110 protein-coding genes and 1 tRNA gene (1 of these 111 only partly in view) are annotated in these 113,295 nt (G+C 63.3%); 63 read left to right on the top strand and 48 right to left on the bottom strand.

Going from position 1 to position 113,295, the window contains the following annotated elements; translation table 11 throughout:
- Positions 1-766, bottom strand: the 5' portion of a protein-coding gene (gene dapA / locus N8H22_RS07190; protein WP_264589944.1) for a 4-hydroxy-tetrahydrodipicolinate synthase. Its footprint begins 113 nt before the window's first position; only the first 766 of its 879 coding nucleotides appear in the window; it begins with the start codon at positions 764-766; its stop codon lies off the left edge, out of view.
- A gap of 222 nt (positions 767-988) precedes the next feature.
- Between dapA and N8H22_RS07185 the strand changes: the two genes are divergently transcribed.
- Together N8H22_RS07185 and N8H22_RS07180 are read left to right on the top strand one after the other, a co-directional pair.
- Complete coding sequence (locus tag N8H22_RS07185) at positions 989-1,549, top strand: glycine cleavage system protein R (RefSeq protein WP_264589943.1); 561 nt, start codon at positions 989-991, stop codon at positions 1,547-1,549.
- A gap of 9 nt (positions 1,550-1,558) precedes the next feature.
- The gene (locus N8H22_RS07180; RefSeq protein ID WP_264589942.1) at positions 1,559-2,032 is read left to right on the top strand and encodes a peroxiredoxin; all 474 of its coding nucleotides are present in this window, start codon (positions 1,559-1,561) and stop codon (positions 2,030-2,032) included.
- Between the two features lie 41 nt (positions 2,033-2,073).
- Here N8H22_RS07180 and N8H22_RS07175 read toward each other — a convergent pair whose 3' ends face one another.
- On the bottom strand, positions 2,074-3,150 hold the full coding sequence (locus N8H22_RS07175) for an AI-2E family transporter (protein ID WP_264589941.1): 1,077 nt from the start codon (positions 3,148-3,150) through the stop codon (positions 2,074-2,076).
- A 21-nt stretch (positions 3,151-3,171) separates the two neighbouring features.
- Positions 3,172-3,423 (bottom strand): sulfurtransferase TusA family protein, encoded by a 252-nt coding sequence (locus tag N8H22_RS07170; RefSeq protein ID WP_264589940.1) that lies wholly within the window; start codon positions 3,421-3,423, stop codon positions 3,172-3,174.
- A gap of 108 nt (positions 3,424-3,531) precedes the next feature.
- On the opposite strand from N8H22_RS07170, the gene N8H22_RS07165 reads away from it, so the two are divergent.
- Positions 3,532-4,962, top strand: coding sequence for a M48 family metalloprotease (locus N8H22_RS07165; RefSeq protein ID WP_264589939.1), 1,431 nt, complete (start codon positions 3,532-3,534; stop codon positions 4,960-4,962).
- A gap of 121 nt (positions 4,963-5,083) precedes the next feature.
- Here N8H22_RS07165 and nadA read toward each other — a convergent pair whose 3' ends face one another.
- From nadA to aspS, 17 genes are all read right to left on the bottom strand, one after another.
- Positions 5,084-6,142, bottom strand: a complete 1,059-nt coding sequence (gene nadA / locus N8H22_RS07160; protein ID WP_264589938.1) for a quinolinate synthase NadA — start codon at positions 6,140-6,142, stop codon at positions 5,084-5,086.
- A gap of 246 nt (positions 6,143-6,388) precedes the next feature.
- Positions 6,389-7,885 (bottom strand): acetyl-CoA hydrolase/transferase family protein, encoded by a 1,497-nt coding sequence (locus tag N8H22_RS07155; protein ID WP_264589937.1) that lies wholly within the window; start codon positions 7,883-7,885, stop codon positions 6,389-6,391.
- Between the two features lie 200 nt (positions 7,886-8,085).
- Positions 8,086-8,161 (bottom strand) — tRNA-Lys (locus N8H22_RS07150).
- Between the two features lie 58 nt (positions 8,162-8,219).
- Positions 8,220-8,894: a 7-cyano-7-deazaguanine synthase QueC gene (gene queC / locus N8H22_RS07145; protein ID WP_264589936.1), complete on the bottom strand. Its 675-nt coding sequence runs from the start codon at positions 8,892-8,894 to the stop codon at positions 8,220-8,222.
- A gap of 50 nt (positions 8,895-8,944) precedes the next feature.
- Positions 8,945-9,592: a 7-carboxy-7-deazaguanine synthase QueE gene (queE, locus tag N8H22_RS07140; protein WP_264589935.1), complete on the bottom strand. Its 648-nt coding sequence runs from the start codon at positions 9,590-9,592 to the stop codon at positions 8,945-8,947.
- A 123-nt stretch (positions 9,593-9,715) separates the two neighbouring features.
- On the bottom strand, positions 9,716-10,534 hold the full coding sequence (ybgF, locus tag N8H22_RS07135; protein ID WP_264589934.1) for a tol-pal system protein YbgF: 819 nt from the start codon (positions 10,532-10,534) through the stop codon (positions 9,716-9,718).
- 6 nt (positions 10,535-10,540) lie between these two features.
- Entirely contained in the window at positions 10,541-11,044 is a 504-nt protein-coding gene (gene pal / locus N8H22_RS07130) for a peptidoglycan-associated lipoprotein Pal (RefSeq protein ID WP_264589933.1), read from the bottom strand.
- A gap of 56 nt (positions 11,045-11,100) precedes the next feature.
- Positions 11,101-12,402, bottom strand: coding sequence for a Tol-Pal system beta propeller repeat protein TolB (tolB, locus tag N8H22_RS07125; RefSeq protein ID WP_264589932.1), 1,302 nt, complete (start codon positions 12,400-12,402; stop codon positions 11,101-11,103).
- A complete protein-coding gene (gene tolA, locus N8H22_RS07120) occupies positions 12,399-13,379 on the bottom strand; it encodes a cell envelope integrity protein TolA (RefSeq protein WP_264589931.1) in 981 nt (326 codons plus the stop codon). The genes tolB and tolA overlap by 4 nt, the downstream gene beginning before the upstream one ends.
- Positions 13,379-13,831 (bottom strand): protein TolR, encoded by a 453-nt coding sequence (gene tolR, locus N8H22_RS07115; protein WP_008567651.1) that lies wholly within the window; start codon positions 13,829-13,831, stop codon positions 13,379-13,381. Before tolR ends, tolA begins: the two co-directional genes overlap by 1 nt.
- 11 nt (positions 13,832-13,842) lie before the next feature.
- The gene (gene tolQ / locus N8H22_RS07110) at positions 13,843-14,535 is read right to left on the bottom strand and encodes a protein TolQ (protein WP_264589930.1); all 693 of its coding nucleotides are present in this window, start codon (positions 14,533-14,535) and stop codon (positions 13,843-13,845) included.
- Between the two features lie 2 nt (positions 14,536-14,537).
- Positions 14,538-14,981, bottom strand: coding sequence for a tol-pal system-associated acyl-CoA thioesterase (gene ybgC / locus N8H22_RS07105; protein WP_264589929.1), 444 nt, complete (start codon positions 14,979-14,981; stop codon positions 14,538-14,540).
- Between the two features lie 51 nt (positions 14,982-15,032).
- The gene (ruvB, locus tag N8H22_RS07100) at positions 15,033-16,085 is read right to left on the bottom strand and encodes a Holliday junction branch migration DNA helicase RuvB (protein WP_264589928.1); all 1,053 of its coding nucleotides are present in this window, start codon (positions 16,083-16,085) and stop codon (positions 15,033-15,035) included.
- Between the two features lie 4 nt (positions 16,086-16,089).
- Positions 16,090-16,695 carry a Holliday junction branch migration protein RuvA gene (gene ruvA, locus N8H22_RS07095; RefSeq protein WP_264589927.1) on the bottom strand — a complete coding sequence of 202 codons (606 nt, stop codon included), beginning with the start codon at positions 16,693-16,695 and terminating at the stop codon, positions 16,090-16,092.
- A gap of 89 nt (positions 16,696-16,784) precedes the next feature.
- The gene (gene ruvC / locus N8H22_RS07090; protein ID WP_264589926.1) at positions 16,785-17,309 is read right to left on the bottom strand and encodes a crossover junction endodeoxyribonuclease RuvC; all 525 of its coding nucleotides are present in this window, start codon (positions 17,307-17,309) and stop codon (positions 16,785-16,787) included.
- Positions 17,310-17,481: 172 nt separating this feature from the next.
- The gene (locus N8H22_RS07085; protein WP_264589925.1) at positions 17,482-18,231 is read right to left on the bottom strand and encodes a YebC/PmpR family DNA-binding transcriptional regulator; all 750 of its coding nucleotides are present in this window, start codon (positions 18,229-18,231) and stop codon (positions 17,482-17,484) included.
- A 133-nt stretch (positions 18,232-18,364) separates the two neighbouring features.
- Positions 18,365-20,140, bottom strand: a complete 1,776-nt coding sequence (gene aspS / locus N8H22_RS07080) for an aspartate--tRNA ligase (protein ID WP_264589924.1) — start codon at positions 20,138-20,140, stop codon at positions 18,365-18,367.
- A gap of 375 nt (positions 20,141-20,515) precedes the next feature.
- On the opposite strand from aspS, the gene N8H22_RS07075 reads away from it, so the two are divergent.
- Both N8H22_RS07075 and N8H22_RS20065 read left to right on the top strand, forming a co-directional pair.
- Positions 20,516-20,986 carry a Dps family protein gene (locus N8H22_RS07075; RefSeq protein ID WP_264589923.1) on the top strand — a complete coding sequence of 157 codons (471 nt, stop codon included), beginning with the start codon at positions 20,516-20,518 and terminating at the stop codon, positions 20,984-20,986.
- Between the two features lie 248 nt (positions 20,987-21,234).
- Positions 21,235-21,849, top strand: a complete 615-nt coding sequence (locus tag N8H22_RS20065; protein WP_272890732.1) for a cold shock domain-containing protein — start codon at positions 21,235-21,237, stop codon at positions 21,847-21,849.
- A gap of 44 nt (positions 21,850-21,893) precedes the next feature.
- Here the strand turns inward: N8H22_RS20065 and N8H22_RS07065 are convergent, their stop codons facing one another.
- Both N8H22_RS07065 and N8H22_RS07060 read right to left on the bottom strand, forming a co-directional pair.
- Positions 21,894-22,097, bottom strand: coding sequence for a SlyX family protein (locus N8H22_RS07065; protein WP_264589922.1), 204 nt, complete (start codon positions 22,095-22,097; stop codon positions 21,894-21,896).
- A 2-nt stretch (positions 22,098-22,099) separates the two neighbouring features.
- The gene (locus N8H22_RS07060; protein WP_264589921.1) at positions 22,100-22,522 is read right to left on the bottom strand and encodes an HIT domain-containing protein; all 423 of its coding nucleotides are present in this window, start codon (positions 22,520-22,522) and stop codon (positions 22,100-22,102) included.
- 413 nt (positions 22,523-22,935) lie between these two features.
- On the opposite strand from N8H22_RS07060, the gene N8H22_RS07055 reads away from it, so the two are divergent.
- The 4 genes from N8H22_RS07055 (at position 22,936) to N8H22_RS07040 (ending at position 27,621) form a co-directional block, all read left to right on the top strand.
- The gene (locus N8H22_RS07055) at positions 22,936-24,192 is read left to right on the top strand and encodes an OprD family porin (protein WP_264589920.1); all 1,257 of its coding nucleotides are present in this window, start codon (positions 22,936-22,938) and stop codon (positions 24,190-24,192) included.
- A 170-nt stretch (positions 24,193-24,362) separates the two neighbouring features.
- Complete coding sequence (locus N8H22_RS07050) at positions 24,363-26,078, top strand: proline--tRNA ligase (RefSeq protein WP_264589919.1); 1,716 nt, start codon at positions 24,363-24,365, stop codon at positions 26,076-26,078.
- 9 nt (positions 26,079-26,087) lie between these two features.
- On the top strand, positions 26,088-27,044 hold the full coding sequence (locus N8H22_RS07045) for a hypothetical protein (RefSeq protein ID WP_264589918.1): 957 nt from the start codon (positions 26,088-26,090) through the stop codon (positions 27,042-27,044).
- Between the two features lie 43 nt (positions 27,045-27,087).
- Complete coding sequence (locus tag N8H22_RS07040) at positions 27,088-27,621, top strand: lytic transglycosylase domain-containing protein (RefSeq protein WP_264589917.1); 534 nt, start codon at positions 27,088-27,090, stop codon at positions 27,619-27,621.
- A gap of 25 nt (positions 27,622-27,646) precedes the next feature.
- Here N8H22_RS07040 and N8H22_RS07035 read toward each other — a convergent pair whose 3' ends face one another.
- Positions 27,647-28,105, bottom strand: a complete 459-nt coding sequence (locus N8H22_RS07035; RefSeq protein WP_264589916.1) for a TlpA disulfide reductase family protein — start codon at positions 28,103-28,105, stop codon at positions 27,647-27,649.
- 247 nt (positions 28,106-28,352) lie between these two features.
- Here N8H22_RS07035 and N8H22_RS07030 point away from each other — a divergent pair, with 247 nt between their 5' ends.
- Positions 28,353-28,745, top strand: a complete 393-nt coding sequence (locus N8H22_RS07030; protein ID WP_264589915.1) for a hypothetical protein — start codon at positions 28,353-28,355, stop codon at positions 28,743-28,745.
- A 3-nt stretch (positions 28,746-28,748) separates the two neighbouring features.
- Here the strand turns inward: N8H22_RS07030 and N8H22_RS07025 are convergent, their stop codons facing one another.
- Positions 28,749-28,943 carry a hypothetical protein gene (locus tag N8H22_RS07025; protein ID WP_264589914.1) on the bottom strand — a complete coding sequence of 65 codons (195 nt, stop codon included), beginning with the start codon at positions 28,941-28,943 and terminating at the stop codon, positions 28,749-28,751.
- A 158-nt stretch (positions 28,944-29,101) separates the two neighbouring features.
- Complete coding sequence (locus N8H22_RS07020) at positions 29,102-30,334, bottom strand: YihY family inner membrane protein (protein WP_264589913.1); 1,233 nt, start codon at positions 30,332-30,334, stop codon at positions 29,102-29,104.
- A 163-nt stretch (positions 30,335-30,497) separates the two neighbouring features.
- Between N8H22_RS07020 and arsC the strand changes: the two genes are divergently transcribed.
- Genes arsC through N8H22_RS07005 form a run of 3 tightly spaced genes read left to right on the top strand, consistent with a single transcriptional unit; the run spans position 30,498 to position 31,856 of the window.
- Positions 30,498-30,851: an arsenate reductase (glutaredoxin) gene (gene arsC, locus N8H22_RS07015; RefSeq protein ID WP_264590206.1), complete on the top strand. Its 354-nt coding sequence runs from the start codon at positions 30,498-30,500 to the stop codon at positions 30,849-30,851.
- Positions 30,848-31,453 (top strand): NAD(P)H:quinone oxidoreductase, encoded by a 606-nt coding sequence (gene wrbA / locus N8H22_RS07010; protein WP_264589912.1) that lies wholly within the window; start codon positions 30,848-30,850, stop codon positions 31,451-31,453. Before arsC ends, wrbA begins: the two co-directional genes overlap by 4 nt.
- A complete protein-coding gene (locus N8H22_RS07005; RefSeq protein WP_264589911.1) occupies positions 31,446-31,856 on the top strand; it encodes a DUF2069 domain-containing protein in 411 nt (136 codons plus the stop codon). Before wrbA ends, N8H22_RS07005 begins: the two co-directional genes overlap by 8 nt.
- Positions 31,857-32,078: 222 nt before the next feature.
- Here N8H22_RS07005 and N8H22_RS07000 read toward each other — a convergent pair whose 3' ends face one another.
- Positions 32,079-32,999, bottom strand: a complete 921-nt coding sequence (locus N8H22_RS07000) for an AraC family transcriptional regulator (protein WP_264589910.1) — start codon at positions 32,997-32,999, stop codon at positions 32,079-32,081.
- Between the two features lie 248 nt (positions 33,000-33,247).
- Between N8H22_RS07000 and N8H22_RS06995 the strand changes: the two genes are divergently transcribed.
- The 11 genes from N8H22_RS06995 to guaD all read left to right on the top strand — a co-directional run bounded on the left by N8H22_RS06995 (position 33,248) and on the right by guaD (position 48,047).
- Positions 33,248-34,804, top strand: coding sequence for an ABC transporter ATP-binding protein (locus N8H22_RS06995; RefSeq protein WP_264589909.1), 1,557 nt, complete (start codon positions 33,248-33,250; stop codon positions 34,802-34,804).
- 12 nt (positions 34,805-34,816) lie between these two features.
- Positions 34,817-35,923 (top strand): ABC transporter permease, encoded by a 1,107-nt coding sequence (locus N8H22_RS06990; RefSeq protein WP_014821136.1) that lies wholly within the window; start codon positions 34,817-34,819, stop codon positions 35,921-35,923.
- A 65-nt stretch (positions 35,924-35,988) separates the two neighbouring features.
- On the top strand, positions 35,989-36,915 hold the full coding sequence (locus tag N8H22_RS06985) for an ABC transporter permease (protein ID WP_044314432.1): 927 nt from the start codon (positions 35,989-35,991) through the stop codon (positions 36,913-36,915).
- Positions 36,916-36,987: 72 nt separating this feature from the next.
- Entirely contained in the window at positions 36,988-37,668 is a 681-nt protein-coding gene (locus N8H22_RS06980) for an SDR family oxidoreductase (protein ID WP_264589908.1), read from the top strand.
- A gap of 211 nt (positions 37,669-37,879) precedes the next feature.
- Positions 37,880-39,235, top strand: coding sequence for an 8-oxoguanine deaminase (locus N8H22_RS06975; RefSeq protein ID WP_264589907.1), 1,356 nt, complete (start codon positions 37,880-37,882; stop codon positions 39,233-39,235).
- A 203-nt stretch (positions 39,236-39,438) separates the two neighbouring features.
- Positions 39,439-40,530, top strand: coding sequence for a BMP family ABC transporter substrate-binding protein (locus N8H22_RS06970; protein WP_104096998.1), 1,092 nt, complete (start codon positions 39,439-39,441; stop codon positions 40,528-40,530).
- A 138-nt stretch (positions 40,531-40,668) separates the two neighbouring features.
- Entirely contained in the window at positions 40,669-41,643 is a 975-nt protein-coding gene (locus N8H22_RS06965) for a 2-oxoglutarate and iron-dependent oxygenase domain-containing protein (RefSeq protein ID WP_264589906.1), read from the top strand.
- Positions 41,644-41,804: 161 nt separating this feature from the next.
- Positions 41,805-43,253, top strand: coding sequence for a xanthine dehydrogenase small subunit (gene xdhA / locus N8H22_RS06960; RefSeq protein ID WP_264589905.1), 1,449 nt, complete (start codon positions 41,805-41,807; stop codon positions 43,251-43,253).
- Positions 43,246-45,642 (top strand): xanthine dehydrogenase molybdopterin binding subunit, encoded by a 2,397-nt coding sequence (gene xdhB / locus N8H22_RS06955; protein ID WP_264589904.1) that lies wholly within the window; start codon positions 43,246-43,248, stop codon positions 45,640-45,642. Before xdhA ends, xdhB begins: the two co-directional genes overlap by 8 nt.
- Before the next feature lie 152 nt (positions 45,643-45,794).
- A complete protein-coding gene (xdhC, locus tag N8H22_RS06950; protein WP_264589903.1) occupies positions 45,795-46,655 on the top strand; it encodes a xanthine dehydrogenase accessory protein XdhC in 861 nt (286 codons plus the stop codon).
- Between the two features lie 87 nt (positions 46,656-46,742).
- Positions 46,743-48,047 (top strand): guanine deaminase, encoded by a 1,305-nt coding sequence (gene guaD / locus N8H22_RS06945; protein ID WP_264589902.1) that lies wholly within the window; start codon positions 46,743-46,745, stop codon positions 48,045-48,047.
- Positions 48,048-48,299: 252 nt separating this feature from the next.
- Here the strand turns inward: guaD and N8H22_RS06940 are convergent, their stop codons facing one another.
- Positions 48,300-49,043, bottom strand: a complete 744-nt coding sequence (locus tag N8H22_RS06940; protein ID WP_264589901.1) for a GntR family transcriptional regulator — start codon at positions 49,041-49,043, stop codon at positions 48,300-48,302.
- Positions 49,044-49,383: 340 nt separating this feature from the next.
- On the opposite strand from N8H22_RS06940, the gene N8H22_RS06935 reads away from it, so the two are divergent.
- Together N8H22_RS06935 and N8H22_RS06930 are read left to right on the top strand one after the other, a co-directional pair.
- Positions 49,384-50,730 (top strand): NCS2 family permease, encoded by a 1,347-nt coding sequence (locus tag N8H22_RS06935; protein ID WP_264589900.1) that lies wholly within the window; start codon positions 49,384-49,386, stop codon positions 50,728-50,730.
- Positions 50,731-50,794: 64 nt separating this feature from the next.
- Complete coding sequence (locus N8H22_RS06930) at positions 50,795-51,421, top strand: LysE family translocator (protein ID WP_264589899.1); 627 nt, start codon at positions 50,795-50,797, stop codon at positions 51,419-51,421.
- A gap of 316 nt (positions 51,422-51,737) precedes the next feature.
- Here N8H22_RS06930 and uraH read toward each other — a convergent pair whose 3' ends face one another.
- Positions 51,738-52,091, bottom strand: coding sequence for a hydroxyisourate hydrolase (gene uraH / locus N8H22_RS06925; protein WP_264589898.1), 354 nt, complete (start codon positions 52,089-52,091; stop codon positions 51,738-51,740).
- A 296-nt stretch (positions 52,092-52,387) separates the two neighbouring features.
- Here uraH and puuE point away from each other — a divergent pair, with 296 nt between their 5' ends.
- From puuE to N8H22_RS06875, 10 genes are all read left to right on the top strand, one after another.
- Positions 52,388-53,320, top strand: a complete 933-nt coding sequence (gene puuE, locus N8H22_RS06920; protein WP_264589897.1) for an allantoinase PuuE — start codon at positions 52,388-52,390, stop codon at positions 53,318-53,320.
- Complete coding sequence (uraD, locus tag N8H22_RS06915; protein ID WP_264589896.1) at positions 53,317-53,832, top strand: 2-oxo-4-hydroxy-4-carboxy-5-ureidoimidazoline decarboxylase; 516 nt, start codon at positions 53,317-53,319, stop codon at positions 53,830-53,832. The genes puuE and uraD overlap by 4 nt, the downstream gene beginning before the upstream one ends.
- A gap of 67 nt (positions 53,833-53,899) precedes the next feature.
- The gene (alc, locus tag N8H22_RS06910) at positions 53,900-54,895 is read left to right on the top strand and encodes an allantoicase (RefSeq protein ID WP_264589895.1); all 996 of its coding nucleotides are present in this window, start codon (positions 53,900-53,902) and stop codon (positions 54,893-54,895) included.
- Between the two features lie 163 nt (positions 54,896-55,058).
- Positions 55,059-55,571: an ureidoglycolate lyase gene (locus tag N8H22_RS06905; protein ID WP_264589894.1), complete on the top strand. Its 513-nt coding sequence runs from the start codon at positions 55,059-55,061 to the stop codon at positions 55,569-55,571.
- 84 nt (positions 55,572-55,655) lie between these two features.
- Positions 55,656-56,882: a urate hydroxylase PuuD gene (locus N8H22_RS06900; protein WP_264589893.1), complete on the top strand. Its 1,227-nt coding sequence runs from the start codon at positions 55,656-55,658 to the stop codon at positions 56,880-56,882.
- Between the two features lie 249 nt (positions 56,883-57,131).
- Entirely contained in the window at positions 57,132-59,888 is a 2,757-nt protein-coding gene (locus N8H22_RS06895) for a cation-transporting P-type ATPase (RefSeq protein ID WP_264589892.1), read from the top strand.
- Between the two features lie 67 nt (positions 59,889-59,955).
- The gene (locus tag N8H22_RS06890; protein WP_264589891.1) at positions 59,956-61,506 is read left to right on the top strand and encodes a cation:proton antiporter family protein; all 1,551 of its coding nucleotides are present in this window, start codon (positions 59,956-59,958) and stop codon (positions 61,504-61,506) included.
- A gap of 228 nt (positions 61,507-61,734) precedes the next feature.
- On the top strand, positions 61,735-63,258 hold the full coding sequence (locus N8H22_RS06885) for a nucleobase:cation symporter-2 family protein (protein WP_264589890.1): 1,524 nt from the start codon (positions 61,735-61,737) through the stop codon (positions 63,256-63,258).
- Between the two features lie 81 nt (positions 63,259-63,339).
- Positions 63,340-64,149, top strand: coding sequence for an outer membrane protein OmpK (locus N8H22_RS06880; protein ID WP_264589889.1), 810 nt, complete (start codon positions 63,340-63,342; stop codon positions 64,147-64,149).
- 126 nt (positions 64,150-64,275) lie between these two features.
- Complete coding sequence (locus tag N8H22_RS06875) at positions 64,276-64,899, top strand: TetR/AcrR family transcriptional regulator (RefSeq protein WP_264589888.1); 624 nt, start codon at positions 64,276-64,278, stop codon at positions 64,897-64,899.
- Between the two features lie 68 nt (positions 64,900-64,967).
- On the opposite strand, the gene N8H22_RS06870 is transcribed toward N8H22_RS06875, so the two are convergent.
- The 3 genes from N8H22_RS06870 to N8H22_RS06860 form a co-directional block, all read right to left on the bottom strand.
- Positions 64,968-65,420: a PA2169 family four-helix-bundle protein gene (locus N8H22_RS06870; RefSeq protein ID WP_264589887.1), complete on the bottom strand. Its 453-nt coding sequence runs from the start codon at positions 65,418-65,420 to the stop codon at positions 64,968-64,970.
- A gap of 84 nt (positions 65,421-65,504) precedes the next feature.
- Entirely contained in the window at positions 65,505-66,314 is an 810-nt protein-coding gene (locus tag N8H22_RS06865; protein WP_264589886.1) for an exodeoxyribonuclease III, read from the bottom strand.
- A 197-nt stretch (positions 66,315-66,511) separates the two neighbouring features.
- Positions 66,512-67,420, bottom strand: a complete 909-nt coding sequence (locus N8H22_RS06860) for a LysR family transcriptional regulator (RefSeq protein ID WP_264589885.1) — start codon at positions 67,418-67,420, stop codon at positions 66,512-66,514.
- Positions 67,421-67,534: 114 nt separating this feature from the next.
- Here N8H22_RS06860 and gcl point away from each other — a divergent pair, with 114 nt between their 5' ends.
- The 5 genes from gcl to pyk all read left to right on the top strand — a co-directional run bounded on the left by gcl (position 67,535) and on the right by pyk (position 74,268).
- Positions 67,535-69,316, top strand: coding sequence for a glyoxylate carboligase (gene gcl / locus N8H22_RS06855; protein ID WP_264589884.1), 1,782 nt, complete (start codon positions 67,535-67,537; stop codon positions 69,314-69,316).
- Between the two features lie 204 nt (positions 69,317-69,520).
- A complete protein-coding gene (gene hyi / locus N8H22_RS06850; protein WP_264589883.1) occupies positions 69,521-70,303 on the top strand; it encodes a hydroxypyruvate isomerase in 783 nt (260 codons plus the stop codon).
- Between the two features lie 28 nt (positions 70,304-70,331).
- Positions 70,332-71,222, top strand: coding sequence for a 2-hydroxy-3-oxopropionate reductase (locus N8H22_RS06845; RefSeq protein ID WP_264589882.1), 891 nt, complete (start codon positions 70,332-70,334; stop codon positions 71,220-71,222).
- A gap of 326 nt (positions 71,223-71,548) precedes the next feature.
- Entirely contained in the window at positions 71,549-72,820 is a 1,272-nt protein-coding gene (locus N8H22_RS06840; RefSeq protein ID WP_264589881.1) for a glycerate kinase, read from the top strand.
- A 32-nt stretch (positions 72,821-72,852) separates the two neighbouring features.
- Complete coding sequence (gene pyk / locus N8H22_RS06835) at positions 72,853-74,268, top strand: pyruvate kinase (protein ID WP_264589880.1); 1,416 nt, start codon at positions 72,853-72,855, stop codon at positions 74,266-74,268.
- Positions 74,269-74,275: 7 nt separating this feature from the next.
- Here the strand turns inward: pyk and N8H22_RS06830 are convergent, their stop codons facing one another.
- The gene (locus tag N8H22_RS06830; RefSeq protein ID WP_264589879.1) at positions 74,276-74,500 is read right to left on the bottom strand and encodes a DUF2188 domain-containing protein; all 225 of its coding nucleotides are present in this window, start codon (positions 74,498-74,500) and stop codon (positions 74,276-74,278) included.
- 257 nt (positions 74,501-74,757) lie between these two features.
- On the opposite strand from N8H22_RS06830, the gene hmpA reads away from it, so the two are divergent.
- From hmpA to pncB, 4 genes are all read left to right on the top strand, one after another.
- On the top strand, positions 74,758-75,936 hold the full coding sequence (gene hmpA, locus N8H22_RS06825; protein ID WP_264589878.1) for an NO-inducible flavohemoprotein: 1,179 nt from the start codon (positions 74,758-74,760) through the stop codon (positions 75,934-75,936).
- A 57-nt stretch (positions 75,937-75,993) separates the two neighbouring features.
- On the top strand, positions 75,994-76,227 hold the full coding sequence (locus N8H22_RS06820; RefSeq protein WP_264589877.1) for a hypothetical protein: 234 nt from the start codon (positions 75,994-75,996) through the stop codon (positions 76,225-76,227).
- Positions 76,228-76,468: 241 nt separating this feature from the next.
- A complete protein-coding gene (locus N8H22_RS06815) occupies positions 76,469-76,639 on the top strand; it encodes a general stress protein (protein ID WP_003290130.1) in 171 nt (56 codons plus the stop codon).
- 329 nt (positions 76,640-76,968) lie between these two features.
- Positions 76,969-78,168: a nicotinate phosphoribosyltransferase gene (gene pncB / locus N8H22_RS06810; RefSeq protein WP_264589876.1), complete on the top strand. Its 1,200-nt coding sequence runs from the start codon at positions 76,969-76,971 to the stop codon at positions 78,166-78,168.
- Between the two features lie 3 nt (positions 78,169-78,171).
- Here the strand turns inward: pncB and N8H22_RS06805 are convergent, their stop codons facing one another.
- Both N8H22_RS06805 and N8H22_RS06800 read right to left on the bottom strand, forming a co-directional pair.
- On the bottom strand, positions 78,172-79,368 hold the full coding sequence (locus N8H22_RS06805; RefSeq protein ID WP_264589875.1) for a GGDEF domain-containing protein: 1,197 nt from the start codon (positions 79,366-79,368) through the stop codon (positions 78,172-78,174).
- 339 nt (positions 79,369-79,707) lie between these two features.
- Positions 79,708-80,586 carry an ATPase gene (locus N8H22_RS06800; RefSeq protein WP_264589874.1) on the bottom strand — a complete coding sequence of 293 codons (879 nt, stop codon included), beginning with the start codon at positions 80,584-80,586 and terminating at the stop codon, positions 79,708-79,710.
- 353 nt (positions 80,587-80,939) lie between these two features.
- Here N8H22_RS06800 and N8H22_RS06795 point away from each other — a divergent pair, with 353 nt between their 5' ends.
- Positions 80,940-81,218 carry a hypothetical protein gene (locus tag N8H22_RS06795; protein WP_264589873.1) on the top strand — a complete coding sequence of 93 codons (279 nt, stop codon included), beginning with the start codon at positions 80,940-80,942 and terminating at the stop codon, positions 81,216-81,218.
- Positions 81,219-81,220: 2 nt separating this feature from the next.
- Here the strand turns inward: N8H22_RS06795 and N8H22_RS06790 are convergent, their stop codons facing one another.
- Positions 81,221-82,111, bottom strand: a complete 891-nt coding sequence (locus tag N8H22_RS06790) for a LysR family transcriptional regulator ArgP (RefSeq protein ID WP_264589872.1) — start codon at positions 82,109-82,111, stop codon at positions 81,221-81,223.
- A gap of 92 nt (positions 82,112-82,203) precedes the next feature.
- On the opposite strand from N8H22_RS06790, the gene N8H22_RS06785 reads away from it, so the two are divergent.
- The 4 genes from N8H22_RS06785 to N8H22_RS06770 all read left to right on the top strand — a co-directional run bounded on the left by N8H22_RS06785 (position 82,204) and on the right by N8H22_RS06770 (position 86,892).
- Positions 82,204-82,815, top strand: a complete 612-nt coding sequence (locus N8H22_RS06785; protein ID WP_264589871.1) for a LysE/ArgO family amino acid transporter — start codon at positions 82,204-82,206, stop codon at positions 82,813-82,815.
- A gap of 376 nt (positions 82,816-83,191) precedes the next feature.
- On the top strand, positions 83,192-83,773 hold the full coding sequence (locus N8H22_RS06780; RefSeq protein ID WP_264589870.1) for a Fe-Mn family superoxide dismutase: 582 nt from the start codon (positions 83,192-83,194) through the stop codon (positions 83,771-83,773).
- Positions 83,774-84,085: 312 nt separating this feature from the next.
- A complete protein-coding gene (locus N8H22_RS06775; protein WP_264589869.1) occupies positions 84,086-86,146 on the top strand; it encodes a bifunctional diguanylate cyclase/phosphodiesterase in 2,061 nt (686 codons plus the stop codon).
- 59 nt (positions 86,147-86,205) lie between these two features.
- Positions 86,206-86,892 carry an MnmC family methyltransferase gene (locus tag N8H22_RS06770; protein WP_264589868.1) on the top strand — a complete coding sequence of 229 codons (687 nt, stop codon included), beginning with the start codon at positions 86,206-86,208 and terminating at the stop codon, positions 86,890-86,892.
- Between the two features lie 19 nt (positions 86,893-86,911).
- On the opposite strand, the gene N8H22_RS06765 is transcribed toward N8H22_RS06770, so the two are convergent.
- Positions 86,912-87,805, bottom strand: a complete 894-nt coding sequence (locus tag N8H22_RS06765) for an E3 ubiquitin ligase family protein (RefSeq protein ID WP_264589867.1) — start codon at positions 87,803-87,805, stop codon at positions 86,912-86,914.
- A 5-nt stretch (positions 87,806-87,810) separates the two neighbouring features.
- Complete coding sequence (locus tag N8H22_RS06760) at positions 87,811-88,383, bottom strand: LemA family protein (protein WP_264589866.1); 573 nt, start codon at positions 88,381-88,383, stop codon at positions 87,811-87,813.
- Between the two features lie 192 nt (positions 88,384-88,575).
- On the opposite strand from N8H22_RS06760, the gene N8H22_RS06755 reads away from it, so the two are divergent.
- The 5 genes from N8H22_RS06755 to N8H22_RS06735 all read left to right on the top strand — a co-directional run bounded on the left by N8H22_RS06755 (position 88,576) and on the right by N8H22_RS06735 (position 95,468).
- Positions 88,576-89,913 carry an imelysin family protein gene (locus tag N8H22_RS06755; RefSeq protein WP_264589865.1) on the top strand — a complete coding sequence of 446 codons (1,338 nt, stop codon included), beginning with the start codon at positions 88,576-88,578 and terminating at the stop codon, positions 89,911-89,913.
- Positions 89,914-90,077: 164 nt separating this feature from the next.
- Positions 90,078-91,493: a di-heme oxidoredictase family protein gene (locus N8H22_RS06750; protein ID WP_264589864.1), complete on the top strand. Its 1,416-nt coding sequence runs from the start codon at positions 90,078-90,080 to the stop codon at positions 91,491-91,493.
- A gap of 97 nt (positions 91,494-91,590) precedes the next feature.
- The gene (locus N8H22_RS06745) at positions 91,591-92,661 is read left to right on the top strand and encodes an imelysin family protein (protein WP_264589863.1); all 1,071 of its coding nucleotides are present in this window, start codon (positions 91,591-91,593) and stop codon (positions 92,659-92,661) included.
- Between the two features lie 2 nt (positions 92,662-92,663).
- Positions 92,664-93,758, top strand: coding sequence for a DUF1513 domain-containing protein (locus N8H22_RS06740; protein WP_264589862.1), 1,095 nt, complete (start codon positions 92,664-92,666; stop codon positions 93,756-93,758).
- Between the two features lie 87 nt (positions 93,759-93,845).
- Positions 93,846-95,468, top strand: a complete 1,623-nt coding sequence (locus N8H22_RS06735) for a methyl-accepting chemotaxis protein (RefSeq protein ID WP_264589861.1) — start codon at positions 93,846-93,848, stop codon at positions 95,466-95,468.
- Positions 95,469-95,623: 155 nt separating this feature from the next.
- Here N8H22_RS06735 and N8H22_RS06730 read toward each other — a convergent pair whose 3' ends face one another.
- From N8H22_RS06730 to N8H22_RS06710, 5 genes are all read right to left on the bottom strand, one after another.
- Positions 95,624-95,854, bottom strand: a complete 231-nt coding sequence (locus tag N8H22_RS06730) for a hypothetical protein (protein ID WP_264589860.1) — start codon at positions 95,852-95,854, stop codon at positions 95,624-95,626.
- Positions 95,855-96,023: 169 nt separating this feature from the next.
- Positions 96,024-97,664: a chaperonin GroEL gene (groL, locus tag N8H22_RS06725; protein WP_264589859.1), complete on the bottom strand. Its 1,641-nt coding sequence runs from the start codon at positions 97,662-97,664 to the stop codon at positions 96,024-96,026.
- Between the two features lie 49 nt (positions 97,665-97,713).
- Positions 97,714-98,007: a co-chaperone GroES gene (locus N8H22_RS06720; RefSeq protein ID WP_003294630.1), complete on the bottom strand. Its 294-nt coding sequence runs from the start codon at positions 98,005-98,007 to the stop codon at positions 97,714-97,716.
- A 246-nt stretch (positions 98,008-98,253) separates the two neighbouring features.
- Positions 98,254-98,712 carry an FxsA family protein gene (locus tag N8H22_RS06715; protein WP_264589858.1) on the bottom strand — a complete coding sequence of 153 codons (459 nt, stop codon included), beginning with the start codon at positions 98,710-98,712 and terminating at the stop codon, positions 98,254-98,256.
- Positions 98,713-98,843: 131 nt separating this feature from the next.
- Positions 98,844-99,551: a DUF2470 domain-containing protein gene (locus N8H22_RS06710; protein WP_264589857.1), complete on the bottom strand. Its 708-nt coding sequence runs from the start codon at positions 99,549-99,551 to the stop codon at positions 98,844-98,846.
- Between the two features lie 101 nt (positions 99,552-99,652).
- Between N8H22_RS06710 and N8H22_RS06705 the strand changes: the two genes are divergently transcribed.
- The gene (locus tag N8H22_RS06705) at positions 99,653-100,411 is read left to right on the top strand and encodes an SDR family oxidoreductase (RefSeq protein ID WP_264589856.1); all 759 of its coding nucleotides are present in this window, start codon (positions 99,653-99,655) and stop codon (positions 100,409-100,411) included.
- Positions 100,412-100,496: 85 nt separating this feature from the next.
- On the opposite strand, the gene N8H22_RS06700 is transcribed toward N8H22_RS06705, so the two are convergent.
- Positions 100,497-101,501: a DUF481 domain-containing protein gene (locus N8H22_RS06700; RefSeq protein WP_264589855.1), complete on the bottom strand. Its 1,005-nt coding sequence runs from the start codon at positions 101,499-101,501 to the stop codon at positions 100,497-100,499.
- Between the two features lie 148 nt (positions 101,502-101,649).
- Here N8H22_RS06700 and N8H22_RS06695 point away from each other — a divergent pair, with 148 nt between their 5' ends.
- Together N8H22_RS06695 and N8H22_RS06690 are read left to right on the top strand one after the other, a co-directional pair.
- Positions 101,650-102,009 (top strand): MGMT family protein, encoded by a 360-nt coding sequence (locus N8H22_RS06695; protein ID WP_264589854.1) that lies wholly within the window; start codon positions 101,650-101,652, stop codon positions 102,007-102,009.
- A 38-nt stretch (positions 102,010-102,047) separates the two neighbouring features.
- Entirely contained in the window at positions 102,048-103,748 is a 1,701-nt protein-coding gene (locus tag N8H22_RS06690) for an AmpG family muropeptide MFS transporter (RefSeq protein ID WP_264589853.1), read from the top strand.
- Positions 103,749-103,795: 47 nt separating this feature from the next.
- Here N8H22_RS06690 and N8H22_RS06685 read toward each other — a convergent pair whose 3' ends face one another.
- Both N8H22_RS06685 and N8H22_RS06680 read right to left on the bottom strand, forming a co-directional pair.
- Entirely contained in the window at positions 103,796-104,620 is an 825-nt protein-coding gene (locus N8H22_RS06685; protein WP_264589852.1) for a mechanosensitive ion channel domain-containing protein, read from the bottom strand.
- Positions 104,621-104,702: 82 nt separating this feature from the next.
- Entirely contained in the window at positions 104,703-105,182 is a 480-nt protein-coding gene (locus tag N8H22_RS06680; protein ID WP_264589851.1) for a YajQ family cyclic di-GMP-binding protein, read from the bottom strand.
- Positions 105,183-105,340: 158 nt separating this feature from the next.
- Between N8H22_RS06680 and N8H22_RS06675 the strand changes: the two genes are divergently transcribed.
- The 5 genes from N8H22_RS06675 to N8H22_RS06655 are packed head-to-tail and all read left to right on the top strand — an operon-like array spanning position 105,341 to position 110,897.
- Positions 105,341-106,306: a response regulator gene (locus N8H22_RS06675; RefSeq protein ID WP_264589850.1), complete on the top strand. Its 966-nt coding sequence runs from the start codon at positions 105,341-105,343 to the stop codon at positions 106,304-106,306.
- 1 nt (position 106,307) lies between these two features.
- Complete coding sequence (locus N8H22_RS06670) at positions 106,308-107,219, top strand: putative 2-dehydropantoate 2-reductase (protein WP_264589849.1); 912 nt, start codon at positions 106,308-106,310, stop codon at positions 107,217-107,219.
- 44 nt (positions 107,220-107,263) lie between these two features.
- On the top strand, positions 107,264-109,279 hold the full coding sequence (locus tag N8H22_RS06665) for a HAMP domain-containing sensor histidine kinase (RefSeq protein WP_264589848.1): 2,016 nt from the start codon (positions 107,264-107,266) through the stop codon (positions 109,277-109,279).
- 15 nt (positions 109,280-109,294) lie between these two features.
- Positions 109,295-109,876, top strand: a complete 582-nt coding sequence (locus tag N8H22_RS06660) for a cob(I)yrinic acid a,c-diamide adenosyltransferase (RefSeq protein ID WP_264589847.1) — start codon at positions 109,295-109,297, stop codon at positions 109,874-109,876.
- Positions 109,869-110,897, top strand: a complete 1,029-nt coding sequence (locus N8H22_RS06655; protein WP_264589846.1) for an ion transporter — start codon at positions 109,869-109,871, stop codon at positions 110,895-110,897. Before N8H22_RS06660 ends, N8H22_RS06655 begins: the two co-directional genes overlap by 8 nt.
- 33 nt (positions 110,898-110,930) lie before the next feature.
- Here N8H22_RS06655 and N8H22_RS06650 read toward each other — a convergent pair whose 3' ends face one another.
- From N8H22_RS06650 to N8H22_RS06640, 3 genes are all read right to left on the bottom strand, one after another.
- Entirely contained in the window at positions 110,931-111,710 is a 780-nt protein-coding gene (locus tag N8H22_RS06650) for an alpha/beta hydrolase (protein ID WP_264589845.1), read from the bottom strand.
- On the bottom strand, positions 111,697-112,824 hold the full coding sequence (locus tag N8H22_RS06645; protein WP_264589844.1) for a DUF3182 family protein: 1,128 nt from the start codon (positions 112,822-112,824) through the stop codon (positions 111,697-111,699). The genes N8H22_RS06650 and N8H22_RS06645 overlap by 14 nt, the downstream gene beginning before the upstream one ends.
- A 207-nt stretch (positions 112,825-113,031) precedes the next feature.
- Positions 113,032-113,295, bottom strand: a 264-nt coding sequence (locus tag N8H22_RS06640; protein WP_264589843.1) for an FAD-dependent oxidoreductase, incomplete at its 5' end; no start/stop codon positions are given.

Raw genomic sequence — 113,295 nt, 5'->3', positions numbered from 1 at the left:
GCGCCCACTTGACCGGAATCGGATTGGACTCCAGGAACAGGGCGCGATGTAGCGGCATCAGGCGTTCATTGATGGCGCGGGCGGTCACCGCATCGCCGGCCATAGCGGCGGCGCATAGGTCACTCATCGCCCGCGGCGCGACGTTGGCAGTTACCGAAATATTACCCTTGCCACCCAACAGCATCAGCTCGACCGCAGTTGGGTCGTCGCCGGAATACACCAGAAAGTCTTTGCCAACCCGATCCAGCACTTCCTGGCCGCGCTGGAGGTCGCCGGTGGCTTCCTTGATACCGATGATGTTTGGCACCCTGGAGAGCCGCTCGACAGTCTCCGGCAGCATGTCGCACACAGTGCGGCCGGGTACGTTGTAAAGAATCTGCGGAATCGCCACAGCCTCGGCGATGTGCTTGAAGTGCAGGTACAGGCCTTCCTGAGTCGGCTTGTTGTAATACGGAGTCACCAGCAGACAGGCATCGGCGCCGGCGGACCGGGCGTTCTCCGTCAGTTCGACGGCCTCGCTGGTGGAGTTAGCGCCAGTGCCGGCGATGACCGGGATGCGACCGTTGACCTGATCGACTACCCGCCGAATCACCTCGATGTGCTCGGCGACACTCAGGGTCGCGGACTCACCAGTCGTCCCGACAGCGACGATTGCATTGGTGCCTTCCTGCAAATGGAAGTCCACCAGCTTGCTCAGGCTGTCCCAATCCAGACCACCCTGTGCGTCCATGGGGGTGACTAGCGCCACCATACTGCCCGCAATCATGCAACCGCTCCTGCCGGAAAAAGAGAGGCGTAATGGTACAAGGCTCCATTGCGCTTTGCGAGCACACCGCATGGTTCGCCTGCAACACCGACAACCGCGTAGCCGCGGGAACTCTTTTGCCTCACAACCGCCTCTGCACGTTCCCTCGCGTCGTGCTTTTCGCTACCCTTAGCCGTTTTCGGCTTGGCCGGCCACCCGATTCACCACCGCCAGGAATGCTGCATGTCCACCCCTCCCGTACCCCGCGAACAGTTCCTCGTCATCAGCGCCTTGGGCGCCAGTCCCATGGAGCTCACCAACGTGCTCTGCCGGGCCAGCAACGAGAACCGTTGTGCCGTCGTCAGCACACGACTGACCCGTCACGGCGGCTGCAGCGCACTGGTGCTGGAGATCACCGGCAGCTGGGATGCCCTCGCCCGCATGGAAACCGCCCTCCCTGCCCTGGCGAAGAAGCACGGTTTCACTGCCAACGTCGTCCGCAGCGAAGCGCTGGAAAGCCGCCCCCAGGCGTTGCCGTACGTCGCCTATGTGAGTGCGGTGTATCGCCCGGACATCCTCAATGAGCTGTGCCAGTTCTTCATCGATCATCGGGTCGAGCTGGAAAGCCTGACGTGCGACACCTATCAAGCCCCGCAAACCGGCGGCACCATGCTCAACGCGACGCTGACCGTTACCCTTCCCGCCGGCACCCAGATCAGCTGGCTGCGCGACCAGTTCCTCGACTTCGCCGACGCGCTGAACCTCGACGCCCTGATCGAACCCTGGCGCCCGCAGAACCCGTAAGGAGCCAAGATGGCAGTCGAACTCGATCAACCGGTGGCGAACTTCCAGGCAGAGGCAACCAGCGCCCTGCGGGTCAACCTCGCCGAACTGAAAGGCAAGCAGGTCGTTCTGTATTTCTATCCGAAGGACAACACGCCAGGCTGCACCACCGAAGGGCAGGATTTTCGCGATCGCCATGAGGCATTTATGGCGGCCAACACCCTGGTCTTCGGCGTCTCGCGCGACAGCCTGAAGACCCATGAGAACTTCAAGGGCAAGCAGGCCTTCCCGTTCGAACTGATCAGCGACAAGGGCGAGCAACTCTGCCAGCTATTCGACGTGATCAAGCTGAAGAAACTCTACGGAAAGGAATATCTGGGGGTTGATCGCAGCACCTTCCTGATCGACCGCGACGGAGTGCTGCGCCAGGAGTGGCGTGGCGTGAAGGTACCGGGTCATGCTGAGGTCGTCCTGCAGGCCGCCCAGGCACTGAACGTCACCTGATCCGAGTGGGGTCGGCGCCGGCCGGCTCCACCAGCACGAGATCACTCCGCCGTTTCGGCGCTCCCCGACAGCGGCCGCCGAGGCCAGGCGTACAGCACCGCCTTGAACAGCGTCGCCAGGGGAATCGCGAAGAACACGCCCCAGAAGCCCCAGAGCCCGCCAAACAGCAGCACCGCACAGATGATGGCGACCGGATGCAGGTTCACCGCTTCGGAGAACAGCAGCGGCACTAGCACATTGCCATCCAGCGCCTGAATGATTGCATAGGCCACCATCAGGTAGATGAACTCGTCGCCAAGCCCCCACTGGAACAGGCCGATCAGCGCAATCGGAATGGTCACCACCGTGGCGCCGATATAGGGCACCACGACCGAGACTCCGACCAGCATCGCCAGCAAAGCCGAGTAATTGAGACCCAGCGCAGCGAACACTACATAAGAGACTACGGCGCAGATCAAGATCTCGATGGCCTTGCCCCGAATGTAGTTGGCAATCTGCAGGTTCATCTCCTGCGAGACCTGGGTGATCAGCCCGCGCTCCTGCGGCAGGTAGCCCCTTATCCAGTCGGCGATCTGCTGACGGTCCTTGAGGAAAAAGAACACCAGGATCGGCACCAGGACCAGATAGATCATCAGTCCGATCAACAATGGCAGGCTCGACAGCGACGAAGTCAGGACCAGCTGCCCGTAGCGCGCGATCTCGCCGCGCATGAAATCGATGCCGCGCAGCACCTGCTCCTCATTCACCAACTGCGGGTAGCGCTCGGGCAGCAGTAGCAGCAGCGCCTGCCACTCCACCAGCATGCGCGGCAGCTCGTTGAACAGCGTCAGCACCTGTTGCCAGAGCAACGGGACGATGAACAGCAGACAGACGCCCAGCACCCCGACAAACATCAGGAAGACCAGCCAGACAGCCAGCAGATGGGGCATTCTCAGCCGTTCGAGCGCACCGACCAGTCCCTGCATGAGAAACGCCAGCACCAATCCGGCGATAACCGGCGCGAGCATGTTGCCCAGCGTCAGCACACCAGCAAAGGCGAGGAACAGCAACACGGCGAGCACCACCGCCTGCTCGTCCGAGAAGTAACGATGCACCCACCCGCGCAATACCTTGAGCATGAGGTTCCCTCGCGGCCGCCGTCAGGCCTTCTTCAACCAGTAACGGTAGAGACCGTCGGCAGCATCCTCGCGCAGCAGAATGTGACCAGCCAGTTTGGCGAAACTGCGGAAATCACGCTGGGAGCCCGGATCGCTGGCTGTCACCTTGAGCACCGCACCGCTGGGCAGACAATTGAGCTCCAACTTGGCTTTGAGCAACGGCATCGGACAATCAAGCCCGACAGCATCCACTTCGGCATCGAAGGCGCAGGTGGCATCTCCCGATTCGGTCATGTCATGTCTCCGCAAAAAGGGGGGCAGGATACCCAGCGGCCACACCCTCTGGCCAGCGGCCCGAACACAAGGCTACAGTAGCGCTCTTCAATTGATGAGCCCGCCTGGATGAACCTGCTGCGCCCGACCCTGTTGACGCTCGCCTGCCTGCTAGCCCCTCCCGCGCTCGCCAGCGACCTGCCCTCATTGGGCGACGCCAGTTCGGGCATCGTTTCACCCGAGCAGGAATACCAACTGGGGCGCGCCTGGCTGAGCCTGTTGCGCGGCCAGGTCAGTCAGCTGTCCGACCCGCTGCTCAAGGACTACGTCGAGAGCAGCGTTTATCGTCTGGCGGAAACCAGCCAGCTGCAGGATCGCCGCCTCGAGTTCGTCCTGCTCGACAGCCCGCACCTCAATGCCTTCGCAGCTCCGGGCGGCATTATCGGGGTCAACGGCGGCCTGTTCATCCACGCGCAAACCGAAGCTGAGTACGCCTCGGTCATGACCCATGAACTGGCGCACTTGTCACAACGCCACTTCGCCCGAGGACTGGAAGCGCAACAGCGCATGCAGGTACCGATGATGGCCGCGATGCTCGCTGGCGTAGTGGCGGCCGCAGCCGGCGCAGGCGATGCCGGTATCGCTGCGATCGTCTCAACTCAGGCGGCAGCGATTCAAGCCCAGCGACGCTTCTCACGGCAAAACGAACAGGAAGCGGACCGTATCGGCATCCTCAATCTGGAGAAGGCCGGCTACGACCCGCGGGCCATGCCGCAGATGTTCGCCCGCCTGATGCGCCAGTACCGTTACGACCAGAAACCCCCGGAGTTCCTGCTGACGCACCCGGTCACCGAATCGCGTATCGCCGACACCACCAACCGCGCCGAACAATATGCCACTGGCGGCACGGAAGACAGCTTGCGCTACCAGCTCATGCGTGCCCGCACGCAACTCAAGTTCGAGACCACCCCAGGGCTCGGCGCCAAACGCTTCCGCGCGCTGCTCAACGAAAATGCCGGGCTCGACGCTGCACGCTATGGGCTGGCCCTGGCGCAGATCAAGGGCGGTCAGCTGGACGAGGCCAGAACCAACCTCGAACCACTGCTGAACAAGGCACCGGACGACCTGATCTACAACCTCGCGCAGATTGAGCTGGAGATCACCTCCAACCACCTGGCACAGGCCGAGAAGTATCTGCAGCGCATGCTGCGTCTGTACCCTGGCAGCTACCCACTGCGGCAGAGCCATATCGACCTACTAATAAAGCAAGGGGAGAGAGCCCGGGCCGAAAAGGAACTCGAACAACTGGTCTCGCAACGCAGCAGAGATCCCGACATCTGGTATCAGGTAGCGGAAATACGCGGACTCACGGGGAACATCGTCGGACTGCACGAAGCGCGTGCGGAATACTTCTCACTGGTCGGCGACTACGACCAGGCCATCGAGCAGCTGGATTTCGCCAAGCGCCGAGCCGGCAACTTTCAGCTCGCGTCACGCATCGATGCGCGCCAGCAGAAGTTGATCGCGGAAAAACGCATGGTCGATGACATGCTGCGCTGACCACACTCCCCTGCCGGCTTAGCCATCCAGGCGAGCCAGGATGGCCCGACGTCACGCTCCGGCGAGCCATCGACACTGAAGCTCACACAACAACGAACTCGCGCCAGCCCGCCAAGATCAATCAGGCGTTACCTGCCTGACGGAGTCGCGCCGCATGAGTGAAATCGAGCATGCGCTTGAGCGGCTTTACCGCACGCGGTACCAATGCCGGGTCGACAAAGATCTCATTGCTACCCAGACGCAGGCATTCGAGGGTGCGCTCGAGGGTGTTCATTGCCATCCAGGGACAATGGGCGCAACTCCGGCAGGTGGCGCCCTGACCGGCCGTCGGCGCTTCGATGAAGGTTTTCTCGGGGCACAACTGCTGCATCTTGTAGAAGATGCCACGGTCGGTCGCGACGATGAATGTCGAATTCGGCAGTGTTTGCGCCGCCTTGATCAGTTGACTGGTCGAACCTACCGCATCAGCCAGCTCGATGACCGCTTCCGGCGACTCCGGATGCACGAGAATCGCGGCGTCCGGATATAGCGCCTTCATATCCGCCAGCTGGCGGGCCTTGAACTCTTCGTGAACGATGCAGGCACCGTCCCACAGCAGCATGTCCGCGCCGGTCTCGCGCTGCACATAGCTCCCCAGATGCTTGTCGGGCGCCCAGATGATCGTCTCACCGTTGTCCATCAGGCTTTCGACGATCTCCAACGCACAACTGGAAGTAACCACCCAGTCGGCACGGGCTTTGACTGCAGCCGATGTGTTGGCATAAACCACCACAGTGCGCTCGGGATGCTGATCGCAAAAAGCCGCGAACTCATCAACAGGGCAGCCCAGATCGAGCGAGCATGTAGCCTCCAACGTCGGCATCAGCACCCGCTTTTCCGGATTGAGAATCTTGGCCGTTTCGCCCATGAATTTCACACCTGCGACCACCACCGTCTGCGCAGGATGCTCATTCCCGAAACGTGCCATCTCCAGCGAGTCGGAAACACAGCCGCCAGTTTCCTCGGCGAGCGCCTGGATCACCGGGTCAGTGTAATAGTGCGCAACCAGCACCGCGTTCTGCTTCTTCAACTCGGCAGCAATCTCACTGCGCAGCCGGGCTTCCTGCTCAGGTGTAAGCGGCTTCGGTTGCTTGGCCGCCAGGTGAGCCTGGACAAGAATGCGTTCGGGTATTTGCGTCATGTTCGCGGGTCCTGCAAGCACGTTATTGCATGGATCGTCGAGTACACCCGGAGCTCCGGGTGGGTTCGGACATAGCGAAAGGCGGCAGTCGCGGGCATCTCGGCCGCAGAATCCCCACCGTTTCGAAGGGGGATGAATACTAGCCGAAGCGCCGGATGAAGGGAAAGCGAGGCACTTAAAAGGGTTCGGCGGATATCCGGCACCTGAAACGAAAACCGCCGGCTCTAGGCCGGCGGTTCGCTTCGATCACTCACCCTTGAGCATGTGACCACGTTCTTCGAGGTTGATGTGCCAGTTCATCGCTTCTCGCAGCAGGTGCGGCGTCTGACCGCCCTTGTCGCAGGCTGCTTCGAAATACTGGTTCAGCGCATCGCGGTACGAGGGATGCACGCAATTGTCGATGATCACCCGAGCACGCTCGCGCGGCGCCAGACCACGCAGATCCGCCAAGCCCTGCTCAGTCACCAGAATCTCGACGTCATGCTCAGTGTGATCCACATGCGCAACCATCGGCACAACGCTGGAGATGTTGCCACCCTTGGCGATCGACTTGGTAACGAAGATGGCCAGATGCGCATTGCGCGCGAAGTCGCCGGAACCACCGATGCCGTTCATCATCTTGGTGCCCCCCACGTGAGTGGAGTTAACGTTACCGTAGATGTCGAATTCCAGCGCCGTGTTGATGCCAATGATGCCGAGGCGGCGCACCAGTTCCGGATGATTGGAGATTTCCTGCGGACGCAGCACCAGCTTGTCCTTGTACTTCTCCAGATTGCCGAATACGCGGTCGTTGCAACGTTCGGACAAGGTAATGGAGCAACCGGATGCGAACTTCATCTTGCCGGCGTCGATCAGCTCGAAGGTGCAGTCCTGCAGCACTTCCGAGTACATCACCAGGTCTTCGAACGGTGAGTCGATCAGACCGCACATCACCGCGTTGGCGATGTTACCGATACCAACCTGCATCGGGCCGAGGTTCTTGGCCATACGCCCCTCAGCCACTTCCCGCTTGAAGAACTCGACCAGGTGATTGGCGATCGCCTGGGTCTCTTCATCCGGCGGAGTCACAGTGGAATAGGAGTCCGGCTGCTCGGTGATGACGATAGCAGCGATTTTTGCAGGGTCTACCGGAATGGCTGCCGTGCCGATCCGGTCATCGACCTTGGTCAGCGGGATAGGACCGCGGGCCGGACGCTCTTCCGGGAAATAGATGTCATGCAGACCTTCCAGATCCAGCCGGTGCGCAAGGTTCAGCTCGACGATCACCTTGTCGGCGAACATCACGAGATTGGCGGAGTTGCCGACCGAAGTGGTCGGGATGATATGTCCCTCTTCGGTGATGCTCAGCGCCTCGATGATGGTTACTTCCGGCCGTTTGATCTGATGATTACGCATCTGCTCGACGGTGTGCGACAGGTGCTGGTCGATGAACATCACTTCACCGTTGTTGATTGCCTTGCGCAGCACGGGATCGGCCTGAAAAGGCATGCGCCGAGCGAGCAACCCGGCCGTGGCCATCTTGCCATCCAGATCGTTACCCAGGCTCGCACCGGTAACGAGGCTAATTTTCAACGTTTCATTCTTGGCGCGCTCGATCAGTGCCAACGGCACTGCCTTGGCCTCACCCGCACGGGTGAAACCGCTCATGCCAACGGTCATGCCATCGTGAATAAGGACAGCAGCCTCTTGGGCGCTCATCACCTTGCTCTGCAGGGAGGACAGGCGGATGCGATCAGAATACATTTGAGCCTCGAACCAACGGGAAAATCGGAAGGGCGCAGTCTATTAGTTAAAAAAACGCACGAGCGAACTACGAAGGCCGTAGTGATAATCGCCCCTTATAACCAGTCATGATGGCCGGAATAAGCGTTTTATAGACCACGGACATGAAAAAACCGGACGACCTTGTGGGTCTCCGGTTCTCGGTTCTCGCAAGGAGAATATGGTGGGTCGTGTAGGATTCGAACCTACGACCAATTGGTTAAAAGCCAACTGCTCTACCAACTGAGCTAACGACCCAATGCGGGGCGCATGATACTGATTTGATTGATGAAATCAAACTTTTTTTTGAAAAATTTCAGCAATAACGTGTTGGATCAACCACGCCCGCCTCGACAAATCCGGCAGCGCGCAGACGGCAGCTGTCGCATTTTCCACAGGCACGTCCATCGTCGTCGGCCTGATAGCACGAAACAGTCACTGCATAATCCACACCCAAGCGTAGCCCCTCGCGCACGATCTGCGCCTTGCTCAGATTTTGTAAAGGCGCCCGGATATGAAACGCCTGCCCCTCGACGCCTGCCTTGGTCGCAAGATTGGCAAGCCGCTCAAAGGCTTCGACAAACTCCGGGCGACAGTCGGGATAGCCGGAATAGTCGACAGCATTGACGCCGATGAAGATATCGCGGGCACCGAGCACTTCAGCCCAGCCAAGGGCAAGCGAAAGGAATACGGTATTGCGCGCCGGTACATAGGTAACCGGGATCCCGTCGCCGGGCGTCTCAGGCACATCGATGCTCGAATCAGTAAGCGCCGAACCACCTATGCCATTCAGATTCAGGCCGATCACCTTGTGCTCGACCACACCCAGCTGGCTGGCGACCCGCTCAGCAGCCTGCAGCTCCGCACGATGACGTTGCCCGTAATCGAAACTCATCGTGAAGCAGCTATAACCCTGATCCCGTGCAATCGCCACGACCGTCGCGGAATCCAACCCGCCCGACAGCAGAATGACCGCCTTCTTCTGACTCATGTAAAACACCTCAACGGTTGTCGTAGACCGACCACGGCCGCACCGCAGCATCAATGCCCGGGCGCGTCGTTCCAGATGATCTTATGCAACTGCAGTTGCAGGCGAACCGGCAGGTTATCGCTGACTATCCAGTCCGCCAACGCCCGCAGATCGACTTGGCCATGACTGGGAGAGAACAACACTTCGCCAGCACGCTGATCGAGTCGATACTCGATCAGCTTGGAGACAGCCCAGTCATAGTCGTCACGGGAACAGATGACGAACTTGACCTGATCGTTGTGGGTCAGCTGCGCGATGTTCTCGTAGCGATTGCGAGCAACCTCCGCAGAACCAGGGGTCTTCAAGTCGACGACACGGCTCACGCGCTCATCCACACCCGAGATATCCAGCGCGCCACTAGTCTCCAGCGACACTTCGTAACCGACATCACATAGGCGCTGCAGCAGCGGCAGGCAGTTTGGCTGCGCCAGCGGCTCGCCACCCGTCACGCAAACGTAACGCGGACGATAGGCGGCAACGCGCTCGAGGATGGCATCGAGCGACATCAGCTCACCACCATTGAAGGCGTATGCGGTATCGCAGTATTGACAGCGCAGGGGACAGCCGGTCAGGCGCACGAACACCGTGGGTAAGCCACTGGTGCGCGTCTCCCCCTGCAGCGAGTAGAAAATCTCGGAAATTCGCAGGGTCTGGTGCATATCAGCCACGGGCGTGACGGCTAAACAGGCCATCCGCCTCCGTTGCGGGAAAGGGGCCGCGATTCTAACGAAAAAACCCGCCTCATGGGCGGGTTTTGATCAACGAAACAGAAGCTCAGACGCTCAGCGATTCAGCTGCCGTTGCGCCAGTTGCGCAGCCGAACTATTTGGAAACTGAGCGATAACCTGTCGCAGGATCCCTTGCGCCTTGTCGCGGTTACCCAACCGCAACTCGACATCGGCGAGCTTGTACAGGGAGTCCGGCACCTTGTTGTGCTGCGGGTAAAGCTGACTGACCTTGGCGAACGCCTGACCGGCACCCTGCAAGTCGCCCTTGGCGAGATTGACCTCGCCCAGCCAGTACTGCGCATTGCCGGCATACTGGCTATTCGGATACTTACGCAGGAACGCGCCGAAAGCCTGACTGGCCTTGTCGAAATCCTTGGACTTGATGAGATCGAAGGCAGCGTCGTAATACAGCTTTTCCTTCGCAGGATCACCTGCCTGGTCGCTCGCCTGAGCCTGTCCGGCCGGCGTAGCGGAGTTGCCGCCGGTGCTAGCAGCCCCGGCAGTTGTTGAATTCTGATTAGCCGAAGCGCCGAAAGCGGCACCGCCGGACAAACGACGATCTAGATCCTGGTAGCGCTCCAGGCCTTCCTGCTGCAGCCGCTGGATCTGATTCTGCTGTTCCTCAAGCATGCCACGCAGCTGCGCGATTTCTTCCTGCATTTGTTGGAGCTGCTGGAAGAGCATGCCCTGTGCCGAGGCTGGAGCGCTCGCTCCCCCCCCGACATAGGCACCACCACTCTCCGGCGCCGCTACGGAGTATCCCGAGTTACCGTAACCGGCCCCCGAGTCACCTTCCACAACCGGCACCTGAGCAACCGCGAAAAACGGAAGCCCGAATACTGCAAAACTCAGAGCGTGGCGGTAATTACGCATGACGAATTACTTACGCAGTTCGACGCGACGGTTCTGAGCCCAGGACTGCTCGTCGTTGCCCATGGCGACCGGACGCTCTTCGCCGTAGGAAACCAGTTCCAGCTGAGCCGGGGAAACGCCCTGCAGTACGAGGTAACGCTGAACCGCCTTGGAACGACGCTCGCCCAGAGCCATGTTGTACTCGCGGGTGCCGCGCTCGTCAGTGTGACCTTCCAGAACGACACGAGCGCCGTTGCCCTTCAGATCCTTGGCGTGTACGTCGAGAGCACGCATGGCTTCCGGCTTGAGGTCGGAGCTGTCGTACTCGAAGTAGAAGGTGGTGATAGCACGCAGAGCGGCTTCTTCGCTCATGCTGCCGTCGACGGCACCGGTGTCTGCGCCGTAGCCAGCGTTAGGATCGATAGCGCCCGAACCTTCGCCGGCGTCATCGCCGCCTTTGGAGGAGCAGCCAACAGCAACAGCCATGGCCAGAGCCAGCGCGGTGAACTTACCGAATTTCAGCATTTCCATCTGTAACAACCCCAGGTGTGGTTTTGGTGTTTTGGTTAAAAAGGTTTGGTACCGCATCAGTTCAGGTAAGGGGACCAGGATGGCTCACGGACTTCGCCTTGAGCAGTAGGAAGCGGGAGCCTTACTCGTCCATTGATGGACACGAGCATCAAGACTCCCCGGCCCTGCTGGCGGGTGGCGTAGATTAGCATGGTGCCATTAGGCGCAACAGTGGGAGACTCATCCAGACTGGTGTCCGAAAGCACCCGCAGATTGCCACGCTGCAGATCCTGCGCAGCGACTTTAAAGTTGGTATAGCCATCCTGACGATGAATCATCACCAGCGTCTTTTCATCAGCCGATAATTTCGGGTTGGCGTTGTAGTTACCGACAAACGTCACCCGCTCAGCGGCACCGCCACCCAAGCGCTGCTTGTAGATCTGCGGCTTGCCGGCCCGATCGGAAGTGAAATAGATAGTCTGGCCATCTGCGCCCCAGAACGGCTCGGTATCGATCGAATAATGGTTGGTCAGCCGCTGCAACTGGCGAGAACCGAGATTCATGACATAGATTTCCGGATTACCGTCTTTCGACAGCACGAATGCCAGCCGATTGCCGTCCGGAGAGAACGCCGGCGCACCGTTCAACCCTTCAAAGCTGGTGATCTGCTCGCGGCGACCGGTGTCAATGTGCTGAATGAAGATGCGCGGACGCTTCTGTTCGAACGAAACGTAGGCAATGCGTCGGCCATCAGGAGAGTAGCGCGGCGACAGGATGGGCTCACGCGACTGCAGCAGCGTCACAGCACGAGCGCCGTCATAGTCGGAACGCTGCAGCGTATACCGCGCATTAGCACCACCGAGGCGTTCCGCCGTCACGTAGAGCATGCGCGTGGAAAACGCCCCCTTGATGCCCGTCAGCTTTTCGAACGCCTGGTCCGACACATAGTGCGCCATGTCGCGCAGCTGATCGGGAGATCCACCGACGCTGCCGGTCATCACCTGCTGTTCAGTCGTCACGTTGAATACACCGAACTGCACTTGCAGTCGCCCACCTGACGGCTGAATGTTGCCGACCACAACATACTGAGCCCCAAGCGCTTTCCAGTCGCGGTAGATGATCTCGCTAGCACGGGTGGGTAGGCTGATCATGTTCTGGCGCGGAATCGGCTGGAAAATACCGGAATTTCGCAGATCGTTGCCGATTATTTCGGCCATATCCTCAGGCAGCACAGTGCCGCCCTGCCAACCGAACGGAACTACCGCTACCGGGATGGCACGATCGGCGCCACTGGTGACGACGATGTTCTTCTCCTGCGCCACTGCGGTTCCCAGCAGGCAGCAGAGAAGGACGAGAAAACCTCGAAGGGAATTGATCACAACGCTAGATCCTCTGGCGTAAACGTCATTTTGAACGATCGGTAGGGCTGGAAATCCTGCGGGCTGAGCCCCTGCATTTCAGTCAACCGACCAATATTCCGGACCGCTGCTACCGCGGAATTATCGAACGGAGCGTCTCCACTCGATCTCGCCACACTGACCCCGGTGATGGTCCCGTCAGGGAGCATATTCACCTGCAATTGCACCGACATGTTGTTGCGCGCCGAAGGTGGACGTGTCCAGCCCTCGGCGGCTCGCAGGCGGATCAGGTCGTCAAAGTTACCCGCCACCTGATCGCCCTGACTGTCCGCCAACGCCTGCTGTCGCTCGGTCGTATCCGAAAGCAACTCGGCCAGGGCCTGAGCTTTCTTGTCTTCCGCTGCCTTCCGCGCGGCCTCGGCGGCCGCCTTCTTCTTGGCTGCTTCAGCAGCTGCCTTTTTCTTCGCTTCTTCGGCAGCTTTCTTCTTGGCTTGCTCGGCGGCCGCTTTTTTCTTGGCGTCCTCGGCGGCCTTTTTCTTGGCCTCCTCTTGCGCCTTCTTCTTGGCAATATCAGCCAGTTTCTTTTGCTCGACGGCCTTCTTGGCTTCCTCGGCTTTCTTTGCCTCGGCGGCCTTTTTGGCTGCAGCCGCTTTCTCCGCTTCGGCCTTTCGAGCCTCGGCAGCCTTCTTTTGTTCCGCAGCCCTTGCTGCGGCCTGTTTCTGCTGCTCGACCTTGCGCTGCTCCATCTGCTCGGTTTCGTACTGCTTGGCGGCAGTCTTCTTAGCTTCGCCGGCGATTTTCTGGTTGGTCTGCGTCGTTGCCTGGCTCTGCGACTTCAACTGATAGAGCGTCGCCTGAACGATGGGTTTGGATGGCGGCAGCTCAGGCGTCATGGCAAAGCTGACGAAAAGCATGCCAAAAATGAGGACATGCAGGCCCACCGCCAGGATGGCGGGCCAGAAGTAGCTTTCCGAAGGAGAGCGTTCAGCGTGCTGCATCAGGGCGCCTCGGTAATCAGGCCGACGTTGCCCACGCCCGCCTCCTGCAGCCCACCCATGGCCGCCATGACCGAACCGTAATCGACCGCCTTGTCACCCCGGACGAACACCTGAACCTGCTTACCCTGACTACGGTTCTGATTCATGATCGCGGTGACAGCCTTGGTCATTTCATCCAGTGTCAGTGCCCGATCCTGCACAGTATCGGTGTCGACCTCGCTGCCCATATTCCAGTAGTAGGTTTTGTCGGCCTTGATCGAGATAGTCAGGACCTGCGCATTATTGTCCTGCGGCAATGCCTCGCTGCTGACCTTCGGCAGATCGACCTTCACGCCCTGATTGAGCATGGGCGCGGTAACCATGAAGATGACCAGCAGCACCAACATGACGTCGATGTAGGGCACCACGTTCATCTCGGCGACAGGTTTGCGTCTGTTACGGATTCTGGCCATGAGTTAAGGCCTCAATCTTCTGTGGTGTGAACTTTGCGATGGAGGATCGCCTGAAATTCATCGGCAAAGGTGTAGTAACGGCCGATCAGCATTTCACCGCGCGCCGAGAAACGGTTGTAAGCAATGACCGCCGGAATCGCGGCAAATAGGCCGATCGCGGTTGCGATCAACGCCTCAGCAATACCGGGAGCAACGGTCGCCAGGGTCGCCTGCTGCACCTGAGCCAGGCCACGAAACGAGTTCATGATGCCCCAGACGGTGCCAAACAAACCGATGTACGGGCTGGTCGAGCCCACGGTCGCCAGAAATGGCAAGCTCTGCTCGAGCTTCTCTTCCTCGCGGGAAATGGCTACGCGCATGGCACGATTGACCCCGTCCATCACCGCATCGGGATCAACACCCTGCTGCTGGCGCAGGCGGGAAAACTCCTTGAAGCCGGCGCGAAAGATCTGCTCGACGCCGGAATCGGGGTCGGGATTGCTACCCGCCTGACGGTACAGTTTGGACAGATCGATACCCGACCAGAAGCGCTCTTCGAAAGCATCCAGCGACCGTTTGGCGGCACGCAGCAGGTTGCCGCGCTGGAAAATCATGATCCACGAGGTGATCGAGGCGCCCACCAGAATCAGCATGACCAGCTGCACCACGAAGCTGGCGTTGCTGATCAGGCTCCACATGGACATATGATCGACGTTGGCTTCCACGCTTACTCTCCTGCAGGGGGTAGACCCGCGCCGCCAAAGGCCGCGCGCAGCACCTCGGGAATGGCTCGGGGTTTCAAACTTTCGGCACGTACACAGGCCACAAGCACCTGCCCTTCACACAGCAGCTGATCGTCCGAGACACGCCTGACCTGCTGCCGGAAGCGCAGGCTGGCGCGATTCAGCTCAATCACCTGAGCGGTGACGAGCAGCTCGTCGTCCAACCGCGCCGGCGCGTGGTAGCGCGCCTCGCACGAATGCACGACGAACAGCAGGTCCTGCCCGACCAACTGCGACTGGGCGAATCCCAGACCGCGCAACCGTTCGGTACGAGCCCGTTCCATGAACTTGAGGTAATTGACGTAGTAGACGATGCCGCCCGCGTCTGTGTCTTCGTAATAGACACGACAGCGATGGGTGAACGGCTCAGTGTCGCATTGCGCGCGCATACTAGTGCCCGGCCTGGAAAATGCCAATTGGGTAAATGAACAATATTTTCATCAATCCGCGTCACTACCGAACAGGTCCGGCGTGGCCGGTTCGGCCATGCGCTTGGGCAGGTTCAACCCGAAGTGCAGATAGGCGTGCCGGGTCACGACCCGCCCGCGCGGGGTGCGCATGATATAGCCCTGCTGAATCAGGTAGGGCTCAAGCACATCCTCGATGGTATGTCGCTCCTCGCTGATGGCCGCCGCTAGGCTGTCAACGCCTACCGGCCCTCCATCGAACTTTTCGATAAGTGCCAGTAGCAAACGCCGATCCTGATGATCGAAACCACGCTCGTCGACGTCCAGCATATTCAACGCAAGATCGGCAATCTGGCGCGTGATCTCACCCTGGCCTCGCACCTCGGCAAAGTCGCGCACACGGCGCAGCAAACGGTTGGCGATTCGCGGCGTACCGCGAGCTCGACGAGCAATTTCGAATGCCCCTTCGGCCTCGGTCGGTAGCCCGAGAATACCGGCGGAGCGACTGACGATGGTTGCCAGATCCTCGGTTGAATAGAACTCGAGGCGCTGCACGATACCGAAGCGATCCCGCAGCGGATTGGTCAGCATGCCGGCCCGCGTAGTCGCGCCAACCAGGGTGAACGGTGGCAAGTCCAGCTTGATCGAACGAGCGGCAGGTCCCTCGCCGATCATGATATCGAGCTGAAAGTCTTCCATCGCCGGGTAAAGCACCTCTTCGACGATGGGCGAAAGCCGGTGAATCTCGTCGACGAATAGCACATCGCCGGCTTCCAGGTTGGTCAGCAACGCCGCGAGATCGCCTGGACGCTCCAGCACCGGGCCGGATGTGCTTTTGATCGAGACGCCCATTTCCTGGGCGATGATGTTCGCCAAGGTGGTCTTGCCCAGCCCCGGCGGACCGAAGATCAGGGTGTGATCCAGCGCCTCGCCACGCCCTTTGGCAGCACGTATGAAAAGGTCCATCTGTTCGCGCACGACCGGCTGGCCAATGTATTCAGCCAGCCTCAGCGGGCGAATGGCACGGTCGAGCTGCTCATCGCGGTCGCGACTGCTGGCGGTAATCAGGCGATCGGCTTCGATCATGGCGTTACACCATTCCCTTGAGGGCGCGGCGAATCAATTCTTCACTGCTCAAACCGTCTTCCTGTATGGCACCAACCGCGCGGCTGGCTTCCTGAGGCTTGAAGCCTAAGGAAATCAATGCACTGACCGCATCATTCTCGGCGCTTGTGACTACGCTACCAGCGCGAGGTTCAACCACCAGGGTTGCGATAGAGGGCATGGTTTCCCACGCCTTGAAGCGATCCTTGAGTTCGACCAGCAGGCGCTCAGCAGTTTTCTTGCCGACCCCTGGAATCTTGACCAGTGTCGACGTGTCCTGCGCCTGTACGCAGCGCACCAGCTCATCGACCTCCAGCCCAGACATCAGCGCCAGCGCGAGCTTCGGCCCCACCCCATTGAGCCGGATCAGTTCGCGGAACAGCTCGCGCTCACGCTTCTCGAAGAAACCGTAGAGCAGGTGGGCGTCCTCGCGTACCACCAGGTGAGTATGCAACGTGACGGTTTCGCCCACACCCGGCAAGCGGTAGAGCGTCGTCATCGGCACCTCGACCTCATAGCCGACGCCATTCACATCCAGTATCAGATGGGGCGGCTGTTTTTCAGCGAGATTTCCGCGCAAACGTCCAATCACGGTACGGCATCCTCCATGGTCGCGATGCTAAACGCGGCGACCAACAAACTGTTTACCCGCCATTAGCGGCCACCTGTCCTGCCACGCACCTACAGCCTCAGGCGGCCACCGCGTCGCCTGGCACCACCGAGACCATGAGGAATGAGACTTTGCCGGTGATGCGCATGACACAGCGCAATAGCCAGCGCATCGGAAGCATCGATCTGTGGCTTCTGGATCAGCTTGAGCAGATGCATGACCATCATCTGCACTTGCTGCTTGTCCGCGCCACCGGTCCCGGCAATCGCCTGCTTGACCTGCGTAGCGGTGTATTCGGCAATCTGCAACCCTGCCTCGGCACCAGCGACAATCGCCGCACCACGAGCCTGGCCGAGCTTCAACGCCGAATCCGCGTTGCGTGCCATGAAGACCTGTTCGATACCCATGGTCACTGGGGAGTAGGTCCGGATCACTTCACTGACCCCGCTGAACACCGCCTGCAAACGCTCGGCCAACTCACCGCTACCGGTCCGGATGCAGCCGGAGGCCACGTATTCGCAACCTCGTCCGGTGTCACGCACTACCCCGTAGCCGGTGATGCGCGAGCCGGGATCGATTCCCAAAATCAGCGTCATGCCTGTGGTCAGCTGTCTATTTATCCAGTGAACGAGTATACGGGCCGGGTCGCGTCGATGCCACCGACGATCACATCAACCAGTCTGCTCCGCTTGTTGCCGGACGGCACTGGCACTCATAAAAAAACCGGAAGCGCGTTAGCGGTTTCCGGTTCTCCTCGCGCCGCCAGCCTCAGCTGAGTTGCTCCATGAGCTCGTCGGAAATTTCGGCGTTGTGGTAGACGTTCTGCACGTCGTCGAGATCCTCCAACGCATCGATCAGACGCAATACCTTCTGCGCTGTCTCGACATCGGCTATCGGCGCGGTGATCGACGGGATCATTGCCACTTCAGCTTCATCACCCTTGAAGCCTGCCTGGGTGAGCGCCTCGTTGACCGAAAGGAAATCGGCAAAGCTGGTGTAGACCTCAACCGAGCCATCTTCCTGACTGACCACGTCATCGGCGCCTGCCTCCAGCGCTGCCTCCATCAGGGCATCCTCATCGACACCGGGGGCATAGCTAATCTGGCCCTTGCGATCGAACATATACGCCACGGACCCGTCGGTCCCGAGGTTGCCGCCGTTCTTACTGAAGGCATGGCGTACTTCGGCGGCCGTACGATTACGGTTGTCGGTCATGGCCTCGATGATGATGGCCACGCCGCTTGGCGCATAACCTTCATAGGTCAGTTCGGTCATGTTGTCGGCTTCGTTGGAGCCGGCACCACGGGCGATCGCGCGGTCGATGACGTCGCGCGACATGTTGGCGGTCAACGCCTTGTCCACCGCCAGACGCAGACGCGGATTGTCCGCCGGCACGCCACCGCCATGCTTGGCCGCGACGGTCAGTTCGCGGATCAGCTTGGTGAAGATCTTGCCCCGCTTGGCGTCCTGACGCTCCTTGCGGTGCTTGATATTGGCCCATTTGGAATGACCAGCCATAACTCACTCCATATATTCAACTGGATCAGTAGTTCCGAAGCCCGCCCGCAACTGGGCGGACATCACCGTATCGTCTGACAAACCGCTGCTGCCAAGACGAAGAAGCCTGGCATAACCAGGCTTCCGATAGCGCTTATTCCGCTTTGGGTTGCTCACGCAGGCGGATGTGCAACTCGCGCAGCGCCTTGTTGTCCACCGCGCCCGGAGCTTGGGTCATCACGTCCGCAGCGCTCTGAGTTTTCGGGAAGGCGATCACTTCACGGATCGACTGCGCGCCGGTCATCAGCATTACCAGGCGATCCAGGCCGAAGGCCAAACCACCGTGCGGCGGCGCGCCGAACTTCAACGCGTCGAGCAGGAAGCCGAACTTCTCTTCTTGCTCGGCCTCGTCGATGCCGAGAATGCGGAACACCGCCTGCTGCATCTCCTTGCGATGGATGCGGATCGAGCCGCCGCCCAGCTCGGTGCCGTTGAGCACCATGTCGTAAGCGCGCGACAGAGCAGCGCCCGGATTGGCTTCCAACTCCTCGGGGGTGCATTTGGGTGCGGTGAACGGATGGTGCAGCGCAGACAACGAACCGTCGTCGTTCTCCTCGAACATCGGGAAATCCACTACCCACAGCGGCGCCCAATCGCAAGTCAGCAGCTTGAGGTCATGGCCGAGCTTGATGCGCAGTGCACCCAACGCCTCGGAGACAATCTTCGCCTTGTCAGCGCCAAAGAAGACAATGTCGCCATCCTGCGCACCGACGCGATCGAGAATGACATTGAGATTGTCTTCCGGAATGAACTTGACGATCGGCGACTGCAGACCTTCGACGCCCTTGGCGCGTTCGTTGACCTTGATATAGGCCAGGCCCTTGGCACCGTAGATGCCGACGAACTTGGTGTAGTCGTCGATCTGACTGCGCGGCATGCTTGCGGCACCCGGCACACGAAGGGCGGCCACGCGACCTTTCGGATCGTTGGCCGGACCGGAGAACACCTTGAACTCCACTGCATTGAGCTGATCAGCAACGTCCACCAGCTCGAGCGGGATGCGAAGATCCGGCTTGTCCGAGCCATAGCGGCGCATGGCTTCCTCGAACGGCATGTGCGGGAATTCGCCGAACTCCAGATCCAGCACTTCCTTGAACAACTTGCGGATCATGCCTTCGGTGATACCGATGATGTCCGCTTCATCGAGGAAGCTGGTCTCGATATCGATCTGGGTGAACTCGGGCTGGCGGTCGGCGCGCAGGTCCTCGTCGCGGAAGCACTTGGCGATCTGGTAGTAGCGGTCGAAACCGGCCACCATCAGCAGCTGCTTGAACAGCTGCGGCGATTGCGGCAGGGCGAAGAAGTTGCCGGCATGGGTACGACTGGGCACCAGGTAGTCACGCGCACCCTCGGGCGTCGGGCGGCCGAGGATCGGGGTCTCCACATCGAGGAAGCCATTCTCGTCCAGATAGCGACGGATGCTGGCTGTGATGCGCGAACGCAGCTTGAGCTTCTCGGCCATCTCCGGGCGGCGCAGGTCGATGAAACGATAGCGCAGGCGAGTCTCCTCCCCCACATCGCTATATTCGTTGAGAGGGAACGGCGGCGTCTCCGCCTCGTTCAGCACGTTCAGTTCATAACCCAGCACTTCGATCGCGCCGGAAGCCATGTTCGGATTGACCGCACCAGCCGGACGCAGACGCACCTTGCCGCGGATGCTGACGACATACTCACTGCGAACCCGATCGGCTGCTGCAAAAGTATCTGCCCGATCAGGGTCAAAGACGACCTGGGCCAATCCCTCGCGATCGCGAATGTCGAGGAAGATCACCCCGCCATGATCGCGGCGGCGATGAACCCAGCCGCAAAGAGTAATTTCCTGACCGTCCAGGCTTTCATTGAGTTGGCCGCAATAGTGGCTGCGCATCATGATGGTGTTCGCTTCTCGTATCTTTGATTCGTTGGGTCGCTGGAACCGCGACTTGGCAAACGACATTGCGACGACGTGTATCGTGGCCACAATTCGCTGCCAGCCATGGGACGCGGCGCAAAGGCGCCGGGCTCCGCATCAATGGCTGTCGAGCCGCCGGGCACAAGGGCGGGATTATATCCGGTTAATTGCCATGACGCAGCCGTCGCCGGGAAAGCTCGCCGACTGCAACATTCGATAATTATCCAAACTGGAACTAGCCGACCAGGTAACATTTCCAAACCACGGGCGCGACCCAGCAACTGGCATCGCCTCACAAATCACGCTTGATTTCTGGCATAACTGTAAGCGGAACATTCACTCAGGAGAAAAAACATGGAAATCGACATCGGCATTGCCGAGCAGGACCGTGCCGCCATCGCAGAAGGGCTGTCCCGCCTGCTCGCCGACACCTATACCCTGTACCTGAAGACCCACAACTTCCATTGGAACGTCACCGGGCCGATGTTCAATGCGCTGCACACCATGTTCGAGACGCAGTACACCGAACTGGCCGTCGCCGTAGATGACATCGCCGAACGCATCCGAGCGCTAGGCTTCCCGGCCCCCGGGACTTATGCCGCCTACGCCCGCCTATCTTCGATCAAAGAAGAAGAAGGCGTCCCGTCTGCCGACCAGATGATCAAGCTGTTGGTGGAAGGCCAGGAAGCGGTGGTCCGGACGGCGCGCGGAATCTTCCCGCTGCTGGACAAAGTCAGCGACGAACCGACCGCCGATCTGCTGACCCAGCGCATGCAGATTCACGAGAAAACCGCTTGGATGCTCCGCAGCCTGCTGGCCGCCTGACCCACGCCGTATCCGAGGCGACGGCGTGACCGTCCGCCTCGGTTGCTGAAACCCCCTGCCAAGCGCGCCGGGCACATACGCCCGACCGAAGGCCCATTTGAGCACTACCCGCCTTTGCTGTTAAATACGGCCGCGCTGCAGCGTCGAGTCTCCAACCAGGCAGTGTTCCCTCCCGCCTGACCGTGTTTTCCGGGGCTCTCGATTCCTGCCGCTTTTTCCTGTCGTGTTATCAACTACGAGTCATAAGAATGCTCAAGATCGTCCACGTATTAACCGGCGTTATCGCCCTGCTACTGTCTTTTGTTCCCAGTCTGCGCGGCGAGCTGCCGCTTCTTCTGAACCCGGCAGCGCTCTGCTTGCTGATGATCGGCCTGCTGAATATTCAATTCATTCCATCCACCGAAGCAGGTACCGACTCGCGAACCCGTCCCATCATCGCCGCAATATCGACACTGTTGGTTCTGGCCGCCGCGCTCCAGGCGGTTATCCTACTGGCGCCACTGGAGCAAATCGCCGGGCAGCCCGCTACGCTGGCGAGTCTGCTGCTGGTCCTGGTTGCCGTGCTCCTGCACCTGGCAACCACCCAGTCTCGCCGCCAACCGCGCCGCGAGCGCGCACCTCGCCGCACGGCCGTAACCAGCGGTGCCGGTCGCGAGACCGGCACCGTCAAATGGTTCAATACATCTAAAGGTTTCGGCTTCATTTCCCGCGACAGCGGGGATGACGTGTTCGTGCATTTCCGAGCGATACGTGGCGACGGGCATCGCGTATTGACAGAGGGGCAGCGCGTCGAATTCACCATCATGATGCGCGATAAAGGCCTGCAAGCCGAGGACGTCGTCACACTCCAGTCGGAACGCTGAGTGCCGCCGGGCCAAGACCCTGCGGTCTTGGCCACCGGCCGCGACTAGTAATGCGGTGGCGCGTCATCCTCTTCATCGCTCATCCTGCTCTGCATTTCCTCCTGCCGCCTGGCCAGCACTTCGAGCTGCAACTGCAAGCGGTCAACCAGGCGCCGCTGTTCGATCAGCACATCATTCAACGTCTGAATCGTATCGTCCTGAAAAGCCAGACGAGCCTCCAGCTCGGCAATACGCGAATCGGCATCCATAGTCATTCTCCAAAGCGAAGTTGATCGGCCAGCACCGTTCTCAGCTTATCCCTGATCGAGGCCACCTGCTCAGATGTGTAAGGTTTAGCTGGATATTTACCCCACACCGGCCCCGGCCAAGCCACATCAATGCGATAGCGGGCAATGACGTGCATATGCAGTTGGCTAACGACGTTCCCCAGCGTAGCGACGTTCATTTTGTCGGCGCCGAAGCTGTCCTTGACGATCTCCGCTAGCGCGGTGGTTTCTTGCCACAGTTGCTGCTGATCAGAAATATCCAGCTGGAACAGCTCGCTAACCGCCTCTCGTCGAGGCACCAGAATGAACCACAGATACTGTGCATCATTCATTAGAAGCAACCGACAAAGTGGAAAATCCCCGACCAGCAATGTGTCCTGTTCAAGGCGTGGATCAAGACTGAACATTCAACTGCTCCTGTTCAAAAATATGAGGCGGATCGCCGCTACAAACCGAAGAATACCCCCATCCGGCGCCACTCCAGAACTCGCACCGCCACGGGGCGTAAGGGAGCGGCTACGCTCCTTAACGAAGCACAAACCTATGCTGTCCGCCACGAAAGAAGCCGAATGCGATCCAAGGTACGCTTTGAGTACGTTTTTTGCTGGGAGAACGGACAGGATCGATTCAGAATGGCCGAAATACGTAAAGCAAGCTTGCTCTAGCGTATCGCCGCAGCTAAACAGTACATTCTGTAGATAGCTTGGCGCGAAGAAGTAGTAAATTCGCCCGGTTGAACTGTTTCGGATAAGAAAATGCATCCTCCCAGTGCGTCAGCACGCGAGGTAAGCACCGTTTTAAAACCAAAGGAGCAATCACGATGAAAGTGATGAAGTGGAGCGTAATCGCCCTCGCCGTTGCGGCGGGGACCTCCCAGATGGCATTCGCCAGCCAGCAATCGGAATCGAAAGGTTTCGTCGAAGATGCCAGTCTGGATCTGCTGCTGCGTACCACCTATTTCAACCGCGACTACAAGGACGGTGTGGACGATGTGCGCAGCCTGGGTCAAGGCTTCATTACCACCTTCGAGTCCGGCTTCACCCAAGGCACCATCGGAGTAGGTGTAGACGCGTTCGGCCTGCTGGGCGTACGCCTCGATGGTGGTAGCGGCTACAACTACGGCGCCATGTTCGAAACTGACTCGCAAGGCGAACCAGAGCGTGACCTGTCGCAGACTGGTGCTGCCGTCAAGGCGCAGCTGTCCAATACCGTCATCAAATATGGCAACCAGTTCCCATCGCTACCGGTACTAGCCTATGACGACTCCCGACTGCTGCCTGAGTCGTTCACTGGCACGATGATCACCAGTAACGAAATCGAGGGATTGGAGCTAAATGCAGGCCGTTTTACAGCCGACAGCTCAATGCCCTCCTCAAGCCGCGACTCGCTGAATTACCTGGGCCTGAAGCTCAAAAGCATCAACCTCGTAGGGGGCAGGTATACCTTCAATGAAAATCTGAACGCTGCGCTCTATTACGCAGACAATGAAGACGTCGCCAAGAAAACATACGCAGACGTGAACTACGTAATGCCGCTGGGCAACGAACAATCGCTCGGCTTTTCATTCAACATTTACGATAACGAATACGATAAAAAGACGTTTGGTGAAACCCAAGACACCACAATCTGGAGTCTGGCCGCGAAATACTCGATTGGCGCCCACGCGTTTATCCTTGCGCACCAGCGCGTTTCCGGCGACAGCGACTACCGTTATGACATCGGCGACGGCGGCGGCTCCATCTGGGTAGCCAACTCTTACTACTCCGACTTCAACTCCAAGGACGAGCGCTCCTGGCAGGCCAGCTACGAGCTCGATTTCACTGGCTATGGCGTTCCGGGACTGTTCTGGAAAACCGCCTATGTTTACGGTGATAACGTCGACACCGGAACCGGCGAGGGCAAGGAACGCGAGTTCTTCAACCAAGTACAGTACGTAGTGCAGAGCGGGCCGGCGAAAGACCTGTCATTGAAGCTGCGTAACTCGATTTATCGCTCCAATGATAATATGCGCAACTACTACAGCGCGGACCTGAACGAAATCCGTGCATTCATCGAATACCCGCTAAGCATCCTGTAACGGACACTACGCGTTATTCCGATGAAATGGAGCCCGGCGAAAGCCGGGCTCTTCGTTTCGACATTGGAGACCAAGGATCCCGATTCCCCTGGAGCCATTCTGTACGAGGCACCCTGCGAGCCGTACAATGCCGGGCTTAAATTTTCGCTCTGCAAGGACACCACGGCCACATGCGCACCAGTCAGTTCCTGCTCTCGACCCTCAAAGAAACCCCGTCTGATGCAGTAGTGATCAGCCATCAGCTGATGCTGCGCGCCGGGATGATCCGCAAGCTGGCCTCCGGCTTGTACACCTGGATGCCGATGGGGCTGCGCGCCCTGCGCAAGGCAGAGGCGATCGTCCGCGAGGAAATGAACAAGGCCGGCGCCCTGGAAGTGCTGATGCCGGCGATCCAGCCCGCCGAACTCTGGCAGGAATCCGGGCGTTGGGAGCAGTACGGCCCTGAGCTGCTGCGGGTGAAGGATCGTCATGGACGCGAATTCTGCGTAGGCCCGACCCACGAAGAAGTGATTACCGACCTGGCACGCAACGAACTGAACAGTTACAAGCAACTGCCGATCAACTTCTATCAGATCCAGACCAAGTTCCGTGACGAGATCCGCCCACGCTTCGGCCTGATGCGTGGCCGCGAATTCCTGATGAAGGACGCCTACTCCTTCCACCTGAGCCAGGAATCGCTGCAGGAAACCTACGACCGTATGCACCAGGCCTACTGCAACATCTTCACCCGTCTGGGCCTGAACTTCCGCCCAGTGCAGGCCGATACCGGCTCGATCGGCGGCACTGGCTCGCATGAGTTTCATGTGCTGGCCGAGTCGGGGGAAGACGATATCGCCTTCAGCGACACCTCCGACTACGCCGCCAATATCGAGAAAGCCGAGGCCCTCCCTCGCGAGACCGAGCGCGCCGCACCGGCCGAGGAGCTGCGTCTGGTCGACACGCCGCATGCCAAGACCATCGCCGAGTTGGTAGAACAGTTCGACCTGGCCATTGAGAAGACCATCAAGACGCTCGTCGTGCATGGCGTCGAGAAGGGCCAGCTGGTCGCCCTGATCGTGCGTGGCGACCACGAACTCAACGAGATCAAGGCCGCCAACCTGGCGCAGGTAGCCAGCCCATTGGTATTTGCCTCTGAGGCCGAGATCCGCACCTCCATCGGTGCCGGCCCTGGCTCGCTGGGCCCGCTGAACCTGCCGATTCCCTGCGTCATCGACCGTTCAGTCGCGCTGATGAGCGACTTCGGTGCCGGCGCCAACGTCGACGACAAGCATTACTTTGGCCTGAACTGGGAGCGTGACCTGCCGCTGCCGGAAGTTGCGGATCTGCGCAATGTGGTCGCCGGCGACCCGAGTCCGGATGGCCAGGGCAGCCTAGTGATCAAGCGCGGCATCGAGGTTGGCCATATCTTCCAGCTCGGCACCAAGTACAGCGAAGCCATGAATTGCCAGGTCATGGGCGAGAACGGCAAGCCCGCAACGCTGATCATGGGCTGCTATGGCATTGGTGTTTCCCGCGTGGTCGCCGCTGCCATCGAGCAGAATTACGACGAGCGCGGCATTCTCTGGCCGGATGCCCTAGCGCCGTTCCAGATCGCCCTCGTACCGATGAAGTACGAGAACGAGGCCGTGCGCGAGGCGACCGATAAGCTCTACGCCGAGCTGACCGCCGCCGGCTACGAGGTGCTGCTCGACGACCGTGACAAGAAGACCAGTCCGGGCGTCAAATTCGCCGACATGGAGCTGATCGGCATTCCGCATCGTATCGTCATCGGCGATCGCGGCTTGGCCGACGGCACCCTGGAGTACAAGCACCGCCGCGATGCAGAGCCTCAGGCAGTCGCTGCTGCAGACATCCTGCCCTTCATCAATTCGCGTGTCCCACGCTGATCGGAAACCATGTTCAACCGACGTGTTGTAGTTTCAACTGGCGCCGCGCTCTGCGCGGCGCTGCTGCTTGGCGGCTGCGCCAACCATCTGCCGCAACGCAGCGAGCATGAGGCCAGAACCGAGCGCAAGCCGCTCGACCATAGCCTGCGCATCGAGGTTGGCGAACCGCCGGTGCTGGAGTTACCGCAACGGCGCATCCGTATTCAGGAGCAGCGGACCTTCGAAGTCATCGATTTCGAAGTCACCCGCCGTTACGATCGCTACACGCCGTACCAGGCCTGGCGCGAGCTGTACGAGATACCGCTCGGGGCGGTTGCGGTGGTCGCCGGCATCGGCGCCAACCTAGTCAACGTCGTGCTGCTTGGCAACGTGCCGGAAAGCGCCACCCGCGGCTGGATCAGCTACGGTTTTGCCGGCCTCAACCCCTTCATCAACGTCGAGTCCAACGGCCGCTCGCAGCAGAACCTCGCCAGCCTCGACGAACAGCGCCGCGATACTCGCTTGGAATACTCCAGCCTACCCTGGGCCGAACGCCCAGTGCGGATCAGCGCAGGCGAACAGATCCACGAGCTGAACACTGACCGCAACGGCGTGCTGCACCTCAACCTGCTCGACGGGCCGTTCGCCGAACAGGACATCAGCCCGATCGGCAAGCTGCTGCTGAGCGTCGAGGATGAGCAGGACGGTACGCGTGCCGATGCAGTACTGCTGGTCAGTCACACACTGCGCGGCAAGCTGCTGGAAGCCCACGACCTGATCTTCGATGACCTGGAAGAAGACGACGTGACGCAGTGGGTGCATCGGGTCAAACGCCTGTCCGAGCTTGGCCTGGAAGAGGAAGCCAGCGAACTCGAACAGAGTCTGATCGAGCTGACCCGGCATGACCCGGAGCTGCAGCAGGAGTTTCTACGTAGCCTGATGCAGAATGCCGGCCGCAACCTCAGCCCTGCGCCGGAAAGCGACTGAGCAGATGCTGTGGCGTAGCTGCCTCCTGTCGGCGTTGCTGCTCATGACGCCCGCCATCCAGGCCAATATTCGTCAGGCACCGGAGCCCGAGCTGCGCGAACTGATGCAACGCACAGTCTCTGAAGCGGACAGCTTCCAGGATCGCTTCGATGCCGAAGTCTGGCTGCTGGACATGTCGACCCGCCTCAAGCGCTACGTCGCCGACACCGAGGAACGCCTCACCCTGCTGCGCCTGGTGCATCGCGAAGCGACCAAGGCCGGGTTGCGTCCCGATCTGGTCATGGCGCTGATCCACGCCGAGAGCCGCTTCGACCGCTTCGCTATTTCCAGCGTCGGTGCGCAAGGCATGATGCAGGTGATGCCGTTCTGGAAAGCCGAACTGGGGCGCCCGCAGGACAACCTCACCGACAATGCCACCAATCTGCGCTATGGCTGCACTATCCTCAGCTACTACCTGCGCAAGGAGAAGGGCGACATCAGCCGAGCGCTCGCCCGCTACAACGGCAGTCTGGGCAAGCACCGCTATCCGGCCAAAGTCATCGGCTTCTGGCAGGACTTCTGGTACGTCCGCCCCTGATCGTCAGTTGTGAACGACTGCCTAGCTAGTCGCCACGCAACTGCGCCAAACGGACCAGGAGCCCCTCGGCAGTCTGCTCACCGACCAGCCGCTCACGCACCGTCCCCGTTTCATCGACCAGATAAGTAACGGGCAGAACCGCGCTGCGGGACAACCGCAGGCGCTGGGCGGGGTCGTCGCTGAGTACGCGGAAGCGAATTCCCAGCAGCTCGGCGGCCTGCGCCAGCTCTTCGCCACGAAGCTCATCGAAGTTGACCCCGAGCACCTGTACATCGGTCTGCGATTCGGCCAGGCGATTCAACTCCGGAATTTCGGTGCGGCACGGCCCGCACCACTCGGCCCAGTAGTTGATCAACAGCCAGCGACCCTGCAGCTGTTCGGCTGAGACGACCTGCCCATGCTGATCCACACCCCAGTCTTTCTCGCAGCCGCTGAGTAGCAAGCCTGCCGCGAGAACGATCAGCAGGGCCCTTCGCTTGTTCATGACATCATCCTCGACAGGTATCTGCGCAGGATAGCTTGAACCAAGCGCCGACACAGAGCTACCTGGCAAGCCAGGACCGCGAGACGCAATGCCGCCTTTATGTCGAGCCCGAACCTGGACGCCAACTAACCGGCGTTTTCACCAAACTGGGAGACCAGTCACGCGCTGCATCGGCGGAGCGCACAGTTTTGCCAGGAGAGCACTGCCTATAATTTCGCACCCATCAGCCACCCCCAGCAGCGAAGCCATGTCCAAGACTCATGACAAACTGGTCGGTTCCGTTCCGTCGCGCATCGTCGATCAAGCGCCAATCGCGCTCACTCCCTATGAAGGTCGCGTCGCCGAGTTCAACGTCGCCAGCTGGCTGCAGCTGCACGGACACGCGGGGCTAGGTGTCTCACTGGTGGTTAAGTACCGTGACGGCCAGCAGCGCCGCGAAGCCACGGTGGACCACGGCCGCACCGACACCAATGGCAAGATTCTGCTTTCCGGCGTGGCACGCGTGCCCGTCAAGAGCAAGATAGAGGACTTGCAGGTCTATCTGCGCAGTAACGTTGTGGTCGAGCTGATGAAGGTGGACGAGCTGTTCGTGCAACCTGCCGAACGGACCGTGTTGCCGGATCAGCTGGCGCAGGCCTGAGCGTCAGCGAGTCACCTTTCCCAGCACACGCACTTTCTCGATTGCCAGCACGGCGGGCTCGTCCCGCCGCTCGCACGAACCAGCGAGCGACTCCGGCCAACTGCTGAACGCCAAGCCGGTCAGACGGTTCAGCGACTCCAGGGCCACGTCCGGAGCCCGCTCATGCAGATAGATAATGCTCTTGCGTTCGCTCTTCACTGCAGTGGTCCTTTCCTATCGCCCTCCCAGCCCATGAGCGAGAAACATGCCAGTCACCGAGTTCACGAGCGAACCCGCGAGATTGACGTGTGCCTACGCTGGTTATATGCAGCCCGCGCGATACCGAACTGCCATACAGAACCAGCACATTCGCTCAGCTACTGACCGTTTTTGTCACTACCGACACTCAGCCAATCGGCCAGACTTCCGCCAAACAGGTTTAGCTGCTCCTGCTGCAGCAACGCCAGCGAACGGCGTAAGGTGGGATACCAGGGCTCGGGCAGCTCGTCAGGCAGCTTTTCCAGTCCCGACAACGGCCAAGGGTTATGGCGAAGCAGCTGATCGAGACTGTAATGACTCAAATCACGGCACAGAACCCAGCCGCCCGCGCCAGTCCGACAGACCAATTGCTCACGTTCAAAGAACTCCAGCAGCTCATCCCACTCGTCCTCAGGCAGATGCCAGCCGGCCCGATGCATGTCGCGCACGCTAAGCTCCCGCCCTTCCTGCTGGCGCTCATACAGCAGCCGTAACAGAACCAGCATCACCAGCAGGCGCGGCAAGGGACGGCGTCGCCATTGCTGCGAAGAAGACAGGCCGCAGACCAGCTCGGCGCCGATCAGCAGGATCATCCACGACAGGTAGATCCACAACAGGAACAGTGGCACCGCAGCGAAGGCACCGTAGATCAGCTGATAACTCGGAAAATAGCTGACGTACAAGCCGAACAGCTGCTTAGCGGCCTCCAACAGCACAGCCGCAAACACACCGCCAACCAGCGCATGGCGTAGCGGCACGCGAGTATTGGGCACTGCCGCATAGATCAGTGTGAAGGCCGCCACGCTCAACACCAGCGGCATCACCTTCAGCAATGTACCCACACCGAGCAACGCATATGGCCCGGAGATCAGCGACAGCGAGGCGATGTAGGTACTCGTTGCGAAGCCTGCACCGAGTAGCAAAGGACCGAGACTGAGGATCGCCCAGTACAGCAGGAAGCTCGAGACGCCCCGGCGCGGCTGACGCACGCGCCAGATGGTGTTGAAGGCCTTCTCAATGGTCAGCAGCATCATCAGCGCAGTCGCCATCAGCAAACCGACGCCGAACCAGGTCAGCTGGCGCGCCTGACCGGTGAACGCCACCAGGTACTCCTGGATCGTCGCACCAGTGGAGGGAATGAAATTCTTGAAGATATACAGCTGGATCTGTTCGCCTACGCCCTGAAACGCGGGAATCGCCGACAGCATGGCGAACGTGACAGTCATCATCGGCACCACGGCAAACAGCGTGGTGTAGGTCAAGGCTGCAGCGCTGTGCGGGCCTCGGTCAGCCAGAAAACGCTGCACCAGGAAACGGCAGAACTCCACCAGATTGTCGATGCGCTGCTGCATCCCTTCTCCTTAGCCGGCGGTTGGAAACCCTGATCGCTCGCGGTCACCCGCCAGCGGTTGGCCGGCCAAAGGCATCACATCCGATCACGGGCCAATAGTCGTTTCGGACCGCACCCTCGAGGGGGTTAGAATGGCCGCCTTCATCGGCGAGACGCAACTACAAATGACCGAACTCACCCTCTACCACAACCCCCGCTGCTCCAAATCCCGCGGTGCGCTGGAACTACTGGAAGCTCGCGGGCTTACCCCGCGCATCGTGCGCTATCTGGAAACCCCGCCCAGCGCCGACGAACTCCAGGCTCTGCTCGCCAAGCTGGGCTTCGGTCCGCGGCAACTGCTGCGCAGCGGTGAGGAGGAATACCAGCAGCTCAACCTGGCAGACCCCGACCTGAGCGACGCACAGCTGATCGAGGCGATGAGCGCCCATCCGCGGTTGATCGAGCGACCAATCCTGATCGTCGGCGACAAGGCAGTAGTAGGTCGACCGCCGGAAAAGGTGCTGGAGATACTGCCGTGAGTGCCCCCTACATTCTGGTGCTGTACTACAGCCGCCACGGAGCCACTGCCGAGATGGCGCGACAGATCGCCCGAGGCGTGGAAATGAGCGGTCTGGAAGCCCGTCTGCGTACGGTGCCCGCGGTGTCCGCCGAATGCGAAGCGGTCGCACCGAGCATTCCCGATACTGGCGCCCTCTACGCCAGCCTGGACGACCTGAAGAACTGCGCAGGCCTGGTCATCGGCAGCCCGACTCGCTTCGGCAACATGGCCGCCCCGCTCAAGTACTTTCTAGATGGAACCAGCAGTCTCTGGCTTACCGGCGAACTGGTAGGCAAGCCGGCGGCCGTATTCACCTCGACAGCCAGCCTGCATGGCGGTCAGGAAAGCACCCTGCTGTCGATGCTACTGCCGCTACTGCACCACGGCATGCTGGTACTCGGCCTGCCGTATAGCGAGAACGCCTTGCTGGAGACCCGCGGTGGCGGCACGCCCTATGGTGCCAGCCACCATGCAGGCGCCGATGGCAAGCGGGCGCTCGACGAACACGAAATCGCTCTCTGCCGTGCCCTCGGTCAGCGGCTGGCACAGACCGCACAGCGTCTGGAGGCTACCCGTGGCTAAAGCTCGCAAGCCGCTGCCTTCCCTCGACTGGCTGGCGCCTCGACTGAAGCTCAGCCGCGCACTCAGCCTGGCCAGCTTCCTTGCCCTGGCCGTACTGCTGACGGTCTGGAACCTGGCATTCGCCGACCTGCACGGTGCGCGCACCTGGGTGGTGCTGAGCATCCAGTTGATTCCGCTGGTGCTCGTGGCGCCGGGAATCTTCGCGGGCAGTCCACGCGCGCATGCCTGGACCTGCTTCATCGTCAACCTGTACTTCATTCAGGGCGTGCTGGCCGCAATCGACCCGAACCGCATGCTCTACGGCTGGCTGGAGGCGCTGCTCAGCCTGACGCTGTTCACCTCCGCCCTGCTGTATACACGCTGGGCCTACCAGTATGAGCGCAAGCTGGCCGGCGAGAGCTGACTGGTCACGAAAGAAAGCCTGCTCGGCTGTCATCCGGCAGGCTGGCGAGCGCCCCACACGGGCATGCGCCTATCGTTTGCGTAACTTGCCCGGCGAAGCAACGGCTACCGTTTCTTGCCTAGAGTCTGTAGCGCCTCGACCCGCTCCACGCCGGAATTACTCTCACGCTGCACCATCTACACCTCCGCCCTCCCTGCGCCATGTGCGCCGGTGCCGCGCTAGTCAGGCAATGCTGCGCAGCCGCGCCAGATCCTTCACCGGCGAGGCGCCGAACAGCCGGCTGTACTCGCGGCTGAACTGCGAGGGGCTTTCGTAGCCGACCCGGTAGCCGGCGCTGGACACATCGAGCCCCTCGGCGATCAGCAGCCGCCGCGCCTCCTGCAGGCGCAGCTGCTTCTGGTATTGCAGCGGGCTCATCGCAGTGAGCGCCTTGAAGCGGTGATGCAGCGTCGAGCTGCTGAGGTTGACCCGCTGCGCCAGTTCCTCGATGCGCAGCGGCTCGACGTAGTTGCGGTTCAGCCATTCGATGGCGCGGGTGACGCGATGGCCTTGACTGTCGCGCACTGCGATCTCGTGCAGGTGGCGGCCCTGGCGCCCGCAAAGCAGGCGGTAAAAGATCTCGCGCATGGCCAGCGGCGCCAGCACCGGGATGTCCTGCGGGCTGGCGAGCAGTCGCACCAGACGCAGCGTAGCGTCGAGCAACGGCGCATCGATGCGATCCAGATAGACCCCGCGCGCCGGCCCTTCCACGGGCTGGCTCAACGGCGCGCTTTCGGCGACCAGGGTGGCGACCATTGCCGGATCGATATCCAGGCGGATGCACAGGTACGGCTCGCCAGACGAAGCCTCCAGCACACGGCCAGCCACCGGCACGGTGACCGAGACCACCAGATAGTGCAGCGCATCGTAGGTGTACAGCTCGTCGCCCAGGCGCACCTCCTTGCTGCCCTGCACGATGATGCACAACGCCGGCTTGTGCAGCCCATGCACCAGTTCGCTCGGCGCGCTGCAGCGGATCAGGTAGAGGTCGTCAATCGCGGTGGGATGCATGCCGTCGTCGCGCAAGAGGCCATCGATCAGCCGCGCCAGTGCGGCACGCTGGGCAATCGTTTCCTCGGCGGAATGAAGGTCCATCTGGTTCATGCAGGCAACCGGTGGAAGCGGAAAGGACGGTTAGCTTAGCAGCCCATCCGGCCCGCGGTCGTCCTGCCCCAACGCAGTGCATCGGCACGATGGTGTCACCGAGTGGAGCGCCAAAGCGATGCACCGGCTAACATCGTCGCATGGCCAACCGGCGGCACAGCTGCCGTGGCCGCGTCGCACCTCAATTCCTGACTGTCTGGCCAGCTTTTTGCTACACCCTGGCCATGAGAAACCCAGCGGACGCCCCCATGCCCGATTCCCAGACCGCACGCCTCAAGCTCTGCGGCATCACCAAACAGTACCCAGGCTGCCTGGCCAACGACCGTATCGACCTGTCGATCCAGCCGGGCGAGATCCACGCCCTGCTCGGCGAGAACGGCGCCGGCAAGAGCACGCTGATGAAGATCATCTATGGCGTCACCCAGCCGGACGCCGGCGAAATCCACTGGCAGGGCGAACGGGTGACGATGCGCGACCCGGCCCAGGCCCGCGAACGCGGCATCGGCATGGTGTTCCAGCACTTCTCGCTGTTCGAGACGCTCTCGGTGGCGGAGAACATCGCCCTCGCCCTGGGCGCCAAGGCCGGTACGCCGAAGCAGCTGGAGCCGAAAATCCGCGAGGTCTCGCAGCGCTACGGCATGCCGCTGGAGCCGCAACGGCTGGTGCACAGCCTGTCCATCGGCGAGCGCCAGCGGGTAGAGATCATCCGTTGCCTGATGCAGGACATCCGCCTGCTGATCCTCGACGAGCCGACCTCGGTGCTTACCCCGCAGGAGGCCGACGAGCTGTTCGTCACCCTGCGCCGGCTGGCCGCGGAGGGCTGCAGCATCCTGTTCATCAGCCACAAGCTCAATGAAGTGCGCGCGCTGTGCCAGAGCGCCACGGTGCTGCGCGCCGGTCGCGTATCCGGCGAGTGCGTGCCGGCCGAATGCTCGGACCTGGAACTGGCGCGGCTGATGGTCGGCGATGCCGAGGGGCTGGAAGCCGAATACCCGAAGAGCGAGGGCCGCGCCCCGTTCCTGCGTGTGGAGCGGCTGTCCTGGCACAACGCCGATCCGTTCGGCGTATCCCTCGAAGAGATCGATCTGGAAGTACGCGCCGGCGAGATCGTCGGCATCGCTGGGGTCGCCGGTAACGGCCAGGACGAACTGCTCGCCCTGCTCAGCGGCGAACAGCGCCTGCCGGCTGCACAGGCGAGGCATATCCGCTTTCTCGGTGACGACGTCGCCCATCTGCGCCCCGACGCCCGCCGTCGCCATGGTATGGCCTTCGTGCCGGCCGAACGCCTCGGTCACGGCGCGGTGCCGAGCATGAGCCTGGCCGACAACGGCCTGCTCACCGCCTATCAGCAGACCGGCATGGTCGAGCAGGGCATGATCCGCCGCGGCAAGGTGCGCGCCTTCGCCGAACAGGTCATCCAGCGCTTCGCCGTGAAGACGCCGGACGCACAGACCCCGGCGGCGAGCCTGTCTGGCGGCAACCTGCAGAAATTCATCCTTGGTCGCGAAATCCTGCAGCAGCCGAAGCTGCTGATCGCCGCGCACCCGACCTGGGGCGTGGACGTCGGCGCGGCGGCGGCGATCCACCGCGCGCTGATCGAACTGCGCGATGCCGGCGCGGCGATTCTGGTGATCTCCGAAGACCTCGAGGAGCTGTTCCAGATCAGCGACCGCATCGCTGCGCTGAGCGGCGGCAGGCTGTCGCCACAGCGCGCCACCGCCAGCACCTGCCTGGTCGAAGTCGGCCGCTGGATGGCCGGCCAGTTCGATACCAGCGACACCCCTGTTTCCACCTCTGCCGCCTGACGAGAATCCATCATGCTGTTATCCCTGCAACCCCGCGGCGAGGCCTCACGGGCCATGCTCTGGTTCTCGCCATTGCTGGCGGCACTGCTGACGCTGCTGAGCGGCGCGCTGCTGTTCGCCCTGCTCGGCCATCCGCCGCTGGAAACCCTCAAGGTGCTGCTGATCGACCCGCTCGGCGACCTCTACGGCGTCTCCGAACTGCTGGTCAAGGCGCTGCCGATCCTGCTCTGCGCGCTGGGCCTGGCAGTGGTCTACAACGCGCGCATCTGGAACATCGGCGCCGAAGGCCAGCTACTCATCGGCGCCCTGGCCGGCAGCGCGCTCGCGGTCAACATCATCGACTGGGATTCGCGCTGGGCACTGGTGCTGACACTGCTGCTCGGCACCCTTGGCGGCGCCGCCTGGGCCGGGCTCTGCGCCTGGCTGAAGACGGCGTTCAATGCCAACGAAATCCTCACCAGCATCATGCTCAACTACATTGCGCTGAACCTGCTGCTGTTCGCCGTGCATGGCCCGCTGAAGGACCCGGAAGGCTTCAACTTCCCCGAGTCGGCGATGTTCGGCGACGCCACTCGGTTGCCCGAGCTGATCGAAGGGCTGCGCGTGCATGGTGGTTTCTACTTCGCCCTGCTGGCACTGGTGGTGGTCTGGGTGCTGCTGCAGAAGAGTTTTCTTGGCTTCCAGATCAAGGTGCTCGGCCTGGACAAGCGCGCCGCCGGCTTCGTCGGTTTCCGCGACAAGAAGCTGGTGTGGATCGCCCTGCTGATCAGCGGCGGCCTGGCCGGGCTGGCCGGCGTCGCCGAAGTCACCGGTCCGATCGGCCAGCTGGTACCGCAGGTGTCGCCGGGCTACGGCTACGCGGCGATCACCGTGGCTTTCCTCGGCCGCCTCAACCCTATCGGTATCGTCTTCGCCAGTCTGCTGATGGCGCTGCTCTACCTCGGTGGCGAGAACGCGCAAATGGCCGCCAACCTGCCGCAATCCATCACCCAGCTGTTCCAGGGCATGGTGCTGTTCTTCCTGCTCGCCTGCGACGTACTGATCCTCTACCGCCCGCGCCTGAAGCTGTGGGCGCGCAAACCAGCGCTCGTCAGCGCCAAAGAGGAGCCGGCCACATGATCGTCCGCGCTGCGCTACTGCCCTTTTCACCCACTGCCCGCCGCTTGAAGTTCGAGGCCTGACCGATGGACATGGATCTGCTGACCAATATCTTCTACGCCATGATCCGCACCGGCACGCCGCTGCTGCTGGTCGCCCTCGGCGAGCTGGTGTGCGAGAAGACCGGCGTACTCAACCTCGGCCAGGAGGGCATGATGCTGTTCGGCGCGGTGATCGGCTTCATCGTCGCCTTCGCCAGCGGCAACCTCTGGCTCGGCGTGCTGTTCGCCTGTCTGGCCGGCGTGCTGCTCTCGCTGCTGTTCGCCATGGTGGCACTGGGCTTCAATGCCAACCAGGTCGCCACCGGCCTGGCGCTGACCATCTTCGGCGTCGGCCTGTCGTCCTTCGTTGGTGCCAGCTGGGTCGGCAAGCCGCTGGCCGGCTTCGAGCCGATCGCCATTCCGCTGCTCAGCGAGATCCCCGTGATCGGCCGCATGCTGTTCGCCCAGGATCTGCTGGTCTACCTGTCCTTCGCCCTGTTTGCGCTGGTGGCCTGGGTGCTGCTGAAAAGCCGCATCGGCCTGATCATCCAGGCCGTCGGCGAAAACCCCAACGCCGCCAGCGCCATGGGCCTGCCGGTGCTGCGCGTGCGCACCCTGGCGGTAATGTTCGGCGGCGGAATGGCCGGGCTTGCCGGCGGCTACATGTCGCTGGCGTACACGCCGATGTGGGCGGAAAACATGACCGCCGGCCGCGGCTGGATCGCCCTGGCCCTGGTGGTGTTCGCCAGCTGGCGGGTGAGCCGCGTCCTGCTCGGCGCCTACCTGTTCGGCCTGGCCAGCATCCTCCACCTGGTGGCGCAGGGTCTGGGCCTGGCAATCCCCGGCAATCTGCTGGCGATGCTGCCGTATGTGGCGACCATTCTGGTGCTGGTGCTGCTGTCGCGGGATGCGATCCGTACACGGTTGTATGCGCCCGTCTCTCTCGGCCAGCCGTGGCAGCCCGGTCACTGACGGACGCCTCGCTCGCCAAGCCTCGTACGCTGAGCCAAACTGCTTGGCCACGCAACCATCAGGAGCTCGCGCATGACCCGTACCGTCCTCATCATCGGCGCCTCGCGAGGCCTTGGCCTCGGCCTGGCTCGGCGGTTCTCCAGCGAAGGCTGGCAAGTGATCGCCACGGTACGCGACACCGCCCACGCCGAAACGCTCGAGGCACTAGGCAACATACGCATCGAAGCGCTCGACATGAACGATGCCGGTAGTCTCGAACGCCTGGCCGAGCGACTCGCCGGAACCCGGCTGGATGTGCTGTTCATCAACGCCGGCATCGGCGGCCCGCAGGACAAACCGGCCACGCAGGCGAGCCAGACGGAAGTCGGTCAGCTGTTCTTCACCAACGCCGTCGCACCAGTGCGCCTCGCCGAGCGCCTGCTGCCATTGGTGCATGTGGAACAAGGCGTGGTGGTCTTCATGAGTTCGATCCTCGGCAGCGTCGAGATCGGCCCGGGCATGGGCATGGACCTCTATGGCGCGAGCAAGGCGGCGCTCAATCACCTGACGCGGACTTTCGTCGCCGGGCTTGGCGAGACGAAGCTGACGGTGCTGTCGATGCACCCCGGCTGGGTCAAGACCGATATGGGCGGCGACCAGGCTCCGCTGGATGTCAAAACCAGCGCTCGCGGCATGGTCGAGCAGGTGACCCGGGCCATCGGCCAGGGTGGGCATCGGTACGTCGACTATCAGGGGGACGTACTGCCCTGGTGAGAAGGTAGGGCCGTGATCGACCGTGAACGGACTCTCCCGCTGCAGTTCCATTCGCGGTCGAGACCGCCGCACTAACCAGCCCTTGGCAGCCCCCCACGGCATCCCTTATCGTTCCGCCCCGCGGAAGAGGCAACCCTCCGCCCCTGGATCAGCAGACAGGGCATAACTGAGCTGGCTACTCTGAACTCAACCCTTCAGGAGAAAGCCGGCCATGCCTGCTCATCGAATCTGGATCAAGAATCCCCTCGCGCTCTTCACTGCCAACGACCAGGAAGCCCCAGGCGGACTGGTAATCGAAGACGGCGTCATCACCGAACTCCTTGCCGCCGGCGCCTCGCCCGCGCTGCCGGTGAACGAGACCTTCGACGCCCGCGAACACGTGGTGCTGCCGGGGCTGGTCAACACCCATCACCACTTCTACCAGACCCTGACCCGCGCCTGGGGGCCGGTGATCAACGAGCCGCTGTTCAACTGGCTGCTGACCCTCTACCCGGTCTGGGCGCGGCTTACGCCGCAGGCGCTGCAGCTGGCGAGCAAGGTGGCGCTGGCCGAGCTGCTGTTGTCCGGCTGCACCACGGCGGCGGATCACCACTACCTGTTTCCGGGCGGGCTCGAGGACGCCATCGACATTCAGGTCGAGGCCGTCCGCGAGCTGGGCATGCGCGCGATGCTCACTCGCGGTTCGATGAACCTGTCCAAGGAGAACGGCGGCCTGCCATGCAAGAGCGTGGTGCAGGACGCCGAGACGATTCTTGCCGACAGCGAACGGCTGATCGATCGCTACCACGAGCGCGGCAACGGCGCGCAGATCCAGATCGCCTTGGCGCCCTGCTCGCCGTTCTCGGTCACCACCGACATCATGCGGACCTGCGCGGAGCTGGCCGAAGCGCGCGACGTGCGTCTGCATACGCACCTGGCCGAGACTCTGGACGAACAGGAGTTCTGCGCGAAGCGCTTCGGCATGCGCACCGTGGACTACCTGCAGAGCGTCGGCTGGCTCGGCCCACGCACCTGGCTGGCCCATGGCATCCATTTCAACCAGGTGGAAATTCACCGCCTGGGTGCAGCCGGTGTGGGCATCTGCCATTGCCCGAGTTCCAACATGCGCCTGGCCTCCGGCATCTGCCACACGCTTGAGCTGGAGGACAAAGGCGCCATCATCGGCCTGGGCGTCGACGGCTCGGCCTCCAACGATGCCTCCAACATGATGCTCGAGGCGCGTCAGGCGCTGTTCATCCAGCGCCTGCGCTACGGCGCCGAGAAGATCACCCCGCAGAAGGTGCTCGGCTGGGCCACCCGCGGCTCCGCACGCCTGCTCGGGCGCAGCGACATCGGCGAGCTGGCGGTCGGCAAGCAGGCCGATCTGGCCCTGTTCAAGCTCGACGAGCTGCGCTTCTCCGGCAGCCACGATCCCGTCGCCGCGCTGCTGCTGTGCGCCGCCGACCGTGCCGACCGGGTGATGGTCGGCGGCAAATGGCGCGTGATCGATGGTCAGGTCGAAGGCCTCGACGTGCAGGGGCTGATCGCCGACCACCAGCAGGCAGCCCGGCAACTGGTAAACGGCTAGACAACCGCGGTCGAGGCTTGCACCAAAGCTGGGCGCCGTGGATTACTGGCGCACCAGTGCAAGCCTCGACCAGGCATCAGCGTCGAGTCGAAGCGGCCGCAATCCGGCACAACGAAGGTATCTGTCCAGTTGGTCAGCTTTTTGCTAACCAGCTATCAGCCAACACAGGCTCTGTAGCTAGACAAACAGGAGCGTCATCCGCCATGCAGAACAACACTCGGAAAACCCTGCTGCGTGCACTCGCCGCAGCGATCGGCTTCAGCGCCGCACTGACGACCGCCGCGGCGTCGGCCGCCGATCCGTTGAAGGTCGGCTTCGTCTACATCGGCCCGATCGGCGACCACGGCTGGACCTACCAGCACGAGCAGGGCCGCAAGTACATGGAAGAAAAATTGGGCGACAAGGTGAAGACCAGCTTCGTCGAGAACGTGCCGGAAGGCGCCGATGCCGAGCGGGTCATCCGCAACATGGCCAAGAGCGACTACGACCTGATCTTCACCACCTCCTTCGGCTACATGAACCCGACGCTGAAGGTCGCCAAGCAGTTCCCCAAGGTCACCTTCGAGCACGCCACCGGCTACAAGCAGGCGAAGAACGTCGGCACCTACCTGACCCGTTCCTATGAAGGCCGCTACGTCGGCGGCTTCCTCGCAGCGAAGATGACCAAGACCAAGAAGGTCGGCTACATCGCCTCCTTCCCGATTCCGGAAGTGATCCGCGACATCAACGCCATCCAGCTGGCGCTGGACAAGTACAACCCCGGCACCGAGATCAAGGTGGTGTGGGTCAACACCTGGTTCGATCCGGGCAAGGAAGCCGATGCCGCCAACGCGCTGATCGACCAGGGCGTCGACGTGATCTTCCAGCACACCGACAGCCCGGCGCCGATCCAGGCCGCCGAGCGTCGTGGCGTCTACTCCGTCGGTTACGCCTCGGACATGCAGCACTTCGGGCCCAAAGCCGTGCTGACCTCCATCGTCAACGACTGGGGCCCGCACTACACCAAATCCGCCGAAGCGGTAATGGCCGGTACCTGGAAGTCCGAGGACTTCTGGGGCGGGCTGGCCCAGGACAGCATCAGCCTGCCGATCAGCGATCTGGTGCCGGCCGATGTGAAGACCGAAGCCGAAGCGATCATCGCCAGCATCAAGAGCGGTGAATTCCACCCGTTCACCGGCCCGATCAAGGACCAGGCTGGCGAAGTGCGCATCGCCGAGGGCGAGACCGCCAGCATCAAGGACCTCGCCTCGATGAATTACTACGTCGAAGGCGTCAAGGCTGAAATGCCGAAGTAAGCGTTACCCGCGCCGGCCCCGCCCGGCGCACTGCGGAATCTGCGTGCCGTCCCGCCACCTGGCGAACCGCACGCAGGGGGCATTGCCCTCGAAAGCCGCCGGTACGAGAAGACCGGCGGCGCCGTACTGGACTCAGTCATGAATTCACTGCCCATCATCGATATTTCCCCGCTCTACGACGCCAACGAGGCCGGCCATCTGGCCGTCGCCGAGGCGATCGACCGCGCCTGCCGCGAGTGGGGCTTCTTCTATATCAAGGGTCATCCGATCAGCGCCGAGCGCATCGCCACCCTCACCGACCATGCCCAGCGGTTCTTTGCCCTGCCCGCCGAAGAAAAGCTGAAGATCGACATCACCAAGAGCCGCCACCACCGCGGCTACGGTGCCGTCGCCACCGAACAGCTGGACCCGAGCCAGCCGTGCGATCTCAAGGAAACCTTCGACATGGGTTTCCATATGCCGGCCGACCACCCGGACGTGCTGGCCGAAAAACCACTGCGCGGGCCCAACCGTCATCCGCTCCAGATCGAAGGCTGGACCGAGCTGATGGAAGGCCACTACCGCGACATGCAGGATCTCGCCTGTACGCTGCTGCGTGCCATCGCGCTCGCCCTTGGCATCGAGCGGGATTTCTTCGACAAGCGCTTCGTCGAGCCGATCAGCGTGTTTCGCATGATCCACTACCCGCCGCGGCAGACGGCCACCAGCGCCAATCAGCAGGGCGCCGGCGCGCACACCGACTACGGCTGCGTCACCCTGCTCTATCAGGACCAGGCCGGCGGCCTGCAGGTGCAGAACGTCAAGGGCGAGTGGATCGACGCGCCGCCCATCGAAGGCACCTATGTAGTCAACATCGGCGACATGATGGCGCGCTGGAGCAACGACCGTTACAAGTCGACGCCGCATCGCGTGGTCAGCCCGCTGGACGTGGATCGCTATTCCATGCCGTTCTTCGCCGAGCCGCATCCGGACACCGAAATCAGCTGCCTGCCCGGCTGCTACGACGAAACCAACCCACCAAAATACCCGAGCACCACCTGCAGCCGGTACATGCTCTCGCGCTTCGCCGAGACCTACGCCTACCGACGGCAGGGCAAGGCCGAACCGGTCTGAACGGGCTTTAATTGCAGTATGAAAACTTGGGCGAGCGCATCGATACGCCTCGCCCCATCTGCGCGCGCCTGCCGCATTGACTTTTGGGTCAGGAATAAGTTGACCGAAAAGTCAGATAGCGATAGGTTGCGCGTCAGAACAACAACAGCGGAGGCATCGCCTTGATCCAGTTTCTCCTCAATCGAGAACTGCGCAGCGAACGCGCGCTCGATCCCAACACCACGGTGCTGCAATACCTGCGCGAGCACCGTGGCAAAACCGGAACCAAGGAAGGCTGCGCCTCCGGTGACTGTGGCGCCTGTACCGTGGTGGTTGGCGAACTGGTCGGCGAACGCCTGCGCTATCGCACCCTCAATTCCTGCCTGACCTTCGTTTCCGCGCTGCACGGCAAGCAGCTGATCAGCGTCGAAGACCTCAAAGACCAGGGCCGGCTGCACAGCGTCCAGCAGGCCATGGTCGACTGCCACGGCTCGCAGTGCGGCTTCTGTACCCCCGGCTTCGTCATGAGCCTGTTCGCCCTGCAGAAGAACGCCGGCGCGGTGAACGAATACGACCCGCACCAGACGCACGAAGCCCTGGCCGGCAACCTCTGCCGCTGCACCGGCTATCGGCCGATCCTCGAGGCCGCCGAGCAGGCCTGCTGCAGCAAGCAGCCGGACCAGTTCGATGCCCGCGAAGCCGAGACCATCGCCCAGCTCAAGGCCATCGCCCCGCGTGGAATGGCCGAGCTCAGCGACGGCGAAAAGCGCTGCCTGTCGCCGCTGACCGTCGCCGAACTGGCCGAGGTATATGCCGCCAATCCCGACGCCCGGCTGCTTGCCGGTGGCACCGACCTGGCACTGGAGGTGACCCAGTTCCATCGCGAGCTGCCGGTGATGATCCATGTCGGGCAGATCGCCGAGATGAAGCAGGTCCAGCTCACCGACAGCCATATCGAGATCGGTGCGGCCGCACCGCTGACCGACTGCTACGCCGCGCTGGCCGCCGAGTACCCGGATTTCGGCGAGCTGCTGCAGCGCTTTGCCTCCTTGCAGATCCGCAACCAGGGCACGCTCGGCGGCAACATCGGCAACGCTTCACCGATTGGCGATTCGCCGCCGCTGCTGATCGCCCTGGGTGCCGAAGTTGTCCTGCGCAAGGGCGCCAGCAGCCGCACCCTGCCGCTCGAGAATTACTTCATCGACTACAAGGTCACCGCGCGCCAGCCCGGGGAATTCATCGAGAAGGTACGAGTGCCGCGCGCCACGCCGGATCGCCTGTTCCGCGCCTACAAGGTGTCCAAGCGCCTGGACGACGATATCTCCGCCGTCTGCGCCGCCTTCGATCTGAAGATCACCGATGGCGTGGTCGCCGATGCCCGGGTTGCCTTCGGCGGCATGGCGGCGATTCCCAAGCGTGCTGCGGCCTGCGAAGCGACGCTCAGCGGGGCACCCTGGAACCAGCAGACCGTGGAGGCGGCCTGCGATGCCCTGGCCGAGGACTTCACACCGCTGACCGACTTTCGCGCCAGCCGCGAGTACCGCCTGCTGGTCGCACAGAACCTGCTGCGCAAATGCTTCCTCGAACAAAACGCACCGAAGACCGAGACGAGGGTGACCGCTTATGTCTAACCACGTAACCACCCGCACTCAGGAAGAAATCGCGGCGCTGTACACCCAGGACCTGGTCACCGGCGTAGGTCGCAGCGTCAAGCACGACAGCGCGCCCAAGCATGTCTCGGGCGAGGCAGTGTACGTCGACGACCGCCTGGAGTTTCCCAATCAGCTGCACGTCTATGCCCGCATGAGCGAGCGTGCCCACGCCCGCATCGTGCGCATCGACACCGCGCCCTGCTACCAGATTCCGGGCGTGGCCATCGCCATTACCGCGAAGGACGTGCCGGGCCAGTTGGACATCGGTGCCGTGATGCCCGGCGACCCGCTGCTGGCCGACGGCAAGGTCGAGTACCTCGGCCAGCCGGTGATCGCCGTGGCCGCCGACAGCCTGGAAACCGCACGCCAGGCAGCCATGGCCGCGATCATCGAATACGAAGATCTGGAGCCTGTGCTCGACGTGGTCGAGGCGCTGCACAAGAAGAATTTCGTGCTCGACAGCCACACTCACAAGCGCGGCGACTCGGCCACCGCCCTGGCCAGCGCGCCGCGTCGTCTGACCGGTTCGCTGCACATCGGCGGGCAGGAGCATTTCTACCTGGAGACGCAGGTGTCGTCGGTGATGCCGACAGAGGACGGCGGGATGATCGTCTACACCTCGACGCAGAACCCCACCGAAGTGCAGAAACTGGTGGCTGAAGTGCTCGGCGTCTCGATGAACAAGATCGTCATCGATATGCGCCGCATGGGCGGTGGCTTCGGCGGCAAGGAAACCCAGGCTGCCGGCCCGGCGTGCCTGTGCGCGGTGATCGCGCACCTCACCGGCCGCCCGACCAAGATGCGTCTGCCACGCATGGAAGACATGACCATGACCGGCAAACGCCACCCGTTCTATGTCGAATACGACGTCGGCTTCGATGACGACGGCCTGCTGCACGGCATCGAGATCGATCTCGCCGGTAACTGCGGCTACTCGCCGGACCTTTCCGGCTCGATCGTCGACCGCGCCATGTTCCACTCCGACAACGCCTACTACCTGGGCGACGCCACCATCAATGGCCATCGCTGCAAGACCAACCTGGCCTCGAACACCGCCTACCGCGGCTTCGGCGGCCCACAGGGCATGGTCGCCATCGAGGAGATCATGGATGCCGTGGCACGCGAGCTGGGCAAGGATCCGCTCGAGGTGCGCAAGCGCAACTACTACGGCAAGACCGAGCGCAACGTCACCCACTACTACCAGACCGTCGAGCACAACATGCTCGACGAGATGACCGCCGAGCTGGAAGCCAGCAGCGACTATGCAAAGCGACGCGAAGCGATCCGCGCGTTCAATGCCGCAAGCCCGATCCTGAAGAAGGGCCTGGCGCTGACGCCGGTGAAGTTCGGCATCAGCTTCACCGCCAGCTTCCTCAACCAGGCCGGCGCGCTGGTGCACGTCTACACCGACGGCAGCATCCACCTGAACCACGGTGGCACCGAGATGGGCCAGGGCCTCAACACCAAGGTCGCGCAGGTGGTGGCCGAGGTGTTCCAGGTGGATATCGAGCGCATCCAGATCACCGCCACCAACACCGACAAGGTGCCCAACACCTCACCGACGGCAGCCTCCAGCGGTGCCGACCTCAACGGCAAGGCGGCGCAGAATGCGGCGCAGACCATCAAGCAACGGCTGGTGGAGTTTGCCGCGCGCAAGTGGCAGATCTTCGAGGAAGACATCGAGTTCAAGAACGGCCAGGTGCGCCTGCGCGACCAGTACATCAGCTTCGATGAGCTGATCCAGCAGGCCTACTTCGGCCAGGTCTCGCTGTCCTCCACCGGCTTCTACCGCACGCCGAAGATCTACTACGACCGCAGCCAGGCGCGCGGGCGGCCGTTCTACTACTTCGCCTATGGCGCGGCCTGCTCGGAAGTGATCGTCGATACCCTGACCGGCGAATACAGGATGCTGCGCAGCGACATCCTGCATGACGTCGGCGCCTCGCTGAACCCGGCCATCGACATCGGCCAGGTCGAGGGCGGCTTCGTCCAGGGCTTGGGCTGGCTGACCATGGAAGAGCTGGTCTGGAACGACAAGGGCAAGCTGATGACCAACGGCCCGGCCAGCTACAAGATCCCGGCGGTGGCGGACATGCCGCTAGACCTGCGCGTCAAGCTGGTGGAGAACCGCAAGAACCCCGAGGACACCGTGTTCCACTCCAAGGCCGTCGGCGAGCCGCCGTTCATGCTCGGCATCTCGGTCTGGTGCGCGATCAAGGATGCGGTGGCGAGCCTGGCCGACTATCGGGCCCAGCCGCAGATCGATGCTCCGGCGACCCCCGAGCGCGTGCTCTGGGGCGTGGAACAGATGCGCAGGCTGAAGCGGACCGCGGCGGTGTCAAGCGCCACGGAAAGCGCACCGGCCTGAAACTCAATGGTGGGCTAAAGCCCACCCTACGAGCTGACCCGTAGGGTGGACAACGCTCTGCTTGTCCACCACGGCCGCATTACGAATGTTCCGGTGGAAAACGCTTCGCGGTTTTCCACGGGGCGGCCACCCGCACTACGAAGGACAGAACCATGAGCAACCTTTCCTGGATCGAAGCACTCGCCGAGCTGCAACAACAAGGCGAACCCTGCGTGCTGGTGACCATCATTGAGGAACGCGGCTCCACGCCGCGCAATGCCGGCTCGAAGATGGTGGTCAGCCGTGAGCGCCTGTACGACACCATCGGCGGCGGCCACCTGGAATACAAGGCCCAGCAGATCGCCCGCGAAATGCTGGAAAACCGCAGCCGCGACACCCGCCTCGAGCGCTTCTCCCTCGGCGCCAGCCTCGGCCAGTGCTGCGGTGGCGCCACGGTGCTGCTGTTCGAGCCCATGGGCCAGCCGCAGGCGCATATCGCCGTGTTCGGTGCCGGGCATGTCGGGCGCGCGCTGGTGCCGCTGCTGGCCAGCCTGCCGTGCAAGGTGCGCTGGATCGATTCGCGCGATAACGAATTTCCCGCCGAGATTCCGCGCGGCGTGGAAAAGGTGGTCAACGACGATGTGGTCGAGGAGGTGGATAACATGCCCGCCGGCAGCTACTTCATCGTCATGACCCACAATCATCAGCTCGACCTGGAACTGACCGCCGCGATCCTTTCGCGCAACGATTTCACCTACTACGGGCTGATCGGCTCGAAGAGCAAACGCGCCAGGTTCGAACACCGTCTGCGCGACCGCGGCTTCCAGCCGGAAACCGTGCAACGCATGCGCTGCCCGATGGGCATCGCCGAGGTGAAGGGCAAGCTGCCGGTGGAGATCGCCGTGTCCATCGCCGGCGAGGTGATCGCCACCTACAACGCACATTTCGGTGAAAAGGGTGGCGAGAAGGCCGCGGACGGTGAAAAGCCGGTACCGATGCTGGTCCCTGCTTCGCGCCGCGCCCAGACAAACTGACCGCCCGACATTGTTGCAGGCACGCCTTCGGCGGCGGCCTGCCCATGTCAACGCATCACCCTCATACAACGATTTTCGAGAGTCACCATGCCAAGCACCAGAGCCTACCGTGCCGCCCTGCTCCACTGCCTCGCCGACCCGCGCGAGGTGGGCATCGAGCAAGCCCATGAATACTTCGAGGACGGCCTGCTGGTCGTCGAGGACGGCAAGGTCGCGCGCATCGGCCACGCCGCCGAACTGCTGCCGACGCTGGCGGCCGGCACCGAGGTGGTCGAATACCCGGACGCGCTGATCACCCCGGGCTTCGTCGACACCCACATCCACTACCCGCAGGTCGGCGTCATCGGCTCCTACGGCGCGCAGCTGCTGGATTGGCTGGAAACCTACACCTTCCCTAACGAGGGCCGCTTCAGCGACATGGCCCACGCCCGCGAGCAGGCCGAGCTGTTCCTCGGCGAGCTGCTGCGCAACGGCACCACCACCGCGCTGGTGTTCGGCACGGTGCACAAGCAATCGGTGGACGCCTTCTTCGAGGCCTGCGAGAAGCGCAATCTGCGGATGATCGCCGGCAAGGTGCTGATGGACCGTAACGCCCCGGAGTTCCTCACCGACACCGCCGAGTCCGGCTATGCCGACAGCCGCGAGCTGATCGAGCGCTGGCACGGCAAGGGCCGTCTGCACTACGCCGTCACCCCGCGTTTCGCCCCGACCAGCACGCCGGAGCAGCTCACCCTGGCCGGCAAGCTGTTCGCCGAATTCCCCGACCTGTACATGCACACCCACATCTCCGAGAACAAGCAGGAGGTCGAGTGGGTCAAGGAGCTGTTCCCCGAGCGCAGGGGCTATCTGGACGTCTATGACCACCACGGTCTGATCGGCCCGCGCTCGGTGTTCGCCCATGGCATCCACCTGTGCGACGACGAATGCAGGCGCCTCGGTGAGACCGGCTCGGCGGTGTCGTTCTGTCCCACCTCCAACCTGTTCCTCGGCAGCGGTCTGTTCGACCTGGCCAAGGTGGAAGGCTTCGGCGTGCGCGTCGGCCTGGGCACCGACGTCGGCGGGGGTACCAGCTTCTCGCAGCTCGCCAGCCTCAACGAGGCGTACAAAGTGCTGCAGCTGCAGGGCCAGAAACTCGATGCGTTCAAGGCGCTGTATCTCGCCACGCTCGGCGGCGCGCGGGCGCTCTATCTGGACGACCGGATCGGCAACCTGCAGCCGGGCAAGGAGGCCGACTTCGTGGTACTCGACTACAAGGCGACGCCGCTGATCGACTACCGCCTGAGCCACGCCACGACCCTGCAGGAAAAGCTCTTCGCCCTGATGATCCTCGGCGACGACCGCGCGGTGAGGGAAACCTACGCCGCCGGCGTCTCGGTGCATCGCAAGGGTTAAGACGAGTCGGGGGCGCTGGAGGGTGGAGAAACGGCAACGCCCCCTTCCACGCAGAAGAACAGGCCGAATCCCTAAGCCCTGACCGCAACGCGTGGATGGCTGCGGCCATCCACCCTACGATGGCCGCGCCAACGAGCATGTACGCCGGACGTAGTGTGGAAAACCCGCCAAGCGGTTTTCCACGCGGAGGCACAGCCGAAAGCCAAAGCCTGACCGATCACCGAACCGCGTGGATGGCTTCAGCCATCCACCCTACGCGCGGGTCTTTTTCTTCGCGACGATGTGGGAAAAGACTGCATGCAGGTCGCCCGAGGCGCTGTCTTCCTCGAGGTTGAGCTTGCTGTCGATGTGATCCATGTGATGCATCATCAGGCGCACCGCTTTATCGCTGTCACGTGCGGCGATGGCGTCGATCAGTTCGTTGTGTTCGTCATAGGAGCAATGCGAGCGATTGCCGCTTTCGTACTGGGCGATGATCAGCGAGGTCTGCGAAACCAGGCTGCGCTGGAAGCTCACCAGCGGCGCATTCTTCGCCACCTCGGCGAGCTTGAGGTGGAATTCACCGGACAGGCGGATGCCGGCGCCGCGGTCGCCGCGGGCGAAGCAATCGCGTTCGTCCTCGACCATCTGTCGCAGTTCGGCCAGCTGCTCGGCGCTGGCGTGCTGCACGGCCAGCTCGGTGATGGCCTTTTCCACCAGCCGGCGGGCGAAGAAAATCTGCCGTGCTTCGTCCACGCTAGGGCTGGCCACCACCGCGCCGCGATTCGGCCGCAGCAGCACCACACCCTCGTGGGCCAGGCGCGACAAGGCACGACGGATGATGGTCCGGCTGACCCCAAAGATCTCGCCGAGCGCCTCCTCGCTGAGTTTGGTCCCCGGCGCCAGACGCTGCTCGAGTATGGCGTCGAAGATATGGGCGTAGACGATGTCGTCCTGGGTCCCGGTTCGCTTCGTGGCACGCGTCGGCTTTTTCAGGGGCTGCAGCTGGTCATTCATCGAGGACTCGCATCCGAGGGGTCGAGAGGCCATCACTTTACTGCGTCTGCGAACGAACCGGCAGCCGATTGAAGCGAAATTTTGTCGCAACCGGCCGACCAGTTGTGCACAGATCCGTATGCACGTTGCGCTTCTGCAAACCGCATCCAGCGCCATTCACGCCAAACGACAGGACCAGCGGCCCGATATCTGTTTGCATTTTTTGTATACAACTCCATAATCGCCTCAAGCCTTTTCTGACCTCTCAGTCAAATAACCGGGAAGCGAAGGGCATGCACGTCACCCAGCCCTCGGGAGCGCCGCTCCGGGTGATCGACAACAAGAACGATGAGGAACACCCATGCAAAGCACCAAGTCGCAGCACCAGACCGCTGCCCTGCCGCACTCGTCACCTCGCCTGCTCGAACGCCTGTTCAAGCTGAGCGAACACCGCACCAGCATCCGCACCGAGCTGCTCGCCGGCCTGACGACCTTCGTCACCATGGCCTACATCATCTTCGTCAACCCGAACATCATGGCTGATGCTGGCGTCGATCACGGCGCGGCCTTCGTCGCCACGTGCATCGGCGCGGCACTGGGCTGCTTCCTCATGGGACTCTATGCCAACTGGCCGGTCGGCCTGGCGCCGGGGATGGGTCTGAATGCCTTCTTCACCTACACGGTGGTCGGCGAGATGGGCTACAGCTGGCAGATCGCCCTGGGCGCCGTGTTCATCTCCGGCGTACTGTTCATGATCATGAGCCTGTCGCGCATCCGCGAATGGCTGCTCAACAGCATCCCCATGAGCCTGCGCTTCGCCATGGGCGCCGGCGTCGGCCTGTTTCTCGGGCTGATCGGGCTGAAGACCGCCGGCATCGTCGTCGACAGCCCGGCCACGCTGCTGACCATGGGCTCATTCGGCGAGCCCTCGGCACTGCTGGCCGCCGTGTGCTTCCTGATGATTGCCGTGCTCAGCCACCGCAACGTGTTCGGCGCGATCCTGGTCAGCATGCTGACCGTCACCGCCATCGGCTGGGCGCTGGGACTGGTGGAGTACAACGGCCTGGTGTCGATGCCACCGAGCCTGGCGCCGACCTGGCTGGCGATGGACATCGCCGGCGCACTCAACGTGGCGATGGTCAGCGTGATCCTCGCCTTCCTCTTCGTGAACATGTTCGATACCGCCGGCACCCTGATGGGCGTCGCCCATCGAGCCAATCTGGTCAACGAAGACGGCAAGATCGAGAACCTCTCCCGCGCGCTGAAGGCCGACAGCAGCTCCAGCGTGGTCGGCGCGTTCGTCGGTTGCCCGCCGGTGACCAGCTACGTGGAAAGTGCTGCGGGCGTCGCTGCTGGCGGTCGCACCGGCCTGACCGCGGTGACCGTCGGCGTGCTGTTCCTGATCGCCATGTTCTTCGCCCCGCTGGCCGGCATGATCCCCGCCTACGCCACCGCCGGCGCGCTGATCTACGTGGCGATGCTGATGATGAGCGGCCTGGCCAATATCGACTGGAAAGACCACACCGACACCATCCCGGCCATCGTCACCGTGGTGATGATGCCGCTGACCTTTTCCATCGCCAACGGTATCGCGCTGGGCTTCTTGACCTACGCCACGCTCAAGCTGCTGACTGGCCAGCGTGACAAGGTGTCGATCAGCCTGTATGTGCTGTGCGTGATCTTCATCGCCAAGTTCGCATTTCTCTGAGCCTGGCGCGCAACACCGCCCCGTCGCGCTGCGACGGGGCATTTTCATTTGTCAGGAGGATGTGATGAGTCTGGAAACCTGGTTGCTGTATGCGAGTGCGGCGCTGGTGGTGATCCTTATCCCCGGCCCGCTGTCGCTGTTGATGATCAGCAACAGCCTGAACTACGGCGTACGCCGTTCGTGGCCGGCATTCCTCGGCGGGGTGACGGCTTCGATCCTCCTGCTCAGCACCTCGGCACTCGGGCTTGGCGCGCTATTGATGGCCTCGGAGCGGCTGTTCAGCGCGCTCAAGCTGGTCGGTGCGCTGTACCTGTTCTACCTGGCCTGGCAGAGCTGGCAGGAAGCACGCCAGACGCCGGCCGCGCGGGAAATCGAAGCAGCGAACCCGTCACCGCGCTTCGGTCGACTGTTCGGCCGGGCGTTTCTGCTGGGTGGCAGCAATCCGAAGGACATCCTGTTCTTCGCCGCCTTTCTGCCGCAGTTTCTCAGCGCCGGGCAGCCATTGTTGCCGCAACTGCTGGTGATGATCCTGACCTGGGCGGTGCTCGATCTGTGCTGCAAGCTGGCCTATGGGCTGGGCGCGCAAGGGGCGGCGCGCTATTTGCGCACCGGAAGGGGGCACGTATGGTTCAACCGGACCAGCGCGGCGTTGTTCGGGGGCGCGGGGGCGGCTTCGTTGATGAGCCGGTGAGGTGGTGCGTGACTAGCGGCGTGATGTTGGAGCGACGCGCCTTGCACGGCGCGTCACCTTGTATTGCCAAGAATCGCCGGCATCCGGGAAAGGATCGTAGGGTGGAAAACCGCGCAGCGTTTTCCTCCGGGGAGCGCACAGCTGTGGGTCTGATGCCCAGTGCGCTCCGTGCCAACTTTTTTTGCGGTCAAGACCGCGCCCACGCAGGTGCTGCGGACCGCGCTCACCACGAGGCATCAACCCTCGCGAATAAAGAACCCGCCATTACGGCGGGCAAAAGGGACTCCATAAGAGTCAGCACTGAACCAGAACCGCCTCAGCTGCCCCGATAGGTCGAGTAGCTATAGGGCGAAATCAGCAGCGGCACATGGTAATGATCCTGCCCGGCATCGATACCGAACCTCAGCACCACCTCATCGAGAAACGCCGGCTCACCAAGCACCACACCGCGGCGGCGGTAGTAGTCCCCCGCCTGGAAATGCAACTGATAGACGCCCGACCGGTAATCATCGCCCTCGAGCAGCGGCTGGTCACAGCGACCGTCGGCGTTGGTCTCCCGCATCGCCACGGCGGTCAGCTGCTGATCTTCGACGCGAAACAGCGTCACCTTGATACCACTGCCCGGACAGCCGTGAGCAGCATCGAGTACGTGAGTGGTCAGACGTCCCACGGGCACCTCCGCTTGTTTGCAAGTAGCCCGAGCATAGCCAAAGCGGACACGCACACTCAAGACAAGAATTATGTTTTTTGTATACAAGAATTCGGAGCACGCCTGGCTCGCTTCCTGCTTAGCAATGACACTGACGCCTCAGCTAACTGGCAGCTCGATCGGGAAGCACGCGGTATAGCGCCAGCACCGAAATGACGAAACGAACCTCTTTTGTGGTTTACAGACCGCCTTTCATTTTGTATACAATCGCACCATCCGATCGCACCTAAGCGACCCGCCATACAGGAAGCAGCCCAGTGACCGCCGACTACCCACGCGACCTTATCGGTTACGCAGCCAATCCGCCGCACCCGCACTGGCCGGGTGACGCCCGCATCGCCCTGTCCTTCGTGCTCAATTACGAGGAAGGCGGCGAGCGCTGCGTGCTGCACGGCGACAAGGAATCCGAAGCCTTCCTCTCCGAAATGGTCGCCGCACAGCCGCTGCAGGGCGTGCGCCACATGAGCATGGAGTCGCTCTACGAATACGGCAGTCGCGCCGGCGTATGGCGCCTGCTCAAGCTGTTCGACAGGCACGACATCCCGCTGACCATCTTCGCCGTCGCCATGGCTGCCCAGCGTCATCCCGAGCTGATCAAGGCGATGGCCGGCGCCGGTCACGAAATCTGCAGCCACGGCTATCGCTGGATCGACTACCAGTACATGGATGAGGCGCAGGAGCGCGAGCACATGCAGGAAGCCATCCGCATCCTCAGCGAGATCACCGGCGAGCGCCCGCTGGGCTGGTACACCGGCCGCACCGGCCCCAACACCCGGCGTCTGGTGCGCGAGGAAGGCGGTTTTCTCTACGACTCCGACACCTACGACGACGACCTGCCCTACTGGGACCCCGAGTCGACGCCGGACAAGCCGCATCTGGTGATCCCCTACACGCTGGACACCAACGACATGCGCTTCACCCAGGTGCAGGGCTTCAACAGTGGCGACGACTTCTTCACCTACCTGAAGGATGCCTTCGACGTGCTCTACGCCGAAGGTTGCGAAGGCGCGCCGAAGATGCTGTCCATCGGCATGCACTGCCGGCTGCTCGGCCGCCCGGCGCGTTTGGCGTCACTGGCCCGTTTCATCGACTACGTGAAGAGCCACGAGAAGGTCTGGTTCGCCCGGCGCGTGGATATCGCCCGCCACTGGCACGCCACCCACCCTTTCACCGCGGAGCGCAACGCATGACGCCCTTCAAGACGATCAAACCCTCGACGCTGGATCGCGACGCCTTCGTCGCCGCCTTCGCCGATGTCTACGAGCATTCGCCCTGGGTCGCCGAGACGGTCTATGGCGCCGGCGTAGACGAGACGCTGGACTATGTCGAGGTGCTGCACACCCGCCTGTCCCAGGCCATGCTCGCCGCTGACCGCGAGACCCAACTGGCACTGGTCAACGCCCACCCGGACCTGGCCGGCAAGGCCGCCGTGCGCGGCGAGCTGACCGCATCGAGCACCTCGGAACAGGCCGGCGCCGGCATCCACGAATGCACGCCGGACGAGTTCGCCCGTTTCACCGAACTCAACGAGGCCTACAAGGCCAAGTTCGGCTTCCCCTTCATCATGGCGGTCAAGGGCAGCAACCGGCACCAGATCCTCGCCGCGTTCGAGGAACGCATCCACAACGAGCCCGAGCAGGAATTCGCCCGGGCGCTGGCGGAAATCAACAAGATCGCCCTGTTCCGCCTGCAGGCGATGTAACGAGCACCAACCGCAAGCAAAGGCAGCAATCGACAGAAACCGCTTTTCATCTAAGGCAGACGAGTCCATGAAAGCTTACGCCGTACCCTTCGAGAAATACGTCAACCTGGCCGATGCCCGCCTGGGCACCCGCGCCATCTCCGTCACCGACGATTGGTTCGCCGACGTCAACCGGCTGTTCCAGCCAACACCGGCCGTATGGAAGGAGGGCGTTTTCGATGACAACGGCAAGTGGATGGACGGCTGGGAGTCGCGTCGCAAGCGCTTCGAAGGTTACGACCATGCGGTGATCCGCCTGGGCGTGCCGGGTCAGATCAAGGGCGTGGATATCGACACCAGTTTCTTCACCGGCAACTACCCGCCATCCGCCTCGCTGGAAGCCTGCTTCGTCGCCGACGGCGACCCGAGCGACGCCACCGTCTGGACGGAAATCCTCCCGGCCGTCGAGCTCCAGGGCAACAGCCACCACTACCACGAGATCGCCTTCGACAAGCCGGTCAGCCACCTGCGCTTCAACATCTACCCGGACGGCGGCGTGGCGCGTCTGCGCGTGCACGGCATCCCGTTCCGCGACTGGAGCAGCGTCGGCGATAACGAGCAGATCGACCTGGCGGCGGCGCTGAATGGCGGTCGCGCGCTGGCCTGCTCGGACGAGCATTTCGGCCGCATGAGCAACATTCTCAACCCGAACCGCGGCGAAAACATGGGCGACGGCTGGGAAACCGCCCGCCGCCGCACGCCCGGCAACGACTGGGTCATCGTCGCCCTCGGCCATCCAGGCGAAATCGAGCGCATCGTCGTCGACACCCTGCACTTCAAGGGCAACTACCCGGACAGCTGCTCGATCCAGGCGGCTTACGTCAAAGGTGGCACCGACAGCCAGATCGAAACCCAGAGCCTGTTCTGGCGCGAGCTGCTGCCGAGCCAGAAGCTATCAATGCACGCCGAACACGAGTTCAGCGAGCAGATCGCCAAGCTCGGCCCGATCACCCACGTGCGCCTGAACATCTTCCCGGACGGTGGTGTCAGCCGGCTGCGGTTGTTTGGCAAGGTGGTGAAGTAGGAAGCGCCTTTCCCCTCTCCCCGGCCCTCTCCCCAAGGGGAGAGGGCGGAACGAGGTCAACCGTTTCTCCGCGCCAGTTCCCTCTCCCCTCCGGCGAGAGGGTTAGGGTGAGGGGGAGCAGCCCCACGCGAATACCGATCCTTCAACAAAGAACGAGCACAGCATGCGCAACCTGACCATCGAGCCACTGACCAAGGAAGCCTTCGCCCCCTTCGGCGACGTCATCGAGACTGAAGGCAGCGAGTTCTTCCTGATCAACAACGGCTCAACCCGCCGCTATCACAAGCTGGCCACGGTCGAGACCGCCGCGCCCGAGGACCAGGCGATCATCAGCATCTTCGCCGCCGAGGCGCTGGAGATGCCGCTGGTTATCCGCATGCTCGAACGTCATCCGCTGGGCAGCCAGGCCTTCATACCGCTGCTCGGCCACCCCTTTCTGGTCGTGGTCGCGCCTCCTGGCGATGCACCTGTACCGGGCCACGTCCGCGCCTTCATCAGCAATGGCAGGCAGGGCGTCAATTACCACCGCGGCGTCTGGCACCACCCGGTGCTGACGATCGAAAAGCGGGATGAATTCCTGGTGGTCGATCGCAGCGGTTCTGGCAACAACTGCGACGAGTACTTCTTCACGGAGGATCAGCAACTCCTCCTCGACCCCCAACGGAAATCGACATGAGCCGCGCTGCGCTCGCGACGCGCTCAAGCCGATTCCAATAAGAAGAAATACGGCCGCCTGCAGGCCGCAAGAGGTGCATGACAAATGGACGCCCATCTGACCGAATGGCTGAACCTGAGTATTCGCTGGATTCACATGATCGTTGGCGTCGCCTGGATCGGTGCTTCCTTCTATTTCGTCTGGCTGGAGAACAACCTCAACCGGGCCAACCCGCGTGAGGGCCTGTCGGGCGATCTCTGGGCCATCCACGGTGGCGGTATCTACCACCTGGAGAAATACAAACTGGCGCCGCCGCAGATGCCGGAAAACCTGCACTGGTTCAAGTGGGAGGCCTACACCACCTGGCTATCGGGCGTGGCGCTGCTGATGGTGGTGTACTACCTCAACCCCAGCCTGTACCTGATCGCGCCGGGCAGCGAGCTGTCCCCGGCCGCGGCCATCGCCATCGGCTTCGGCTCGCTGATCATCGGCTGGTTCGTCTACGACCTGCTCTGCGACTCGCCGCTGGGCAAGACCCCCGCCCTGCTCGGCCTGGTGCTGTTCGTGCTGGTGATCGCCGCCTGCTGGGGCTATTCGCAGGTATTCAGCGGCCGCGCAGCCTACATCCATACCGGCGCGCTGATCGGCACCATCATGGTCGGCAACGTGTTCCGCATCATCATGCCGGCCCAGCGTGCGCTGGTCGCCGCCATCGAACAGAACCGCACGCCCGATCCGGTGCTGCCAGCCAAGGGCCTGCTGCGTTCGCGGCACAACAACTATTTCACCCTGCCGGTGCTGCTCATCATGATCAGCAACCACTTCCCGAGCACCTACGGCAGCCAATACAACTGGCTGATCCTCGCCGCGCTCGGCGCGCTGTCGGTGCTGGCGCGCCACTACTTCAACACCCGCCACAACAGCCAGCGCTTCGCCTGGGCGCTACCGGCCGCTGCGCTGGGCATGATCTGCCTGGCCTATGTCACCGCACCGAACCGTCAGCCGACGGCAGCGAACCTGGCGGCAACCGCGCCGGAGCAGGCCAGCATGAGTACCCAACAGCGCAGCACCAGCCAGTTCGCCGAGGTCAATGAGGTGATCGAACAGCGCTGTACCGTCTGCCACTCAGCCCAGCCGAGCAGCCCGATGTTCTCCAGCGCACCGGCTGGCGTGATGTTCGACACCCCCGCACAGATCCGCCAGCAGGCGGCGAAGATCCACGCGCAGACCGTCGCCAGCCAAATCATGCCGCTAGGCAACATCACCCAGATGACCCAGGACGAACGCGACCTGCTCGCCAGCTGGATCGCCAAGGGCGCCAACATCGACTGATGCCATGCGTCTGTGCAGCGCCGGGCCCGCGAACGCGGGGGCGCGAACGCGGGGGCGCGGGCCCGGCGCCCCGCGCGAGGTGACTGGCACCAGCGGCCCATCGTGGGGCGCGGCCTTCCTGTAGCGGCTGGAAACACAACTCTTGCGGCAAATCATGCCGCCCGGCCAGTGGCTGGGTAAGCTGCCTGGGCATGCGGCGCTTCAGCTGCCGCGATAAATCCGCCCCATGGATCAGCAGAGGCGCCGGCCATGAAGGACCGCTCGACCACCCAGCCCAGCGAACATTCGCAACCGAACTGGCACACCCTGCCGGCCGCCGACGTGGAAAGACAGCTGCAGAGCGGGCCGGAGGGGCTGACGGATGGCGAGGTGGCGCGACGCCTCGCCCAACACGGCCTCAATCGCCTTGCCCCACCCAAGCACCGCAGCGCATTGAGGCGCCTGCTGGGGCAATTCCACAACATCCTGCTCTACGTGATGATCGGCGCGGCGCTGATCACGGCTATTCTCGGGCACTGGGTCGATACCGGCGTGCTGCTCAGCGCCGTGCTGATCAATGCCATCATCGGCTTCATTCAGGAAGGCAAGGCCGAAAGCGCACTGGACGCCATTCGCGCCATGCTTTCCCCACACGCCACGGTGATACGCAACGGCAGTCGACAGCAGATAGACGCAGCGGACCTGGTCCCGGGTGATCGTGTTCTGCTGGTTTCCGGCGACCGCGTGCCGGCCGACGTGCGCCTGGTAAAAACCAAGGAACTACGCATCGAGGAAGCAGCGCTCACCGGCGAATCGCTGCCAGTGGAGAAGGACACCACGGCGGTTGCGCCGGACGCCCCGCTGGGTGACCGCTACGGCATGGCCTACTCCGGCACGCTGGTCGTGTTCGGCCAGGCAACGGGCATCGTGGTGGCGACCGGCGCCACGACCGAGCTGGGCAAGATCAACCAGATGCTCACCGGCATCCAGAACCTGAATACACCGCTGCTACGACAGGTCGATCATTTCGGTCGCTGGCTGGCCATCGCCGTACTGGCCGCTTCTGCCGCCACGTTCGTCCTCGGCACGCTCTGGCGCGGCCATCCGGCCGCCGAGATGTTCATGATGGTGGTGGCGCTGGCTGCCTCGGCGATTCCCGAAGGGCTGCCGGCGATCATGACCGTCACCCTAGCCCTGGGCGTACAGCGCATGGCGCAGCGCAACGCGATCATCCGCCGCCTGCCGGCCGTGGAAACCCTCGGTTCGGTGACGGTGATCTGTTCCGACAAGACCGGTACCCTCACCCGCAACGAAATGACCGTGCAGCGGGTGGTCTGCGCCGAGCAGGTGTTCGACGTCACTGGGGTTGGCTACGAGCCCGTGGGCGACTGCCGGCTTGCCGGCAAGATCGTCGATCCCGAGCATTACCCCGCGCTGTCGCTGGCGATCCGCACCGGCGTGCTGTGCAACGACGCCCATCTGCAACAACAATCCCAGCAATGGCGGGTCATGGGTGATCCCACCGAGGGTGCGCTACTGGTCCTCGGCGGCAAGGTCGGCTTCAGCCAGCATGTCGCCGATGGCGCCTGGCCACGGCTGGATTCGATTCCCTTCGAGTCGCAGCACCGTTTCATGGCCACTTATCACCATGACAGCGACGGCGCGCCCTGGCTCTTCGTCAAGGGCGCGCCGGAGCGCATTCTGGAGATATGCAGCACCCAGGCCGGGCACGCTGGCGACCAGCCAATCGACCTTGATTACTGGCGGCGCATGGCGGTCGATACCGCAGCCAAGGGCTTGCGTCTGCTGGCGCTGGCCTGCAAGCGTGCCGCACCGGCCAGCGGTCAGCTGAGCTTTGCCGACGTCGCCGACGGCTACACCCTGCTGGCACTGGTGGGCATCATCGACCCGCCGCGCGAGGAAGCCATCGTCGCCGTGGACGAGTGTCACCGGGCCGGCATTCGCGTGAAGATGATCACCGGAGACCATGCCGAGACTGCACGCGCCATCGGCGCGCAACTGGCCATCGGCCTCGGCAAGCCGGCGGTGACCGGTGCCGAGGTCGCGCTGATGGATGACGCCACGCTGCGCCAGGTCGCCATGGATGTGGACGTATTTGCCCGCGCCAGCCCGGAACACAAGCTGCGTCTGGTCCAGGCCCTGCAGAACCACGGCCAGGTCGTGGCCATGACCGGCGACGGCGTCAATGATGCGCCGGCGCTCAAGCGCGCGGACGTCGGTGTGGCCATGGGCATGAAGGGTACCGAAGCGGCCAAGGAAGCCTCGGATATGGTGCTGGCCGACGATAACTTCGCCACCATCGCCGCCGCTGTGCGCGAGGGGCGCGCGGTCTACGACAACCTGAAGAAATTCGTGCTGTTCATGCTGCCCACCAACGGTGGCGAAGCACTGGTGGTGATTGCGGCGATCCTCTTCGAACTCACCCTGCCGCTGACGCCGGCACAGGTCTTGTGGATCAACATGGTCACCTCCAGCACCCTCGGCCTGGCGCTGGCTTTCGAGCCTGCCGAGCGCGGCATCATGGGCCGCCGGCCGCGCCCACCGGGACAGGCGCTGCTGTCCGGGTTCTTCATCTGGCGGGTGCTGATGGTCTCGGTACTGATGATGACCGGCGCCCTCGGCCTGTTCCTCTGGGAGCTGAACAGCAGCGGCAATCTGGAGGCGGCGCGCACGATGGCGGTCAACGCGGTGGTGATGGCAGAGATGTTCTATCTGCTCAACAGCCGCTCGATATTCGCCTCCGTCGTCAATCGCCAGGGTCTGACCGGCAACGCCTACGTGTTGCTGGCCATCGCAGCCTGCATTCCGCTGCAGCTGGCTTTCACCTACGCACCGATGCTGCAGTCGCTGTTCGGCTCGACCGGTCTGTCACCGCTGCAGTGGCTGCAGGTGCTCGGCGCCGGGCTTCTGGTGTTCTGCCTCGCCGAGTTCGAAAAGCTGGTGATTCGCAGGACGCCCCTGGCGAGCTGGATCGAAAACGGGCAGAGGTCTTCGCCGCAGCGTTAGTTGTATAGCACTCGACAAGCGAAGATCTCTGTTTACAATTCGGCGCCCTTTTCGCCGGATGCCGTTGATGATTGAAGCCAGCTGGATCGCCTTCGCCTTCACCCTGGGCCTGATCGCCCGCGCTATCGGCCTGCCGCCGCTGATCGGTTATCTGGGTGCCGGCTTCGCCCTGGCCGCGGTTGGCGAACACGTCGGCGTGGGCAAGCAGGACGGCGTGATCCTCCAGCATCTGGCGCACCTCGGCGTGCTCCTGCTGCTGTTCACCGTCGGCCTCAAGCTCAAGCTGGGCAACCTGGTGCGCCGCGAGGTGATCGGCGGCAGCCTGCTGCACTTCGCCATTTCCAGCGTGCTGGTGCTGCCGGCGATCGTGCTGGTCTTCGATGCCAGCTGGCAGGAGAGCCTGCTGCTGGCCATCGCGCTGTCGTTTTCCAGTACCGTGCTGGCGGCTAAGGTGCTGGAAGGCAAGCGCGAACTGAAGGCCTTCCACGGCCGGGTGGCGATCGGCGTGCTGATCATCCAGGATCTGATCGCGCTGGTAGTGATGAGCCTGGCGGCGGGCCAGGTGCCGTCGCCCTGGGCGCTGCTGGTATTTCTGCTACCGCTGCTGCGTCCGCTGCTGTTCCGCATGCTCGATCACAGCGGCCACGAGGAGCTGCTGGTCCTGCTCGGCCTGATGCTGGCGCTGGTGGTTGGCGGCATGGGTTTCGAGGCGGTCGGGCTGAGTTCGGAGCTTGGCGCCCTGGCCTTCGGCGCCATGCTCGCCAAGCACAAGCGCGCCACCGAGCTATCCAATTCGCTGTGGGCGATCAAGGAAGTGTTCCTGGTCGGCTTCTTCCTGCAGATCGGTATCGGCGGCCTGCCGGATGCCAACGCGATGATTTTCGCTGCGGCGGTGGCGCTGCTGCTGCCACTCAAGGGCGTGCTGTTCTTCTTTCTTTTCCTCAGCTTCCGCCTGCGCGCGCGCAGCGCGTTCCTCAGCGCCTCAAGCCTGACCAACTACAGCGAATTCGGCCTGATCGTCGCCAGCGTGGTGCTGCCGCAGTGGCTGACGCCGCTGGCGATCAGCGTGGCGCTGTCGTTCGTAGTCTCCGCGCAGCTCAACCGCTTCGCCCATCCGCTGTACGAGCGCCTGGCGAAGCGGCTGATCCCGCTGGAACGCGATACCCGCCATCCCGACGAGCAGCCCGTGTCGCTGGGCGACGCGCAGATCCTGGTGATGGGCATGGGCCGGACCGGACGCGCCGCCTACGATCACCTGCTCCGCAAGGGATTTCGCCTGGTCAGCCTGGATTCCGACCCGGTCATGGTCGAGCGCAACGTCGCCGAAGGCCGCAACGTGTTCTTCGCCGACGCCGAGGACCAGATGTTCTGGCAGAACCTGCAGATGAACGACGTGCAGGCCGTGGTGCTGGCGATGAACGATGCCGAGGCCAAGATCATCTCCACCACCAAGCTGCGCTCGATCGGCTTCAAGGGGCTGATCGTCTCCCACGCGCTGTACGAGGACATTGCCCAGCGCATCCAGGCCGCCGGCGCGGATCACACCTACCTGACCATGACCGAAGCCGGCACCGGCCTGGCCGAGAACGTCGCCCGCGAGCTGCGCCCCGTCGGCTGAAGCAGCCGCGAGCGCCGTCTCAGCGCAGCTGCTGAGGCGGCGACGGCGCATCCGGCCGCACAGCAATTCCGACGGCCGGCTCGCAGATTGTGCACAATTCAAGTATCAATTGTTCCAAAGCCTGTTCACAGGTTGTTATAGTCGGGCCATTCCGCGCACCCGCCCCGGCTGGCGCGCGGTAACAGAGGTGCCGTGAAGCCTCGCAAGCCCATGACCGTACAACAACAAATGGCAGGCTTAACAATGACCGCAACCGAAACCAGGAGCGGTAGCGCTCCGCAAGCGAACCAGGAGCTGATCTATCAGCTCGACGATCGGCCGGCGCCTCTCCCCGCGACGTTCGCCGCCCTGCAACACGTTCTGGCGAGTTTCGTCGGCATCATCACCCCCACCCTCATCATCGGCAGCGCGCTCGGCCTGGGTGCCTACGTGCCCTATCTGGTCAGCATGGCGCTGTTCGTCTCCGGTCTGGGGACTTTCGTCCAAGCCAAACGCATCGGCCCGATCGGCTCCGGCCTGTTGTGTCTGCAGGGCACCAGCTTCGGCTTTCTCAGCGCCATCCTCAGCGCCGGCTTCATCGTCAAGGGCCGCGGCGGCAGCCCCGAAGACATCCTCGCGACACTCTTTGGCGTGAGCTTCTGCGCGGCTTTCGTCGAGATCGCCTTCAGCCAGTGCATCAACAAGCTGCGGCGAGTGATCACCCCGGTGGTCACCGGCACCATCATCTGCCTGATGGGCCTGTCGCTGATCAAGGTCGCAATGACCGACATCGCCGGCGGCTACGGTGCCGCTGATCTGGGTGCGCTCCCCAATCTGGCGCTGGCCGGGCTGGTGATCGGCATCATCGTCGTGCTCAACCGCTTCAAATGGCCGGTGCTGCGGCTGTCGGCGGTCATCGTGGCGCTGACCATCGGCTACCTGGTGGCCTGGGCAATGGGCAAGGTGGACTTCTCCGGGCTCGCCGAGCTACCCCTGCTCAGCGTGCCGCAGCCGTTCAAGTTCGGCTTCGCCTTCGACTGGATGGCCTTCATCCCGATCGCGGTGATCTTCCTGATCACGCCGCTGGAAACCGCCGGCGATCTCACCGCCAACTCGATGATCTCCCGCCAGCCGGTGCGTGGACCGCTATACATGCGCCGCATCCGCTCAGGAATCCTCGCCGATGGCTGCAGCTCCGCGGTCGCCGCCGTGTTCAACAGCCTGCCGATGACCACCTTCAGCCAGAACAACGGGGTGATCCAGCTCACCGGCGTCGCCAGCCGCCATGTCGGTTTCTACATCGCCGGCATCCTGATCCTGCTCGGCCTGTTCCCGGCGGTCGGCGGCGTGCTGCAGATGATGCCCAAGCCAGTGCTCGGTGGCGCCACGCTGATCATGTTCGGCACCGTCGCCATCGCCGGCATCAAGATCCTCGCCGAGGCCGGCCTGCACCGGCGCAACATGCTGATCGTCGCCATCTCCCTGGGGCTCGGCCTGGGCGTGGCCAGCGTACCGGAGGCGCTGAGCGCGATGCCCGAGGTGCTGAAGAATATCTTCGGCTCGCCGATCACCATCGGCGCCTTCAGCGCAATCCTGCTCAACCTGTTCCTGCCGCGCGAACCCGACGAGCAGGACGCATTCGGCCCGGACGAGCTGATCGAGGATGCCGTCGGCACCAACACGCTGGCGGTGAACATCCCCGATTACTCGCGTCGCCATGGCGAGCACTGCGACGTCGTGTCCCGGCAGATTCGTGCGCAATCGCCAGGCTGAGGCAGCTGGCCGCTTCTCGCCGACGCGGAGATGCAAGACAATGGCATCCAAAAAGCCACCACACACACCAAGGATATCCAGATGAATTTCAAGACCGCTCCCTTTGCCCTCGCCGCGGCAGGCAGCCTGCTGACTGCTCCGGCCATGGCGGAAGGCCTGCTGTACTGGCAGAACAACAGCGTGACCTACCTGTACGGCCACAACTACAAGATCGATTCGCCGATCCAGCAGACCGTCACCTTCGAGCACGCCAACGCCTGGAAGTACGGCGACACCTTCTTCTTCGTCGACTCGATCCACTACAACGGCAAGGGCAACGACGAAGGTAACGACGACAGCAGCTTCTACGGCGAATTCTCGCCACGCCTGTCGTTCGGCAAGATCTTCCAGCGCGACCTGAGCTTCGGTCCGGTCAAGGACGTACTGGTCGCCATGACCTACGAGTTCGGCGAAGACGACGTGGAAACCTACATGATCGGCCCGGGCTTCGACCTGGACGTGCCCGGTTTCGACTACTTCTCGCTGAACTTCTACCACCGCGAAACCAAAGGCGACCGCCCGGGCGACGGCGTCTGGCAGATCACCCCGGTGTGGGGCTACACGCTGCCGGTGGGCAACTCCGACATCCTGTTCGACGGCTTCATCGACTGGGTAGTCGACAACGACCGCAATTCCCGCGGCGAGTACCACGCCAACTTCCACTTCAACCCGCAGATCAAGTACGACCTGGGCAAGGCGCTGAACTGGGGCGAGAAGCAGCTCTACGTCGGTATCGAATACGACTACTGGACTGACAAGTACGGCATCGAGGACGGCGGCTTCGTCAGCGACAATTTCGTTGGCAAGACCGACCAGAACACCTTCAGCGCCATCGTAAAGGCGCACTTCTAAGCGTCACGGCGAGGGGGCCGCAGGCCCCTTCGCCCGCCGCGCGGCGCCTGGGTTGAGCGTCTGGTAAACCCGGTGCTAGCATGCCGGCGGTCGTCGGCAAGCGACGGCAGCCAGCGAAAAGACCCCATGTCCAGTATCCGTGAGCGCAACAAAGAGCTGATCCTGAAAGCCGCCAGCGAAGAGTTCGCCGAAAAGGGCTTCGCCGCGACCAAGACCAGCGATATCGCCAACCGGGCCGGGTTGCCCAAGCCCAACGTCTACTACTACTTCAAGTCCAAGGAAAACCTCTATCGCGAGGTGCTCGAAAGCATCGTCGAGCCGCTGCTTGCCGCCTCCGCGCCGTTCAACCAGCCCGGCCATCCGGCCGATGTGCTGCGTGCCTACATCCGCACCAAGATTCGCATTTCCCGCGATCACGCCGGCGCATCCAAGGTCTTCGCCAGCGAGATCATGCATGGCGCCCCGCACCTGTCAGCGGAGCGTACCGCCCAGCTCAATGCCCAGGCGGCACACAATATCGCCTGCATCCAGCGCTGGGTGGACGAGGGCCTGATGGCCAAGGTCGATCCCAACCACCTGCTGTTCAGCATCTGGGCAGCGACCCAGACCTACGCGGATTTCGACTGGCAGATCAGTACCGTCACCGGCAAGGCCAGACTCGACGATGCCGACTACGATGCTGCCGCCGATACCATCATCCGTCTGGTGCTCAAGGGCTGCGAAGTGAGCGAGCCTGCGACAGCGACCTGAGTGCGCAGCCCTCACCGTCCATAAAAAAAACGCCAGCAACTGCTGGCGTTCTTCGTCAGTGGCCGCGATCAGCTATGGGCGCGAGCCGCGTCGCGCAGTGCCTTGACCTGATCGTGGTTGCGCAGCACGCCCTGGTACTGCCGCTCGACCACGAGCCGCACCTCGGCCGGCAGGTCCTTTTCCAGCGCCTTGCGGTAGCTCTTTACCGCCACATCCTCACCGCGCTCGCACTCGTTGAGGATCGCCTCGTCATCCTTGCCAGTGATCATCGCCTTGAGATCGACCCAGCGACGGTGCATATCGCCCGCCATGCTGGTACTGGTTTCCGGCTCGCCGCCCATGGAACGCACCAGTTGCTGCAGCTCCGCCGCCGCGGTGGCGCAATCGCGGGCACGCTGGCTCATGGTGCTCTTGAGCTGCGGATCGCGCAGATCCTCGGCGCACTCCATGAAACCCTTCTCGCCATCCTTGCTGGTTTCGATCAGGTCGTTGAGGACGGAAATCGTATCTTTGGTATCCATTTCTTACTCCTGCAGGATCGATTGAAACGGCCGGAAGAAAAACGGCCTGCCTGTTCAAGTCGACTACCACGCCAGAGCAAAGGTTCAGCCCGACCGCCCGGAGGCCATCGGCGCGCCGCTCAGCACGATCCAGGTCGGCGCATGATCGCTGGCGTGTGCCTGATCGCGCACCCAGCGATCGACGCCGGCATCCTGCAGGCGTGGCGCGAGATCGGGGCTGAGCAGCAGGTGGTCGATGCGCAGCCCGGAGTTCTTCTGCCAGTGCTGACGGAAATAGTCCCAGAAGGTGTAGATGCGCTCGTCGGGGTACCGGGCGCGCAGCGCGTCGGTCCAGCCCTGAGCCAGCAGGCGTCCGTAGCAGTCGCGGCTTTCCGGCTGCAGCAGCGCGTCCTTCAGCCAGGAACGCGGGTTGTAGATGTCCTCGTCGGTGGGCACCACGTTGTAGTCGCCGGCCAGCACCACCGGATGCCCGCTGGCCAGCAGGCCGGCGGCGTGCTCGATCAGCCGCTCGAACCAGGCCAGCTTGTAGTCGAACTTCGGCCCGGGCTGCGGGTTGCCGTTGGGCAGGTAGAGGCTGGCGACGATCACCCCGTGCACCGCGGCCTCCAGGTAGCGGCTGTGGCTGTCATCGGGATCGCCCGGCAGGCCGCGGCGGATCTCCAGCGGCTCGCTGTCACGGGCGAGGATCGCCACGCCGTTCCAGGACTTCTGTCCTTGCCAGATGGCGCCGTAGCCGGCGCCACGGATGTCATCGATGGGGAAGTCGGGATCCTGCGCCTTCAGCTCCTGCAGGCAGACCACGTCGGGTTGCTCACGCTCGAGCCATTCGAGCAGGTTGGGCAAGCGCGCCCGGATGCCGTTGATGTTGTAGGTGGCGATTTTCAGACGATCCACAAGCGCCTCGCTGCTCAGCCGGTGATATTCACCTTAGCTGTGACCGCACGGGCCGGCATCCATCCTGAACGCCGTCAGTCGGGACCGGGCCGTGAACAGCGTGGCCTACGCGTCGCTGCGCGCCTTCCCCTCACCGACCACATCCCGCGGCTGCTGAGCCCCCACGGCTTCTCCACCTACCGCAACAACCGAGCCGCTCAGCGCACTTCCCAATAGCCTGGTGCGTTGTAGATATCCTTCAGGTAGTCGATGAAGAAACGCACCTTGGCCGGCAGGTAGCGCTGCTGCGGGTAGACGGCCTGGATGTCGTAGGCCGGCAGCGCGTACTGGTCGAGTACCGTGACCAGCTCGCCGCGCTTGAGCTCGGCCTGGATCTCCCAGGTCGAGCGCCAGCCGATGCCCAGGCCCTGCTTGACCCAGTCGAACAGCAGCTCGCCGTCGTTGCAGTCCAGATTGCCGGCCACGCGGATCGCCACCTGCCGGCCGTCGCGCAGAAAGGTCCAGCCGCGCTGCTGACCGCCCTGCAGATTGAAGGCCAGGCAGTTGTGCTCGGTCAGCTCCTCCAGTGCCGTCGGCGTGCCGTGGCGGGCGAAGTACTCGGGCGAGCCGCAGACCACCCGCCTGTTCGGGAACAGCCGCACCGCCACATAGTTGGGGTCGGTCACCTCTCCGATGCGAATGCCCATGTCGTAACCGTGGCGCACCAGGTCGACCACGCTGTCGGTGAAGTTGAACGACAGTTGCAGGTCCGGGTAGCGCGCCTGGAACGCCGGCGCGTGCGGGCCGATATGCCGCCGCCCGAATGCCGCCGGCGCCGATACCACCAGGTGGCCGCGTACCGAGGTGCGGTCGTGGCTGATGCTGGCGTCCACCTCATCGAAGTCCTTGAGCAGCCCGCGGGCGCGCTCCAGGTATTGCTCGCCCAGATCGGTCAGCGACAGGCCGCGGGTGGAGCGGTGCATCAGCTTGACGCCCAGATGCCGCTCCAGCGCATCCAGCCGCCGGCCCATCACCACCGGGGTGACGCTCTCTTTGTGCGCGGCGGCGGCGAAGCTGCCGCAGTCGGCCACCAGTACGAAGCTGCGCAGGGTCGTATAGCGATCCATTCGATACTCCTGATATCGACAGAACTGAAGTCTCGACCAATTCCGCCAGGGAATCCAGGGCGGCATGCTTGGGCCACCTACAAAAACTATCGGATCCCTCGAGGAGGAAGACCAATGGCCCGCATGAGAGCAATCGACGCCGCCGTCGCGGTATTGCGCAAGGAAGGCATCGACACCGCCTTCGGCATTCCCGGCGCGGCGATCAACCCGCTGTATTCCGCTCTGCGAGCCGACGGCGGCATTCGTCACATCCTCGCCCGCCACGTCGAGGGTGCCTCGCACATGGCCGAGGGCTATACCCGCGCCAAGCCGGGCAACATCGGCGTGTGCATCGGCACCTCGGGCCCGGCCGGCACCGACATGATCACCGGCCTGTACTCGGCTTCCGCCGACTCGATCCCGATCCTTTGCATCACCGGCCAGGCGCCGCGCGCCAAGTTGCACAAGGAAGATTTCCAAGCCGTCGATATCGAATCCATCGCCAAGCCGGTGACCAAGTGGGCGGTTACCGTTCGCGAACCGGCGCTGGTGCCGCGCGTGTTCCAGCAGGCCTTCCACGTGATGCGCTCAGGGCGTCCCGGCCCGGTGCTGATCGACCTGCCGTTCGATGTGCAGATGGCCGAGATCGAATTCGACATCGACACCTACGAGCCGCTCGCCGTGTACAAGCCGGCGGCGACCCGCAAGCAGATCGAGAAGGCCATCGACATGCTCTGCGCCGCCGAGCGTCCGCTGATCGTCGCCGGCGGCGGCATCTACAATGCCGCGGCCGAAACCTTGCTGGTGGAGTTCGCCGAGACCGTGGGCGTGCCGGTGATCCCGACGCTGATGGGCTGGGGCTCGATCCCCGACGACCATCCGCTGATGGCCGGCATGTGCGGGCTGCAGACCAGCCACCGCTACGGCAACGCGACGATGCTGGAATCCGACTTCGTGCTCGGCATCGGCAACCGCTGGGCCAACCGTCACACCGGCTCCGTGGAGACCTATACCAAGGGCCGCACCTTCGTCCACGTCGACATCGAGCCGACCCAGATCGGCCGGGTGTTCGCGCCAGACTACGGGATCGTCTCCGACGCCCGCGCCGCGCTGGAGCTGTTCGTCGAAGTAGCGAAGGCGCGCAAGGCCGCAGGCCGTCTGCCGGATCGCCGCGCCTGGGCCGCCGACTGCCTGGAGCGCAAGCGCACGATGTTGCGCAAGACCAACTTCGACAGCGTGCCGATGAAGCCGCAGCGCGTGTACCAGTGCATGAACAACGCCTTCGGCAAGGACACCTGCTACGTCAGTACCATCGGCCTGTCGCAGATCGCCGCCGCGCAGTTCCTGCATGTCTACCAGCCGCGCCACTGGATCAACTGCGGCCAGGCCGGCCCGCTTGGCTGGACCATTCCGGCGGCGCTCGGCGTGGTTGCCGCGGACCCGGCGCGCAAGGTGGTGGCGCTCTCCGGCGACTACGACTTCCAGTTCATGATCGAGGAACTGGCGGTGGGCGCGCAGTTCAAGCTGCCCTACATCCACATCCTGGTGAACAACGCCTACCTCGGGCTGATCCGCCAGTCGCAACGCGGTTTCGAGATGGATTACTGCGTGCAGCTCGGCTTCGAGAACATCAATGCCGACCAGAGCGGCATGGAAGGCTACGGCGTCGATCACATCGCGGTGGTCGAGGGTCTGGGCTGCAAGGCGCTGCGCGTGTTCAAGCAGGAAGACCTGCGCCCGGCCATCGAGCAGGCCCAGGCCTGGATGGCCGAGCATCAGGTGCCGGTGGTGATCGAGGTGATTCTCGAGCGGGTAACCAACATCGCCATGGGCACCGAGATCGATGCCATCAACGAGTTCGAGGCACTGGCCGAAAGTCGAGAAGACGCGCCGACCGCCGTTGGATTGCTGGACTGATCCACCAACGCGTGGAAGACGCTTCGCGGTCTTCCACCCTACTCCAGACCGACCCGACCGCCGCAGTTGTAAGCGACGGACACCGAACCAACCGTAGGGTGGATATCGCGAAGCATATCCACCGCAAACACAACACCCAGGGTGGTCACCGCACCGCCGCAATGCAGAACCGAATGTGATCCCTACAGATCAGGAGAGAGAACCATGCCCCGCTTTGCCGCCAACCTGTCGATGCTGTTCACCGAACAGGACTTCATGGACCGCTTCGCCGCCGCCGCCCAGGCCGGCTTTTCCGGTGTCGAGTACCTGTTTCCCTATGACTACCCCGCCGAGCAAATCAAGGCTCAGCTGGATGCCAACAAGCTGACCCAGGTGCTGTTCAACCTGCCGGCGGGTGACTGGGCGGGTGGCGAACGCGGCATCGCCATCCTGCCAGAGCGGGTCGAGGAGTTCCGCGCCGGCGTGGACAAGGCCATCGCCTACGCTCAGGTACTGGGCAACAACCAGGTCAACTGCCTGGCTGGCATCGCGCCGAAGGACGCCGACCTCGGCAAGCTGGAGATGACCTTCATCGAGAACCTGCGCTACGCCGCGCAGAAGCTTGAGCAGGCCGGCATCCGCCTGGTGATGGAGATGATCAACACCCGCGATATCCCGCGCTTCTTCCTCAACAACACTTCCCAGGCGCAGGAGATCCGCAGCAAGGTCGGCCACCCCAACCTGTTCCTGCAGTACGACATCTACCACATGCAGATCATGGAAGGAGACCTGGCGCGCACCATCGAAACCAACCTGGCGGCGATCAACCACGTGCAGCTGGCGGACAACCCCGGGCGCAACGAGCCAGGCACCGGCGAGATCAACTACCGCTTCCTGTTCGAGCATCTGGATCGCATCGGCTACCAGGGCTGGGTCGGCTGCGAATACAAGCCGGCCACCAGCACCGAGGCCGGCCTTGGCTGGCTGAAGACGCACAACGCCATCTGACCCGAACAGAATTTGAGGAGAAACGACCATGGCTAAAATCGGATTCATCGGCACCGGCATCATGGGCAAGCCCATGGCGAGCAACCTGCAGAACGCAGGTCACCAACTGTTCCTTTCCGAACACCACGACAAGGCGCCCGCCGACCTGGTGCAAGCCGGCGCCATCGCCCTGGCTACACCGCAGGAAGTCGCGCAGGAAGCCGAGTTCATCATCGTCATGGTGCCGGACACCCCGCAGGTCGACGACGTGCTGTTCCGCGACAACGGCGTCGCTGCCGGCGTCGGCCCGAACAAGGTGGTGATCGACATGAGTTCGATCTCGCCCAGCGCCACCAAGCAGTTCGCCGAGAAGATCAAGGCCACCGGCGCCGAGTACCTCGACGCCCCGGTATCCGGCGGTGAGGTCGGCGCCAAGGCAGGCACCCTGTCGATCATGGTCGGCGGTAGCGAAGCGGCCTTCGAGCGCGCGTTGCCCCTGTTCCAGGCGATGGGCAAGAACATCACCCGTGTCGGCGAGAACGGCGACGGCCAGACCGCCAAGGTGGCCAACCAGATCATCGTCGCGCTGAACATCCAGGCGGTGGCCGAGGCGCTGCTGTTTGCCGCGAAGAACGGCGCCGATCCGGCCAAGGTGCGCGAGGCGCTGATGGGCGGCTTCGCCGGCTCGAAGATCCTCGAGGTGCACGGCGAACGCATGATCAAGGGCACCTTCAATCCGGGCTTCCGCATCGCCTTGCACCAGAAGGACCTCAACCTGGCGCTCAACGGCGCCCGCGAGCTGGGCCTGAACCTGCCCAACACCGCCAACGCCCAGCAGGTGTTCAGCACCTGCGCGGCCATCGGCGGCAGCGGCTGGGACCACTCGGCGCTGATCAAGGGCCTGGAGCACATGGCCAATTTCTCGATCCGCAAGGAGTAAAGCCTTCGAGCGCGCTGCGTCGAGCCTTGCGGCCCCACCTTCAGGGACAGACAGACCAGGTGGTGGGTCACCGCAACGCTGGGCGCCAGCGACGCTCAAAGGGTTGGAATGCAGGTGCACGGGGTCGGAATCATCGCGTCTCCCCACGACCAGGGCCCCGCGCGCCTGCTCTCCAACCGCCGTCTGCGGACGGCATCTTTTCGATTCGCCCGGCACAAGGAGTCACGGCCCGACTGCCGGGCGGGTCGATTTCAACCCTTAGCGCTTGCTTCGACGAGCCCTAAGGTCTGCAATCGGCCTCTGCAAAAAGACCCAAGGAGCCAGAGATGCCCATCGACCCACAAGCCCTGCTGCGCCAGCTGTTCGACAGCGCCATCGAAGCCGCCCATCCGCGTCATGTGCTCGCCGAGCATCTGCCCGAAGACCGCAGCGGCCGCGCCATCGTCATCGGCGCCGGCAAGGCGGCCGCGGCCATGGCCGAAGCCATCGAGCAGGTCTGGGAAGGCGAACTGTCCGGACTGGTGGTGACCCGCTACGAACACCACGCCGACTGCCGGCGTATCGAAGTGGTGGAGGCCGCACACCCGGTACCGGATGACGCCGGCGAGCGTGTCGCCCGTCGCGTGCTGGAGCTGGTCAGCAACCTCGAGGAAAGCGACCGGGTGATCTTCCTGCTTTCCGGCGGCGGCTCCTCGCTGCTGGCATTGCCGGCCGAAGGCATCTCGCTGGCCGACAAGCAGGCAATCAACAAGGCGCTGCTGCGCTCCGGCGCGCACATCGGCGAGATGAACTGCGTGCGCAAGCACCTTTCCGCAATCAAGGGTGGTCGCCTGGCCCGGGCCTGCTGGCCGGCCAGCGTCTACACCTACGCGATTTCCGATGTACCGGGCGACGAAGCGACGGTGATCGCCTCCGGCCCCACCGTGGCCGACCCGACCACCTCGGCGCAGGCGCTGGAAATTCTCGCGCGCTACCACATCGAGGTGCCGGCCAATGTGCGCGCCTGGCTCGAGGACCCACGCTCGGAAACCCTCAAGCCGGGCGATCCGCTGCTCTCGCGCAGCCACTTCCAGCTGATCGCCACGCCGCAGCAATCGCTCGATGCCGCCGCCGAGGTGGCGCGTGCCGCCGGCATTACCCCGCTGATCCTCGGCGACCTGGAAGGCGAAGCGCGCGAGGTGGCCAAGGTGCACGCCGGCATCGCACGCCAGGTGGTGTTGCACGGCCAGCCGATCGCCGCGCCCTGCGTGATCCTCTCCGGCGGCGAGACCACGGTGACCGTGCGCGGCAATGGCCGCGGCGGGCGCAACGCCGAGTTCCTGCTCGCCCTCACCGAATGCCTACAGGGCCTGCCGGGCGTGCATGCTCTGGCCGGCGACACCGACGGCATCGACGGTTCGGAAGACAACGCCGGCGCGCTGATGAGCCCGGACAGCTTCGCCCGCGCCGAGGCGCTGGGCCTGCGCGCCGCCGATGCGCTGGCCAACAACGACGGCTATGGCTACTTCACCGCGCTGGACAGCCTGATCGTCACCGGCCCGACGCGCACCAACGTCAACGACTTCCGCGCCATCCTGATCCTGCCGCCGTCCGCCTAGGGGCGCGGCGCTCACCTGTCAGCGAGCCTGCCATGACACCCGACAAGAAGGTCAAGATCCTTGCCACCCTCGGCCCCGCCACCCGCAGCGTCGATGACGTGCGCGCCATGGTGCACGCCGGGGCGAACCTGTTCCGCCTGAACTTCAGCCATGGCGAGCACGCCGACCACACCGAGCGCTTCGCCTGGATTCGTCAGGTCGAGCAGGAGCTGAAGCAGCCGATCGGCATCCTCATGGACCTGCAGGGGCCCAAGCTCAGGGTCGGACGCTTCGCCGAGGGCAAGGTGCGACTGGAGCGCGAGCAGACCTTCCGCCTGGATCTGGACCCTACCCCGGGCGACAGTCGGCGCGTGAACCTGCCACATCCGGAGATCATCGCCGCGCTGGAGCCGGGCATGCAGCTGCTGATCGACGATGGCCGCCTGCGTCTGACGGTCACCGCGTGCCACAGCGATGCCATCGACACCCGTGTGGTGGCCGGCGGCGAGCTGTCCGACCGCAAGGGCGTCAACGTGCCGGAGGCGGTGCTGGAACTCTCGCCGCTGACCGAGAAGGATCGCCGCGACCTGGCATTCGGCCTCGAGCTGGGCGTGGACTGGGTGGCGCTGTCGTTCGTGCAGCGCCCGCAGGACATCCACGAGGCGCGCGAGCTGATCGGCGAACGCGCCTTCCTCATGGCCAAGATCGAGAAGCCCTCGGCGGTACAGCACCTGCGCGAGATCGCCCGGCTGTCCGACGCCATCATGGTGGCGCGTGGCGACCTGGGGGTCGAAGTGCCGGCGGAAAACGTACCGCGCATCCAAAAGAACATCGTGCGCATCTGCCGCCAGCTTGGCCGCCCGGTAGTGGTGGCGACGCAGATGCTCGAATCCATGCGCTTCGCCCCGGCACCGACCCGCGCCGAAGTCACCGACGTGGCCAACGCGGTGGCCGAGGGCGCCGATGCGGTGATGCTCTCGGCGGAAACCGCGTCAGGCGACTATCCGCTGGAAGCGGTGAGCATGATGAGCAAGATCATCCGCCAGGTGGAAAGCGGTCCGGACTACGCCGCTCAACTCGACGTGCAGCGGCCGAGCGCCGAGGCGACGCTGTCCGACGCCATCAGCTGCGCCATCCGCCGTATCAGCGGCATCCTGCCGGTGGCGGTGCTGGTCAACTACACCGAGTCGGGCAGTTCCAGCCTGCGCGCCTCGCGCGAGCGCCCGGCCACACCAATTCTCAGCCTGACACCGAGCCAAGCCACGGCGCGCAAGCTCACGGTCGCCTGGGGCGTCTATTCGGTGGTGGATGCGCCGATGCGCGACATGGAACAGGTCTGCGGTCACGCGCTGGAGCTGGCCCGCGCTCAGGGCATGGCGGGCAGCGGCGATACCGTACTGATCACCGCCGGTGTGCCGCTGGGCCAGCCAGGCTCGACCAATTCGCTGCGCATCGAGATCCTCGACTGAGCGCCGCTCACCCCCGGCTGGCGAGCGGATTCTGTTCCTCAGGATAGCGGTGCTCTTCCTCGACACCGCCGTCATCGCCATGAACCCTCACCATAGCCGTGCGCAACTTCATGTAGTCGCGCGCCTCGCGCAGGATCTCGTCCCGACTCGCGGTTTCGATCAGTACGCGCCGATCGCCCTCCTCCCTGAGCAACCAACGCTCGCCTTCCCGGGTGATGTGGTAGTTCTGCATAACGCCTCCGGCTGCATAGTCTTCATCGCACACCTTCTGAGAGGCGCTGCCGGGCGCAGGGTTCAGAGAAACAATCACGGTGATTATGACCCTGATGGTGGATGAAACCCTGGATTTCCAGGGTTCTATTCACCATGCCTGCGCTACAAACCTTGATCTGCGTCAATTCTGAAGCTGGAACGATTGTTGAAAGCACCTGGGTAGACAAAGCCGACTCGCCAGCCGTGACGGCAACCTTCCCAATTGAGGAGCTACCCATGCTTTGCGCTGAACAACGTGCCCTGATCAAAGCCACCGTGCCGCTGCTGGAAAGCGGCGGCGAGGCGCTGACCACGCATTTCTACAACCTGATGCTGAGCGAACATCCCGAAGTACGTCCGCTGTTCAACCAGGCGCATCAGGCCAGCGGCGACCAGCCACGCGCCCTGGCCAACGGCGTGCTGATGTATGCCCGGCACATTGACCAGCTCGACCAGCTTGGCGGCCTGGTGGCGCAGATCATCAACAAACACGTCGCCCTGCAGGTTCTTCCCGAGCACTATCCGATCGTCGGCTCGTGCCTGCTGCGCGCCATTCGCGAGGTACTCGGCGAGGAGATCGCCACCGACGCGGTCATCGACGCCTGGGCCGCCGCCTATCAGCAGCTGGCCGACATCCTCATCGGCAACGAGGAACAGCTCTACCAGGCCAAAGCCGAGGCGCCAGGCGGCTGGCGTGGCGCGCGGCGCTTCCGCATCGCACGCAAGGTGGCGGAGAGTGACGAAATCACCTCGTTCCACCTGCAGCCCGAGGACGGCGGTCCGTTGATGGACTTTCTGCCCGGCCAGTACATCGGCCTGCGCCTGCAGATCGACGGCGAGGAAGTGCGCCGCAACTACTCCCTGTCGGCGGCGAGCAATGGCCACGAGTACCGCATCAGCGTCAAGCGCGAACCCGGCGGCGTGGTGTCCAACGCGCTGCATGCAATGGCCGAAGGCGCGCTGGTGGAGCTGTTCGCCCCGGCCGGCGACTTCACCCTGCAGCCCGGCAACAAGCCGCTGGTGCTGATCAGTGGTGGTGTCGGCATCACGCCGACACTGGCGATGCTCGAAGCCGCGCTGGGCAGTTCGCGACCGGTGCACTTCATCCACTGCGCGCGCAACACCGGCGTGCATGCCTTCCGCAAGGCCGTCGACCACCTGGCCGAACGCCATGCGCAGCTCAAGCGCTTCTATTGCTATGACGAACACGAAGGCGACGCCGCCGCACCGGACGCGATCGGCCAGCTGACCGAAGATCGCCTGGCCGAGTGGCTGCCGGCCAACCGCGACGTGGACGCCTACTTCCTCGGCCCGAAACCCTTCATGGCGACGGTCAAGCGCCAGCTCCGCTCGCTCGGCGTGCCGGAACAGCAGACCCGCTACGAGTTCTTCGGTCCCGCCAGCGCACTCGAGTGATCAATCCCCGAGCCCGCTTCGGCGGGCTCCCTCCCCGATTTTTCGGAGGTGCTTGCAATGCTCCATCGCAATGACAACCCACACCACTTGCTCCACCTGGCCAACGCGCTGATGCTCGGCGGCCTGCTGCTTCTGCTGCTGGGTGTGAGTGGCGCCTACCTGATCGACCAGCGGCTGAGCCTGCCCGTCGTGGTCACAGCCCATGCCCTGGTCATTCTCGGCCCGACGGCACTGAAGATCGGCTACGTCATGCGCCTGCTCGCCCAGCGGCGGCTGGCCCTGGCGGCCTGAACCCAGAAAAGACACGCGCGACTGAGCGAACCCGTTTGCGGAATGACACAAGTTACAACTGCCGTTTCGCTGTAATTTCACTGCGCCATAGTCCCAGTTTATATAGGGAAAACCATTCGTCCGTCGTCATGTGCTTCGTTGAAACTACCTGCGCAATGTCTCCTCTGAAACATAGAAGGCTGGTGACTCTCTCTCGCCAGCCCTTTCCCAACGTCTCTATCCACTTTGAGGAGAAAAAGACATGGCAAATAACAACCCTGGCAACTTCGCTAACGATCGAGAGAAAGCATCCGAAGCCGGCCGCAAAGGCGGACACAACAGCGGCGGCAACTTCGCCAATGACCGCGAGAAGGCCTCCGAAGCAGGCCGCAAAGGTGGTCAGAACAGCCACGGCGGCGGTCGCAGCAGCTAACTAAGCGGCGGCAGAAAAAGGCAAGGGCAACCACCCTTGCCTTTTTTGGTTTTATAAATCCTAAAAACTTAGAACCCGGCCATTCGCTGTACGAAATTCGACAAACAAAAAACACCCATAGCAACTAAGCTGCATAACTCTTTATTTCCTCATAGCACCCTGACTGCAAATCTCCATTTACTTCCATCTGGATAAAAGGCCAAGGAACAAGTTCGCTTCAAATCTAAAGTCGACGACTGATATTCCACTCGCCAGTGCACTCGGCTTGCGCGGACTCCCGCGGAAACGGCAAGGTGTTGCTGCATAACAACCCGCCCCAGGAGCCGTCCATGAGCCGTGCCTTCAGCGATCGCATCGTCCAGAGCCTCCTGGACACCGATTTCTACAAATTCACGATGATGCAGGCGGTATTGCACCACTACCCCAATGCGGAGGTGGAATGGGCGTTCCGCTGCCGCTCGACCGAAGACCTGAGCCCGTATCTGAACGACGTGCGCGCGCAGATCGAGGCGCTAGCCGAACTGGCGATGACCGACGAGGAGCTGGCGTTCCTCGAACAGATCCCCTACATGCAACCGGACTTCATCCGGTTCCTCGGCCTGTTCCGTTTCGACCTGCGTTATCTGCGCGTCGAGGTCGAGGCCGGCGAACTGGTGGTCTATCTGCGTGGGCCCTGGCTACACGTGATCCTCTTCGAGGTGCCACTGCTGGCGATCATCAGCGAGGTGCGCAACCGTTCGCGGTATCCGCAGGTAACGCTGGAGCAGGCCCAGGATCGGCTGAACGAAAAGTTCGCCTGGCTACGCGAGCACGCCAACGACGGGGAACTCGCCGGCTTCAAACTGGCCGATTTCGGCACGCGCCGGCGCTTCTCCTTCGCCGTGCAGGCTGCAGTGGTGGAGCGGCTGGCAGAGGCATTTCCGGGGGATTTCGTCGGCACCAGCAACGTGCACCTGGCACGCGTACTCGGCCTCCGGCCGATGGGCACCATGGCCCACGAATGGATCATGGCGCACCAGCAGCTCGGCCCGCGGCTGATCGACAGTCAGCGCGCGGCACTGGACTGCTGGGTTCGCGAGTATCGCGGCGCGCTGGGCATCGCGCTGACCGACTGCATCAGCATGGATGCCTTCCTGCGCGATTTCGATCTGTACTTCGCCAAGCTGTTCGACGGCCTGCGCCACGACTCGGGCGATCCGCTGCTCTGGGCGGAAAAAGCCATCGCGCACTACCGCAGCCTGGGCATCGACCCGCAAACACGTCAGCTGGTGTTTTCCGACGGCCTCGACCTGCCCAAAGCGCTAGCCATCTACCGCGCCCTGGCCGGACGCTGCCAGCCTAGCTTCGGTATCGGCACCGGCCTGACCTGTGACATTGCGGGCGTGGAACCGACCAACATGGTGATCAAGATGACCGCCTGCAACGGCCAGCCGGTGGCGAAGATTTCCGACTCGCCAGGCAAGACCATGTGCCGCGATCCGGCCTTCGTCAGTTACCTGCGCCACGTGTTCGCGATGCCCGGCAACTGAACGCTAACCTTCCAGCCCCGCCAGTCCGCCCTGCGGCACGTAGCAGCCGGCGTGTCCATGCAGGCGATTGCGGCCCGCGGATTTGGCCAGATACATGCGGTGGTCAGCCAGCTCCAGCAGCTGACGATGGTCCAGCGAGGCATCCGCCTGCCGCTCGGACAGACCGATGCTGGCGGTGAGCGGCTGGCCATCGGGACGCACGCCCAGGCCGTTGCCGACCAGCCGGGCCAGCGCGCGGTGTGCCTGCTGCATGTCGGTGTCCGGCATGATCAGCAGAAACTCCTCGCCGCCCCAGCGCACCAGGCTGTCAGAGCCGCGCAGGGTGTTGAGCAAGCTACGCGCGGCATCGCGCAGCACCGCGTCACCGGCCTCGTGCCCGTGGTTGTCGTTGATCGCCTTGAAGTGATCCAGATCGATGAAGGCCAGCGCCAGCGGGCTGTTGTTGCGCTGCGCCGAATCCCATTGCAGGCGCAGGATTTCCTCGCCGCTACCGCGCGAGAAGATGCCGGTCAGCGGATCACGGATCGCCTGGCGCACCAGCGCGATCATGAAGGCCAGCTGGCTCATGCCGGCCAGGCTGGCGACGCCGGCAATCAGGATCAGCAACCAGAACGCACCGGCAAAGGACGGCCAGTTCAGCGTCGCCCAGCTCAGATAGCCGGCCAGCGCCTGCGCCAGCAGAAGCAGCAGCCCGAGCACCACGCTTTCGATCAGCGTCAGCGGAAAGATCGTCAGGCCGGCCATCAGCACGAACGGCAGAAACGCATAGCCTGCGCCGACCACGGCGGAGAACTGCGCCAGCTGATAGGTGCCCAGCAGCGTGTGCGACGCGATGTAGAACACCGTCGGGATGGCGAAGAGGATCGCGATGGCGCGATAGGCATCAAGCAGGTTGCCACTGGGCCGGTAGAACAGCAGCAGCCAGGTGAAGGCCAGGCAGGCCATCAGGCGGAAGCCCGCCAGACGCAGCCACAGCGGCGTGTCGAAGACCATCAGGTCGATGATGCTCCACAGCGGCGTGAGCACGGCGAAGAGGAAGGCGAACAGGCGCACCCGATCGACGATCAGCATGGCCCGGCGCTGACAGAGCAGCATGGGGTGACGTATCGGCGTCAGCAGATGGGGCAGTTCACTGGTTTTCAGCTCGCTGGGCAACAGGGTTACCAGGCGAGAGCGAAGCAGATCGATCAGGGAAGGCATCTTATTGTTTTACCCACGGCAGGGAATATTTTCGCCGACGTCACGGATCGCTACCAGCGCAGCCATTCCGTCCGACATCAGTACCTCATCGGTGGCGCATCCGGCGCCCCGGTATCGATTGACACGGGCCGATGCTAATAGCCCTTGGCCATCAATCCTTTGAGCCAGGACAAGTGCCCCGACAAAATTCCCGGAAAACGCGCGCAAAAAGGAGCGGCAGGACACACGGGCCTGGCGCGGGATGAACGGGTGGAAAGAGCAGCGCAATGGAGCGCTGCGAGCGCCGCTCTGGGGCGGCAGCCGCGGCGCCGGCGAAAGGCTCGCCAGCGCCGCGCGCAATCAGCGGGCGTCGATCTGCCCTTGCAGATTGGCGATCTGGCTCTGGATGGCGTTGATGTTGCGGGTCACCTGGGCACGGAATGCGTCGAACTCGGCGGTACTGGAGCTTGCCGCCGGACGGTTTTCCAGCTCGCTGCGCAGCACCAGCAGATCCTGCTCCAGCCGGCTGATAGCCTGGCTCGGATTGCCACGTTGCTTCAGTGCGGCAACATCCTTGCTCAGCGTCTCCACCGTGGCGGCCAGATTGTCTCGCGCACCGATTGCGGTCTTCAGCGCTGCCTGCTCGCTGCTCAGACTCTTCAGATTCGCCGCCAGCGCGGCGCCGGACTCCTGCTGGGAACGCAGCTCGCCGCCCAGCGTTTCCAGGCGCTTGCTCTGCTCCTGCAGGCGCTGGTCCTGATTACCCTGCTTGCCCGCCAGACTCTGCTGTTCGGTGGCGAAGGCCTGCTGCTTGCGCGTCAGCTCGATCACCTGCTGCTCGAGCTGCTTGATACGCAGCTTCACCGCCTCGCTCTCGGTCGTGACGTTGGACTCGGTCGCCACGACCTTGCCGGAGATGTCTTGCAGCCGTCCCGCGGCGTCCTCGCTGATACGGGCGAAGCTGTCCTGGGTAGCGACCAGCTGCAGTTCCAGTGCCGCCATGCGCTGGAAGCTCCACCAGCTGAAGGCCCCCAGACTGACCAGCAGCACGATCACCAGCACCCACAGTGGCGCCGTGCCGGCCGAGCGACGCTTCTGGCGCGAGCGAGAGGAATCGCTGCGCTCACTCAGCGGCTTCTGGATCGGCTCGAGATCGGGGGCCGGATACGGCTCCTCGCGATCACGGCCAGCGGTAAGGCTGGGGATATGGTCCAGTTCGTCGTGAGCATCGTTGCGCATGGGGTACCTTCCGGGTGGCGCGAAGCGAATAAACAGCGCGCAGTATAACGATTCGAATGTGGCGCATCAGCGGCCGACAGCACGTCCAGCCAATGCACCGCGATAAGGCATCACGCACCGGACAACACGCATCTCGGTGCATGCCGGCTTGCCGCCAGCGCCGCCCGGCGCGAGGCGAGTACTTGCGGATATCGTGGCGTACGCCGCGCTATTCGGGCCTCTCACCGGTCGCAGCGACAGCCTGGCAGCGTGCCCGGCAAAGTTGGTATGCCTGTTGCTCTGATCCCTTCGCCAGCGGATAGACACTTCCGACAGGGATGTCGGGCCTTAGGGCCAAGCACGGGGAACACACCATGGAGTTGAACAAGGCGGTTCTCGATTGCATGCGCAACCTGCGCCGCAGGCTGCGTGATGAGCAACAGCTGGATATACACCTCGATCAGCCCGACGCCATCATCACGATGCTAAGCGGCTGCCTGCGCTCCACCGACGAGCAGACTCGCGAACTCGGACGCCAACTCGCCCGCCTCACCGACCAGCTAGCTGAACCGGCCGCGAAGCCGACGCCCAAGACAGCGGCTCATGACGCGACGACGGTACGCATCTATCGCGGTCAACGCGTCATCGCCTGACCTCAGTCATTTACCAGCCACCGCCCGGTGCAGCGCACCAGGTGGCGGGTCAGCTCGTCCAGTAGCGCCCCGCCGTTGCGCCAGTGATGCCAGTACAGCGGCACATCGATCGGCGCACCGGACAGCACATCGACCAGTTCCCCGCGCTCGAGTTCGCCACGCACCTGTAACTCCGGCACCAGCCCCCAGCCGAGCCCACTCTGCAGCATTCGCACGAAGCCCTCCGAAGAGGGGCACAGGTGGTGAATGAAGCCTTCTGCGCCGCCGATCGAAGCCATGTAGCGATGCTGCAAACGATCGTCCGGACCGAACACGATGGCGGGCGCGCGCGCCAGCGTCGCTGCGCTCGGCTCGCCACCCAGGTGACGCTTGTGAAACGCCGGACTGGCCAGTGCCCGGTAGCGCATCGCACCCAGATACTGGCTGCGCGCGCCGGCCAGCGGTCGCTCGGCCGCGCAGACACAGCCGGCCACCTCGCCGGCGCGCATGCGCTTGAGGCCGACCGCCTGGTCTTCCACCACATGATCGAGCAGTACCTGGTACTCGGCGCAAAACGGCGCCACGGCCTCAGCCCACCAGGTCGCCAGGCTGTCGGCATTGAGCGCGATACGCAGTCGTTCGGGCAGGCGGTTCTCGTCCAGCGCCGGCACCTGGCCCTGCAGGCCGCGCTCCAGCAGTCGCACCTGCTGCACATGATTGAGCAGACGCTGGCCCAGCTCGGTGGGCTGGGGCGGCACGATGCGGAGCAGGACGGGCTGACCGAGCCGCGCCTCGAGCAGCTTGATGCGCTGCGACACCGCCGACTGCGACAGGCCGAGCGCCACCGCGGCGCGTTCGAAGCCCGCCTGCTCGACCACCGCCGCCAGTGCGGCCAGCAGTTTGTAATCGAACATTTGTTTTCCTAATGAGGGTTTACGAATATTCGTTTCTCTTATATTCCTCCCCACCCCAGACTGCCAGCCTGGACTTCGACAAGGCGGCAAACATGGGCACCCTCTGGAGCAGTTACCTGAACGGGCTGGCGGTCACCGCCGGACTGATCGTCGCCATCGGCGCGCAGAATGCCTTCGTCCTTGCGCAGAGCCTGCGGCGCGAGCATCACCTGCCGGTCGCCGCCCTCTGCGTACTCTGCGATGCGATCCTGATCAGCCTCGGCGTATTCGGCCTCGCGGCGATCCTGGCGCAGAATTCGACGCTGCTGGCGATCACCCGCTGGGGCGGCGTGGCCTTCCTGCTGTGGTACGGCGTCGCGGCGCTGCGCCGTGCCGTGCAGCCGCAGGCACTGCAGCAACAGGGCAACGGCGAACGGCGCTCGCGGCGCGCGGTGCTGCTCGCCGCGCTCGCCGTGACGCTGCTCAATCCCCACGTCTATCTCGATACCGTGCTGCTGATCGGATCCCTTGGAGCACAGCAGCCTGCACCAGGCGCCTATACGCTGGGCGCCGCCAGCGCCTCGATGCTCTGGTTTCTCGCACTGGCCCTCGGCGGCGCCTGGCTCGCGCCCTGGCTGGCGCGCCCGCTGACCTGGCGGCTGATCGATGTCGGCGTCGCCGCGATGATGTTCGCTGTCGCCCTCCAGCTGGCCATACCAGACTGACAGGCGCGCACGCTTTAGCCGGCACTGAGGAACATCGACACCCAAGTGGGGTCCACGTCAGGGCGTGACATTCGCCAGCGTACAGCTGCAAAACTCGCCCGGAAGGGCCTGGGAGCGGCTTTCCCACACAGTTGCCGCGTGGTTTTGCCGCAGGGCGGGTGCTATGATCCGGGGCTCGCGGGCGTGAGGTTGCAGCCCGCCTGTCCGGCCGACCGTGAACGGCCAGAGATTACGCAAAGATCGTGGTGAGCGAAGGGATAACAGTCGAAACGAGCAGGACGCCAACTCGCTTGCGGCCCCTCTCCATTCCATATAACGGCTGTCGCCCTCCGCGCTTGCTGCATCAAATCCTCGACACCTGAGTAGGAGATACATCATGGCTTTCGAACTGCCACCGCTGCCTTATGCAAAGAATGCTCTCGAGCCGCACATGTCCGCCGAGACCCTCGACTACCATCACGACAAGCACCATGCGGCTTACGTGACCAACCTGAACAACCTGATCCCGGGCACCGAGTTCGAAGGCAAGGATCTGGAAAGCATCATCAAGACCTCTTCCGGCGGCATCTTCAACAACGCCGCTCAGGTCTGGAACCACACCTTCTTCTGGAACTGCCTGGCGCCGAACGCCGGCGGCCAGCCGAGCGGCGCCCTGGCTGACGCCATCAACGCCTCCTTCGGCTCGTTCGACAAGTTCAAGGAAGAGTTCACCAAGACCGCCATCGGCACCTTCGGCTCCGGCTGGGCGTGGCTGGTGAAGAAGTCCGACGGCAGCCTCGGCCTGGCCAGCACCATCGGTGCCGGCAACCCGATGACCGCTGGCGACAAGCCGCTGCTGACCTGCGACGTCTGGGAGCACGCCTACTACATCGACTACCGCAACGCTCGTCCGAAGTTCGTCGAAGCGTTCTGGAATCTGGTCAACTGGGATTTCGTCGCGAAGAACTTCGCCGGCTGATCATTCTGGTTACACTGTCGCGCTCGCTTTGCGGGCAGACTGACGGACCAGCTAGCAATTGGAAAATGCCCGCATCGTCTGTTGCGGGCATTTTTCGTTTAAGCGCCGGAAAAGCGCAGTCGCCCTGAACCAGCAGAGCCGCGGGCAAGGACAACCGCCCGCTCGCAGCACCGAGGCGCAACCGATCGACCAGCCACAGGCCCGATATGCGGTAAGGCAGAGCGTGACCAGTACCTTTATGTTTTTTGACGATTTCGCCGTGACTATCAATACTTGCGCAACGAAGCACGGGCATGGAAAAGGGACATCCTCTTGAAGCTGGAATTGCGCAATAGCCTGTCGCGGAAACTTTTACGGGTAGTTTTGCTATCGGCGCTGGCCGTAGGCCTGGCGCTCAGTTGTGCACAAATCATCTTCGGCGCCTACAAGACCCGTCACCTCATCGAGGATGATGCTCAACGCATCCTGCGCATGACGCGCGATCCCTCGACCCAGGCGATCTATAGCCTCGACAAGGAGATGGGCAGCCAGGTCATGGAAGGGCTGTTTCAGCACGAGTCCATTCGCGTAGCCTCGATTGGCCATCCCAGTGAAGAACTGCTGGCACTGAAGATGCGCCCGCCCCTCTCGTTGCCGTCGCGCTGGCTGACCGACCCGATCCTCGGGCGGGATCAGCAGTTTTCCATTCAGCTGACCGGCAAACCGCCGTACAACGAGTACTACGGCGATCTGCGCATCACCCTCGATACCGCCCGCTACGGTCAGGAGTTCGTCAACGACTCGGTGGTGATCTTCGTCGTCGGCACCCTGCGTGCGCTGACCCTCGGCCTGGTGCTGTTCCTCATCTACGAGTGGTTGCTGACCCGCCCGCTGACCAAGCTCATCGACCACCTGGCGCGCATCAACCCCGACCGCCCCGGCGAGCACAAGCTGCCGCAGATAAAGGGGCATGAACGAAACGAGCTGGGCCTGTGGGTGGAAACCGCTAACGGCCTGCTCGCCTCGATCGAACACAACATGCATCTGCGCCAGCAGGCGGAAAGCAGCCTGCAGCGCATGACCCAGTACGACACCCTCACCGGCCTGCCGAACCGCCAGCAACTGCAGCGCCAGCTCGACCACATTCTCGAGGAAGCGCGCCGTCTGCAACGTCGAGTCGCGGTGCTCTGCCTCGGCCTGGACGACTTCAAGGGCATCAACGAGCAGTTCAGCTATCGCACCGGCGATCGCCTGCTGCTGGCCCTGGCCGACCGGCTGCGTGCGCTCGGCGGTCGCCTGGATGCACTGGCGCGCCTGGGTGGCGACCAGTTCGTGCTGGTCCTCGCTGGCTTCGAGCAGCCCTATGAAGCGGCAGAGCTGGCGCAGACCCTGTTGAACGAGCTGGAAACCCCTATCGAAGTGGATGGTCAACGCATCCGCCTGCACGGCACCATCGGCGTCACGCTGTATCCGGAAGACGGTGAGAACACCGAGAAGCTGCTGCAGAAAGCCGAGCAGACCATGACGCTGGCGAAAAATCGCTCGCGCAACCGCTACCAGTTCTACGTGGCCAGCATCGACAGCGAGATGCGCGCACGCCGGGAGCTGGAGAAGGAACTGGGCGAGGCGCTCGAACAGGGTGAGCTGCACCTCGTCTACCAGCCACAGGTGGACTACCAGCAGAATCGCATTACCGGTGTCGAAGCGTTGATCCGCTGGAAGCACCCGCAAGGCAAGCTGGTTCCACCGGATCTGTTCATCCCGCTGGCCGAGCAGAACGGCAGCATCATCCCGATCGGTGCCTGGGTCCTCGATCAAGCCTGTCGTCAACTACATACCTGGCACCGGCAGGGCTTCACCACCCTGCGCATGGCGGTCAATCTATCCACCGTGCAGCTGCATCATGCCGAGCTGCCGCAGATGATCAGCAAGCTGCTGCAGACGCACCAGCTGCCGGCCGAGTCCCTGGAGCTGGAAGTCACCGAAACGGGCCTGATGGAAGACATCCAGGCAGCCACGCACAACCTGCGCAGCCTGCGCCAGTCCGGCGCACTGATCGCCATCGACGATTTCGGCACCGGTTATTCGTCACTCAGCTATCTCAAGAGCCTGCCACTGGACAAGATCAAGATCGACAAGAGCTTCGTCCAGGACATCCAGCAGGACGAAGGCGCCACCATCGTTCGGGCGATCATCCAGCTAGGCAAGAGCCTGGGCATGAGAGTAATCGCCGAGGGCGTGGAGACACCCGAGCAGGAGGCCTACCTGATCGCCGAAGGCTGTCAGGAAGGGCAAGGCTACTACTACAGCAAGCCGCTGCCCGCCCATGAAATGACAGTCCTGCTGCAACAGTCCCAGCGTTTCGATCGCGCACTCAACTCCGAGCTGCTGTAACGCCGCAGCTCACTCTCTCCTTCTTCCACAGCCAGTTACTGGCCTTCGCCGAGACGCTGATGAAACGCTTCATATTGCTCGACACTGCCGACATTCCTGACAACGGCGGTGCCCTGTGCCTGTTCGCATACGGCGACGACTTCGTCATCAAGATTCAGGGTGGCAGCGGCAACCAGCTGATGAACACCCGCACGCATGGCTCCGAAGACGCGCTGGCCGAAATCCCCTGCCGCAAGGTCGCCTGCCGTCCACAACCACGCGTGCTGATCGGTGGGCTGGGCATGGGCTTTACCCTGGCTTCGGCACTCAGGCATCTGGGTAGTGACGCCGAAGTGCAGGTGGCCGAACTGGTGCCGGGCGTCATCGAGTGGAACCGCGGCGCGCTGGGCGAAAAGTCCGGCAATCCACTGCGAGATCCGCGCGCCCGGGTGCTCAATGAAGACGTAGCGGGTGTGTTAAAGCGCGAACCAGAAGGATTCGACGCCATCATGCTGGACGTGGACAACGGCCCCGAGGGCCTCACACAGAAGAGCAACAGCTGGCTCTACTCGGCAGAAGGCCTCGCCGCTTGCGCTCGCGCATTGCGCCCCCGCGGCGTCCTGGCAGTGTGGTCGGCCAGCGCCGACCGCAGGTTCTCGGAAAAGCTGAGCAAGGCGGGCTTCAAGGCCGAAGAGGTGCAGGTATTCGCCCACGGCAACCGCGGCACGCGGCATACCATCTGGATCGCGGAGAAACTCAAGGGCTGAACAGCTAGGCCGGACGACCTTACCAGCCGGTCACACCAGACTGCACTGCCAGCCAGAGCGCCCCGCCCAGGCATGCCAGCGCGCCGGCGGCGGCCTGCCAGTAGAAGCGCCGCGCCAGCACTTCCTCACCGTGACTGGAGAGCAGGAACGGCCTCGACTCGCTGGGCCGTGCCAGATGATTGATGGCGGGCGCGACGCTCTCAGCACGATGACGGTCCTCGGCCTCCAGCTCTGCTGCCAGCTGCACACGGCGCCACTCCTGCTCGTCCAGCTGGCCGTCAGCGTTGCTGTCGAAGCGCTGCAGCAAGCCGGCGAACTCGCCCTTCCACTGGCGGATCACATCGGCTCTCGCCGTAGCCAGATCGAGCCCCTGACGCCCGCCACCAGCGGTACGGAACTCACCAATCGCATAGAGCGGCTCGCCCTCGTGCAAGCGTTCCTCGATGTAGCGGTACTTCTTGCCCCCGTTCAGCCAGCCCAGCCAGCCATGCGCCGGCAAACCTCGCGGATGGCGCAGGTCGCCGGTCCAGACGCGGCGGAATGCCGGCAGCACCTCGGCGCCCTGCGGATCGATCAGGCATTCGCCGGTGGCATCGGCCAGACGCAGCCACGCCTCACTGGTGCCCCGCTCGATCACCCGCCAGCTGTGCCGCTTGCCACTGCTCGTATATTCCTCGATACGGTAGCGCCACCACAGGCAGCTCTGCCCGGTCAGCGGCGCCACCAGTTGCGGTGCGCTCAACTCGCGCAGCACACCGACCAGTTCTACATAACCCTGGGCCGCCGAGCGGATCCGCGAGGTCGGCGTATCCTGCAGGTGGCGGATTCGCGACCAGCGACTGATGCACAACCAACCGCCCGCCAGGCAAAGACCACAGGCGGCGACCAAGGCGAACAGCGAAGCGAGATGCATGCGGATTAACCGAACAGCGCCCGCAGATCGACATCGGCTTTTTCCGCTTCGCTGAACTGCAGCAGCGCGGCCGGACCAAACGCGAACCAGCGCGCCAGCAGCACATCGGGGAACTGCTCGATGCGCACGTTGTTCAGATTGACCGCCTCGTTGTACAGCTCGCGACGGTCGGCAATGCCGCTCTCCAGGCCGCTGATACGCTGTTGCAGATGCCGGAAGCTCTCGTCAGCCTTGAGCTGCGGATAGTTCTCGGCCAATGCGAACAACTGTCCGAGCCCTGCGCGCAGGCCGGTCTCCGCCTTGCCGAGCGCAGCGATGTCGCCCTGTGCACGCGCATCGGCCACCGCACCGCGGGCACGAATCACCTGCTCGAGGGTGCTGCGCTCGTGCTGCATGTACTGCTTGCAGGTCTCCACCAGCTTGGGCAGCTCCTCGTGCCGCTGGCGCAACAGCACATCGATGTTCGCCCAGGCCTTGCCGACCCCATGCTTGAGGCGCACCAAGCCGTTGTAGAGGATTACCGCATAGGCAACGACGAGAAACGCCACCACTACTAGGGCCACGATCGTCAGGTTCATCAGGTTTCTCCAGGAATGTTCGGCACTTCAAAGTGCCAGCATTCTATCGTCATGACCGAGGCACGAGAGAGAGGCAGCGCACGCATTGCCTTTGCACAAAATGCAAATCTTTCGCATTATTACCAGCTGCTGCGACCGCAGGTCGCTGTCAGCCGGATTGATCATCGTTCGAACGCTAAAAGGATCTCGCTCATGCTACGCACCCCCATCTGGGCCACCGCGACCTTGCTGGCCGTTGCCGTCTCTATTGCCGGCTGCGGCGAGGACAAGAAACCCACCCAGCAGGCGGCGGCCCCGCAGGCTACCACCCAGGCCCAGCCTGCCGAGAGCACGAAAAAGCTCGATGAGCAGGCCGCCAAGGCGGTAGTCAGCCACTATGCCGACCTGGCCCTGGCGGTGTTCAGCGACGCCCACGCGACCGGCGTCAAGCTGCAGCAGGCGATCGACGCCCTGATCGCCAGTCCCAGTGATGAAACCCTGCAGGCAGCCAAGGACGCCTGGCTGGCGGCGCGCGTGCCCTACATGCAGACCGAGGCATTCCGTTTCGGCAACAGCGTGGTGGATGACTGGGAAGGCCAGTTGAACGCCTGGCCGCTGGACGAAGGCCTGATCGATTACGTCCAGGGCGACTATCAGCACGCGCTGGGCAACCCGGGGGCGACTGCCAATATCGTCGCCAACCGCGAAGTGCAGATTGGCGAAGACAAGATCGATGTCGGCGAGATCACCGGCGAGAAGCTCGCCAGTCTGAACGAGCTGGCCGGTTCCGAGGCCAACGTCGCCACCGGCTACCACGCCATCGAATTCCTGCTCTGGGGCCAGGACCTGAACGGCAGCAACCCGGGCGCCGGCCAGCGTCCGGCCAGCGATTTCATCGAGGGCGAAGGCTGTACCGGCGACAACTGCGATCGTCGACGTGCCTACCTGAAAGCTGCGGCCGACCTGCTGGTGAGTGATCTTGAGGAGATGGTCGGCCAGTGGCAGGCCGGTGTCGCTGACAACTACCGCGCCACTCTGGAAGCCGAACCGGCGGAAAACGGTGTGCGCAAGATGCTGTTCGGTATGGGCAGTCTCTCGCTCGGCGAGCTGGCAGGCGAGCGCATGAAGGTCGCCCTGGAAGCCAACTCCACCGAAGACGAGCACGACTGCTTCAGCGACAACACGCACAACTCACACTTCTACAACGCCAAGGGGATCCGCAATATCTACCTGGGCGAGTACCAGCGTGTTGACGGTAGCACCCTCACCGGCGCAAGCCTGGCATCGCTGGTCGAGGCCGCCGCTCCGCAGGTCGACAGCACCCTGAAAACCGATCTGGAAAACACCGAGGCCAAGCTGCAGGTGCTGGTGCAGAGCTCCGCCGACGGCGAAGCCTTCGACCAGCTGATCGCGGCGGACAACACTGCTGGCCAGGAGAAGATCCGTGCGGCGATCGCTGCGCTGGTCAAGCAGACCGCCTCCATCGAGCAGGCGGCTGCCGCACTCGGCATCAGCGACCTGAACCCTGACACTGCTGATCACGAGTTCTGATCGGAACTGCGCGGGTGCGGCCATGTGCCGCGCCCGCCGCCGGCAAGCCGCTGCCTGCGGCCATCCGCCGGTAACCGGCCCCACCCTAAATGCAAATCCCTCTTATTCTGACTCACCCGGACTGGTAAGATGGCGCCCTGCTTTTTCCAGCCCAGGTAGCGCCAATGCGCTTTTCCCTTCGTGTATCCGCCATCGCACTTCTGACGCTCGGCCTGCTTGGCTGTGACGACGCACCACGCTTCGAGCACGCCGAACCCGGCGAAGCCCTGTCTGCCGGCAGCGCGACGGTCATGAAGTTCGACCAGAACGCCTTCTCCCTGCCATCGGCGAATCTGCCACCGATGCGGCGCCTGGATTTCAGCGTTGGCAACAGCTTCTTCCGCAACCCTTGGGTCATCGCGCCGGCGTCCACTACGGCACGCGATGGTCTGGGCCCGTTGCTTAACACCAATGCCTGCCAGAACTGCCACATCAAGGACGGCCGCGGGCATCCGCCGGAAAGTGACAGCGACAATGCGGTGTCGATGCTGGTGCGCCTGTCGATTCCAGCCGGCCCGGAGCACGCCGAGGTTGTCCGCGAACGCGGCATCGCCCCGGAGCCCAACTACGGCGGCCAGTTGCAGGATATGGCCATTCCCGGCGTGTCGCCCGAAGCGCGCATCCGCCTTACCTACAGCACCCATAGCGTGCGCTTCGCCGACGGCAGCGAAGTTGAGCTGCGCAAGCCGGAGCTGCAGCTGAGCGAGCTGGCGTACGGTGACATGCACCCGCACACCCAGTTCTCGCTGCGAATCGCACCGCCGATGATCGGCCTCGGCTTGCTCGAAGCGATCCCGCAGGAGGCACTACTGGCCAATGCCGACCCGGACGATCGCAACGGCGACGGCATCTCCGGCCGCCCCAATCGCGTCTTCGACCAGCTCACCCGGGAGACGGTCATCGGTCGCTTCGGCTGGAAAGCCGGTCAGCCGAACCTCAACCAGCAGAATGCCGATGCCTTTTTCAACGACATGGGCCTGTCCACCCACGTGCTCAGTGGCAGCAGCTGCACCGAGAGCCAGACCGAATGCCGCGCCCTGCCCAACGGCGGCGAGCCGGAAGTGAGCGAGCAGATTCTCGCTCAGGTGCTGTTCTACACCCGCAACCTCGGGGTTCCGGCACGGCGCGGCGTCGACGATCCGCAGGTGCTGGCCGGCAAGACACTGTTCCATCGCGCCGGTTGCCAGAGCTGCCACGTGCCGCAGTTCACCACGCGCGCGGATGCCGCCGAACCCGAGCAGGCTAATCAGCCGATCCGTCCATACACCGATCTGCTGCTGCACGACATGGGCGACGGACTGGCCGACCTCCGCCCCGAGTTCGAAGCCAGCGGTCGCGAATGGCGCACGCCGCCCCTGTGGGGCATCGGCTTGACCGAAACGGTCAGTGGCACTGCGCGCTTCCTCCACGATGGCCGCGCCCGCACACTGCTCGAAGCGGTGCTCTGGCATGGCGGCGAAGCGGAGGCGGCGCGTCAAGCGGTACTCGCGTTCGACCAGAGCGAGCGCGCGGCGCTGGTACGCTTTCTCGAATCACTGTGAGCGCCGGCCACGGCGCTCGACTACCGTCACGGCCCCGATCCGGGTCCAGGTTTCCACGGCTCGCAGAAGCCGCAACCGCCTTGCTGAAGAGGACTCCATGAACGCTAATCGCAACCTTCGCACGGCTGGCACCGTACTGGCTGGCCTGTTGCTCGGCGCCTGCGCCCCGGCCGATCCCTTTGCCGAAACCAGCCAGGCGCTGACCGATGGCGTGCTGCTGCCGGCCTATGTGCGCTGGGCCGAGAGCGACCGCCGCCTGGCCGCCAGCGCAACCGCCTTCTGCGCCGGCAACCAGTCGCAGGAGGAGGCGCGCCAGGCGTTCATCGACGCCCAGAGCGCCTGGGCCGGCCTGCAGCCGTTGATGATCGGCCCGATGAGCGAAGGCAACCGCGCCTGGCAGGTGCAGTTCTGGCCCGACAAGAAGAACCTCGTGGCCCGTCAGGTCGGCGCGCTGCTGACCAGCAAGCCGCAGCTGACCCGCGCCGATCTGGATAGCGCCAGCGTCGTGGTCCAGGGCTTGAGCGCCTACGAGTACATCCTCTTCGACACCAGCATCGAGCTCGACGAGGCGGGCAAGGCGCGCTACTGCCCCCTGCTGACGGCTATCGGTGAGCATCAGCAACAGCTCGCCGCCGAGGTGCTGCAGCAGTGGCAGGACAAGGACGGCATGGCCGCACAGCTCAAGGCGTTCCCCAACGAACGCTACGTCGAGCCCCGCGAAGCGGTAGCCGAGCTCCTGCGTGCGCAAGTCACCGGCCTCGACGGGTTGAAGAAGAAGCTCGGCGCGCCACTCGGCCGGCAGACCAAGGGGCAAGTGCAACCCTATCAGGCCGAGGCCTGGCGCAGCGATGCGACGCTCGCCAGCCTCGCCGCCGCGGTCGCCTCGGCCGAGCGCGTCTGGTCGGGCACCAAGACGGATGGCCTGCGCCAGTTGCTGAGCAACGAACAGGGCGAATTGGCACAACGCATCGATCAGAGCTTTGCCGAACTGCAGCGACAACTGGCTGACCTCAACCAGCCGTTCGCCACGTTGCTGACCGATACCAACGGCCGTGAGCGTCTCAACACCCTCTATCAGCAGCTGGACCAGTTGCACCGCCTGCATCAGAGCGACCTGGCCCGCGCGCTGGGTGTCCAGATCGGCTTCAACGCCCACGACGGAGACTGAACATGAAACGCCGCGCCTTTCTTGGCATCGGCAGTGCCCTGCTCGCCGCAGGCGCACTCGGCGGCTGGACGCTCGGCCGTAGCGGTCGGCAACCGGTGCTGCTTTCCGCCCGCGACGACGCCGATGGCCGTCATTACGCGGTGGGCTATCGTCTGGATGGCAGCCAGCTGTTTGCCACTCCGGTGGCTGAGCGCTGCCATGACGTCTATGCGCATCCGCACCTGCCGCTGGCCGTGTTCGTCGGCCGCCGTCCCAGCCGCGAGAGCTACCTGCTCGACACCCGCGATGGCAGCCTGCTGCAGGTACTCGCCTCACCGGCGCAGCGGCACTTCTACGGGCACGGCGTATTCCATCGCGATGGCGAATGGTTCTACACCACCGAGAACGACACCAGTGACGCCGGCCGCGGCGTGCTTGGCGTCTATCGTCTCGAGGGCCAGCGTCTGGTGCGCGAGGCCGAACACTCCACCCACGGCATCGGCCCGCACCAACTGCTGTGGATGCCCGATGGTGAAACCCTGGTGATCGCCAACGGCGGCATCCGCACCGAGGCCGACAGCCGGGCGATGATGAACCTCGACGCCATGGAGCCGAGCCTGGTGTTGCTGCGCCGCGACGGTACGCTGGTGAGCAAGGAGCAGCTGCCCGAGCGCATGAACAGCGTCCGTCACCTGGCCGTCGCCGCCGACGGCACCGTGGTCTCCGGCCAGCAGTACGAGGGCGATCCGATGGACCGCGTACCGCTGCTGGCCATCAAGCGTCCGGGGCAAGCGTTCCAGCATTTCCCGCTGGGCGAGGCACAACGCCAGAGCATGAATCAGTACACCGCCAGCCTGGCCATCCACGATCAACTGCGCCTGCTCGCGGTGACCGCACCACGCGGCAATAAGGTGTTCGTCTGGAATCTTGATACCGCGCAGTTGCGCGAGGAAATCCAGTTGCCGGACTGCGCCGGGGTCGCCGCGGTCGAGCACGGGTTCGTCGTCAGCTCCGGTCAGGGCCGTTGCCGGCTGCTCGATTGCCGCGGCGAACGCATCCGCGGAGAGCCGCTGGAACTGCCTGCGGGGCTCTGGGACAACCATTTGCGCGTCGTCTGAGCTCAAGTCCGAGGCTTCCCGGCCGAATAGGAAGACGCTCGGCATGGATGCCGGCCAATTGCTATTCCTTCATGCTGAGAGTCCTCCATGCTTCAGAAATCGTTGCGCGCGCAAATCCTCGCCCTGATCGGTGGCAGCCTGCTGTTGCTGCTGGTGATCGCCCTGCTCTGCATCCAGCAGCTGTCCCACCACGTCGAACACTTCGGCGAGCTGCTCGATGGCCCGCTGAATGAGTCGCGGCTGGTCGATGAAGCGAACCTGGAATTCAAGATCCAGGTGCAGGAGTGGAAGAACGTGTTGCTGCGCGGCAAGAACCCGGAGCAACGCAACAAGTACTGGTCGCAGTTCCAGACGCAGGAACGCAAGGTACAGGAGCTGCTCGGCGAGCTGGTGCGCGTGAGTGTCGCCAATCCACAGCTGGCGAGCCAGGTGCAACGCTTGCAAAGCGAGCACCGCAGCCTCGGCGAGGCTTATCGCAAAGGCTTCGATGCATTCGTCGCCGCGGATGCCGACCCGACCGCAGGCGACGCGGCAGTGGCTGGCATCGACCGCGCCGCCAGCGCGCAGATGAGCGAGCTGGTCAACCAACTGCGGCAGGCTGCGACACAGCAATCCGGTGAGATCCGTGCCGATGCCAGCTCCGCCGCGATAATCGGCGCCCTGGTGATGCTGCTCGCCAGTGCCCTGGTGGCGCTGCTCAGCCTGTGGCTGGTCAACCGCAACATCATCGAACCGACCCGCTCGCTGATCGAGCATATTGCCCGCCTCAGCCAGGGCCAGTTCGCCAACCGCGTGGACGCCTCGCGCGCCGACGAACTCGGGCGCCTGGCGGCCGCGGCCAACACGCTGCGCGATTTCCTCGCCGACACCTTCAATCGCCTGCAGCAGAGCACCGCGAACCTGGATAGCGCCAGCGGCGAGCTGAACGCAATCTCGACGCTGATGGCCCAGGGCACGCGCGAGCAGTTCTCGCGCACCGATCAGGTCGCCACGGCAATGCACGAGATGTCCGCTACCGCTCAGGAAGTTGCCCGCCATGCCGGCGAGGCGGCGCACGCCGCCGATGCGGCTGACCATGCGGCCCAGCAGGGCGAAGCAGTGATGCACTCGACCATCCAGACCATCACGACGATCCGTGGCGAGATCAGCAGCACAGCGGAAGTCATCCGTCGCCTGGAAGGCGACAGCGGGCGAATCGGCAAGGTCCTCGAAGTGATCCGCGGCATCGCCGATCAGACCAACCTGCTGGCACTCAACGCGGCAATCGAGGCTGCCCGCGCGGGCGAAGCCGGCCGCGGTTTTGCCGTGGTTGCCGACGAGGTGCGTACCCTCGCCCAGCGCACCGCCGAATCGACCGCCGAGATCCACCAGATCATCGACTCGGTACAAACCGGTGCGCTGAACGCCGTACGCGCCATCGAAAGCGGCCAGCAGCGCAGCGAACAGGGAGTCGAGCAAGTCACCGAGGCGGGGAAGATGCTGCAGCACATCACCGAGGCGGTCGAATCCATTCGCGACATGAACCGGCAGATCGCCACAGCTGCCGAGGAACAGACGGCCGTGGCCGAGGATATTTCGCGCAACCTCACCGAAATCACCTCGATCGCCACCACCAACCAGGAAAATGTCGAGCGCACCCAGGCCGCCAGCCAGAACCTGCACAGCCTCTCGCTGCAACTGAGTGACGTGACCCGCCGGCTAGCCGGCTGATCCACGGATCAGAGCCGCGCGTGCCGATCACCGACGGCGCCGCGGTCGCCGCCAGCGCCCCGGCCGGCGCTCACGCGAGCGACGCCCTGCTGGTCAGCAGCAATGAACCGACCGGCGCGGTGGCGATCACGCGGGCCAGGCACCGGCGCAGCAACTCAGCCGCGACTGCCCAGGCTCTGCGAAAGCCCGTAGAGCAACAGCAGCAGCTCACCGTCCAGGCGCAACTGCGTCTGGACCGAGCGCGCCGAGGGTGGCAAGGGGCAAGAACTATAGCTGTCGCTACTGCGTACCACGTTCGCCCTTGGCTCATTCCAGGCAGCGACGCACAGCGAGGTGACGCCCAGCGCGCCGATGAGGAAAACTCCTCGTGCAAATTCAAGCTTCATCGCGCAAGCCCTTGATATAGGGGAAAGTCTACTGACCGTAGTCCACCTCAAGAACTTCATCCGCCCTTTGCGACAAACGGTCGGCTCGAACTTCGGCAGCCGCCGGTTTACTGGCACAAAAAACCCCGCACAAGGCGGGGTTCTTTTTACAGCGAAGGGGCCGGTCGGCTTACATCATGCCGCCCATGCCACCCATGCCGCCCATGTCCGGCATAGCCGGGGCCGGCTTGTCTTCGACCACTTCGGCAACCATGGCTTCGGTGGTAACCATCAGACCGCCGATGGAAGCAGCAGCCTGCAGCGCGGAACGGGTGACCTTGGCCGGATCGAGGATACCCATCTCGATCATGTCGCCGTAGGTGTCGGAAGCGGCGTTGAAGCCGTAGTTACCCGAACCCTGCTTGACCTTGTCGACCACCACGCTCGGCTCGCCACCGGCGTTGGCAACGATCTGACGCAGCGGAGCCTCGACGGCGCGACGCAGCAGCGCGATGCCGACGTTCTGGTCTTCGTTCTCGCCCTTCAGCTCGGAGATGGCCTGCAGAGCGCGCACCAGGGCAACACCGCCGCCAGGCACCACGCCTTCTTCGACGGCTGCACGGGTGGCGTGCAGGGCGTCTTCGACACGGGCCTTCTTCTCTTTCATCTCGACTTCGGTACCGGCACCGACCTTGATCACGGCAACACCGCCGGCCAGCTTGGCCAGACGCTCTTGCAGCTTCTCTTTGTCGTAGTCGGAAGTGGTGTCTTCGACCTGCTTGCGGATCTGGGCAACGCGGGCTTCGATATCTGCCTGGGCGCCAGCGCCGTCGATGATGGTGGTGTTTTCCTTGTTCAGCACGACGCGCTTGGCGTTACCCAGGTGCTCCAGGGTAGCGGTCTCCAGGCTCAGGCCGACTTCTTCGGAAATCACGGTACCGCCAGTCAGGATGGCGATGTCCTGCAGCATGGCCTTGCGGCGATCACCAAAGCCCGGGGCCTTGACTGCAGCAACCTTGACGATGCCGCGCATGTTGTTGACCACCAGAGTCGCCAGGGCTTCGCCCTCGACGTCTTCGGCAACGATCAGCAGCGGACGACCGGCCTTGGCAACGGCTTCCAGCACCGGCAGCAGTTCGCGGATGTTGGAGATCTTCTTGTCGACCAGCAGCAGTAGCGGGCTGTCCAGCTCGGCGACCATGGTGTCCGGCTTGTTGATGAAGTACGGCGACAGGTAGCCGCGGTCGAACTGCATGCCTTCGACGACGGACAGCTCGTTCTCCAGACCCGAACCTTCCTCGACGGTGATCACGCCTTCCTTGCCTACGCGCTCCATGGCTTCGGCGATGATGTCACCGATGGAGGAGTCGGAGTTGGCGGAGATGGTGCCGACCTGAGCGATGGCCTTGGAGTCGGTGCACGGCTTGGCCAGGTTCTTCAGCTCGGCGACGATGGCGATGGTGGCCTTGTCGATGCCGCGCTTCAGATCCATCGGGTTCATGCCGGCAGCGACGGCCTTCAGGCCTTCGTTGACGATGGCCTGAGCCAGAACGGTAGCGGTGGTGGTGCCGTCACCGGCTTCGTCGTTGGCCTTGGACGCAACGTCCTTGACCAGCTGTGCGCCCATGTTCTCGAAGCGATCCTTCAGCTCGATTTCCTTGGCGACGGAAACGCCGTCCTTGGTGATGGTCGGAGCACCGAAGCTCTTCTCCAGCACCACGTTGCGGCCTTTCGGGCCGAGGGTCGCTTTAACGGCGTCAGCCAGGACGTTCACACCGACCAGCATCTTCTTGCGAGCGGAATCGCCGAATTTGACTTCTTTAGCAGCCATGTTGATTGATCCTCAATTCTTGAATTATCGATGGAGATTCGCGGGGTAATCAGGCTTCGACGACGGCGAGAATTTCGTTCTCGCTCATCACCAGCAGGTCTTCGCCGTCAACCTTGACGGTGTTGCTGCCGGAGTAAGGGCCGAACACCACCTTGTCACCGACCTTGACGGCCAGCGCGCGTACTTCGCCGTTGTCCAGCACGCGGCCGGTACCGACAGCAACGACTTCGCCACGGTTCGGCTTCTCGGCAGCGGAGCCCGGCAGGACGATGCCGCCTGCGGTCTTGGTTTCTTCTTCGCTGCGACGAATCACGACGCGGTCATGCAGAGGACGAAGCTTCATTGTCGATCTCTCCTAGTAGAGTGGTTCCATGCCGATGACCTTCATCGGCGGGTTGGGCAAATCCGGCGGAGCCGGTTGCGGCCCGCAGCGCGAGCCGCAGAAGACGGACTGTCGAACACGACAGCGACCTTGCGGTGTCCGCTACATGCGGGCGTTCAAGTGCATTTCAAGGGGCGCAGATGAAATTTTCATGGCTAGAAACGAAACCGGCATGCCTGATGGCATGCCGGATGTCCGCGGGCCTGATCATTGGTCGCGATCGCGCCGCTCCCATTCACCTTCGATGACGTTGGGCCGCTGCGGACCGGAGCGTGCCTGCAGATCATCCGCGAAAGCACGCTGGCGACGTACCTGGGCCTCGATACGCCGGTTGATCAGACGAAAGAGGAAATTGCGGGTCGGCGGGAACAGCACGACCAGCGCCAGCACATCGCTGATGAAGCCGGGCAGGAACAGCAAGCCACCACCGATGGCCATCATCAGGCCCTGCAGCATCTCGCGCTCGGGCAATTCGCCCCGCGCCAGCCGCTCGCGGGCACGCCAGGCGGTGGCGAACCCGGCCAGACGCAGCAGCAGGATGCCAGCGATGCCGCTGAGCACCAGCAGCAGGATGGTCGCCAGCGCGCCAATGGAGCTGCCGACCTTGATCAGCACGTACAGCTCGGCCAGCGGAAACAACAGAAACAGCACAAAGAAGATTCGCATCGAGGGTCCTTGGCGGAAGATCAGCTTCCAGTCCTCTGTAGATGACGGCAGCACAGGTCTAATTCAACCCGCATGAAAAACAGCCTGTAACCGGATTATGCAAGCCGCGACTGAAGCGAAACTGAATCGCCTCAGCTGCGCGCCATGGCTACCAAGGCCTGGCGCACCGCCAGTGGCGTCTCGCAGGGTGCCGCAAACGCCAGCCAGTGCAACGCCTGACCGATGCGCAGATGAAAGCCCTCGCTGTCGATCCCGGCCATTTGTGCGACCGAGCTCTGCGGCAGTCCGGCCTGTTCGACGTAACGGGCGATGGCGGCAGCGTGATCGTGGTTCATGTGCTCGACCATGCCCTGCTCCACCTCGCCATTTTCGACCGCGAAGGGATTGGCCAGCGCGACGTGGTCGAGCCAGTGAATCGCGCCGAAGCCACCAATGTAGCGCCAGCGCACCGGCTCCAATACCCAGAAATCGAAATCATGCACGCGATGGTAGTCGCGCGACTCCGGGAAGTAGCGGTAATAGCGCTGCGCCGCCGACTCGATCGCTGCGGGCTCGTCAAGCTGGCGGGCTTCGGCCAGCAGGGTGAGTCGCCCGGCGGCCTGCACATCCTCGGCGGCGCGTTCGCCGACCAGCAGCGAGCAGTGCCGATCGGCCTTGAGGTTGCGAGTGTGCTGGGCGATACGGCTGATCAGGATCAGCGGCCAGCCGTTGGCGTCCAGGCAGTAAGGCACCGCCGAACCGAACGGAAAGCCGGCCATGGCCTGGGAGTGGGTGGAGAGCACGCCGCGGTATTCCTTGAGCAGGAGTTGTCGGGCATGCTTGCTGGCTTCGGCGCTCACTGGGGCTCCTCGCGAGGCGTTTTCGGATCGACGGGCGCCAGCATAACGATTTCCCCGACGGGCGTCGTTTCCCATAGCAGTACGACAACAAGGAGATGAGCATGCAGCTTCAAGACAAGGTCATCATCGTCACCGGTGGCGGCCAGGGCCTTGGCCGGGCGATGGGCGAATACCTGGCGAGCAAGGGTGCAAAGCTGGCATTGGTCGATCTGAACCAGGAGCGCCTGGACGAAGCCGTGGCAGCGTGCAAGACCGCAGGCGGCGAGGCACGCGCCTATCTGTGCAACGTCGCCAACGAGGAACAGGTGATCGCCATGGTTGCCCGCGTTGCCGAGGACTTCGGCGGTCTGCACGGCCTGGTGAACAACGCCGGCATCCTGCGTGACGGCCTGCTGCTCAAGGTCAAGGACGGCGAGATCAGCAAGATGAGCCTGGCGCAGTGGCAGGCGGTGATCGACGTCAACCTGACCGGCGTGTTCCTCTGCACCCGCGAGGTCGCCGCGAAGATGGTCGAGCTGAAGAGCGAAGGCGCGATCATCAACATCTCCTCGATCTCCCGCGCCGGCAACATGGGCCAGACCAACTACTCCGCGGCCAAGGCCGGGGTGGCCTCGGCCACCGTGGTCTGGGCCAAGGAGCTGGCGCGCTACGGCATTCGTGTCGCGGGCGTGGCGCCGGGCTTCATCGAGACGGAAATGGTCGCCAGCATGAAGCCCGAAGCGCTGGAGAAGATGACCTCTGGCATCCCGCTCAAGCGCATGGGCAAGCCGGCCGAGATCGCCCACTCGGTGGCCTACATCTTCGAGAATGACTATTACACCGGCCGCATCCTCGAACTGGATGGCGGCCTGCGCCTCTGATCCAGAACGCTGATGTCCATAAACGAAGAAGGGCAGCCCACGGGCTGCCCTTCTTATATACGACTCTTCTTATATATGACGCCCGTTACCAGCCGACCCCGAAACCGATGCTGTAGCGCGTCTCGTCCAGATTCTCGTCCGCACCGCTGATGATGTCCTTCTCGGCCTTCATGTTCAGCGAGGCCCAGTCGGTCACCTTGTACCGCAGGCCAAGTTCGGCATCCAGCGCATAGTCGGCGACGCCCTCCAGCGGCTTGCCCAGCTCGCCGCTGCTGAACAGTTCGAAGGTCTTGCCCACCAGGTAGCGGTTGTAGTCCCACTTCAGCGCGGCCAGGTAGAAGTTCTCCTTGGAACCGTCGGCAAACTCGTAGTCACTGCGGTTGATCAGCCCGGCCAGCGAAAACGCGCCCAGCTCGTTGTCCCAGAATTGATAACCCGGACCGGTACCGATGGTGCGCTGGCGACGCACGTCTTCGATCTGGTCGCGCTTGTAGCTGAGGCGCCCCTGCCAAAACCAGTGTTCGTCGAGGAAACGGTCGAGGGCGTATTCGGCATCCCAGTTGTCGGTGACGGTCACGCCATCGCGGTACTCGCGGTTGTAGTTGCCCGTGCCGTTGTGCCGCCAAAGGCCATGCCGCGCCTTGGTATCGAAGGACACGTCGTAGTCGTCGGTATCGGTTTCGGCACGCTTGTAGTCCATCGCCACATCGACGTTGCCCTTCCAGGTGAGATCCTGGATCAGCGGCTTGGGATGGATGATCTGCGAAATGCTCGCCAGCTCAACGGTGCGTGGTGCAGCGCCGTTGATCAAGGTGACCTTGCCCTCCTCGGCCGCCTGCAGCGCTTGCGCCACCTCACCGGTCACATCGTTCTGCTTGACCAGCAGCTTCTGATCGCTCTCCAGCGTTGCGATCTGATTCCACTTCAAGGGGATGGAGCCGCCGTATGCGGTCTCGATGAGCAACTTGCCGCCATCGAGCACGCTGATCTTGCCGGTCAGGCGATCGCCGTTCTTTAGCCAGACGGTGTCGGCGAACGATGGCAGGGCGAAGGCGGAAAGGGTCACGCAAAGCAGGGTTCTGGACAACATAGGTGTGCTGAAAATCTGATCAGGGGCGGTTGAAAGGCTGGCATTATCCCTATGCGTCTAACTACAGCAAGCACAGACCGCCGAATGGGAATCTGGTTCATTTTCAACTGGCCAGCCGACCATCCCCACCACCTCGAGGAACGCCACGATGACCGAGCAACCGCCCCTGCTTGCGCCGGATGCCGATGCGCAAACCCGTCGCGCTGCCATCTATCTGGTGATGGCGCAGATACCGCCAGGCAAGGTCGTGAGCTACGGCGAACTGGCCGCCATGGCCGGTCTCGGACGAGCGGCGCGCTGGGTGGGCCGGGTGATGTCGCAACTACCGGATGACACCAGCCTGCCCTGGCACCGGGTAATTGCCGCCGGCGGCCGCCTCAGCCTGCCGGCCGGAACGCCAGCCGGTCACGAACAGCGGATGCGCCTGCGCGCCGAGGGCTTGACCATCATCAACGACCGCGTGGACGTGCGTCGCCACGGCTGGCATTCGACGGAGCACAGCGGTTAGAGTGCGCGCTTCGCCCACCCCGTACAGAAAGTCGATGTATGTCCCGTGAAACCTGGCGCGCTGCGCTAGCCGCCTACGCCAGTCCCGCCAGCCTGGCCCTGCTGCTGCTGGGCTTCGCCGCTGGTCTTCCCGCTGTTCTGGTGTTCTCCACGTTGTCAGTGTGGCTGCGTGAGGCGGGCGTCTCGCGGGAAACCATCGGTTTCGCCAGCTGGATCAGTCTGGCCTATGCATTCAAGTGGGTCTGGTCGCCGATGCTCGACCAGTGGCGGCTGCCGTGGATCGGCGCGCTCGGGCGGCGGCGCTCGTGGCTGGTGCTCTCGCAGGCACTGATCGCCCTCGGGCTGGTGGGCATGGCACTGTGCAATCCGCAGTACAACCTGACCATGCTGATTGCCTTGGCGGTGTTGGTGGCCTTTTCCTCCGCCACGCAGGATATCGCCATCGACGCCTACCGCCTGGAAATCGCCGAGGACAAGCTGCAAGCGACCCTGGCGGCGAGTTACATGACCGGCTATCGCATCGCCATGCTGCTGGCCAGCGCCGGCGCGTTGTTCCTCGCCGAGTGGCTGGGCTCCAGCAACCTGAACTACGACCAGACCGCCTGGAGCTTCACCTATCTCGCCTTCGCACTGCTGATCGTCCCCGGTCTGGTCACCAGCCTGGTGATCCATGAACCGGATGCCGGCACACCGCTGCCCAACGAGCCCGCGCGCTACAGCTTCAACCACCAGCTCGCCGCCGTCGGCCTGCTGCTGGTGCTGTTGATTTCCGTGCCAGCGATGATCAATGCGCTGATTGCCCAGGCGTGGCCGCGCGCAACGCTCTATGCGCTGTTCATCCTTGGTTCGATTTCGCCGATGGGCCGTTCGCTGCTGATACCGGTGCGCCACATCCTCCACCAGGCCGGACAGAAGCAGCGTCCGCCGCGCTTCGACTTCGTCCACCAGGCGGTTTCGGTGATCGTGCTGATCATCCTGATGGTGTCGACCACCGGCATGTTCCAGTCGTACTGGGGCGGTTACTGGCCACGGGGCACCATGTACCTGCTGATCTGCTGGGGCTGCCTGTCAGCGCGTGGGCGCATCCTGATGGGGCCGGTACTCACGCCGATCACCGATTTCATCCTGCGCTACCGCTGGCAGGCACTGCTGCTGCTCGGACTGATCGCCACCTACCGGATGTCGGACACGGTGATGGGCGTGATGGCCAACGTCTTCTACATCGACCAGGGCTTCTCCAAAGACCAGATCGCCAGTGTGAGCAAACTGTTCGGGCTGATAATGACCCTGCTCGGCGCCGCCTTCGGTGGCCTGCTGATCGTGCGCTTCAGCATCCTGCCGATCCTCTTCATCGGCGGCGTCGCCTCGGCGGCGACCAACCTGATGTTCATGCTGCTGGTGCAGATGGGCGCCAACCTGAACATGCTCATCGTCACCATTTCCTGCGACAACTTCAGCGGCGGGCTGGCTTCGACCGCCTTCGTCGCCTACCTGTCGAGCCTGACCAATCTGAAGTTCTCCGCCACCCAGTACGCCTTGCTCAGTTCACTGATGCTGCTGTTGCCGCGCCTGCTCGGCGGCTACTCGGGCGTCATGGTCGAACACCTGGGCTACAGCAATTTCTTCCTGGTCACCGCCCTGCTCGGCGTGCCGACGCTGGTGCTGATCGTCTGGCAATGGCGCCGCGGCCACCGCAAGGCGGATGACCCCGAGCGTGTCGTCGTCACCGAACGACCCTGAACGCAAAAAGCCGGCTTACGCCGGCTTTTTGCTGTGCTCGATGCCTGTCAGTTCTGCACCAGATGCACCACCCGCTGCGGGAAGGGAATACCTACGCCAGCCTCGGCCAGACGCTCCTTGGCCTGCTCCGTGAAGCTGAAGGTGACCGGCCAGAAGTCGCCATTCGCCACCCAGACGCGCAGCGACAGGTTCACCGCGTTGTCGCCCAGCCCGGTGACTACCACCATCGGCTCCGGCTCGCGCAGCACCCGCGGATCTTCGGCGATTTCCAGCAGGATCTTGCGTGCCAGCTTGATATCGCTGCTGTAGTCGATGCCGACATTGATATCCGCACGCCGCCGCGGCTCGCGCGAATAGTTGGTGATATGGCCATTGGACAGGCTGCCATTGGGCACCACCACCGTCTTGTTGTCCCCCGTCTTGAGCACCGTGTGGAAGATCTGGATGGAGTCCACCGTGCCGCTGACCCCCTGGGCCTCGATCCACTCGCCAACGCGGAACGGCCGGAACAGCAGGATCAATACGCCACCGGCGAAGTTAGCCAGACTGCCCTGTAGCGCCAGACCGATCGCCAGGCCGGCGGCGCCGATCGCGGCGATGAACGAGGTGGTTTCCACACCGATCATCGAAGCGACGCTGACCAGCAGCAGCACCTTGAACACGATACCCGCCAGGCTGCCGATGAAGCCGTGCAGCGTCGGGTCGACCTGACGCCTGCGTAGCAGCGCGCTGACCTTGTTGGTCAGCGCAGTGATCAGCCACCAGCCGATCAGCAGTGTGATCAGCGCCAGCAACACCTTGCTGCCGTATTGCAGGACGACCGGCAGCCAGGCCTCGGAGAGCTCGACCAGATAATCCACACTCATTTCCATAACGTCAGAAACTCCTCAAAAAAGCAGCGCCCGGATCTGGCCGGGCGCTCGAAACGACAAGACACGCCTGCACGTGGCGAAATCAGTCGCGGAAATTGTTGAACTGCAGCGGCATGCCGAAATCCTTGGCCCGCAGATGGGCGATGGCTTCCTGCAGGTCATCGCGTTTCTTGCCGGTCACCCGCACCTGCTCGCCCTGAATGGCGGCCTGCACCTTGAGCTTGGCGTCCTTGATATGGGCGACAATCTTCTTCGCCAACTCCTTGTCGATGCCTTCGCGCAGCACCACTTCCTGTTTGACGACCTTGCCCGACGGATAGGGATCCTTGAACTCCAGGCACTGGATATCGATCTTGCGCTTGACCAGGCTCAACTTGAGGATTTCGATCATCTGCTCCAATTGGAAATCGGCATCAGCCGTCAGCTGCACGGTCAGCTCCTTCTGCTCGAACGAGCCTTTGCCGCGCAGATCGTAACGACGATCCAGTTCCTTGATGGCGTTATCGATCGCGTTGGTGACTTCGTGTTTGTCCAGCTCGGACACCACGTCGAACGAGGGCATGGGGCTTCCTCCAGATGTTTAGCGCGACGGTGAGGACCGAGCCGCGCCTGGCTTGACGGTAAAAAAAGCGCGGTCATTATAACCGCTCGACGTGACAACGCCCGGTACTCCGGCAAAGCGTGACAGGACGTCCACTTCTCCATTGATTGAGCTTGCCCATGTCCAACCCTTCCCTCGGGATCCTGGTCGTCGATGACGCCAAATTCTCCAGCGTCATGATCGGCCGCGCACTGGCCAAGGCCGGCTATACCGATATCCGCTTCGCCAGCAGTGCCGACAACGCACTCGCACTGCTGGCCGAGCGCCCTGCCAATGTCCTGCTGGCCGACTGGCTGATGCCGGAAACCGACGGTTTGCAGCTCACCGCCAAGGTACGCCAGGAGGACGCCAAGAACGGCCATTACACCTACATCATCCTGCTCACTGGCCGGGAAGGCGTCGATGTGCTGGGCCACGCGTTCGACCACGGCGTCGACGACTTCATCAACAAGGCGACCATGCATGAGCAACTGTTGCCCCGGGTGCTCGCTGCCGAGCGCCTTTGCGGGTCATTGCAGCGCCTGAAGGAAGAGAATCGGCAGCTCGCCGAGAATGTCGCCACCCTCGAACAGCGCAATCTGGTGGACCCGCTCACCGGCCTGGGCAACGCGCGCTATCTGTGCCAGCGCCTCGGCTCCAGCCTGCGGCAGATGGAGAACCGTGACACCGCGCTCTGCTACCTGCACATCGGTCTGCCGGACGTACCTGCATTACGCGAACGCCATGGCCAAGCTTTCCATGAAGAGCTGATGTGCGCGGTGGCTACGCGACTGCGGCAACTGGTACGACCGCTGGATGTGCTGGCGCGGATGGACGACCTGCATTTCGGCGTGCTGGCGTTGGTCGACGACCTCGCCAGCTGCTCGCCGAGCAGCTTCAAGCGCCTGCACGAGGGCCTCAACCTCAAGGCGTTCAAGACCAGCGAGGGATTCATTTCGCTCAAGGCCGGCATCTGCCTGGTGACACTGGATGCCAGTGGTCTTCCACTCGATGCGCAGGCGATTCTCGACCGCGCCAGTGCACTGCTGCCCAGTTCCTACAGCACCGGGCGCATCGTCCCGCTGCGCGTGAAGCAGCCGGCCTGACATGACTTGGCACGTCCTTGGCGCCGGCAGTCTCGGCAGTCTCTGGGCCATCCGCCTGGCCCGCGCCGGCGACGCGGTGTGCCTGATTCTGCGCAACAGCACGCGGCTGAGCGCCTATCAGGCGGCTGGCGGGCTCCGCCTCCGTGAAGATGGCCAGCTCATCTTCCAGCCCATCCCGGCAGAACTGCCCGACGCAACGACGCCGATCCGGCGTCTGCTGGTTGCCTGCAAGGCCTATGATGTCGAGGCGGCCGTCGCCAGCGTGGCGTCACGCTTAGCGCCGCACTGCGACATCCTGTTGCTGCAGAACGGCCTTGGCAGCCAGCAGGCGGTGGCCGAGCGCTGGCCGCAGACACGCTGCATCTTCGTCTCCAGCACCGAAGGCGCCTACCGGCAAGGCGACTTCGACGTGGTCTTCGCCGGGCAAGGGCAGAACTGGCTGGGCGATCCACGTGACACCACCCCGCCCACGTGGCTCGGTGCGCTGGCTGCGGCGGGCATCGCGCACCAGTGGAGCGAAGACATCCTGGCGCGCCTGTGGCGCAAGCTCGCCCTGAACTGCGCCATCAATCCGCTGACCGTGCTGTACGACTGCCGCAACGGCGGACTGCTGGCCCACCGGACGGAAGTTCTCGCGCTGTGCGACGAACTCGGTGTACTGCTGCGTGTCAATGGCCAGCCCGACGCCGCCGTGGACCTGGCGCAGGACGTGCTGCGCGTCATCGAGGCGACGGCGACCAACTATTCGTCCATGTATCAGGATGTGGCCGCCGGGCGGCGTACCGAGGTGAGCTATCTGCTCGGCTACGCCTGTGCCAGCGCCGCACGGCTGGGCGTCGTGCTACCCGCGCTCACCGCCCTCAGGCAGCGCCTGGCCGACCACCTGAGCCATCGCGGATTGCCCACCGACTAAGGCACCGTTACCCTGCCTGGACCTTCCCGTCATCCGTAGCCGTCATGACCCTGCGCCAGCGCCTCGAAAACCTGCCGGTCGGCCGCAAATTGCTGATCGCCCTGCTCGTGCTGCTCGCCGCGGTACTGCTGGTTTCCAACCTGGCCTTCATCAGTGCCGCCTACTGGATCTCGCGGCAAAGCGTCGCGCCGCAGGCCATGCACACCATCGGCGAACTGTTCGCCACCGACGAGCTGAGTCAGGCCGCGCTGGCGTCCGCCGATTCCGCCGAGACGGTGTTGCGGCGCCTGGACAACTACGCGCCATTGCGCGCCGCGGTGATCTACGACGTCGACGGCAATCGCCTGGCGCAACTGCAGCGCGGCGACCGCCTGAAGCTGCCGGCACGACTCAACGACGTCGCCGCATGGCGGGCCGGGGAAATCCGCGCCAACCTGCTGGTCGAACTGCCGCAGCCCGGCGGCAGGCCCGGCCATCTGCTGATGGTCGCCAGCAGCGAGCTGCCCGGCGCCTTCTACACCGGAACGCTGACCGCCAGCATCGCCATCCTGTTGGCCAGCCTGCTGCTGTGGGTGCTGGTGGCGCGGCAGATCCGCCAACTGATCACACGGCCGATTCGCGACCTGGAGGCCTTGTCGCGCCAGGTGACGCGCGATGAGGACTATTCCCTGCGCGCCCTGCCGAAGAATCAGGACGAGATCGGTCGCCTGGCCGACGCCTTCAACACCATGCTGTCGCGCATGGAGGCGCGCGAACAACAGCTCAAGCGCGCCCGAGATGACGCCCAGGAAGCCTTCGACCATGCCCAGGGGCTGGCCGAGGAGACGCGCAATTCCAACCGCCGGCTGGAGCTGGAGGTGCAGGTGCGCAGCAAGATCGAGAAGAAGCTCACCGGCTTCCAGAACTACCTCAACAGCATCATCGACTCGATGCCCTCGGCACTCATTGCGCTGGACGAACAGCTCTACGTCACCCAGTGGAATCAGGAGGCCAGCGTGCTGTCCGGCACGCCACTGGACGAGGCGTTGAACCAGCCGGTGTTCATTGCCTTCGAGCCGCTCAAGCCGTTCCTCGAACAGATCCGCCACACCTCCGAGCGCCAGCAGGTGGAGAAGATCGAGCGCGTCACCTGGCGGCGCAACGACGAGTTGCGACACTACGCACTGACCTTCTATCCGCTGATGGGCGGGGGCGGCCGCGGCGTGGTAATCCGCATCGACGACATCACCCAGCGCATCAACATGGAAGAGATGATGGTGCAGTCGGAGAAGATGCTCTCGGTCGGCAGTCTGGCCGCCGGCATGGCTCACGAGATCAACAATCCGCTTGGCGCCATCCTGCACAACGCGCAGAACATCCGCCGCCGGCTTTCGGCCGATCTCGAGCGCAACCGCGAAGCGGCTGAGGAAACGGGGGTGAGCCTGGAGGCGGTGAATCTCTATCTGCAAAAACGCGAGGTGCCGCAGATGCTCGACGGCATCCAGCAGGCCGGCTCGCGCGCGGCGAAGATCGTCAGCCACATGCTCAACTTCAGCCGCATGAGCAACCGCCAACTGGCCGACTGCCAGCTGCCGATGCTGATCGACCAGGCGCTGGAGATCGCCGGCAACGACTTCGCCCTGATGGAAGGTTTCGATTTCAAGTCGATCGAGATCATTCGCGACTTCGATCCGCAGGTCGATCGCGTCCCCTGCATCGCCAACGAACTGGAACAGGTGCTGCTCAACCTGCTGAAGAACGCCGCCCAGGCAATCCATCAGAATCAGCGCGAGGAGCCCGGACGCATCATCCTGCGCACCCGGCTGAATCCACCGTGGGCCGAAATTCAGGTTGAGGACAACGGCGGCGGTATCCCGGAGTCCGTACGCAAGCGCATCTTCGAGCCGTTCTTCACCACCAAGGAAGTCGGCCAGGGAACCGGCCTGGGGCTTTCCGTCTCGTATTTCATCATTACCAACAATCACCAGGGGCAGATGGAGGTGCAGTGCCAGCCCGATCACGGCACGACTTTCACCCTGCGTCTGCCATTGAGCTCACCGGCCGAACCGGCGAGCGCATGATTCAAGGACTATTGCATGGGCAACCGACTGTCGAAGATCTACACCCGCACGGGCGATACAGGCGAAACCGGCCTGGGTGACGGGCGCCGAGTGACCAAGAACCATCCGCGCGTGGAGGCAATGGGCGAAGTCGACACGCTTAACAGCCAACTCGGTCTGCTGCTCGCCGAGCTGGCCGAAGCCCAGCTGCAGTGGCCGGATCTGGCCGAGCTGATACCCGTGCTCGCGCCCTGCCAGCATCGCCTGTTCGACCTCGGCGGGGAGCTGGCGATGCCCGAGTACCAGGCATTGCATGCGGCAGAAATCACCCGTCTGGAAGCCGCTATCGATCAGTGGAACGCCGAGCTTGGCCCGCTGAAGGAGTTCATCCTGCCCGGCGGCTCGCGACTGATTGCCCTGGCCCACCTGTGCCGCAGCATGGCGCGCACTGCCGAGCGGCGCTGCCAGCAGCTCAACGCCGACGAGCCATTGCGCGGCGAACTGCTGGGCTATCTGAATCGCCTGTCCGATCTGCTGTTCGTCGCCGCCCGCCTGATCGCGCGCCGCCAGGGTTGCGCCGAGGTGCTCTGGCAGGCCGCCGAGGCGCCGCATGCCTGAACGGCCGCTCGACCCGCGCGTGCGCACCCGCGAAGGTCTGCACGCTGCGTGGGAGGCGTGCATCGTCCTGCTGGTCTGCGTGAATCTCGCGCTGCTGCTGTTCGACAGTCTGTTCGTCCTGCAGCCGATCAATGACGCGCTCGCCCGCTGGCTGCCGCAACTGCACGCGCGCTACGCAGAGCATATTCATCGGAACTTCCAGTACATCGACCTGGGCTTCGTCAGCCTGTTCATCCTCGACGTACTGCTCGGCTGGACCGTGGCGCTGTTCGAGCGGCGCTATGCGCGCTGGTACTACTACCCGTTCGCCCACTGGTACGACGTGCTCGGCTGCATCCCCCTGGCGGGTTTGCGCTGGCTGCGGGTGCTGCGCATTGGCGCACTGTTGGTGCGCCTGCAGCGTCTGGGGCTGATCGACATGCGCAGCTGGGCGATCTACGGCGTGTTCAATCGCTACTACGTGCTGCTGATCGAGGAGCTGGCCGACCGCGTGATGGTGCGCCTGTTCGGTCGTCTGCAGCAGGAAATCGGTGCCAGCAACGATCTGTCCCGTCGGCTGATCGATGAGGTCGTGCGGCCGCGCAAACAGCGCCTGCTCAATGATCTGGCGCGCCGCCTGCAGAACATGCTGGAGGTAGGCTACCGGGACAATCGCGGCGCCATCGAGGGTTACCTCGACGGACTGATCCACCAGGCACTTGCCGACAACCCGGAACTACGCAAGCTGCGTCGATTACCGCTCGGCAGCCATCTCGGCGACAGCCTCGACCATGCCCTGCGCGACGTGGTCGCACGCCTGTTGCAGGGGGCCATCGATGGTCTGCGCGGCCCGCAGTTCCAGGCGCTGGCGCACAACCTGGCCGACGAATTCTTCGATGCCTGGCTGTACCAGGACGAAAGCACCGATCTGGCGTTGGAGGAAGTGCTGGTGGACATCATCGAGGTACTCAAGCAGCAGGTACTCGACCGCCGCTGGAGCCGCTTCGTCGGCCCGCCGCCAGCGCCGACGCCGCCGGAGTGAAACAGCCAATGTCGAGAGCGCGCGGCAGGCGACTTACGCTTCGTTGACCGCCTTGAAACCTTCTTGGGACTTCTCGTCGAGCCGCGCCCCGATGACCATCTCGGTAGCCCAATCGACCAGTATCGACGTGTATGCCTCCTGACAGCGGTCGCTGCTCAGCGCATGGTCGGCGCCGTCGATGATGCGGTGGGTCAGCGAGTGGGTACGCTGGAACGCCGCGCGATAACTCATGATGGTCTCGTGCGGGACATAGCTGTCTTCCTCCGACTCGACGATCAGTACATCGCCCTGGAATGCCGCACAGGCGGCCAGCGCCCGGTTCTCCTCGGCGAGCACGCGACGGCGGCGCAGGCGATTGAGCGTGTCGCGATCAAGCTGGCGCTTGGGCATGTCCCAGTCGTCGTCGCAGTAGAGCGCAGGCACGCGCAGCGCCAGCCATTTCACCGGCCGCAGCGCGGTGAGGATCGCCGCCAGATAGCCGCCATAACTGGTCCCGACCACGGCAATGGCTGCCGGGTCGATATGCGGGTGCGCCGCCAGCAGATCGTAGGCGGCCAGCAGGTCGTGCAGATTCTGCTCACGGGTCACGGTCTGCTGCTGTGCGGCCGTCTGCGCATGCCCGCGCAGATCGAACGACAGGCAGATGCAGCCAAGCCCGGCTATGCCGCGTGCACGCGTCAGGTCGCGCTGCTGACTGCCGCCCCAGCCATGCACGAAGAGCACCCCGGGCATCTTCTCCGGCGGCGTCAGGAAAGTACCGGCGATATGTTCGTCACCGACCAGGATGTCGACCGTCTCGCTATGGGTTGCCATAGTCCTCCACCATCACACACTTGGTTATGAAGCCCACCTCGGCGTCCTCGCCGCGGAACAGTACGGTCGCGCCATCCGGGGGCGTCTGCCGTTCTCCGTATAGCTCCAGCGACGATGCACGCACGACGGTGGCCGAAGCGTCCTGGCTGAAGCGCTCCAGCGCCGCGATCTCCGCGCTGCTGGCACCGCCGATGCGCCAGGATTGCTCCAGCACGCCAGAACAGGGCCGGCCACGCGCGTCGATGCCCTGAGCAATGTCGTAGTTGCGTCGCGAGGCGAAGAATTCCCGATAGCACGCGCTGGCCGCCTCGTCGTAGACCTGCGCCTGGGACACCGCAAGGCGCGTCGTCTCGTTCAGCTCAAGGGCCAGCAGTGCGTCGAAGCCGCCCCTGACCACCACCAGATCGGACCCGCCGTAGACCATCTCGCCGAGGTTATCGGCAGTCAGACGCTGAGTGCCGTGATAGCTCGCCAGCTGCCCGCCAACCCGTACCTGACCCACGCTGAACGTGGTCACGTGTTCCAGATTGCTCTCCAGCACCAACCCGAACTCTCTCAGCTCGTCCTGATCCAGCGCCAGCAGCGCCTGCTCCAGCTGCAGCGGGTTGTCGACGCGCTCCTGACCGCGACCGCCAGTTGCTCGCACCGGCTTGATACGCAGCGCGCCCTCGTTGAGCAGACGCCGTCCGGCATCGCGCGCATCATCGAGACTGAACACGCTGTAGCCAGTCAGCACACTGCCCTGGACCTGGGCACCAAACTCCCGTGACCAGCCGACCGGCGCTTCGGCATCGGGGCGCACCAGCGGATGGGTGATCGCCTTGGTGGCGATGAAACCCTGCGGTACCACACCGCCGAACAGATCGCGCTCGCTGCTCAGGCCCAGCCGCCGTGCATCCTCGAGCCCGACGATGGTGCCTGAGGGGATGACGTAGAACGTACCGGTGTGCTTACCCGTCGGATCATATTCACCGCCGAACACCATGCCCTGCAGCGCGGCGAGTCGCCTGGCCAGCTCGGCGTGGACGGTCTTTTCATGGGCGGGTTCGTTTGCGCGATTGGCGTAGGTCAGCACTTCCCCGCGGGAGGCTTGCGGCATATCCGCATTCATCATTCGTGGATAGCTCCATGGACTGCTCAGACATGTGCGCCAGCACACCATGCAGGCCCGCTGAGCGCTCGCTTCCACCGAGCCATTGCGGATCCGGTGTAAAGGGATAGACCGCAGAGGGCGCGCATCTATCCTTCGCCGATTCGACCGCCAGAACGAAAAAAGGGGAGCAGCCCTAGGACTGCTCCCCTCTTTCCTAACGACGCCCGGTCAGGCCGGCGCGGAGGTGCGGATCAGGTGATCGAAGGCACTCAGCGAGGCCTTGGCGCCTTCGCCGACGGCGATCACGATCTGCTTGTACGGCACCGTGGTCACGTCACCAGCAGCGAACACACCGGGGATGTTGGTCTGGCCCTTGGCGTCGACGATGATCTCGCCGAAGCGCGACAGCTCCAGTGTGCCCTTGAGCCATTCGCTGTTGGGCAGCAGGCCGATCTGCACGAAGATGCCTTCCAGCTCGACCTCGTGCACCTC

It is taken from the genome of Stutzerimonas sp. S1, assembly GCF_025966695.1.
Lineage (GTDB): Bacteria > Pseudomonadota > Gammaproteobacteria > Pseudomonadales > Pseudomonadaceae > Stutzerimonas.
The sequence above is the reverse complement of the archived record's forward strand: the minus strand, read 5'-3'. Positions and strand labels throughout refer to the sequence as shown.

Excerpts from the sequence above, each read along its gene's own strand:
- N8H22_RS07065 (WP_264589922.1), bottom strand. The coding sequence starts at position 22,097 with ATGGATGCCGATTCGCGTATTGCCGAGCTGGAGGCTCGTCTGGCTTTT.
- N8H22_RS07030 (WP_264589915.1), top strand. The coding sequence starts at position 28,353 with ATGTCCAAGACTCATGACAAACTGGTCGGTTCCGTTCCGTCGCGCATC.
- queC (WP_264589936.1), bottom strand. The coding sequence starts at position 8,894 with ATGAGTCAGAAGAAGGCGGTCATTCTGCTGTCGGGCGGGTTGGATTCC.
- pncB (WP_264589876.1), top strand. The coding sequence starts at position 76,969 with ATGAGCCGTGCCTTCAGCGATCGCATCGTCCAGAGCCTCCTGGACACC.
- N8H22_RS06975 (WP_264589907.1), top strand. The coding sequence starts at position 37,880 with ATGCCTGCTCATCGAATCTGGATCAAGAATCCCCTCGCGCTCTTCACT.
- N8H22_RS06695 (WP_264589854.1), top strand. The coding sequence starts at position 101,650 with ATGACCGAGCAACCGCCCCTGCTTGCGCCGGATGCCGATGCGCAAACC.
- N8H22_RS06890 (WP_264589891.1), top strand. The coding sequence starts at position 59,956 with ATGATTGAAGCCAGCTGGATCGCCTTCGCCTTCACCCTGGGCCTGATC.
- N8H22_RS07035 (WP_264589916.1), bottom strand. The coding sequence starts at position 28,105 with ATGAACAAGCGAAGGGCCCTGCTGATCGTTCTCGCGGCAGGCTTGCTA.
- hyi (WP_264589883.1), top strand. The coding sequence starts at position 69,521 with ATGCCCCGCTTTGCCGCCAACCTGTCGATGCTGTTCACCGAACAGGAC.
- tolR (WP_008567651.1), bottom strand. The coding sequence starts at position 13,831 with ATGGCCAGAATCCGTAACAGACGCAAACCTGTCGCCGAGATGAACGTG.
- ruvB (WP_264589928.1), bottom strand. The coding sequence starts at position 16,085 with ATGATCGAAGCCGATCGCCTGATTACCGCCAGCAGTCGCGACCGCGAT.
- N8H22_RS06650 (WP_264589845.1), bottom strand. The coding sequence starts at position 111,710 with ATGGCAACCCATAGCGAGACGGTCGACATCCTGGTCGGTGACGAACAT.
- N8H22_RS06985 (WP_044314432.1), top strand. The coding sequence starts at position 35,989 with ATGGACATGGATCTGCTGACCAATATCTTCTACGCCATGATCCGCACC.
- N8H22_RS07185 (WP_264589943.1), top strand. The coding sequence starts at position 989 with ATGTCCACCCCTCCCGTACCCCGCGAACAGTTCCTCGTCATCAGCGCC.
- N8H22_RS06750 (WP_264589864.1), top strand. The coding sequence starts at position 90,078 with ATGCGCTTTTCCCTTCGTGTATCCGCCATCGCACTTCTGACGCTCGGC.
- N8H22_RS06755 (WP_264589865.1), top strand. The coding sequence starts at position 88,576 with ATGCTACGCACCCCCATCTGGGCCACCGCGACCTTGCTGGCCGTTGCC.
- N8H22_RS06700 (WP_264589855.1), bottom strand. The coding sequence starts at position 101,501 with ATGTTGTCCAGAACCCTGCTTTGCGTGACCCTTTCCGCCTTCGCCCTG.
- N8H22_RS06965 (WP_264589906.1), top strand. The coding sequence starts at position 40,669 with ATGAATTCACTGCCCATCATCGATATTTCCCCGCTCTACGACGCCAAC.
- N8H22_RS06670 (WP_264589849.1), top strand. The coding sequence starts at position 106,308 with ATGACTTGGCACGTCCTTGGCGCCGGCAGTCTCGGCAGTCTCTGGGCC.
- N8H22_RS06660 (WP_264589847.1), top strand. The coding sequence starts at position 109,295 with ATGGGCAACCGACTGTCGAAGATCTACACCCGCACGGGCGATACAGGC.
- N8H22_RS06730 (WP_264589860.1), bottom strand. The coding sequence starts at position 95,854 with ATGAAGCTTGAATTTGCACGAGGAGTTTTCCTCATCGGCGCGCTGGGC.
- pyk (WP_264589880.1), top strand. The coding sequence starts at position 72,853 with ATGACACCCGACAAGAAGGTCAAGATCCTTGCCACCCTCGGCCCCGCC.
- N8H22_RS06935 (WP_264589900.1), top strand. The coding sequence starts at position 49,384 with ATGCAAAGCACCAAGTCGCAGCACCAGACCGCTGCCCTGCCGCACTCG.
- ybgF (WP_264589934.1), bottom strand. The coding sequence starts at position 10,534 with ATGCGTAATTACCGCCACGCTCTGAGTTTTGCAGTATTCGGGCTTCCG.
- N8H22_RS06740 (WP_264589862.1), top strand. The coding sequence starts at position 92,664 with ATGAAACGCCGCGCCTTTCTTGGCATCGGCAGTGCCCTGCTCGCCGCA.
- N8H22_RS06830 (WP_264589879.1), bottom strand. The coding sequence starts at position 74,500 with ATGCAGAACTACCACATCACCCGGGAAGGCGAGCGTTGGTTGCTCAGG.
- N8H22_RS06790 (WP_264589872.1), bottom strand. The coding sequence starts at position 82,111 with ATGTTCGATTACAAACTGCTGGCCGCACTGGCGGCGGTGGTCGAGCAG.
- N8H22_RS06885 (WP_264589890.1), top strand. The coding sequence starts at position 61,735 with ATGGCAGGCTTAACAATGACCGCAACCGAAACCAGGAGCGGTAGCGCT.
- N8H22_RS06940 (WP_264589901.1), bottom strand. The coding sequence starts at position 49,043 with ATGAATGACCAGCTGCAGCCCCTGAAAAAGCCGACGCGTGCCACGAAG.
- alc (WP_264589895.1), top strand. The coding sequence starts at position 53,900 with ATGAAAGCTTACGCCGTACCCTTCGAGAAATACGTCAACCTGGCCGAT.
- N8H22_RS07040 (WP_264589917.1), top strand. The coding sequence starts at position 27,088 with ATGACGCCCGCCATCCAGGCCAATATTCGTCAGGCACCGGAGCCCGAG.
- ruvC (WP_264589926.1), bottom strand. The coding sequence starts at position 17,309 with ATGACGCTGATTTTGGGAATCGATCCCGGCTCGCGCATCACCGGCTAC.
- queE (WP_264589935.1), bottom strand. The coding sequence starts at position 9,592 with ATGCACCAGACCCTGCGAATTTCCGAGATTTTCTACTCGCTGCAGGGG.
- xdhB (WP_264589904.1), top strand. The coding sequence starts at position 43,246 with ATGTCTAACCACGTAACCACCCGCACTCAGGAAGAAATCGCGGCGCTG.
- hmpA (WP_264589878.1), top strand. The coding sequence starts at position 74,758 with ATGCTTTGCGCTGAACAACGTGCCCTGATCAAAGCCACCGTGCCGCTG.
- N8H22_RS06780 (WP_264589870.1), top strand. The coding sequence starts at position 83,192 with ATGGCTTTCGAACTGCCACCGCTGCCTTATGCAAAGAATGCTCTCGAG.
- N8H22_RS06845 (WP_264589882.1), top strand. The coding sequence starts at position 70,332 with ATGGCTAAAATCGGATTCATCGGCACCGGCATCATGGGCAAGCCCATG.
- N8H22_RS06785 (WP_264589871.1), top strand. The coding sequence starts at position 82,204 with ATGGGCACCCTCTGGAGCAGTTACCTGAACGGGCTGGCGGTCACCGCC.
- N8H22_RS06690 (WP_264589853.1), top strand. The coding sequence starts at position 102,048 with ATGTCCCGTGAAACCTGGCGCGCTGCGCTAGCCGCCTACGCCAGTCCC.
- N8H22_RS06720 (WP_003294630.1), bottom strand. The coding sequence starts at position 98,007 with ATGAAGCTTCGTCCTCTGCATGACCGCGTCGTGATTCGTCGCAGCGAA.
- N8H22_RS07180 (WP_264589942.1), top strand. The coding sequence starts at position 1,559 with ATGGCAGTCGAACTCGATCAACCGGTGGCGAACTTCCAGGCAGAGGCA.
- N8H22_RS06680 (WP_264589851.1), bottom strand. The coding sequence starts at position 105,182 with ATGCCCTCGTTCGACGTGGTGTCCGAGCTGGACAAACACGAAGTCACC.
- N8H22_RS07170 (WP_264589940.1), bottom strand. The coding sequence starts at position 3,423 with ATGACCGAATCGGGAGATGCCACCTGCGCCTTCGATGCCGAAGTGGAT.
- N8H22_RS06715 (WP_264589858.1), bottom strand. The coding sequence starts at position 98,712 with ATGCGAATCTTCTTTGTGCTGTTTCTGTTGTTTCCGCTGGCCGAGCTG.
- N8H22_RS06970 (WP_104096998.1), top strand. The coding sequence starts at position 39,439 with ATGCAGAACAACACTCGGAAAACCCTGCTGCGTGCACTCGCCGCAGCG.
- N8H22_RS06870 (WP_264589887.1), bottom strand. The coding sequence starts at position 65,420 with ATGGATACCAAAGATACGATTTCCGTCCTCAACGACCTGATCGAAACC.
- N8H22_RS06840 (WP_264589881.1), top strand. The coding sequence starts at position 71,549 with ATGCCCATCGACCCACAAGCCCTGCTGCGCCAGCTGTTCGACAGCGCC.
- N8H22_RS06905 (WP_264589894.1), top strand. The coding sequence starts at position 55,059 with ATGCGCAACCTGACCATCGAGCCACTGACCAAGGAAGCCTTCGCCCCC.
- N8H22_RS06995 (WP_264589909.1), top strand. The coding sequence starts at position 33,248 with ATGCCCGATTCCCAGACCGCACGCCTCAAGCTCTGCGGCATCACCAAA.
- N8H22_RS07075 (WP_264589923.1), top strand. The coding sequence starts at position 20,516 with ATGGAAATCGACATCGGCATTGCCGAGCAGGACCGTGCCGCCATCGCA.
- N8H22_RS07050 (WP_264589919.1), top strand. The coding sequence starts at position 24,363 with ATGCGCACCAGTCAGTTCCTGCTCTCGACCCTCAAAGAAACCCCGTCT.
- N8H22_RS06665 (WP_264589848.1), top strand. The coding sequence starts at position 107,264 with ATGACCCTGCGCCAGCGCCTCGAAAACCTGCCGGTCGGCCGCAAATTG.
- N8H22_RS06655 (WP_264589846.1), top strand. The coding sequence starts at position 109,869 with ATGCCTGAACGGCCGCTCGACCCGCGCGTGCGCACCCGCGAAGGTCTG.
- N8H22_RS06880 (WP_264589889.1), top strand. The coding sequence starts at position 63,340 with ATGAATTTCAAGACCGCTCCCTTTGCCCTCGCCGCGGCAGGCAGCCTG.
- N8H22_RS06735 (WP_264589861.1), top strand. The coding sequence starts at position 93,846 with ATGCTTCAGAAATCGTTGCGCGCGCAAATCCTCGCCCTGATCGGTGGC.
- N8H22_RS07165 (WP_264589939.1), top strand. The coding sequence starts at position 3,532 with ATGAACCTGCTGCGCCCGACCCTGTTGACGCTCGCCTGCCTGCTAGCC.
- N8H22_RS06765 (WP_264589867.1), bottom strand. The coding sequence starts at position 87,805 with ATGCATCTCGCTTCGCTGTTCGCCTTGGTCGCCGCCTGTGGTCTTTGC.
- N8H22_RS06895 (WP_264589892.1), top strand. The coding sequence starts at position 57,132 with ATGAAGGACCGCTCGACCACCCAGCCCAGCGAACATTCGCAACCGAAC.
- N8H22_RS06705 (WP_264589856.1), top strand. The coding sequence starts at position 99,653 with ATGCAGCTTCAAGACAAGGTCATCATCGTCACCGGTGGCGGCCAGGGC.
- N8H22_RS06860 (WP_264589885.1), bottom strand. The coding sequence starts at position 67,420 with ATGGATCGCTATACGACCCTGCGCAGCTTCGTACTGGTGGCCGACTGC.
- N8H22_RS07055 (WP_264589920.1), top strand. The coding sequence starts at position 22,936 with ATGAAAGTGATGAAGTGGAGCGTAATCGCCCTCGCCGTTGCGGCGGGG.
- N8H22_RS06770 (WP_264589868.1), top strand. The coding sequence starts at position 86,206 with ATGAAACGCTTCATATTGCTCGACACTGCCGACATTCCTGACAACGGC.
- N8H22_RS06990 (WP_014821136.1), top strand. The coding sequence starts at position 34,817 with ATGCTGTTATCCCTGCAACCCCGCGGCGAGGCCTCACGGGCCATGCTC.
- N8H22_RS06980 (WP_264589908.1), top strand. The coding sequence starts at position 36,988 with ATGACCCGTACCGTCCTCATCATCGGCGCCTCGCGAGGCCTTGGCCTC.
- xdhC (WP_264589903.1), top strand. The coding sequence starts at position 45,795 with ATGAGCAACCTTTCCTGGATCGAAGCACTCGCCGAGCTGCAACAACAA.
- N8H22_RS06795 (WP_264589873.1), top strand. The coding sequence starts at position 80,940 with ATGGAGTTGAACAAGGCGGTTCTCGATTGCATGCGCAACCTGCGCCGC.
- N8H22_RS06820 (WP_264589877.1), top strand. The coding sequence starts at position 75,994 with ATGCTCCATCGCAATGACAACCCACACCACTTGCTCCACCTGGCCAAC.
- N8H22_RS06900 (WP_264589893.1), top strand. The coding sequence starts at position 55,656 with ATGGACGCCCATCTGACCGAATGGCTGAACCTGAGTATTCGCTGGATT.
- gcl (WP_264589884.1), top strand. The coding sequence starts at position 67,535 with ATGGCCCGCATGAGAGCAATCGACGCCGCCGTCGCGGTATTGCGCAAG.
- guaD (WP_264589902.1), top strand. The coding sequence starts at position 46,743 with ATGCCAAGCACCAGAGCCTACCGTGCCGCCCTGCTCCACTGCCTCGCC.
- N8H22_RS07085 (WP_264589925.1), bottom strand. The coding sequence starts at position 18,231 with ATGGCTGGTCATTCCAAATGGGCCAATATCAAGCACCGCAAGGAGCGT.
- N8H22_RS06745 (WP_264589863.1), top strand. The coding sequence starts at position 91,591 with ATGAACGCTAATCGCAACCTTCGCACGGCTGGCACCGTACTGGCTGGC.
- groL (WP_264589859.1), bottom strand. The coding sequence starts at position 97,664 with ATGGCTGCTAAAGAAGTCAAATTCGGCGATTCCGCTCGCAAGAAGATG.
- N8H22_RS06805 (WP_264589875.1), bottom strand. The coding sequence starts at position 79,368 with ATGCCTTCCCTGATCGATCTGCTTCGCTCTCGCCTGGTAACCCTGTTG.
- N8H22_RS06800 (WP_264589874.1), bottom strand. The coding sequence starts at position 80,586 with ATGCGCAACGATGCTCACGACGAACTGGACCATATCCCCAGCCTTACC.
- N8H22_RS06645 (WP_264589844.1), bottom strand. The coding sequence starts at position 112,824 with ATGATGAATGCGGATATGCCGCAAGCCTCCCGCGGGGAAGTGCTGACC.
- N8H22_RS06685 (WP_264589852.1), bottom strand. The coding sequence starts at position 104,620 with ATGGAAATGAGTGTGGATTATCTGGTCGAGCTCTCCGAGGCCTGGCTG.
- aspS (WP_264589924.1), bottom strand. The coding sequence starts at position 20,140 with ATGATGCGCAGCCACTATTGCGGCCAACTCAATGAAAGCCTGGACGGT.
- nadA (WP_264589938.1), bottom strand. The coding sequence starts at position 6,142 with ATGACGCAAATACCCGAACGCATTCTTGTCCAGGCTCACCTGGCGGCC.
- N8H22_RS06875 (WP_264589888.1), top strand. The coding sequence starts at position 64,276 with ATGTCCAGTATCCGTGAGCGCAACAAAGAGCTGATCCTGAAAGCCGCC.
- arsC (WP_264590206.1), top strand. The coding sequence starts at position 30,498 with ATGACCGAACTCACCCTCTACCACAACCCCCGCTGCTCCAAATCCCGC.
- N8H22_RS07045 (WP_264589918.1), top strand. The coding sequence starts at position 26,088 with ATGTTCAACCGACGTGTTGTAGTTTCAACTGGCGCCGCGCTCTGCGCG.
- tolA (WP_264589931.1), bottom strand. The coding sequence starts at position 13,379 with ATGCAGCACGCTGAACGCTCTCCTTCGGAAAGCTACTTCTGGCCCGCC.
- N8H22_RS07060 (WP_264589921.1), bottom strand. The coding sequence starts at position 22,522 with ATGTTCAGTCTTGATCCACGCCTTGAACAGGACACATTGCTGGTCGGG.
- N8H22_RS07175 (WP_264589941.1), bottom strand. The coding sequence starts at position 3,150 with ATGCTCAAGGTATTGCGCGGGTGGGTGCATCGTTACTTCTCGGACGAG.
- uraD (WP_264589896.1), top strand. The coding sequence starts at position 53,317 with ATGACGCCCTTCAAGACGATCAAACCCTCGACGCTGGATCGCGACGCC.
- N8H22_RS07155 (WP_264589937.1), bottom strand. The coding sequence starts at position 7,885 with ATGTATTCTGATCGCATCCGCCTGTCCTCCCTGCAGAGCAAGGTGATG.
- N8H22_RS06675 (WP_264589850.1), top strand. The coding sequence starts at position 105,341 with ATGTCCAACCCTTCCCTCGGGATCCTGGTCGTCGATGACGCCAAATTC.
- N8H22_RS20065 (WP_272890732.1), top strand. The coding sequence starts at position 21,235 with ATGCTCAAGATCGTCCACGTATTAACCGGCGTTATCGCCCTGCTACTG.
- N8H22_RS06930 (WP_264589899.1), top strand. The coding sequence starts at position 50,795 with ATGAGTCTGGAAACCTGGTTGCTGTATGCGAGTGCGGCGCTGGTGGTG.
- pal (WP_264589933.1), bottom strand. The coding sequence starts at position 11,044 with ATGGAAATGCTGAAATTCGGTAAGTTCACCGCGCTGGCTCTGGCCATG.
- N8H22_RS06760 (WP_264589866.1), bottom strand. The coding sequence starts at position 88,383 with ATGAACCTGACGATCGTGGCCCTAGTAGTGGTGGCGTTTCTCGTCGTT.
- N8H22_RS06815 (WP_003290130.1), top strand. The coding sequence starts at position 76,469 with ATGGCAAATAACAACCCTGGCAACTTCGCTAACGATCGAGAGAAAGCA.
- N8H22_RS07020 (WP_264589913.1), bottom strand. The coding sequence starts at position 30,334 with ATGCAGCAGCGCATCGACAATCTGGTGGAGTTCTGCCGTTTCCTGGTG.
- ybgC (WP_264589929.1), bottom strand. The coding sequence starts at position 14,981 with ATGCGCGCGCAATGCGACACTGAGCCGTTCACCCATCGCTGTCGTGTC.
- N8H22_RS07000 (WP_264589910.1), bottom strand. The coding sequence starts at position 32,999 with ATGAACCAGATGGACCTTCATTCCGCCGAGGAAACGATTGCCCAGCGT.